Genomic DNA, 92053 nt, shown 5'->3' with positions numbered 1-92053 from the left:
GTGCCTGCGACCTGCCATCCCAATTCTCCTTCGGGTTCCAGACTATGATACAATCTGGACCACTCAGAAGGGGGCAGCTCACCATCCACGGCGCCGCGTCCGGGTTTGCAGGCCCGGTTCAACCGAGACCGTGCCTGCGGTCGGCGGAACGCCGACGCACGCTCTCTCCACGCAAGGAGAAGACGCGTGAACGAACTGCCCCTCCCGAAGTATAACTATCCGGTCGGCACGATCATCGAGATCGACGGCCGCCCCTACAAACCTCCGGTCAACCCGGTGCCAGGTCGCCTCATGCTGATGGACTGCCACACCGGCCAACCGTTCCTCATCCCGGACGGCCAGGGCGGAACGGCCATGCCGACCGAGGAGGATTTCGACCGGCTGCTCCGCGACGAACGCGCCATGGTGGTGTTCCCCGATCACGTCGTCGCCTCGCGCCTGCTCGCCGCCAAAGCCGAGTTCGATATGTCCGACCTGCTGGCGATCGACCCCGGCCTGCGGAAGGTCCAGGCGCAGATCGAAACGCTCGACGCCAACGGCGTCCCGAACGGCGTCAAGGCGATCACGGCGGGCCTCGAGAAGCACTGGACCGAAGAGCTGCGCGCCGAGTTCGGCGAGCCCGACAACCCGCACACGATCAAGCGCTGGCGCAGCGAGCGCGGCAAACCCGGCGCCCGCGAGCCCAAGCTGCTGGTGCGCCTGAACGGCAAGGTGCCGCGAGCGCCCTACCTCCACGAGCACGTGGAGGAGATCATGCAGAAGCACGCCCTCGACACCGAGCAGAACAAGCGGCCCATCAAGTCGGGATACGCGCTCGCCGCGACCGAACTGCACGACGTCAACCTCGGCCGCAGCGCGCTTTACCCCCAGCCGGACGCGCCCCACCCGATCCCGTCCTACGACACCTTCCGTCGCAAGTGCATCGCGGTGCGCGGCTCGGAGACGGTCGGGATCAAGGACGGCAAGGAAATGGTCGAGAGCGCGATGCGCGGCGGCGGCAGGCCGCTGACCGCCGGCCGCATCTTGGAGAAGGTCATTGTGGATCACACGCCGCTGTCGGCCTTCGTCGTCATCGATCCGGAGCGCGACATCGTGGCCGGCAGGCCGTGGATGACCTTCGCCATCGACGTCCACAGCCGCGCGGTGATCGCTTGGGTCATCACCTTCAAGCCGCCCAGCTATTGGACGGTATGCGAGGTGCTGCGGCGCATGAACCTCCCCAAGCGGCCGCCGCCGCAGGACGCCGCGCGATACCGCATCCTCACGCGCATCTGCGGCAAGCCCGCCGAAGTCCTGCTCGACAATGCCGCCGAGTTCACCGGCCACGGGCTCGAGGACGCGGCCAAGTCAGCCTCCTTCTCGGTCACCTTCTGCCCGGTCAAGGCGCCGCGCTACCGCGCGATCGGCGAACGCGTGAACGGGACGGTCGAGCGCAAGATGCTAGAGAACCTGCCAGGTGCGTCGATGACGATCGAATACAATCGTCGCACGGGTCACGATGGCGCCGACCTCGCCTGTGTCACGATGAATGAAATCGAGGCGCTCGCGAACAAGGCGCTCGCGGAATACCACACCGAGATTCATGAGGGCATCGCCATGCAGCCCGCCCTCGCGTTCCAGAAGTCGGCCAACCGGCACGGAATCGACGTGATGGGCGACACCCGCCGCTTCCGGCTCGACACCCTCGACGTCCAGCTGAACGTGCGCATCACGAAGAGCGGCGCCCGCGTCTTTAACGGCCTGCGCTACTTCTGCCACCAAGGGGTGCCGCGCCTCATCGACAACAACCTGCGATTCGAGCCCCGACGCCAGGCCCGCGTCGACGCCTCGATCACCACCAAGATCAAATTCGACCCCGAGAACATCGCCGTCATCCACGCATGGGACAAGACCACCAGGTCCTACGTCGAACTGCGGTGCCAGGACGAGACCTACGCCGACGGCATGCCGCTCTGGTTCCACCGCGAGCTGGTCGACATGAAGAAAGCCGAGGCGACAGCGCCACCCGAGAAGACCGCCAAGCCGCGGTCCCGCCGCGCTGCCCAGGCAGCCGATGGAGACATCCCCGGACCGTCGCTGCGCCGCCTTTCGGACAACGACGACGAGGTCGCGCCCAAAGGCTTCAACACCGAGGCCGAGCGCCTCGAGGCGCGCGCCCGCCGCATCGCTGCGGTCCGCGCAGTCGGCCCCGGCGCAAGACACCGTGAGCGCCTCACGCTCGCCCGTCTCTACGAGACCCCGCGCCTGCGGCAGATCACAGGCAACATCGTCCACCTGGACACCGACTACGCACAGGCCGTCTCGCTCGACGACTTCATCGCGCACGACGCGTCCTCCCAGACCGCACTCGACGCGGAGATCCTCGCCGACCGTCCCCCCGACCCGCGCCGCAAGGAGCGGACCGGCCGCGGCGACCGACGCGACGCTGCCACCGGCACAAGGCCCGGCAAGGTCCGGGCCGGCACGGCTGGGCGGCCGACCGCCGACGACGAAGACTTCCTGAAGCCGAGCCGCCGCCGCGGCGCAGCTGCCTGAACCGCACCGCCCCGCCCGCGGTGCGGGCGGGGCCCCAAGGAGATCCCGCATGAGCTTCCAACAGACTGAAACGCTCGACGACCCGGACTTCGACCTCGACTCCCTGAACGAAGCCGTATCGACCCTCACCGGCAAGCCGCTCGACCCGGCCACGCTCTCCGGTCCCATGCTCGTCGCCTACAGGCGCCTGCTCGTCCGCGCCATCCGCTGTCCCTACGCGCCCCAGACCGAGATGGACGAGACCTTCGAGGAGATGCGCACCGCGGCGCCCCTCCTGCGCCTCGCGCGCTTGCCACAGCCGGCGGTCCGGATCCTGGCACACAGCTTCACGGGCAAGAGCGTTGGCGCCCGCGACTATGTCCGCCGCGTCGTGGCGAGGCTCGGGACGGAGACCTCGTCCGTCGTCTACGTGAAGCTCGACAGCGAGGGTTCCGTCGGATCGCTCGCCGCCGATATCCTGCGCGCGCTGACGGAGGCGCGGCCCGAAAGCCTCACGCCCGACAAGCGGTGGGCGCGCGCCCGCCGCAGCATCAAGGAACACAAGGTCGACCTCCTCATCTTCGACGAGTTCCAGCGCGCCGGCCGCCGCCTCACCATCCACCCGGTCATCGCAATGAAAATCCTCGACATCCTCGACGATGGCGACTGCGCGATCGCGTTCGTCGGCAAGCTGAAGGCCAAGAACATCTTCAAGACCACCGAAGACCTAGGCAATCGCCTCGACACGCCCGTCAGCATCGGGCGCCTTCGCTGGACGACCCATGCGGATGAGTTCATGGCGTTCGCCCACGCCTTCGACCAGGCGCTCGTCGACAGCGACGTGATCCGGTTCAAAGCCGGCCTTGGCAACCCCGATACCGCGCAGCTCCTGCTCGAAGCCTCCAGTGGCTTCATCGGCCAGTTCAGCCGCATCATCGAGACGGCTGTGGTGAACATCACCCGCGCCGGCCACGACGGCATCACCCGTCGTGACCTCTCCGATGCCGTCCAGGACTGGGCCGTCAGCAACGGCCGCATCACCTACAATCCTTTCGAGGAGCAGCCGGACACCGGGTCGGGCGAGGGCGACGACGCAGACGCCAATACCGAGGCCGACACGGACGACCAGGTGGACACCGGCCAGGAGGTTGCCCATGACTGACTTCGCCTTCATCCCCTGCGAGTCGTTCAACGGCGCCGTCTCCCGCTGGGCCGATCAGGTCGCGGGCCTCGAGAAGTTGGGCGAGATCACCTCGCATGCCGGCGTGATCTACGGGCACCGGCAGACCGCGCCCTTCGCTTCGCCCGACCATATCAGGGCCTTGGCCGCCGCGATGAACGTAGACGCCGCGGAACTGCTCGCCCGCGCCACACCGCGTATCTCCGCTCAGGTGACGGGCGCCCAGGACCGCCACAACTTCTTTGGCACCCTCATCCCCAGCTTCCTCATCGCCAAGAACTTCCGGCGCTACGCGCCTGGCGCCTTCGCGCGGTCGCTGGCCGATCCTGACATCGGCACCGCCTACGACCGCGCCATCTGGCACATCCGCCTCTTCCCGTTCGACATCGACACATGGGAATTCCTGCTCGACAGGTGTCCGTCCCCTGATTGCAACGTCCGGCCGGGCTGGCAGCACACGCTCGGCATCGACTTCTGCGCCGCCTGCATGGCCGATCTCAAGAAGGCCTCGACGTCCCACGTTCTCGAGGAACTCCGGCCGCAGCTCGAGCTCGCCGTCGGCCTCGTCCACCCCGATCCCATCCGACGCGCCGCCTCCCTCGCCGCACTGCCCCCCATACTGGCCGAAGCAGGCGCTGCCACCACACTCGACCTCATAATGCGGCTGATCCCCGTCGTCGATCCCAGCATGGACACGCAGATCGCGAACAACCTCAAGTCCCCTCCCGCCCAGCTCGCCCGTGCCGTAGCGGCCGCCTGGAAGATCGTCGCCGGCTGGCCACGCACGATGAACGCGATGATCTCCACCCGCATCGCCACCCGCACGGCCCGTCACTCGGACGGCAACGCTGGCCGGACTCTCCGCTTCGTCGCCTTGAAGCGCATCGCCGACATGCCTCCCGCGCTCTCGCCGATCGTTTCCGCCTGGCGCGAATCCATTAGCCTGCAGGGCCCCAACCGTGACCAGATCCTCGAGAGCACGAGGTCGATCACCGACGCCGCCAGGATCATCGGCCTCGGCTCCGGCGCGGTCGCCGGCCTCCGACGCAGCGGCATCCTCGCCACCATCTTCGTCCTCGACCAGAACCGGGCCGAGCCCCGGTTCTCGACCTGGGAATTCGAAGACCTCGAGCGCCGCTACGGCGTCCGCACGCCCATAGACTCCGCGCGCCAGCCGCTCGGCGTCTCCTGGCACGGCGTCGAGCAGCTCGTCGCGATGAAGCTCCTACAGCGTGAGACGCATCCCTTCTTCGAGGCGCGCTACGGGGCCATGCAGATCGTCGCGTCCTCGGTCGAGGCACTGATCGACTCCATCGCCTCAAGCCCGACCGGCGACCCAACTCAATGCACGCTGCCGCTCCATTCGGCCATGAAGGCCGTTGGAAAACGCATGAAGCCCTGGGGGCCCGCCCTCGCGGCGCTCCTCGATGGCACGCTGCCCTACGTCGTCGCAGACCGGGCCGCACCGCTGACCCGCTGTATCCTGGTGCAGCCCGTGGCGAAGGCGTTCCTGCGCACCCTGAAATTCGATCCGATGGACGCGGCCTTGGAGCGGATCACCTACGCGACCCACATGTCCAAGGTCGAGGCAGGCGAGACCCTAAACCTCGGCTTCAGCCAGTCGATCCCGCTCCTCAGCCAAATCAAGACCGCGACAGGCACCAAGAGGAAACTCGTCCCCGTCCACTACGTTCTCGACCTCGCCGACATCCACATCTCATCCACCGAGCTGGCGGCCCGGCGGGGAGTGACGACCCAGCGCGCCTACCACGATGCGATCAAAGCCGGCATCCCGGACCTGGGTCCCGGCGGATTCTGCAGAACGGCGGCTGAGAAGGCGTTCTTCCAATGAGCAGAGCTCCCAACCTGCACTAAGACCCAGACCAGCCCGTCGATCCGAGCTGCGCTCCCTTTCCGCATACGAGCCGCTGAGCGGGGGCCGGCATCTAACGCGGCGGGCTGAACGGTGAAAACCGGCTCCGTCTGGCGCGGCGGCTGACTCGGACGGCACAGCCTGCGGCTCGTCGCAGCGTGGGCCTCATTCAGATTTCCATTGTGCCGTCCAGTAAGCGCTTGATACCGCTGGATAGGAGCAAGGGCCTGCAAAGGTGTCGCGCTGTAGGAGCAAGGTAGTGCATCTTCTCCGGTGCGTATCCGGCTCGGCCTAAGGGAACGCGGCGCAGCCGTTTTGCGACCGGACACTGCTAGCCTGCCGCAGGGGCCGCGCCCGGCGATATATGGGCGCGCGCTCGGCTCGGGGGCGGGCGCACGGGCGAACGGCCGCCTTGCATCGCCTCGAGTTCCTTCTCGTCGTGCGAGCAGAAGATCGTGACGTCCGAGCCCCTGTCGCGCTTCAGCTCGCGCAACCGCTGCTGGTTTTCGAACCGCAGGGCGCGGTCCGTGTCCATCAACGTCTGGTAGAAGCGCAGGCCTGGGGTGCACCGACGCCGGTCGGCATCCAGCTCCCGGCGGTAGAAATAGGCGTCGCCGGCATTCAACACCCAGCCGCCGCCGGTCTGGATGGCGATCCCGGCATGGCCCGACGTATGGCCGCCCAGCGGCACCATCAGGATTTCCGGCGGAAGCCCGTCGAGCTGGCGCACGCTGTCGAAGCCGAACCAGTCCTCGCCGCTTCCCGCATAGGTCCGCCAGTCGCGCACATCGTCCCACTGGGCGGGGCGATAGCGCCGCTTGGCGATGAAGCCGCGGCGCTTCTTCTCCGCGGCTTCGCGCTCCGCCTCCATCACATGCACGCGCGCCTGCGGGAAGTCCTCGATTCCGCCGGCATGGTCGAAGTCGAGATGCGTGAGCACGATGTGGCGCACGTCGCGCGCCGAATAGCCCATCGCCTCGATCTGACGGAGCGCGGTCTCGCGCATGCGGAAGCGGATGTTCAGCAGGACGTGGAAGAACAGGCTGAGCCGTGGATGCGGATGCTGCACGTCCTCTACCCCATAGCCCGTGTCGATCAGCACCAGGCCGTCATTGGTCTCGACGAGCTGGGCGGCGCAGGGGATGAGGCCGAAAATGCCTTTGCTGAACCCGTCGAACAGGGCCCCGCCCAACGGGCAGTCCGTGCCGCACTTCAGATAATGGACACGCATCGGCGCTTAACGGCACGCACGGCAGGATGTTCCCCGGGGCCGCTACGCCGCGCGAAGCAGCCTTAGACGGTGAACAGCGCGTAAGGGCGGTCGAACTTTGGCCGCACCACGAACTGAGCGACGTTATAGACCGGGGTGCCGGCCCGGGTGCGGCCTTCGTAGCAGCCGTGATGGGCGTGGCCGTGAAGCACTAATTTGACGTGGTCGAAGCGGTCGATCGCGTCGGCCAGGCGGGCCGAGCCGAGCCAGGGAAAAATCTCGATCGGCTCTCCCTCCAGCGTCTGCGGGATCGGGGCATAGTGGAGCACCGCGACCGAGCGGTCGGTGCGCAGCGAGCGCAGGCCGTTCTCCAGCTTGCGCGCCTCGTTGTTCGCTTCCTCGACGATCGCCTTCAGCGGCGCTTCGCCGAACGGCGCCAGCTCGCCGCGCCCGAAGCCGCCCAGAAAGCCTTTCACCCCGGCAAAGCCGACGCCGTGCAGCTCGATCGCCTGCTCGTCCAGGATCGTCATGCCGGCCTGGTGCAGGATCTGCGCGACCGCCTCCGGCTGGCCGCATTCATGGTCATGGTTGCCGAGCACGCCGATCACCGGCCTGGTCGCGCAGCGAAGATCCTCGGCCAGGATCTCGGCTTCCCTGGCCTTGCCGAAATTGGTGAGGTCCCCGCACAGCACGATCACGTCCGCCTGGTCCGACATTTCCTTGAACAGCTCGGAATAAGGGCGCGTCGCGGTCTCGGTGACGTGCAGGTCGCCGATCGCGGCGATCGTCATTGGCTCAGTGGTGCTCATAGCGTTCTTCCAGGTTGCCGAAGGCTTCGGAAAAGCCCCATTCGGTGACGTCGATCTCATAGTCGCGCGGGCTGAAGATGCGGCCGCGGCAGACCTTCACGCCAGGGCCCGGCATCGCGCGCTGCGCCGCCAGCCGCTCCAGTAGCTCGTCCATCAGCCATTGCGGGATCAGGTCGCGTTCGCTCGGATAGACGAAGCGGAAGTTCAGCAGCGCGATCAGCAGCACTTCCCAGTGCAGTTCGAGATGATCGAGGAGGCGTCGCCAGTCGATCTCGGCATGCTTCCTGAGGATCAGGTGCGCGACATCGGCGCCGTCATAGCGATAGCGGTCCTGGACGAAGATCTTCGACCAGATCAGTTCGGTCGGCGGCACCAGCTGGACGACCGTGTCGTAGATACGGGCCTGCGGCGCGCCTTGGAACCAGTCGTCGCCGACGGTGCTGCCCGAGGTCGGCATGTTGAAGATAAGATCGATGAACAGCTCGCCGCGCGTGATGCGGGCCAGCCAGCGCTCGTCGACCATCTCGACCGGCCGGCCATGCTCGCGAAGAAAGGCGAGGATCTTCAGCGCGTCGCTCGGCTTCGCGAACAGGTCGACATCCTTGGTCGGCCGGTTGATGCCGGTGTAGCAGGACAGCGCGTAGGTGCCCGACAACAGGAACGGATAGCCTGACGCCGCCAGCAGCTTCAGGCTCTCCGCGTAGAAGTCCTCGCGCTCGGGGGCGACGCGGAGCTCGGGCGAGTGGAGGTCGTCGGCCTCGGCCATCGCACTGGAACGGCGGGGCCGGGGCTCCGTTCCCCGCCCCGCTCAGCCGATCGACACGCCTGCCGGTACCGGCGCCTGGCCGGCATCGGTCTCGGTGCGGGCCGGGTCGGCGTCGCCCGAATGCGCCCTGTCCTTGCGGGCATCGCGGCTGGCGACGGCCGGCCCCTTTTCCCGCTTCTCGCGATACCAGCCGCGCGACGCTTCGACGCCCTTGGGCAGGCCCGAGCGGTCGCTATAGTCGGCCGGCGCCGGACGTTCGCCGCCGCGCTTCGCCATCAGCGTCGCCGCGAACGCGTCGAGCGCCGCGAAGCCGGCGGCGGCGCCCACGCCGATCCAGGCGTTCCGCCGCTTCTCGGCATCGTCGCTGCGGGTGCCGAGCGCGACTGTCGCGAGGTCCATCACGTCGCCGGCCGCGCGCGCCCAGAGCGCCGGCACGGGATCGGTCGAAAGCGTGCCGATCGCGGAGCCGATCTCGCGCACGCCATAGGCGCGCAGCAGGCTCTCCTTGCCTTCCAGGCCGAACATCCTGGCGAAGCGGCCGGGGGCGATCAGCTCCGCCGCGCCGAGCCCGAGCGCGAACAGGCCGATGCCGCGCACCAGCGCGTCCGATGCCGTGAGCGAGCTGTCGCTGCCATATTTCCAGGCCATCACGCCGCCTCCTGTCCGGGCTTCAGCACCACCTTGATGCAATTGTCCTTCCGGCTTTCGAATGTCGGGTACATCTCCGGCCCCTTCGCCAGCGGCTCGGTGTGGGTGATGACGAAGCTCGGATCGAGCACGCCTTCGTCGATCAGCTCGATCAGCTCGTCGGTCCAGCGGTTGACGTGGGTCTGGCCGGTGCGGATCGTCACGCCCTTGTTCATGGCAGCCCCGAACGGCAACTTGTCGACCACGCCGCCATAGACGCCCGGCACCGACAGCACGCCGCCGGGCCGCACCATCAGCATCGCCTCGCGCAGCGTGTGCGGCCGGTCGGTCTCCATCATCAGGCTCTGTTTGGTCCGGTCGTAGAGATGCTCGGGCAGGATCTGGGAGTGGGATTCCATGCCGACCGCGTCGATGCACTTGTCCGGCCCCTTGTTGTGGGTCAGCTCGTTCAGCCGGTCCTTCACGCTTTCCTCGGCCGGATTGATCGTGACCGCGCCGGCGGCGGCCGCCATGCTGAGCCGTTCGGGCAGGAAGTCGATGGCGATCACCTGCCGCGCGCCCAGCAGCACCGCGCTGCGGATCGCCATCTGGCCGACCGGTCCCGCGCCCCAGATCGCGACCGTGTCGTCGGGCTCGATGTCGCAATAGACCGCCGCCTGCCAGCCGGTCGGCAGGATGTCGGACAGGAACAGCGCCTGCTCGTCAGTGAAATGGTCCGGCACCTTGATGTGGGTCGTGTCGGCCATCGGCACGCGCAGATACTCGGCCTGTCCGCCCGAATAGCCGCCGGTCAGGTGCGTGTAGCCGAACAGGCCCGCGGTCGCGTGGCCGAAGACGAGCTCCGCCACCTTCGCGTTGCGGTTCGAGCGCTCGCACACGGAGTAATTGCCCCGCCGGCATTGGTCGCATTCGCCGCACCAGATCGTGAACGGCACGACGATCCGATCGCCGGGCTTCAGCGCCTTGTTGTTCTTTCCGACCTCGACCACCTCGCCCATCGTCTCGTGGCCGACGATGTCGCCCGGCTTCATGCCGGGCATCAGATTGTGGAACAGGTGCAGGTCCGACCCGCAGATCGCGCAGCTCGTCACCTTGATGATCGCGTCGCGTCCGTCCTCGATCTCGGGATCGGGCATGGTCTCGTAGCGGATGTCCTGCTTGCCGTGCCAGACGAGCGCCTTCATCGCGTATCTCCTGCTGAGGGTCAGGCAACAACGTGGCGGCCGGGGCCGCGTTGCAATGCGCTGCGTACGCGAAACGATCGGTTCGTGACGGTGGACCAAGGGCTTGGCGGGTGTAGCAAATTCACCACACCGTCGAGCGAAACGGCGGGAGGGTGCTTGCCTTCGGTTTCGGATCGGCTAGAGACGGTGCGAGTGTGCGAGTGATCGCGCACGCGATTCACTTTTTGTGCCGTTCAGGGAGGCAAGAAATGTTCAAGCGTGGTTTGATGGCTGCTGTCGCAGCGGCCAGCATGGTGGCGACCCCGGTGCTCGCGCAGAGCAGCGCGTCGAAGCTGTCGGTGGCGTCATCGGTTCGCGCGAATGCCGCGGCGAAGGGCGAGAACCTCTTCGGCGGTGGCGCCCTGATCGGCGTGCTGGTGTTCGCGGCCGTGGTCGGCGTGATCTACGCGGTCGCCGAAGGCAACGACGAGTCGGTCAGCGCCTAAGCGCCGGCTGACTGCCAGAAAAATACGCCGGCGGCTCATTGAGCCGCCGGCGTTTTCGTGTGCGCCGAAAAGATGCCGAAGCCCGCTCCTCTCGGAGTGAACGTGCTCCGCTCAAGAAAGCTCAGGCTGCCGCGGGCACGCGTGCGTCAGGGTAGACGCTGTCCGCCCGCTGGATCAACGCGCGGTCGTCATGATTCCACGGATGGAAACCGGGCAGGAAATAGGCGACCCAGGCGGGGAATATCCGAGTCACCGGGCCCGGCGCCGCGACAAGGTACCAGAGCAGCCGAGCGCGGGCGCCAAGCCCCCTGATCCCATCCTGCGCGAGCAGCTCGATCGTGCCCTGCCAGCGCTTGGTCCAGAAGCGGTAGGTGACGAGCAGCATCATGATGCTCTTCACTTTCCAGCGCTTCCACCGCGTCCAGTCGCGCGTCGCGTGCAGCCAGGTGTCATAGGCGACGCCCTTGTGCTCGATCTCCTCGATCGCATGCCACTGCCACATCGCCTTGGTCTCGGCATCGACGCCGGCAAAGTAACGCGGATGCTTCAGCATCATCTGCGCCAGCATCGCGGTGTAATGCTCCAGCGCCATCGTGACGGCGAGGTTCAGGATCTGGGGCCGGCCCTTGGTCAGCTCGAGCGAATCGGCCACTGCCTGTTCGAGACGCGAGACGTCATAGCCCGCCTCCGTCACGCGCTTGTTGAACGCGACATGCTCGCGGCTGTGCATGACCTCCTGCATCGTGAAGGCTTTGATCTCCGCCTCCAGCTTGGGCGGCGCGCCGTCGCGGAAGGCCTTCACGCTTTCGATGAAGAAGGCCTCGCCGCGCGGAAAGGTGATCGACAGCGCGTTGTGCCAGGCGGTCGCGACGGGGTCGCCGCCGTGCCACCAGCGATCCTGCTTCGCGCCGCGGCCGAAGCGCCGGTCGCGCGGCGTGATCGTTAAATCGGCAGGCGTTTTCGCCGCGAATTCCATGACCCTCTCCTCACCAGCAACAGGCCACATACTGACATATTTGTCAATAAACTCTTCCGTTTCAGCGACGGCCGGAATGGCGTAGGAGCCGTTCATGTCGCTCGCCAAACGCCGCCTATCGCCCGAAGCCAGCCGCTCCGCTGCGCTGGAGGCGGCGCGCGAGCTCTTGGTCGAGGCGGGGCCACAAGCGGTCACGCTGAAGGCAGTGGCGGCGCGGATGGGCCGCACCCATGCCAACCTGCTCCACCATTTCGGCTCGGCGGCTGGGCTGCAGAAAGCGCTCGCCGAGGCGATGGCGGAACGGATCACCCGGCGCATCGGCGAAGCGGTGATGAAGGTGCGCGCCGGCCAGGGATCGCGCCGCGACGTCGTCGACCTGACCTTTGACGCGTTCGAAAAGGGCGGCGGCGCGCTCGCTTCCTGGGCGATCCTCTCTGGCAACGAGGATGCGCTCGATCCGATCCTGCAGGCGATCCATCGGCTGATGGACGAGCTGAGCGACGGCACCGCCCATGACGACGACATGCGCCGTGACACGCTCGACCTGGTGCTGAGCGCGATGGGCGACGCGTTGCTGGGCGAAGCGATGGCCAGCGCGCTCGGCCTCCCCCGCGACACTGCGCGCGAACTGGCAGCGGCGCGGATGACCGCGGGTCACGACGATCAGGGCTGATGGGTAGCGGCGGGGCGCGACTCCGCCTATCTGCCGCGCCATGCATTTCCTCGACCAGGCGAAAATCTTCGTGCGATCCGGCGCCGGCGGCCCCGGTGCCGTCAGCTTCCGCCGCGAAAAGTTCATCGAGTTCGGCGGGCCCGACGGCGGCGACGGCGGCAAGGGCGGCGACATCGTGTTCGAGGCGGTTGCCGGGCTCAACACGCTGATCGACTTTCGTTACACGCAGCATTTCCGCGCGCCGCGCGGCACCGGCGGTTCGGGCGGCAACAGGACGGGCGCCGGCGGCCGGGACCTGGTGATCAAGGTGCCGGTCGGGACCCAGATCCTCGCCGACGACGAGGAGCGCAGCCTGCTCGCGGACTTAACCCGGGTCGGCGAGCGTATCGTATTCCTACGCGGCGGCGACGGCGGGCGCGGCAACGCCAGCTACAAGACTTCGACCAACCGCGCGCCGCGCCAGCACGGCACCGGCTGGCCGGCCGAGGAAGCCTGGGTGTGGCTGCGCCTGAAGCTGCTCGCCGACGCCGGACTGGTCGGGCTGCCGAATGCCGGCAAGTCGACCTTCATCAACGCTGTCACCAACGCGCAGGCGAAGGTCGGCGAATATGCGTTCACGACCACCCGGCCGCAGCTCGGCGTCGTCCGACACAAAGGTCGCGAATTCGTGATCGCCGACATTCCCGGCCTGATCGAGGGTGCGGCCGAAGGTGCCGGCATCGGCGACCGCTTCCTGGGCCATATCGAGCGCTGCCGCGTGCTGCTGCACCTGGTGGACGCCAATGACGAGGATGTGGGCGAGAGCTACCGCATCGTCCGCGACGAGTTGGAAGCTTATGGCGCGGGGCTGGCGGACAAGCCGGTGGTGATCGCTCTCAACAAGATCGATACGCTCGATGATGAACTGATCGCGGCACTCTCTGCCGAATTGGAAGCGGCGAGCGGGCAGCCGGTCATACCGGTCTCGGGCGCCAGCGGCGTGGGCGTGGACTGGACGCTCGACAGACTGCTCGAAGCGATTGGTCCCGAGTCGGCGACGGTCGATGCCAATGACGAAGGCGAAGACGCGATCGAGTGGTCGCCGCTCTAACCTCCTCTGTCCCGAAATGGTGCGGAAATCGCCGCAGCCGGGCCGTGCATCTGCAGGCGAATTGCGCTATAGTGAGTCGGCTTATCCAGCGCCCGGATTCCAAGACATAACGGCGCATTCGTCTGTAGGGGGTATCATGAAGCTCAACCGCTTGGCCGCTCCGGCCGCCGTCGCTGCTGCATTCGCAACGACTTACGCGGCACCCGTGCTTGCAAAGACGCCGGCTGTGTTCAACTTCACTGTCGGCAGCAACAGCAACGTCTCGGACGGCAACGCGCGAATCTTCAGCGCGACTTCGCCCGACCTTGGCCTGTTCAGGGTCAGGGCCACCGGCTGGAGCCTGGAAACGGTCAACGGCGTCACATATGTTCGCGATTCCAAGCTGATGGTCTATTCGGGCGGCCTGGGCGTCACGTCCGGCGACGACCAGAATGGCGACGACAATCAGCACACGATCGACAACGACAAGCGGAAGGATTTCATCATCCTTCAGTTCGACAAGCCCGTCGCCCTGATGACCGCGACCTTCAACACGTTCAGCGTGCGCGGCCAGAGCAAGGACAGCGACGCGACGATCAAATATGGCTGGAGCGATCTCGCCTGGAACAGCGGCCTGAACCTGAACAACAAGAACGTGTCGGTGCTGAACGCGCTGTTCGACGGCACCTACACCTCGTTCGCGCCCAGCAACAACGGCGCCAGCAACACTCGCAACATCAACCCGGACCTGCACTGGGGCGACATCTGGCTGATCGGCGCCGACTTCACCAATACGGACCGCCGGATCGACGGCTTCAAGATCACCAATCTCGCGGTGATCCCGGAGCCCGCGACCTGGGCCATGATGATCGCCGGCTTCGGCTTCGTCGGCGCCGTCGCCCGCCGCCGCGCCCGGCCGCAATTCGCCTGACGCCGCGTTCGCCGTTGGCGCGGCGCATGGCCTCGCGCTAACGGCAGGCGATGCCGCTCTTTTCCCCCGCAGATTGCCCGCGCCTGGTCGTCAAGATCGGGTCGGCGCTGCTCGTCTCGGACGACGGGCAGGTGCGCAGCGACTGGCTGCGCGGCATCGCGGCCGAGATCGGCGAACGGACCAGGGACGGCCAGCAGGTCGCTATCGTCTCGTCGGGCGCGATCGCGCTCGGCGCGCGGCGGCTCGGGCTGGCGAAGGGCGGGCGCGCCTCGCTGGAGGACGCGCAGGCTGCGGCGGCGACCGGCCAGATTGCGCTCAGCCAGGCCTGGGCGGAAGCACTGGCCGCGGAAGGGCTGGGTGCCGCGCAGATGCTCGTCACGCTCGACGACCTTGAGGACCGGCGCCGCTATCTGAACGCCGCCGCCACGCTCCACCGCCTGCTGAGCCTCGACGTCGTGCCGGTGATCAACGAGAATGATTCGGTCGCAACGGCCGAAATCCGGTTCGGCGACAACGACCGGCTCGCCGCCCGCGTGGCGCAGGCGGCGCGAGCGCACGGCGTGCTGCTGCTGAGCGACGTGGACGGGCTCTACGACCGCGATCCTTCGCTGCCCGGCGCGCGCCACGTTCCCGTAGTCGAGCGGATCGACGGCACGATCGCGGCGATGGCCGGTCGCGGCTCCTCGTCGGGCATGGGCTCGGGCGGCATGGTCTCGAAGATCGAAGCGGCCCGGATCGCGGCGAGCGCCGGCGTCGCGCTTGCGATCGCGTCAGGGCGCGTAGCACGGCCCCTGTCCGTCGATGCGCCGCACACGCTGTTCGTGCCGGAGCGTCAGGCGCGGGCGCGCAAGGCGTGGCTCACCGGTCTGCTGACGGCACGCGGCGCGATCCATGTCGACGCCGGTGCGGCGCAGGCACTCGCCGGCGGCGCCAGCCTGCTCGCGGCCGGCGCGCTGCGTGTCGAGGGCAGCTTCGGGCGCGGCGACATGGTCACGATCGTCAGCGGCGAACAACCGGTCGCGCGCGGCCTGTCCGAATATGATTGTGCCGACGCCGCCCGCATCGTCGGCATCAAGAGCGATGCGCAGGCCGAAATCCTCGGCTATGCGCCACGCTCCGCGCTCGTGCATCGTAACCATCTCGTGTTGATCTGAACAGCAATGCCGCTTCCCACCCTTGCCATTACAGGCGGCACCGGTTTCGTCGGTGCCACCCTCGTCCGCCACGCGGCGATGCGCGGCCATCCGGTGCGCGCGCTCACCCGCCGCCCGCAACCGTCCAGCTCCAAGATCGAGTGGATCGAAGGCTCGCTGGAGCAGCCCGAATCGCTGGTGCGCCTCGCCGTCGGCGCCGATGCGGTCATCCATGTCGCCGGCGCGATCAACGCGCGCGACCGCGCCGGCTTCCAGGACCATAATGTGTTCGGCACGCTGAACATGGTGGAGGCCGCCAAGGCCGCCGGCGTGCGGCGCTTCATCCATGTCAGCTCGATGGCGGCGCGCGAGCCGGAGCTGTCCGACTATGGATGGTCGAAGGCGCGATCGGAGCAGGTGGTGGGCGCGAGCGGCCTTGAATGGACCATCGTGCGTCCGCCCGCCGTCTATGGGCCCGGCGACCGCGAGACGCTCGAGCTGTTCAAGATGGCCAAGCGCGGCCTGGTCTTCCTGCCACCGCCGGGCAAGATTTCGGTGATCGAGGTCAGCGACCTCAGCCGCTTCCTGCTGACGCTGATCGGCCATGACGAGACGGTCGGCGACACCTACGAGCCGGACGACGGCTATGAGCAGGGCTGGACGCACCGCCAGTTCGCCGAGGCGATCGGCGCCGCCGTCGGCCGCAAGCGGCTGACGACGATCTCCGTACCGCGCGCCCTGATGCGCGGCGGCGCGCGTATCGACCGTCTGGTGCGGGGCAAGCGGGCCAAGCTGACGCTCGATCGCGCCAGCTATTTCAGCCATGCCGATTGGGTCGCGCACCGCCGCCCGCCGGCCGAGCTCTGGCGCCCGCATATCGAGACCAACGCCGGGCTGAAGGCGACCGCCGTCGCCTACCGCGCCGCCGGCTGGCTTTAGAGATTGACCCAGCCGAGCCGGTCCACCGCGAAGGTGATCACCGTCAGCAGCATGCCGACCAGGAACGTGCGGTAGGACAGCGCCAGGAACCGGTATTTCTTGCGCCTCAGCACCGCGCCGTTTTGATAGATGTCCCGCGCCATCGTGCGGTACACATCCTCTTCCTCCTGCATGTGCTCGATCAGCCGATCGATATATTCCTCCTGCTCCAGCTCGGTGAACGAGCCGAAGAACAGCAGGTTGAGCGGCGCGCCCGGCTTCGGCTTGACCGCGGGCAGCACCGCCATCACCGCGAGCGCGGCGGAGGCGAGCGCGAAGGCGGCGAGCACCAGCATCTCAGGCGCCACATAGCCTTTCGATGTCTGGTTCAGCGTTATCGTGAACACGACGAAGGTCGCGCCCATCAGGATGCTGGCCTTCGCATCCGCCATCGCCGAGAGCTGGACCTGGATCTGCTGGGTCGTGCGGATCAGGTGGATCGCGTCGGGTGCGTAGCGCTTGGGCTTGGCTTCGTACGGCAACTCGTCCCCCTGTTCAGTCGCGGCGCTGCCACCCTTCAGCCGCAATCGCTTGGCAAGGCCCGCCGAAGCGCATTAGGGGCCGCTCATGCCGACACGTCAAGAAATCGAAACCACCGTCCACCGCCTGATCGAGCCGTTCAACAAGAAGGGCGTGGCGCTGACCGACGCGACCACCTTCGCCGGCGATCTCGAATGGGACAGCCTGACCGTCATGGATTTCGTCGCCGCGGTCGAGGACGAGTTCGACATCATCATCACGATGAACATGCAGGCTGAGATCGAGACCGTTGGCCAGCTCGTCGACGCGGTCGGCAAGCTCCAGGGGTGAGCCGATGACCGACAGCCTCCAGACCGCCGACGCGCCGACGATCGAGACGGTCGCGCCGGAACGCGACCTGATGTCCAAATTCGATGGCCTGATCGCGGAGCGCCAGGCGCTGCTCGACAGCGGCGTGCGCGATCCGTTCGCGATCGTGATGGATCAGGTGCTCTCGCCCACCGAAGCGGTGATCAAGGGCAAGAAAACGATCCTGCTCGGCACCTACAATTACATGGGCATGACCTTCGATCCGGACGTGATCGCGGCGGGCAAGGAAGCGCTCGAGACCTTCGGCTCCGGGACCAACGGCAGCCGCATGCTGAACGGCACCTTCCGCGACCATATGGAGGTGGAGCAGGCGCTCAGGGAATTCTACGGCACCAGCGGCGCGATCGTCTTCTCGACCGGCTACATGGCCAATCTCGGCATGATCGCGACGCTCGCCGGCAAGGGCGAGTATGTGATCCTAGACGCTGACAGCCATGCCTCCATTTATGACGGCTGCGCGATGGGCGTGGCCGAGATCGTCCGCTTCCGCCACAATTCGGTCGAGGACCTCGACAAAAGGCTGGGCCGCCTGCCGCCGGAACCCGGCAAGCTGGTCGTGCTGGAAGGCGTCTATTCGATGGTGGGCGACATCGCACCGCTGAAAGAGATGGTCGCCGTCGCCAAGAAGCACGGCGCGATGGTGCTGGTCGACGAAGCCCATTCGATGGGGTTCTTCGGGCCGCACGGCCGCGGCGTCTATGAGGACCAGGGGCTCGAGGGAGAGGTCGATTTCGTCGTCGGCACCTTCTCCAAGTCGGTCGGCACCGTCGGCGGCTTCTGCGTGTCGAACCATCCCAAATTCGAGGCCATCCGGCTCGCCTGCCGGCCCTATATCTTTACCGCCTCGCTACCGCCTTCGGTGGTCGCCACCGCGGCCACCTCGATCCGCAAGCTGGCCCACGCGCACAACAAGCGCCAGCATCTGTGGGAGAACGCGCGGCGCGTGCACCAGGGCCTGACGCAGCTCGGCTTCACGCTCGGCACCGAGACGCCGCAGTCCGCGATCATCGCCGTGATCCTGCCGACGCAGGACCAGGCGGTCGGCATGTGGCAGGCGCTGCTGGAGGCCGGCGTTTACGTCAACATGGCGCGTCCGCCGGCGACGCCGGCCGGCATGTACCTGCTCCGCTGCTCGCTGTGCGCGGAACATACGCGCGAGCAGGTCGATCAGGTCGTCGACATGTTCGCACGGGCTGGCCGCGCAATGGCCGTAATTCCCTGACCAAGCTGGACAGAAGTCGTTAACCACGTCTTTTGTAACAAGCGGCGTGGGGATGGTTAACGTTTCAGCTCATGATGCCGAGCAGGGCTCGGCCACTGTGCGGCGCGCGCTGGGAATCGCGCTGGCGCTGATGACCGCGATCGGCCTGATCGCGCTCACCGTCTTCGTGACGAACTCCAGCCGACAGCGCGACGAGGCGCTGGCCGCGCAGCGCCACAGCTTCGAAGTCATCATTCTCGTCCGCACGCTGCAGAGCACGATGGCGGAAGCGGAGCTGAGCCTCGGCCGCTACGTCGTCAGCCTGCAGCCCGAATTCGGCCGCGTCTATGTCGACGATTGGCGCCGCGCCGGCTTCGCGATCAACCGGTTGCGCGAAGTCACGCGCGACAATCCGCAGCAGGCGCAGCTGGCGGCGAAGCTGCGCGCCTATTACGACCAGCGCGGGCGGCTGCTGTCGAGCGCGGCACTGCGCACCCGCTATGACCAGAAGATCAACGGCCTCGCGATCTTCGACCGCGCCGGCAAGGTGGCCAGCCGCAAGGAATTGAACGGGACGCTGGACGAGATCATCGCGATCGAGAACCGGGTGCTCGACGCGCGCATCAATCACGCCAACGCGTCCCTCGACCAGTCCAATTGGGCTGCGACGCTGCTATGGGCGTTCGCCGTCCTGCTGGTGATCGGGGCGGCGATCCTGGGATTCAACGTCGTCCAGGCCGCGGCCGACCGGCGCGCCGCGCGCCGCGATGCCGACGAGGTCGCGCGCCGCGCCGCCGAGCTTGAGGACGCGGTCGCCGAACGCACCGCCGAGCTGCGGCGTACCAACCAGGCCCTGCTCGCGGAGGCGGCCGAGCGAGAATCTGCCGAGGCGCAGCTGCGCCAGGCGCAGAAGATGGACGCGGTGGGTCAGCTCACCGGCGGCATCGCGCACGATTTCAACAATATGCTCGCTGTCGTGATCGGCGGCCTGGAGCTGGCCAAGCGCCGGCTGGAGGGCGACAATGATGCCGGCCGTCATATCGAGAACGCGATGGAGGGCGCCAGCCGCGCCGCGGCGCTCACCCGGCGCCTGCTCGCTTTCGCGCGCGCGGAGCCGCTGCTGCCAGAGGCGGTCTCGCCGGACACGCTGATCGGCGGCATGACCGATCTGCTCGACCGCACGCTTGGCGAGCGCATCAAGGTCCGCACCCGCTTCGCGAGCGGCGACTGGCAGGTCTGGGTCGACAAGCACCAGCTCGAGAACGCGCTGCTCAATCTTGCCGTCAACGCGCGCGACGCGATGGACGGCGAAGGAACGCTGACCTTCGGCACGGCGATGCGCAGCGTCGGCGAAGGCGAGCTGGGCGACACGCGCGCCGGCGACTATATCGCGATTTCGGTCGCGGACACCGGCTGCGGCATGGACCAGTCCGTTCTCGACCGCGTCTTCGAGCCGTTCTTCACCACCAAGCCGGTCGGCAAGGGCACGGGCCTGGGCCTCAGCCAGATTTTCGGCTTCGTCCGCCAGTCTCAGGGCGAGATCGTGATCGCCTCGCAGCCGGGCGTCGGCACGACGGTCACGCTGCTGCTGCCGCGCTTCCGTGGCGGGCAGCGCGTCGCCCCGGCCGAGCTGAAGCCGACGCGCGTCGCTGCCCGGGCGACGGAGGAGCAGGCGACGATCCTGGTCGTCGAGGACGATGCGCGCGTGCTGAACGCGACGGTGGAGGCGCTGGCCGAACTGGGCCATCGTCCGATCCCCTGCCCCGGGCCCGACCAGGCCGAGGCCCTGATCGCCGCGCATCCCGAGATACGGCTGATCCTGTCCGACGTGGTGATGCCGGGCACGACCGGGCCCGAGCTGATCGCCTCGCTGCAGCCGCGCCATCCGCACATCGGCGTGCTTTTCGTGACCGGCTATGCCGGCGAGATCGACGAGGCGACCGCCTTTGCCGGCCATGACGTGCTGCGCAAGCCGTTCACGATCGGCGCCCTATCCAACGCGGTCCAGGCGGCGCTCGCCAGGACTAGCGGACCGCCCCCTTTCGAAGCAGCCGCGGCAGCAGAATGAGCGCGCCGAGCAGCGGGTGACGCCGCTGCCAGGGCTTGACGACGATGCCCGCGCCGGCGTGCCGGTTGATCTTCCAGGCCAGGTAATCGACGCCGCCGGCGAAGGTCAGGCTCGCCTTGGCCAACCGCACCAGCGTCATCAGCTTGCCAGTCCGGCGAAGCCGCCGCCAGCGCGCGTCGGAATACAGGGCCGGCGGCGCGACGGCCTCGCCGATCCGCACATATCGGGCCGGATCCCAATCGACGATCGATCCCGGCCGGTCGCCGCGCTCGGCGCGAAGCTCGGCGCTGTAGGTCAGCGTGAAGCCGCGCCGCCAGCGATCCAGCAGGTCCGCCCCGGCCGGCGCAAGCGACAGCAGCGTCACGGGCGCCTGGGCGACCCGATCCATGGCCGCCCGCCGCGCGTCCTGGTCCGCCGACCAGACCAGCCGCACAGGCTGCGCGAAGCGGGCCCATACCGACACGGTGCTCGCGCCCGGCCCGGTCAGCCGCGCGAAATCGGCGTCGCTAAGCACCGCGTACTTGGCGGCGACGCCGTTGCGCTCGAACGGGAACACGTTGGGCGGGATCAGCCGGTTGGCCCAGGCCAGCCAGCGACTGCCATAGGCCTCGCGATAATCGCGCACGATCAGATAGAAATCGAGCATGTGCCCGTCGATCTCGCCGGTCCTGAGACACGACCCGTAAAAAAGCACGGCGCGCGCGCCGGGGTACAGCGCCGCGATCGCCGACGCCGCGTCGGAAACGCGCGGATCGACCGGCTGCGCCAGCTCGTCCGCGATGAGTTTCTCCAGCTCGCCCATCAGGGCAGGGGATTACGCGGCGAGCTTCAGGAACGGAACCGGCGGCGTGGTGCGCAGCACGATCGGGTTGCCGGCGGTCGTCACGAATACTTCGCCGTCGAGCACCACGTTCGATCGCTCGCCGGCGATCTCGATCTCGTCGCCCTGCTCGATATGCACGCCCTGCAGCCGGTTGCGACCCAGCCGGCCGCGGATGCTCGCGACCAGCGCGCGGAACAGCGTGCCCGGCCCCTGCTCCACCGCCATCAGCTTCAGCCGCCCGGCATCGCCCTGCGCCCTGCTGCCGAGCAGCAGCCGCTCCAGCGTGGTCACGATCAGCAGCGTGAACCGCCCGGAGAACTGGCCGCCGCGCTTCAGCGAAACGCTGACCGGCGCCGGCCGCGGCGGCAGGAACGCCGCGCGCACGCCCAGCATCACCGACACGATCACCGCCAGCGCGGTCAGCACGTGGCTAATGCCGTTGGGCAGTCCCAGCGGATAGATTTTGGTCCGGCAGAAGATGATCGAGTCCGCGAGCCCCGCGCCGCCCAGGAACATGCCCAGCACCGGCCGGCTATCGCGACCGTCCGACAGCGCGATCAGCTCGCGCTTGACGGTGTGCGGCGCGAGATCGGATTGCGCCAGCTCCACGATTCGCTCCAGCGCCGCGAGCGGATCGCCCTGTGCGCCGAGGTCCAGCGCGATCAAGTTGGTCTTGCCGTTCGGCAGCACCGCGACCGGCGGCGGCGCCTCGCCGAAATATTTGCCGCCGTGCAGCTCCGTCAGCGCCGCCTGCACCGACCCGTCGCCGCCATTGATGACGATCACCTTCGGCTGCACCCGCGCGATGGTGCGCATCGCGTCCGGGATCTGGTCGAATTCCTCCACCTCATAGTGGAAGACGTCGGGATTGCGCGCGCAATAGGCCCGCACGCGGGGAAGCAGGGCGCGATTGCCCGTCGATCGCGGATTGGAGAGGAGCGCGACGCAGGCCATCGGGTTTCGCCTCAGCCCTCGCGCACCGGGCCGATCGACAGCCCCTTGCGATATTGAAGAGTGACGTCCACCGGCCGCACGCTCCTGCCGACCTGGATCACCACGTCGTTGAAGCTCGGTTTCAGGTGGAGCAGCGAGATGTTCGGGTTGCGCGAAAAGCCGCCGCCGTCCGACCAGCCGGATTTGCCGTTTCCGTCCAGGTCGTGCCGCACCGCAACCGCATAGGCGCCGGGTGCCGGCAGCGCGACGCACACGTCCATGCGGCCCGATGGGGAGACCGGCACGTCGATCCGCCGCAGCTTCTTGCCCTTGGCAAGGAAATCGGCGGGATTGGAGCCGTAGATCTGGACGCGCAGCGTGCCCTGGCGCTCCTTGAACCCGCCGACGCGGACCAGCACCGCAGTGTCGCCGCGCGTGCACGCGGCGGTGTCGCCATACATCGCCGCCGCCGGGGCGTTCCACGCCGCCGCCGCTACCGCGAGACAAGCAACCGCAACTTTCTTCATGACCATCTCTGCAACCGCGGCTATAGCGGACGCGCCGCACCGCACCTTTGCTGTGGAATTGGTGAAGCTTTGCGGCCAAAACATGGTCGCAGGGCGTCTAGAATTCGAAGATGTTGTCCGCCTTAGACCGATATCTCGCCCGGCTCATCGCCGTTCCCCTGCTCGCCTCGCTCGTGATCGCGGCGATGCTGCTTGTGCTCGACAAGATGCTGCGCCTGTTCGATTTCGTGGCCGAAGAGGGCGGTCCGGTCAGCGTCGTGTGGCGGATGCTGGCGAACCTGCTGCCCGAATATCTGTCCTTGGGCATCCCGATCGGATTGATGCTCGGCATCCTGCTCGCGTTCCGCCGCCTCGCCACCTCGTCGGAGCTCGACGTGCTCCGCGCCGTCGGCCTCGGCTATGGCCGGCTGCTGCGCGTGCCCTTCATGTACACGATCGCGCTGGCGCTGCTGAACCTCGCCATCGTCGGCTTCATCCAGCCGAAGGCGCGCTACGCGTATGAAGGGCTGCAGTTCGAGCTGCGCTCGGGCGCGCTCGGCGCGTCGATCAAGGTCGGCGAGTTCACCAGCCTCGGCCCGCAGATGACGGTGCGGATCGAGGAGAGCCACAATTCGGGCGCCGACCTGTCGGGCATCTTCGTCCGGGCGGAGAACCGCCAGGGCCGCAACCTCGCGGTGACGGCCGAAAAGGGCAGCTTCCTGCGCACCGACGATCCCAACGTCATCATCTTTCGCCTGAAGAACGGCACGCTGGTCCATAACGAGCCGGGCTTCAGGGTGCCGCGGGTGCTGAGCTTCACCTCGCACGACCTGCCGATCGACCTGCCCAAGATCGAGCGCTTTCGCGGTCGCGGCGGCAAGGAGCGCGAGTTGACGATCCCGGAGCTGGTGCGGATCGGCCATGACGAGAAGCTGCCGCTGCCGCAGCGCAACGAGAGCCGCGCGAACTTCCACTTCCGCGTCGTCGAGGTTGCGATGATGTTCCTGCTGCCGCTGCTCGCCGTTGCCCTCGCGGTGCCGCCGAAGCGTTCGACCTCGGCGCTCGGCGTATTCCTGTCGATCGTGATGGTGGTCACCTATCACAAGGTGAACGAATATGCGCAAGGCATGGGCGCGCTCGGCCGCATCGACCCGCTGATCGCCCTATGGGTTCCCTTCATCCTTTTCGCGGCGCTGATCTGGTATCTGTTCTACCAGCTCGCCTTCGTGCCCGGCGGCCAGCCGATCGGCGGGCTGGAGCGTGCCTTCGCCAAGGCCGGCGGCGCCGTCCGCCGCTGGCTGCGCATCCGGCGCCGGCGCCCCGAGGCGACGGCGTAACCGATGCAGCTGCAATTCTTCCCGTCCCGCACGGTCACGCTCTACACCGCGCGGATGTTTCTGGTCCGCTCGTTCGCGGTGCTAGCCGGGCTGGTGCTGATCCTGACCACGCTCGACCTGCTGGGCGAATCCGACAAGATCTTCGCCTATCCGGGCAATGGCGAGGCGCAGCTCTGGACCTATGTCGGGCTGCGGGTGCCGCAGATCATCTCGACCTTCCTCAAATTCTCGGTCCTGCTCGGCACGCTGATCACGCTGGCGACGCTGAACCAGAACAGCGAGGTGATCTCGATGAAGGCCTCGGGCCTGTCGGCACACCAGATCCTGGCGCCGCTGATCATCGCCGGCCTGTTCGTCGCCGCCCTGTCCTTCACGTTCAACGAGCGGGTGGTCGCCCGCTCGACGGCAACGCTCACTGCCTGGCAGAAGGCCGATTATGGGCCGATCCCGAAGGACAGCGCGGTCCAGTCGAACCTGTGGGTCCGCAACGGAGAGGACCTGATCCGCGCTGCCCGCGCGATCGGGCGCGGCCCCGATACCCGCCTGGAAGGCGTCTCGATCTACGACCGCACCGGGAACACGCTGTCGCAAATCATCGAGGCCAAGGAGGGCCGCTATATCGACGGCGCGTGGCGGCTGACCGGCACGACGCGCTTCGACGTGGCGACCGGCACCGAAGCGCAGCTCGGCACGATTACGACCGCGCGCGGCGTCAGCCCCGACCGTTTTACGCTCGCGAATGTCGATCCCGATGGCCTGTCCTTCTTTCAGCTGCGCCAGGCGATCGGCGACCTGAAGGCGGCGGGTCGCCCGACCAAATCGCTGGAAGCGAGCCTGTGGCACAAGCTGTCAGGCCCGCTCTCCGCGCTGCTGATGCCGCTGCTGGGCGCGGTCGCGGGCTTCGGGCTCGCCCGCTCCGGCAAATTGTTCGTCCGCGCGGTGATCGGGATGGCGCTGGGCTTCACCTATTTCGTCGCCGACAATTTCGCGCTCGCGATGGGAAATCTCGGCGCCTACCCGCCGCTGCTCGCTGCCTGGGCGCCGTTCCTGCTGTTCCTGCTGATCGGCGAGACTGTGCTGGTGCGGACCGAGGAGTGAGCGGGGCGGTCAGCCAACGCGACGTCGCCCGGGGCGCCGGCCTGGCGGCGCTTGCCCGATTGGGCGCGCTGATCGAGGTCGTCGCCCAGCCCGCCTATACCTGGCTGTTCGGGATCGCCACCTACGGCATCTACACGGTGCTTTGGGCGGTGGTGAACATCGTCGAGAACATCATCGATCTGTCGATGACGCAGGCGCTGCAGCGGATCGTCCCGACCGAGCGTGAGGAGGACGCGCACGCCGCCGTCCGCTTCGCGCTGCTCGTCTCGGTGCTGCCGGCCGCGCTGCTCGCGCTTGCCGCCACGATCTTCGCGGAGCCGATCGCGGCCCTGTTCTCGGCGGCGCCGCGCGACCGCGCGCAGCTGCCGACCGCGATCGCGATCTTCGCCTGGGCGCTTCCCTTGTGGACCTTCGTCGAGGTGGCGACCTCCGCCGCCCGCGCCCGCCGCGCCTTCGGCCCGGAGATCCGCCTGCGCATCTTCTGGGAACAGGTGGCGCGGCTGATCTTCGCGGTCGGCTTCTTCGCCGCGGGCGTGCAAAGCCTGGGGCTGCTGCTCGCGCACCTGGCGTCGCTGTTCCTGACCGCGATCCTCGCCGCGCGGCTGCTCGGCCGCTACTACGATCCCCGGCTGCTGCTCGCCGCTCCCGCTTCGCCCAGGCTCAGACGCGAGCTGCTGAAGACCGGCTTCGCGCTCCTCCCCTCCGCGATCAGCCGCCGCCTGTTCAACGATCTGCCGGCGGTGCTGCTGAACCTGTCCTTCCCGGGCGCGCGCGGCGCCACCGCGGCGGGGTTGTTCGGCATCGCGCGCAAGGTCTCGACCGTGCCGCTGATCGTCCGCCAGGCCTTTCAGTATGTGCTGGCGCCGCTTTCCGCCGCGCAGGCCGCCCACGACCGCGCCGGCGTCGCGGCGATCTACGGCTTTGCGATGCGGCTCTCGATCGCATTCGTCGTGCCGCTGTCGGCGCTGCTGATGCTGACCGCGTCGGACATATTGAGCGCCTTCGCCCCCGAAGCGGCGGCCGCCCTGCCCCTGCTCGTGATCCTGGTGCTGGGACGCGCGGCCGAAGCCGTGGTCGGGCCCGCGACGCCCGTGGTCGAGATGACAGGCCACCGCATCCTGCCCCTCGTCAACAGCGCGATCGGGTTGGGCGCATGGGCGCTGCTCGGCGCCTGGCTCGTGCCGACGCATGGCGCGACCGGCATGGCCTGGGCAGTGAGCGCCGGCACCGTACTCATTGCGTGGGCGGCGACGCTGGAGCTCAGGATCGCCGACGGCCTGGTCGCGTTCGACCGGCCGGCGATCGTCACCTTGGTGACGGCGCTGGCCGCATCGGCCGCCTTGTGGGCAATCGGCCTCGTGCTCACCCCGGCGCCGGTGCGCGCGGTCGGGCTGCTGCTGCTCTTCTTCCCGGCGCTGTGGCTGACGCTGCGCCTCGGCCTGCCGGCCGGCGACCGTCAGGCGCTCGGCAAGACCGCGCGCCGGCTGCGGCTGATCAGCGTCCCCGCGTGATCGAGCTCAGCCCGATCTTCCACATCAGCCCCGTCAGGCCTTTGTAGTTGGCCTTGAAGTAGGGCGAGCCGGGATCGAGCACCGCCGCCAGCCGGCGATGCGCGGTGCCGAGATTGTGGTAAGGCACGCTCGGCAGCAGATGGTGCAGCGCGTGGTAGCGCAGGCCAACCGGCGCCCACAAAGCGGGCAGCAGGCCGGGCGGCGGCACGTTGACGCTGTCCAGATACTGGGCGGTGACCGTCATCGGCTCGCCCTCATTCTCCCACAGGTGCGCGACCAGCGTCCGCACCTGGTTCAGCACCGCGACCACCGACGCGACCGCCAGCACGATCAGGAAGGCACGCAGCGGGATCGCGCCGGTCGCGACCAGCACGACCAGTGTTACGGCCCACAGGCTGGCGGCGACTTCCAGCCGCGTCCACAGCCGCGCCGCCTCGCCCTCGGGCGCGCGGCGGCGGAACGCGGGGTTGATCTGCAGCCCCGAATAGCGCGCGACGACCGTCTCGCGCAGCTTCGGCGACAGCAGCGACAAGGGCGCGAGCACCGCGAACCGGATGATCAGCGCGACCGGCGCCAGCGCCGCAACCAGGATGAACGCGGGCAAGGTCCACGGCTTCATCAGCGCGAGCGGCAGATATTCGGGGTCCTCGGCCGTGCCGTAGCGCGTCTTCGCGTGGTGCAGGTTGTGCACGCCTTCGTACATGAACGACGGCACCAGCATGGGCACGCCCAGCAGCGCGTTCCACGCGGCGCGGAACCCCGACACCGTCGAATGCTTCAGGTGCGTCAGCTCGTGGATGAAGCTCTCGGCGCGGTACAACGCCAGCACCGCGACCAGCCCGAACGCCAGCGCCCAGCCGACCGATCCCGCCATGATCGTCGCAGCGAGCGCGGCATAGCCGATCACCACCGACGCCAGGAAGTCGGCCCAATAGATGCGCGGATTTGCCGCGCTCAGCTCGCGCGTCAGCTCGGCCGCCGCCCTCAGCAGCGCCGTATCGTCGGCAATCCGCCGCTTGCCCTTTGGCGCTTCTGCCGCGGGAGCAGGCGCATCGAACGTCAGAGTCGTATCCATCGGTGGAGGCCTTTTGCCGAACATAGTGGCACCAGCATGGCAATCAAAGGCTTCTGCCGTTTCGCAGATGGCTCGACTTTGATCTGGGTCAACGCGTAAGGATCGCGGCCATGCCGGATTTCCAGATCGTGCCCGTCACCGACCAGGCCGGGCGCCGCGCCTTCGTCGATTATGCCTTCAGCCACTATGCGGACGACCCGCAGTGGGTGCCGCCGCTGAAGGGCGAGGCGGTGGGCATGATCACGCCGGGCAAGAACGCCTGGCTGACCCACGCCGACCAGCAGCTGTTCCTGGCCAAGCGCGGCGGCAAGGTGGTCGGCCGCATTTCGGCCCATATCGACCGGCTCGCGCTCGAACAGCCGCCGGAGCAGGGCTTCGGCCCGGGAACCGGCTTCTGGGGCTATTTCGACGCCGATGACGAAGCGGTCGGCCGCGCCCTGATCGCCGCGGCGGAACACTGGCTGCGCGACCGGGGCATGACCCGCGCGCTGGGGCCCGTCAGCGCCTCGATCTGGGAAGAACCCGGCCTTTTGATCCAGGGCCACGACCATCCGCCAACAGTGATGATGGGCCACCAGGACCCCCGCTACCAGTCGTGGATCGAGGCGATCGGCTATGAGAAGGCCAAGGACGTCGTCACCTACGATCTCGACGTGACCCACGGCTTCCCGCCGCTCGTCAACCGCATTGTCGAGATGGGCGAGAAGAACCCGCGCATCCGCATCCGCAAGGTCGACAAGTCCAGGTTCGACCGCGAGGCGGCGATCATCCTGTCGATCCTGAACGATGCCTGGTCCGACAATTGGGGGTTCGTGCCGCTGACCGACCCGGAGGTGAAGGAAGTCGGCAAGAAGCTGAAGCCGATCGTGTTCGAGGACCTGATCTACATCGCCGAGGTGGAAGGCGAGCCGGTCGCCTTCATGATCACGCTGCCCGACCTCAACGAGCCGCTGAAGCCCTTGAATGGCTCGCTGCTGCCGTTCGGCTGGGCGAAGCTGCTGCTGTGGCTGCGCCACCCGAAGGCGCGGACGATGCGCGTGCCGCTGATGGGCGTAATCAAACGCCTCCAGGCCTCGCGCCTCGCCAGCCAGCTCGCCTTCATGATGATCGAATATTCCAGGCGTGCCGCCGTCTCCCGCTACGGCGCCCAGCGGGGCGAGATCGGCTGGATCCTGGAGGACAACCAGGGGATGGTCGCGATCGCCGACACGATCGAAAGCAAGGTGAACAAACTCTATCGGATCTACGAGAAGACGCTCTAGCTTGCCCCCGAACCCTGCCGATGCTAGCACTTCGCCGCCGCGCACCTATGTAGGTGCCGGCGCGATTTGATCGGCCGCTTGACCGCCGATCCCGCAGGTTGATGTTGCAATGAGGCATTTTTTCCGCGTCCCGCATCGTACGGCCGAGGCCGGCGGTTGCGCCTCGCGGACCTTTGGCCCGGGACTTTCTCCCCGGCATGCCGTTGCGACAGAAGCGCTTTTTATCACGTCAACTGAAATGGCGGAGGCGTGGCCGCAGGCCGCACCTTTGCCCCCCATCACAGATTGCGCAGCCGCACGTTGCTCGTGGAGCCGCGGCCGCGCCCGGAGAACAATAAATGACCACGCGCATGCTGATCGACGCGCGCCACCGGGAAGAGACCCGGGTGGCCGTCGTCAAGGGAAACCGCATCGAGGAGTTTGACTTCGAATCCGCCGAGCGGAAGCAGCTCAAGGGAAATATCTATCTCGCGAAAGTAACCAGGGTCGAACCGTCGCTGCAGGCGGCGTTCGTCGATTATGGCGGCAACCGCCACGGCTTCCTGGCCTTTTCGGAAATCCATCCCGACTATTACCAGATCCCGAAGGAAGACCGCGAGGCGCTGCTCCGCGAGGAAGCCGAGCACGCCGAAGAGGAAGAACGCCTCCGCGCGCGCGAGGACGCCGAGGACGAGGCTGCCGAGGCCGCGAGCGGCGAAGGCGATTCGGACCTGGGCGAGGATAGCGACGAGGCGCCCCCGGCCGAGTCGGTCGACGGCAGCGGCGGCGCGTCGCACGACGACGCCGTCGAATCCCTGCGCGAGCGCCGCATGCGCCTCAGGCGCCGCTACAAGATCCAGGATGTGATCCGCCGGCGGCAGGTGCTGCTGGTCCAGGTCGTCAAGGAAGAGCGCGGCAACAAGGGCGCGGCGCTGACCACCTATCTGTCGCTCGCCGGCCGCTATTGCGTGCTGATGCCGAACACGGCGCAGGGCGGCGGTATCAGCCGCAAGATCTCCAACGCCGCGGACCGCAAGCGGCTGAAGTCGATCATGGCGGAGCTGAAGCTGCCGAAGACGATGGGCTGCATCGTCCGCACCGCGGGCCTGTCGCGCACCAAGACCGAGATCAAGCGCGACTTCGACTATCTCGCGCGGCTGTGGGACACGATCCGGGAGAACACGCTCAGCGCCTCGGCGCCCGCCCTGATCTATGGCGACAGCGACCTGATCAAGCGCGCGATCCGCGACATCTACAATCGCGACATCGACGAAGTGATCGTCGAGGGCGAGGAAGGCTATCGCGCCTCCCGCTCGTTCATGAAGCTGTTGATGCCGAGCCATGTGCGCCGCATTCAGGGCTATGCCGACCCGGTGCCGCTGTTCCAGCGCTTCGGCGTCGAGGACCAGCTGTCGCAAATGTACCAGCCGGTCGTGCAGCTGAAGTCGGGCGGCTATCTGGTCATCAACCCGACCGAGGCCCTGGTCTCGATCGACATCAACTCCGGCCGCTCGACGCGCGAGCACGGCATCGAGCAGACCGCGGTCGCCACCAACCTCGAGGCCGCGCAGGAAATCGCGCGCCAGCTCAGGCTCCGCGACATGGCGGGCCTGGTCGTGATCGACTTCATCGACATGGAGAACGGCTCCAACGTTCGCAAAGTCGAGAAGGCAATGAAGGCGGCGCTGGCGAATGACCGCGCGCGCATCCAGGTCGGCCGCATCTCCAGCTTCGGGCTGATGGAAATGAGCCGCCAGCGCCTGCGCACCGGCGTGCTCGAAGCCTCCACCCGCCCCTGCCCGCACTGCGAGGGCTCGGGCTTCGTCCGCACCGCCTCGTCGGCCGGGCTGTCGGCGCTGCGCCTGCTGGAGGACGAGGCGGCGCGCGGCCGCGGCTCACAGCTGCTGCTTCGCGCCAGCCAGGAAGCGGCCTTCTACGTGCTCAACCACAAGCGCGCCGAGCTGGCCGAGATCGAGGATCGTTACGGCGTCCGCATCGAGGTCGCGCATTCGGGCGAGATCGAGGGCGCGCGCATGGCAGTCGAGGCAAGCGGCCCGCCGCCTGCCCACGCTCCGCGCTTCGAGCCGCCGCAGATCGAGTTCGACGAGGACGAGCCGATCGTCGAGGACGAGGACGAAGAGGTCGAGGAGCGTGCCGAGCGCCCTGAGCGTGCCGAGCGCGAAGACCGGGCCGAGGGCGAAGGCGGCGGCCGCCGCCGTCGTCGTCGTCGCCGTGGCAAGCGCGACCGCGATCGCGACGAGGGCGCCGAGCCGCAGGCGAGCGAGGCCGAAGCGAGCGAGCCCGAGGCGGAAGCAATCGATGCCGAGGACAGCGTCGAGGAGCCCGGCACCGCAGAGGCCGCCGAGCAGCGCGAGGACAGCGAATCCCGCCGCCGCCGCGGCCGTCGCGGTCGTCGCGGCGGGCGTCGCCGGCATGGCGGCGAGGAGCGGGTCGCGGCCGAGGCCGGGCTGAGCGAGGCCGAGCCGGTTGCGGACGACACGATGGGCGAAGCCGAGCCGGCCGCCGAACCCGAGCCGGTAGCAGAGGCCGTTCCCGAGGCCGCTGCTGAGGAAGCGCCGAAGCGCCGTCGCACGCGCCGCAAGGCCGAGGTGCCGGCCGAGGCCGCCGCTGCTGCCGAAGCGCCCGCTGACGATGCGCGGGCCGAAGCCCCGGCACCCGAGCCGGAAGCCAAGCCGAAGCGGACGCGCCGCACCAAGGCCGCAGCCGCCGAGGCCGAGCCCGTCGAGCAGCCCGCGTCCGAGGCGGAGGCGGAGGCGGAGGCCGAAGCCAAGCCGAAGCGCACGCGTCGCAAGAAGGCGGAAACCGCTCCCGTGGCGGAAGCCCCGGCTCCGCAGCCGGTCGCGATCGAAGCGGCCCCCGCCGCCGAGACGGCTCCGGCAGCTCGCGAACCGGCAGAGCCCGCCAACGACCAGCCCGCGCGCAAGGGCTGGTGGCAGCGCACGATCACCGGCAAGTTCTGATCATCCACCGTAGCGGCAAAGCCGGGCGCCTGCCCCGGCTTTGCCCGGTACGAACGGTGTGGATCGGCGCGCCCGGTGGTGTAGAGTCACAAAAGGTTCAGCCAGCCGCGAGGATGGCACGCGTATGACGTCCAGGCCCCAGCTTCTGCTCCGCACCTTGCTTGCGCTGCTGGTGTCGTTCGCGGTGCTCGTCCGGCCGGTCGCGGCGCAGTCGGTGCTCCGCGATGCCGAGACCGAGGCCTGGCTGCAGGACATATCGCGGCCGATCGTGATCGCCTCCGGCCTCGATCCCCGCAACGTGCAGATCGTGCTGCTGCTCGACAAGAGCATCAACGCGTTCGTCGCCGGCGGGCAGATCGTCTATATCCATTCCGGCCTGCTCACCGCGGCCGACAATACCGACATGGTGCAGGGCGTGATCGCGCACGAGATCGGCCACATCACCGGCGGCCATATCGTCCGCATGGCCGAAGGGGCAAAGGCGGCGACCGGCGTGATGCTGCTGTCGCTGCTGATTGGCGCGGCGGCGATCGCGGCCGGCGCGGGCGATGCCGGCGCCGGGGTGCTGATGGCGGGCCAGCGCGCGGCATTGGGCAAGTTCCTCGCTTTCACCCGCGTCCAGGAATCGAGCGCGGACGCCGCCGGCGCCTCGTTCCTCGACAAGGCCGGGATCAGCGGCAAGGGCATGATCGCCTTTTTCAAGAAGCTGCAGAACCAGTCGCTGCGCTACGGCTACAACCCCGAGAATTCGTACGACCAGACCCACCCGCTCGACCGCGAGCGCGTGACAACGCTGACCGACACGCTGCAGAAGTCGAAAGCCTGGGACGCGAAGACCGATCCCGCGCTCGACGCGCGCTTCGCCCGCATCAAGGCCAAGCTGCAGGGCTATGTGCTGGAGCCGCCGCAGGTGATGCGCCAATATCCCGAAACCGACCAGTCCGTGCCGGCGCATTATGCTCGTGCCTATGCCTGGCACCGCTCCGCCTATCCCGACCAGGCGCTGAAGGAAGCCGACGCGCTGCTCGCCACCGCGCCGCACGACCCCTATTTCCTCGAGCTGAAGGGCCAGATCCTGCTCGAATCCGGCAAGCCGGCCGAGGCGCTGCCCGAGCTGCGCGAGGCGACCGAGCTGACGCATTTCAATCCGCTGATCACGTCGTTGTTCGGCCATGCGCTGATCGCGACCGAGGACCCGAAGAACTTCCCGGAAGCCGAGAAGGTGCTGCGGTCGGCGATCGCGAAGGACAACCAGAACCCGTTTGCCTGGTATCAGCTGGGCATCATCTACGACCGCAAGGGCGACCAGGCCCGCGCCGCGCTGGCGACGGCCGAGCGCTACAACCTCGAAGGGAATGCGCAGCTGGCTTATATGAACGCGAAGATGGCGATGGCCGGCATTCCGCGCGGTTCGCCCGACTGGGTCCGCGCGCAGGACATCCTCATGGTTTCCGAACCCGACCTCAAAAAGAAGAAGAAGGATCGGGGGGATGGCACCCAATGACGCGCTGGCTTCCCTATGCGGGCGTCGCGCTGCTCTCCGGGGTCGTTGCCTCGCTCGGTACCGCCGCGGCGCTCCAGGGCCGGGGCGGCGAAGGCGTGCGCGCCTATCTGCTGCAAAATCCGGAAGTGCTGCAGGAAGCGATGGACCGGCTGCGGCTGAAGCAGGTCGCAGCCCAGATCGCGCCGTACCGCAAGGCGATCGAGACGCCCTATGCCGGCGCCTGGATCGGCGCGAAGGACGGCGACGTCACGCTCGTCCAGTTCTTCGACTATGCCTGCGGTTACTGCAAAGCGAGCCTGCCCGACGTGCAACGACTGGTCCGCGACGATCCGAAAGTGAAGGTCGTGTTCCGCGAGCTGCCGATCCTCAGCCGCGAAAGCGAGGTCGCCGCGCGCGCCAGCCTGGGCGCCGCCGAGCAGGGCCGCTTCGCTGCCTTCCACGACGCCCTGTACGCCGCCGGCCGCCCCAGCCCCGATACGATCGCCGCCGCTGCTCGCGCTGCCGGTCTCGACCAGGCGAAGCTCGCGGCCGCGATGAACGCCCCGCGCGCCGAACAGGAGCTCGGTCAGAACATCGAACTCGCCCGCACATTGGGCTTCACCGGCACTCCCAGCTGGGTGGTGGGCAACCAGGTGCTCAGTGGCGCGGTCGGCTACGACGCCCTGAAGCAAGCGGTCGCGGAGGCACGGGAGCGGTCGTAGGCCGGGTTTGATGTCGGATGCGGAACGAGCACGCGGCCACAGTGTTGGTGACCAACTGACATCAGGCTTACAGGTGCGTTCTTGGCGTTGCTTCCCGTCGACTGGCACGAGACATTCGGTCTCGAAACTCCCCTGCTCGAGCTGCTGGTGCGCGGCACGGCGCTGTATTTCGGCGTGCTCGCCCTGGTGCGGATCATGCCGAGGCGCACGGGCGGCGAGTTGGCGACCATGGACCTCATCTTCGTCCTTCTGATCGCGGAGGCCGCGGCGCACGCGCTCGGCGACTACTCGTCCGTTGCCGACGCTCTCGTCATGATCATCACCCTGATGGCCTGGAATTGGTGCGTCAACGCGATGAGCTACCGTTTCCCCGCGATCGAGCGCCTCGCCTCCGCGCCTCCGATCGAGGTCATCCGCGAAGGCAAGCTCCTCCGGCGCAGCATGCGTCGGGAGTATCTGACCGAGGCGGAGCTGATGAGCCATTTGCGCAAGGAAGGCCTCGAGGGTCTCGCAAAGGTCAAATCGGCTTGCATCGAAAGCGATGGCCGGATCAGCGTGATCCAGGCGACCAAATAGGCTCCGCGCTGGCCGCTGCCGCTGTCAGCCCTGCGGCACAATGCGCAAATCGGTGTAGAGGAATTCCCCCGTCGAGCAGACGAGGCGCACAACCGGCTCCCTCGCCTGAAAAGGGAACCGCCGCTCTGCGCCGCCGATCGTCACCGTCACCGCTCCGCCATCATAGCTCAGGCGGAAGCTGTGCTCCTGCGGCGCGGCCGTGATCGCGAACGGGTCTTGCGTTTGCTCACCTTCAGCCCCGGCCCCGTGACGGTCCCATTCGATGAACTGCACCAGCTCCTTGCCCGCGCCCTTTTTCAGCTTGTTCGCCGGCACGGCGATCAGCACGAAGCCCGCGACCTCCTCCGGCGCCTTGCCGGCGGCTGACGGCGCGCTGGCCACGCCCAGCCGCGCGCCCGGCAGAAAGTCGCCGATCGCGGCGATCTGCCGAAGCGTGACCTTGCCTTCCACGACGAACGCGCCCGATGGCGCCGGCAGCACCAGCTCGGAAAAGTGCCCCGCGGGCGTATCGCAATCGTAGCTGATCCCGCGGTCCGCAGCCCCGGCCGGTGCGCAAGCGGCCATGGCAGCCGCCATTGCCGTGAAGCCAATGATACGCAGCGTTCGTCTCCCCTGATCGCCATCCGCCAATCGACAGCCGGGCCTGGTCGATCCCGGATGATTGCCCAGCCACCATGTCTTCGCAATGGGGCGGAGAGCGGGCCGATCCTCTTGACCATAGCGACAACACGATTCAGATCCCCATGGGAGGGGGATAAACCCGGACCTGGTTTCGCAAGGCGGCTATTCTGACGCTCCTCCCTTGAATCCCTGGGCAATGACGTACCACTCCGAGCTTTCCTTGCGGCTCGCGGGCGGTTTGGCGTGTTTCACGGTCGCGAAATGCTTCTTCAGCAGCGCGACCAGATCGTTGTCGGCGCCGCCGGCCAGCACCTTGGCGATGAAGCCGCCGCCGGGCCGCAGCGTCTCGATCGCGAACCAGGCCGCGCTCTCGACCAGCGCCATCGTGCGCAGGTGATCGGTCTGGGCGTGGCCGACGGTGTTCGCGGCCATGTCGGACATCACCAGGTCGGCCGGCCCGCCCAGCGCGGCGCGTAACCGCTCGGGTGCGGCATCGTCGGTGAAGTCCATCTGGAACAGCGTGACGCCTTCGATCGGGTCGGTCGGCAGCAGGTCGATTCCGACCACCGTCGCGTCGCGGTGGCGCTTCTTCGCGACCTGCGCCCAGCCGCCCGGCGCGACGCCCAGGTCGACGATCCGCTTCGCGCCCTTCAGCACGCCGAACCGCTCGTCGAGCTCGATCAGCTTGTAGGCCGCTCGGGATCGATAGCCTTCCGCCTTGGCCCGCTTCACATAGGGGTCGTTCAGCTGCCGCTCCAGCCAGCGCGTCGACGCCGCGGTGCGATTCCGCGCGGTCTTGACCCGCTGGCGCCCGGAGCCCCTCATGACTCGTCCCTCATTCGAAGCCGTCGCGCGCCATCAGCGTGCGCAATATGCCTTCGCGGATGCCGCGGTCGGCGACGCCCAGGCGTTCGGCCGGAAAAATGTCGAGAATTGATTCCAGGATCGCGCATCCCGCCACCACCAGATCCGCGCGCTCGTGCCCGATGCAGGGCAGCTCGACCCGCTCGGCGTGTGACTTGCGCGACAGCATGTCGCTGACCCGGCGCATCGACTCCGCCGGCACGATCAGGCCGTCGACCGCGCTGCGGTCGTAGCTGGCCAGCCCGAGATGGACGCTGGCGAGCGTCGTCACCGTCCCGCTGGTGCCGAGCAGCCGCAGATGCTCGCGCGCCCCTCGGGGGAGCCGCGCGGCGAAAGCGGCGAAGCTGTTCGAGACCCGCGCCCGCATGCGGCGGTAGATGTCGAGCCGGCCTTCCTGGGTCGAGGCGTCGCCGGGTTCCACTTCGGTCAGCGAGACCACCCCCCAGGGCGCGCTGTACCAGTCGATCGTGCGCGGCAGGCGGCCGGCGGTGTCGACCAGCACCAGCTCGGTCGATCCGCCGCCGATGTCGAAGATCAAAGCCGGGCCGTCCCCCTCCTCGAGCAGGACGTGGCAGCCCATCACCGCGAGGCGCGCTTCTTCCTCGGCCGGGATGATGTCGATCATGATGCCGGTCTCGCGCCTGACTCGGGCCACGAACTCGGCGCCATTGGCGGCGCGGCGGCATGCCTCCGTCGCGACCGAGCGGCAGATATGCACGTGCCGGCGGCGCAATTTGTCGGCGCAGACGCGCAGCGCGGACACAGCGCGGTCCATCGCCGCGTCGCTCAGGCGGCCGTTCGCCGCCAACCCCTCGCCCAGCCTCACGATCCTGGAAAAGGCGTCAACGATGACGAAGCCGCTGGGTCCGGGCCGGGCGATGAGCAGCCGGCAATTGTTCGTGCCGAGGTCCAGAGCGCCATAGGTGCGGCGCTGCGGTGCCGGAACCGGGGAATAGGGGGCCGTGCGCGCCCGGTTCGGGCCGGGCTGCAGCGGCAGGGGCGAAACGTCCGCCATTCTGCCGTCACTCTATCATTCTCCGGTCGGATGATACCGCCGGTACTTGCCGCCGCTTCTACATGCGCCGCGCATGCGCGGCAAGCGACTGTGGCGGATTTGCCACAGCCCGGCTTGTTGTCTCAGGTTCATGTTTCGTTGTCGGGGGTTCATCCGTTCAGGCGCATCTGGCGGCTCTCGCCCGGCATCCCCCTTCATCGCCGGGCGGGGCAGACCAGAAAAGGTACGAGTGGAGTGAACAACATGAACAAGTTTCTGATCGCGGCCCTGCTGGGCGCAACCGCGGCAACCCCGGCTCTCGCGCAAAATGCGGCCCCCTTCACCGGCCCGCGTGTCGAGGCGATTGTCGGCTACGACAACGTCAAGGGCGATGGCGGCCACCGCAACGGCGTCACCTATGGTGCCGGCCTGGGCTATGATTTCCAGCTCGGCGGCGCCGTGCTTGGTATCGAGGGTGAAGCCACCGATTCCAGCGCAAAGGGCTGCGAAACCGACTTCATCACCGCGACGGACCGCATCTGTGCCAATGCCAAGCGCGACCTCTACGTCGGCGGCCGCGTCGGCGTGGCTGTGGCCCCCAGCACCCTGCTGTATGCGAAGGCCGGCTACACCAATGCGCGGTTCAAGGTGAACTACACCGACACCGCGACGCCGGCGAACAACAGCAGCGCGTCGACCAACCTGGACGGCGTGCGCGTCGGCGCCGGCGTTGAGCAGAAGCTCGGCACCAATATCTACGCGAAGGCCGAGTATCGCTACTCGAACTACGAGCAGGGTCTGTCGCGTCACCAGGTGGTGGCGGGGCTCGGCTTCCGCTTCTAAGGCACGCTCTCCTAGAGAGGGCTGTGGAAAACAGGGGTCGGGGCGCTTGCTCCGGCCCCTTTTTTTGTCCACTAAATCCGGTGACCCGAGGCGGACTCCGCCTCACCCACACCGGATTTGACAGGGCCGGACGCGGCCCGGGGGGACCCATGAAGGCGACAATCGAACGGGCAACGCTGCTGCGGGGCCTGGCCCATGTCCAGTCGGTGGTGGAGCGGCGCAACACCATCCCGATCCTGTCGAACGTGCTGGTCGACGCCACCGGCGACGGCGGCATCCGGCTGATGGCGACCGACCTCGATCTGCAGATCGTCGAAACGGTCGAAGCAGCGATCGACCAGCCGGGCGCGACCACCGTCTCCGCCCACACTTTGTTCGACATCGTGCGCAAGCTGCCCGAAGGCAGCCAGGTCCAGCTTTCCTCCGCCGAAGGCAAGATGACAATCGTGGCCGGCCGTGCCCGCTTCAACCTGCAGACGCTGCCGCGCGACGATTTCCCGGTGATCGCCGAGGGCGAGCTGCCGACCCGGTTCGAGCTGCCGGCGGCGACGCTGCGCCAGATCATCGACAAGACGCGCTTCGCGATCTCGACCGAGGAGACGCGCTATTATCTGAACGGTATCTTCTTCCACGTGTCCGACGACGCCCAGCCGGTGCTGAAGGCGGCCGCGACCGATGGTCACCGCCTCGCCCGCGTGACCGTGCCGCGGCCCGACGGTGCGGACGGCATGCCGGACGTCATCGTTCCCCGCAAATGCGTCGGCGAACTGCGCAAGCTGCTTGAGGAAGTCGACGGCTCGGTGACGGTTTCGCTGTCGGCCACCAAGATCCGCTTCGATCTGGGCGCGGCGATTCTGACCTCGAAGCTGATCGACGGCACCTTCCCCGATTACAGCCGCGTCATTCCGACCGGAAACGACAAATTGCTGAAGCTCGACCCGAAGAGCTTCATGGAAGGCGTCGACCGCGTCTCGACCATCGCCTCCGAAAAGACCCGCGCGGTGAAGATGGCGCTCGATCGCGACAAGATCACGCTGTCCGTCACCAGCCCCGAGAACGGCACCGCGTCGGAGGAAGTGCCGGGCGACTATGCCGCCCAGGGTTTCGAGATCGGGTTCAATGCCCGCTACCTGATGGACATTCTCCACCAGATCGACGGCGACATGGTCGAGGTCCATCTCGCCGACGCCGCCGCACCGACGCTGATCCGCGAGAACGACAACGCGCCCGCGCTTTACGTGCTGATGCCGATGCGGGTGTGAGCGCGCAGCCGGCGCTGGTCGTGCTGCACGGGGCGAACAGCTCCGCGCGCGAGATGGCGCCGTTGACCGATCGTTTCCCCCCGCAGGCGCAGCTATTCGTTCCGGACCTGCTCGGCCATGGCGGCCGCGGGCTTGCGCCCGAGCTCTCGGTGGCCGCGATCGCAGCCGATGCGCTGCGGCAATGCGACGAGCATGGCCTCGGCCGCGCCGACTGGTTCGGCTACAGCTTCGGCGGGCTCGTCGCGCTCTGGGTCGCGGCCCACCATCCCGAGCGCGTCCGTAGCGTCGCCACGCTCGCGGCCAAGATCGCCTATGACGAGCGCGCGGTCAGCCACGTGACCCATCTGCTCGATTCAGAGCGGCTTGCCGCCATTCCGCGCGGCACCCAGCTTGCCTCCACCCATGCGCCGCAGGACTGGCGCGCGCTGGCACAGGTCAATCGCGCGATGTTCGCGCGCTTCGCGTCGGAGCCGCCGCTGGACGCGACGGCGCTCCGCCAAGTGCATCAGCCGGTCTTGTTGATGGCGAGCCTGGAAGACCCGCTCGTCACGGCGGCGGAGACGCGGGCGCTGGCGCACGTGCTGCCGAATGCGATGACCGGCCTTTTTCCCGGCAGCTGCCATCCGTTGCCGCAGGCCCCGCTCGATACGGTACTGCGCACCCTCGCCCGCTTCCGCGCCGACCCTGACGGTATGGTGCGCGCCGCGCGATCCGCCCTGCTCAGCTACTGGTGGGCCGACCAGGGTGGCCGGGCATAGCCTGTCGGCGCGCTTATCCCGGCGTTACCTCGAAAATATCACCGTCGAGATCGACGATGTAGAGATTGTTCGCGGCGTCGATCCCGAACGAGACGATATTGTCGATCCTGCCCTGATCCGGCGCGAAATCGTCGTTGCGCCGTTCGTAGCTCGACGCCGCCAGCAATTGGCCCTGCATCAGCGAGGATGCGGGGACGGTCCAGATGTTGCCGCTGACGAAATCGGCGAACACATAGCTTCCCACCAGCGACGCCACCGGCCCGCGATAGACATAGCCTCCGATGATCGAATCACCCTCGCGCGGTCCCGAACCGTGCATGTACTGGCTGACCGGGTCGGTCAGGCCGGACGGCGGCGTCCCGCTGAACGTCTGCGTTCCCTCCTTGAAGCGCCAGCCGAAATTCCGGCCCGGTTCGCTGGGCAGCACAGTGTCGATCTCCTCGATGGCTCCCTGCCCCACATCGCCGATCAGCAGCCGGCCATTGTCGAACGACGCGCGAAAAGGGTTCCTGAGGCCGTAAGCGAACACATAGGGGTCGCCGCCGCCATTCAGGAATGGATTGCCGGAGGCCGGGCGGAAATATTGCGGTGAAGCGCCGGCGAACGGATCAGGATTGCGATCGAAGCGCAGGATCTTGCCGAGGCGCGAGTTCGTATTCTGTGCGTTGTTACCCGGGTCACCGCCGCCCCCGCCGTCGCCGATCGCGACATAGACGAAGCCATCCGGCCCATAACCGATCCAACCGCCATTGTGGTTGTTCGCGCCGGGGTGGGGGATCGTCAGGACGCTGTCATATGGCCCGAGCCCCGGCAGTTCCTGGGTACCGATGGTGATGCGGCGTACGTTAATCGTGCCATCGGCAGCGGTGACGACGATGAACGCCATGTTCGTGCGCGCGAAATCGTCCGTGACCGTAAAGCCAAGCAGGCCGCGTTCGCCATCCGTCGATATGTTCGTGACGGTGTGCGCCAGCGTCTTCGCGCCGCTTGCCGGATCGAGCCGCCAGATCTTGCCGCCTTTTTCGATGACGAAGACGCGGGAGTCGCCTGGGATCGCCGCGAGGAAGACAGGCTGGTCGAAGCCGGTCGCGACGCGGCGCACCTGGATGCCTTCCCGGCTGTTCGTGACGGTCACCGCAAGGTCGAGCGTCGCGGCTTGGCTGCCGTCGCTGGCGCGAAGCTGCACGCGATAGACATTGTCGCCGTCGGCATCGGCTGGCAGCTCGAAATTGGGCGGCGCCGCGAACGAGAGTACGCCGGCGGGCGAGATCGCGAAGCGCCCGGCGTCCGCGCCGCCGCCGATGCTGTAGGTCAGCGGCGCGCCCTCGGGATCGGTTGCGGTCGCGGTGTAGATGCCGGATTGCGAATTCTCGGCCACGCTTGCCGTCGCGGCGGACGTGAAGCGTGGGGGCTGGTTGGCGGCGGGAGGCGTCGGTGTCGACCCGCCGCCTCCGCAGGCGCTGGCGAGGAGAGCGGTTCCGAGGGCGAGGTCCTTGCGCACGCGACGTTCCCCTTTTCACGTGGGAATCGGGATCATCGCGCGGGATTGCTTAAAAGGCCAGCGGGTTGCGGCGCCGCGAAGCCGCGCCGTTGGTCGCTCTGGCGAGACCCGCCGACAGCAGCTGTGCGGCCTCGGCTACGCCTGGCCGCATCGGCGCGGACGTGGCCGCGCCTCAGCTGCTGTAGTACATATCGAACTCGACCGGGCTCGGGGTCATTTCCCAGTGCGCCACTTCCTCGCGCTTCAGCCCGATATAGGCCTCGATCTGCTCGCGGCCGAACACGTCGCCCTTCAGCAGGAAGTCCATGTCGGCCTCGAGCGCGTCCAGCGCTTCGCGCAGCGAGCCGCAGACGGTCGGCACGTCGGCAAGCTCGGCCGGCGGCAGGTCGTAGAGATTCTTGTCCATCGCGTCGCCCGGATGCAGGCGGTTCTGGATGCCGTCGAGGCCGGCCATCAGCAGCGCCGCGTAGGCGAGGTACGGATTGGCGAGCGCGTCGGGGAAGCGGAATTCGACCCGCTTGGCCTTGCTGCCGGTGCCGTAGGGAATGCGGCAGGACGCCGAACGGTTGCGGCTCGAATAGGCGAGCAGCACCGGCGCCTCATAGCCCGGCACCAGCCGCTTGTAGCTGTTGGTCGACGGGTTGGTGAATGCGTTCAGGGCCCGGGCATGCTTGATGACGCCGCCGATGAAATAGAGGCACATGTCCGAAAGCCCGGCATAGCCGTTGCCGGCAAACAGCGGCTTGCCTGCCTGCCAGATCGACATGTGGGTGTGCATGCCGGAGCCGTTATCGTCCTTGATGGGCTTGGGCATGAAGGTTGCGGTCTTGCCATAAGCCTGCGCGACCTGGTGCACGACGTACTTGTAGATCTGCATCCGGTCGGCGGTCTCGACGAGCGTGCCGAAGGTCAGGCCGAGCTCGTGCTGCGCCGCGGCCACCTCATGATGATGCTTGTCGCAGGGCAGGCCCATTTCCAGCATCGTCGAGACCATCTCGCCGCGAATATCGACGGCGCTGTCGACCGGGGCGACGGGGAAGTAGCCGCCCTTGGCGCGAGGCCGGTGGGCGAGGTTGCCGACCTCATATTCGCGCCCGGAATTGGTCGGCAGCTCGATATCGTCGATCTTGTAGTAGCTGGTCGCGTAGCTGTTCTCGAACCGGACGTCGTCGAACAGGAAGAACTCGGCCTCCGGGCCGACATAGATGGTGTCGCCGATCCCGGTGTTCTTCAGGTACGCCTCGGCCCGCTTGGCGGTCGAGCGCGGATCGCGGCTGTAGAGTTCGCCGGTCGACGGCTCGACCACGTCGCAGAACAGGATCAACATCGGCGTCGCGCTGAACGGGTCGATATAGGCCGCGTCCAGGTCGGGCTTCAGGATCATGTCGCTTTCGTTGATCGCCTTCCAGCCGGCGATCGACGAGCCGTCGAACATCAGCCCGTCGGTCAGCGCGTCCTCGTCGATGACGCCTGCGACCATGGACAGATGCTGCCACTTGCCCTTGGGGTCGGTGAAGCGGAGATCGACCCATTCGATTTCCTCGTCCTGGATGCGCTTGAGGATGTCGGCGGCAGTGGCGGGCATGAGGTCGTCTCCGGGAACAGGCTTGAGCGGTTAGAGGGCGTCGGCGTCGCGTTCGCCAGTACGGATGCGGAGCGCGGTTTCAACCGGCAATACGAAAATCTTGCCGTCGCCGATCCGGCCGGTCTGGGCGGCATTGGCGATCGCCTCGACGACGCGCTCGGCGAGGCCGTCATCGACCACGACCTCCAGCTTCACCTTGGGCAGGAAGTCCACCACATATTCGGCGCCGCGGTAGAGCTCGGTATGGCCCTTCTGCCGGCCGAAGCCCTTGGCCTCGATGACCGTGATGCCGGAGACGCCGACCTCGTGCAGGGCCTCCTTCACTTCGTCGAGCTTGAACGGCTTGATGATCGCTTCGATCTTCTTCACGAGAGGCGAGCCCTGATCATTGTGCGCTGCACAAATCATGGCGCGGGTCGCCACGAGTCGCAAGCGGCGTTTGAGCAATCCACAACATTGTTGCAGCCGCTCAATGAAAAGGTGGTGGAGTCAGCCGCATCCGCCCTGCATCCACCAGCTGAGGTCGCCGGTGCGCGAGTCCTCGCCATCGCCGCGGCGGAACAGCCAGAAGCGCGCGCCGCTCTCGTCCTCGACCCGGAAATAGTCGCGCACCGCATCGCGCTCGCCGCTCCGCTTCCACCATTCGCCGTAGATGCGTTCGGGGCCGTCACCTTTGACCAGGTGATGCGTCCGGCCGCGCCAGGTGAAGCGCCGCGGCGGCGCGTCGGGCAATTCGGCGACGACATGGTCGATCGGCTCTGGCCGGGACAGCAGTCGCGGCGGACGCGGCCAGCTGTCGGGCCAGGGCACAGGCATGTCGAGCGGCGCGATCCTGCGGACGCTGCGTTCCGGCACGTCGCTCTCGACCGCGCTCAACCGATAGAGATGTTGCGTGCCGATCCGGCCGGCGATCAGGTCGATCAGCTGCGCGATGTCGGCCGTGGGTGCGGACGCGGCGAGGTCGCCGGCAACGACCGCGGCGCCCAGTGGCTCGGCGCGCGCGGCGACCAGGCGCATGGCATCGATGCCGAAGCCGGGATCGATCGTCTCGATCCTGCGGCCGAGCAGCCGCAGCAGGTGCGCCTTGTCGCGAGTCGCGCGAGCGGCGCCGATTTCGACGCGTTGCTGCTGCCGGTCGACACGATCGCAGAGCAGCAGCAGCGCGCGGACGCCGAGCCCAGCCTCGCGCAACCGCTCGATCAGATCGTCGAGCAGATCGCCGATCGCTCGGGCGATCGTCTCCGCTCCGCCGATCGGCTCGGCGAAGCGCAGAGCCGCGGCCGGCGCGTCGCGCGGAATAATCGGATCGATCGGCTCCGCCGCGTGGCCGAACGCCTGGTCCAGCTTCAGCAGCACGTCCCGGCCGAACCGCCGCACCAGCGGCCCGCGCGGGACGGCAGCCATCTCGCCGATCCGTTCCAGCCCGAGTCGGCGCATCCCGTTCGCGGCGGACTGATCCAGGCGCAGCGCCGCTACCGGTAGCGGCGCGAGGGCGGCTTCTTCCTCACCTTCGGAACACAAGGTCAGCCGCTCGGGCCCGTGCCGCGCCAGCGCGTCGGCAGCGGCTCCGTTGCTCGCCATGGCGATCCGCGCTTCCAATCCCAATTTCGCACAGAAGCGCAGCAGGCCGGCGCCCAGCCGGTGCTCGCCGCCATGCAGATGGGCGGCACCGGTCAGGTCGAGCCACAGCCCGTCGGTACCGGACAGCGCGACCAAGGGCGTGATTCGTCGCGCCGCGAATCGGCCGATGCGTTGCAGAAGCGCCCCGTCTCCGTCCGGATCGGCGTCACGCACGTCCAGCCCGGGCACCATCGCCCGCGCCTGCGTCAGCGGCATGCCTGGCGTGAGCCCCATCGCCGCCGCGTTGCGGCACACTGCGGCCAGCACCACGCGCTGGCGCGCACGGTGGACGGTCGCCAAGCCGGTCTCAGGCTGCCCGGCGCTCGCCGGTGCGATCCGCTTGATCCGGTCGGTGGGAAGGAAGGGCAGGTAGAGCGAGGCGACCCTGCGCATCGCAAGCCTCCAGCAAAAGGGAAAAACCGGGTCCGCCGCGCTGGCGGGCAAGTTCGACTTGCCAGCGGGAGCGGCCGACGCCCGGCACCGGCAACGATGCCGAAGGAGCCGAGCCGATCCGCCAGCGGGTGAGCGCCGACGAAGGCTCGGCCAGGGGATCGCCCTTGCGCCAGCGATGGAGCAGCAGCGCCATCGTGCCGCCTTCTTCCGCCGCCAATTGCAGCCGGCGCGTCTCGGTCAGCCCGGCGCGGCCGACTTCACCGACCACGGCTGCGAGCGCGCCGTGCCTGAGCCCCTCCTCCATCACCGCAAGCACATCGGCGTCGCGTTCGGCTTCGGCCACCAGCAGCTGGCCCGGCGCAAGCCCGGCCTGCGCCAGGCCGGGCGCGAACAGGTCACGCCGGGCGACCACCCACAACACCGTGCCGCGCCTGCCGGCACGCCGTCCGGCGATCCCGGCCAGGAACAGGGTCGCCGCCGCATCGTCGCTATAGCTCTGCGTCGCCGCGGCCGCTTCGTGCACGCCGGCATCGGCCAGGCCGCCGCTGGCCAGCCGCGCGTCGATCGCATCCAGCCCGAACGGCAGCACCGCCGCCGGGTCCTTACCGGCGGCGGCGATCCCGCGCACTTCCGCGCGAAGACGCTTCAGGCGCAAAGCCCGTCCCATGGTGATTCGACTCATATGTTCGCTTTATGTTCCACTTTCAGCGATGCTGAGTCGAGTCGAATCCTTTCGAGCGAGGTTGACGGGCCGCTCGCTCCCACCGATGATCGCCTGATGTCCAAACCCGATCCCGGCGCTTTCTTCCGCGAGATGCTCGGCCAGTGGGAAGGCATCGCCAGCCAGTTCAGTGCCGAGATGATGAAATCCGGCGACCTCGCCAAGACCATGCAAGGCGCGACCAGCGCGGGCCTGAAGGCCAAGGAAGCGGCAAAGGAAGCGATGAGCCGCGCGCTGGAGGCCGCCAACATGCCGAGCCGCGAGGACATGATCGACATGACTGCGCGCATGCGCGGGGTCGAGGCGCGGCTGGACCGGATCGAGGCGCTGCTCGCCCAGATCGCCGACCGGCAGGCTGCACCCGCCGCCAAACCCTCCAAGAAATCGCCGAAGAAAGGCGGATGATCGGCGCGACAGCCCCGAATCCCATCGCATGGATCCGCTCGATTTGACTCACCTGCCCGTCACCATCCGCCGGTTCCGGCCCGACGATGTCGAAGCGATGCTGCGCTTTGCACGCGGCCTGCCGGAGCATGACCTGCTGTTCCTTGGCCGCGACCTGAAACATCGCAAGGTGATCGAAGCCTGGCAGGAAGCGGTCGAGGACGGCTTCATCGACAGCTTCGTCGCGGAGGACGGCGACGCGATCGTCGGCAGCTGCGCGCTGGTGCGCGACCCGCTCGGCTGGTCCACGCATGTCGGGGAAGTGCGGCTCCTCGTTTCGCCTCAGCTGCGCGGGCAAGGAGTCGGCCGGCGCCTGCTCGAGGAAATTTTCAAGGTCGCCGAACAGCGCGAGCTGAAGAAGCTGGTCGCGCGCATGACGTCGGACCAGCGCGGCGCGATCCAGCTGTTCGAGGAACATGGCTTCCGAAGCGAGGCTCGCCTGAAGGACCAGGTCATGGACCGCGACGGAGCGGTCCACGACCTCGTCCTCTTGAGCCTGCCCTTCTCAGCCTAATTCAGCGGCATTCCGCGTTGCCGTTCTTCTCGATCGCACGACCGGCAAGCGCGCCGGCGCCGCCGCCCAGGATCGTCCCAACCGCGCTGCGGCGGCCGCCGTCGATCGCACGGCCGAGCAGTGCGCCGGCGACGCCGCCGATGATGGTTCCGGTCGTGCCGTCGCTGCGCTTGCAATAGACCTGCCCGTCGGCACCGCGCCAGGTCGGCCCGTCATAGGCTCGCGCCGCCAGCCGCTCGCGCTCCGCCTCATAGCGCGCGCGGGCATCCTCATAGGCCTGGCGTTCGCGCTCATAGATGTCGCGTTCGCGATCGAACCGCGCCTGCGCCGCATCGAAGCGCCGCTGCGCCGCGTCGATATCCGCATCTAGGGTGCGGCTGTCGTAGCGGTCATAGCGGTCACCGTAGCGATCGTCATAGCGCGGCGGCGGCGCCGGCTGCGCGACAACCGCGGCGGATGGCAGCAGCGAGGCGGCAAGCCCGGCGGCCAGAACAGATTTACGCATGAACCCTCCGTTGAACCCGATGCGCCCATCTTATTCCCGGTTCGCTGAACGGCAGGCAACAAAAAGGCGGGACCCGCAGGTCCCGCCTTCTCCGGCTCCAGTGCCGTCTAGCGGCAGTCGTCGCTGCGGTCGATCGCGCGCCCGGCGAGCGCGCCCGCGCCGCCACCGACGATCGTGCCGACCGCGCGGTCGCGGCCGCCGTCGATCACGTTGCCGAGCAGCGCGCCGGCAACCGCGCCGACCACCGTGCCGACCGTGCCGTCGCTCTTGCGGCAATAGGTACGGCCATCGGTGCCGACCCAGGTGCGGCCGTTATAGGCCGTCTGTTCGGTCACCCGATTGCCGTTGCGATCGCGCAGCACGCCGTAACGGTCGCGGTAATAGCCGTTGCGGGCATAATCCGCGGTGCCTGTCACCCAATAGCCGTTGCGATCGCGGTACCAACCGTTGCGCTCGGCGCGGGCGGACGTGACGAGACGGCCGCGGCGGTCGCGAAGCGCGCCACGATTGTCGACATAGAAGCCGCTTGCGTCGGCATTAACGGTCGCCGATTCACTGACGCGGTTCCCGTAACGATCGCGCAACACGCCATAGCGATCGCGATAATAGCCGTTCGCGCCATAATAGCCGGTCGTATTCCGGCCCGTATAGCTTGAGCCATAGGAGCCGTAATATTGAGCAAAGGCCGGGGCCGACATGCCGGTCAACATAGTCGCCGTCGCGGCGATCCCGATGAGCAACTTACGCATGACTTTCCTCCTCTTGACCGGCGTCTCAACCAAGGGGCGGCGCATCCGGTTGCATGAACTGAAAACAACAAGGCGCGTCAGGAGAGGCGGATCGTCGCGTTTTCGACAGTCAACCGGGTGGCGCCGGCGGGGGCATCGGCGAACAGCGCCGGCTCGGTTCCGGTCATCCAGACCTGCCCGCCGCCGGCGCCGAGCCGGTCGAGCAGCGCCGCGCGACGCCGCGGATCGAGGTGGGCGGCGACCTCGTCGAGCAGCAGCACCGGCGGCCGGCCGGTCTGCTCGCTGACCAGATCGGCATGGGCGAGCACAAGCCCGATCAGCAGCGCCTTCTGCTCGCCGGTTGAGCACAGCGCCGCCGCTTGGCCTTTGCCGAGGTGGCGCACCTGCAGGTCCTGCCGGTGCGGCCCTTCGGTCGCACGCCCAGCGGCGGCATCGCGATTGCGATTGGCGGCGAGCGGCCAGGCCGCGGCAGCGTGCCACCCGTCCAGGGTGAGGCCGGCGCGCGCGAAGATGCTGTCCGGTTGCCGGGCGATCCGCTCGTTCAGGGCGGCGACGGTGCGGGTGCGCGCTTCCGCTACGGCCAGCCCGTGCTCCCGCATCTGCGTTTCGAGCGCCGCCAGCCAGGCCGGATCGGCCGCTTCGTCGCCGGTCAGCAGACGCGTCCGGGCCCGCATCGCAGCTTCGTACCGGGCCGCATGATGGACGTGGGCGGGCTCGAGCGCCAGGACGAGCCGGTCGAGGAAGCGGCGCCGGCCGCCGGTGCTCTCCGTGAACAGCCGGTCCATCGCCGGCGTCAGCCACAGGACCGACAGCCGCTCGGCAAGCGCGTTCGCGGCCGCCGCGACGCCGTTGATCCGAACCACCCGTCGTTCCGGTGCCGAGGCGAGCGCGCCAGTGCCGAGCTCGACACCGTCCGTCAGGCGCGCCGCGACAGTAAAGCCTCCAGGACCACCCTGGCGCGCCATCTCGGGCAGAGCCACGCCCCTCAGTCCACGCCCGGGCGCCAGCAGCGAGACCGCTTCGAGCAGATTGGTTTTCCCGGCCCCGTTCTCGCCGGTCAGGATGACCAGGCCCGGCCCCGGCTCGACCAGCGCGTCGGGATAGGAACGGAAGTCGGTGAGGGAGAGGCGGGCGATCACAAAGCCCGTCTAGTCGAGGATCAGAGCCCCGTCAGGCCCTGCTCGGCAAGCCGCTTGCGTGCCTGATGATAGCGGACCGGCTCCGGGATGTTCAGCCGCTTCCGCGCGTCGGCGAGCGGCTCGTGGAGCAGCTGCTCGTAATCCTCGCCTGACAGCCAGTCCGCGCGCTTGCCGTTGCGATAGCCTTCCCAGACCGCGCGCAGGAACGCGCTCTCGCCGGTAATGCGCAGCGACTTGAGCGCAGCGCCGCCGGAGATCACCGCCCAGCCGAGGCCGTCGGTCTGGGCGTAGGAGAAGGCGATCAGGCAGGATTCGCCGAGCGGTTCATCGGCCTGATAGCCGGTCAGCACGTGCCAGATATCGTGGACGTCGCGCTCCCGCCGGCCGATCCAGCCATAGGGATGCTCCATCTCGTCCTCGAGATGCTGAGCCTCCGACACGTCCGCCAGCCCCATCGCCGTGTAGCCGGTTGCGCCAAGAAAATCGCGATAGGCGGCGCCGACCGTACCGGGCGCGAAGCTCGCGATGAAATTCGGGTCGCTGAAGCGCTCCGACAGCTCGACGCGCCGATAAGCGATGCGGCCGCCCCCGGGCGCCTGCAGCAACTTGCGATATTGCCTGGCCGGCGTGTCCGCGTTCAGCGCGCGCATGATCCGGAACGCCTGGACGGTATCGTTGCTGTCGGAAAGAAGCTTGCGGAGCGCTACCCACGCCCCTTTCCAGTCGCGTCGGCTGGAAGTGCCGTACACGATCGGTGTCTCGGGCGCGCCGGCTCGTTCGGTTGCTAGGGTCGCCATTGCGGCCGTCAATTATGGTCTAACCGCCCGTTCCGCAATGGATTCAGAGGCCGGTCTTGCCTGTCTCCGCAAGCTCCGCCTGGGCGCGGCGGTAAAGGACGGGGTAGGGAATCCCAAGCCGCTTGCGCACCCGGTCGATCGGCTCGTGCATCAGCAGCTCATAATCCTCGCCCGACAGCCAGCGCGCGCGCTTGCCGTTGCGATAGCCCTCGATCACCGCGCGGGCGAAGGTCCAGCGGCCGGTCACGCGCCGCGCCTTCAATGAGGCGCCGAGCGCGATCGCGGCCCAGCCCAACCCCCTGGTCTGGGCATAGGAGAAGGCGACCAGGCACGCTTCGCCCAGCGGCTCGTCGGCCTGATAGCCGGTCAGCACGTGCCAGATGTCGTGGATGTCGCGCTCCCGCCGCCCGAACCAGGCATAGGGATGTTCGGGATCGTGCGGCACATTGTCCGCCTGCGAGACTTCCGCCAGCCCCATCGCCGAATAGCCGGTGCGCCGCAGGAATTCGCGATAGACGGCGCCGACCGTCCCTGGTGCAAAGCCCGCCACATAATCCGGGTCGCTGAACAGCTCCGCAAGCTCGGTCCGGCGGAACGCGATCCGGCCGCCGCCCGGCGCGTCGAGCAGCCGATGATAGTTCATCGCGCCGTTGCCGGCGTTCAATGCACGCATGATCCGGAACACCTGGACCGTGTCATTGCCGTCCTGGAGGAGCTTGCGAAGCGCGATCCACGCACCCTTCCAGTCGCGGCGCGTCGCGATTCCGGGGACCGGCAGCGTCTGCGGCTGCGAAAGCTGAGGCTGTGCAACTGTTGCTGACATGCCTGTCAGTATAGCTTTGCGGGCGCGATTGTGCAAGCGACCGAGCCGTGAGACAGTGAACGGGCCGATCGCAAAGGAGATGCCCCATGCGCGCCGCGATACTGGTCGTCGCTCTCTGCTCCGCCTCGGTCGCGCCGGCCCAGCCCGCCACCAAGGTGGCCGAGGAAGCGGCGATGACGCCGGTCGAGGACGTCAATCTGAAGAAGAAGGATATCCCGCCGGTCCTGCTCTCGGCGCAGGACGACCCGTATTCCAGCGAGGGCACCCGGAACTGCGCGCAATTGACCACCGCGCTGGCCAGCCTCGACGCCGTGCTCGGCCCCGACTTCGATTCGGGCATCGAGGGGAAGCACGGCCCTGCGCCGACCTCGGTTGCGAAAAGCGTCGTCGGCAGCTTCATTCCGTTCCGCGGCGTCATCCGCGAGGTCAGCGGCGCGGCGGGGGCCCAGCGCCGCTACGACGCCGCGGTCGATGCCGGAATCGCGCGGCGGGGCTATCTCCGCGGCATAGCGCGCGCCAAGGGATGCAAGCGTCCGCCCGCCGAAACGGCGGCCGCCAACTAGATTCGCTGCGGAAACAAGCGTTTCACGTCCAGCGCTGTGACGGAACCCGGACCAGCGTGTCCGCGTTGTTGCGGCCGGGCTTGGATCGCGGGACCATCATGACCTGGTATCGGCTTTATCACCTTGGCTCTGACGGGCAGCATGTCGCGCCGGAGGACGTCGAGGCCTTCGACGACCTCGCCGCTGTCCGCAAGGCTCGCACGGTCCCCAACGGCTTCGGGGCGGAGCTCTGGCATGGCCGCCGCAAGATTGCTGACGTGCCGCCCACTGTCATCCACCGTCAGATCGGGCGTCAGGTCGGCCTGTTCGGGGCCTGAGCTCTCCTACCCGACACGCGGGCGCCGACACTGCGCTCTGTCCCCGGTCCCCTCGATTGTGCCATGCAGCCGCGCATGGCCGATCCGCTCCCCCTCGCCGACGCCCAGGCACGCCTGCTCGCGCTGGCAACGCCGCTCGCTCAGGAACAGGCGGACCTCGCCGAAGCCAGCGGGCGCTGGCTCGCCGCGAACATCGGCGCGCGCGTGGACCATCCGTTCGCCGACCTCTCCGCCATGGACGGCTATGCGATCCGGTATGACGAGCTGCCCGGCCCCTGGCGGGTGGTGCAGGAAATTGCCGCCGGAGCCGTGCCCGGCGCGCCGCTCGCGACCGGCGAGGCCGCGCGCATCTTTACCGGCGCCCCCCTTCCGGCCGGCGCCGACACGATCCTGATCCAGGAGGAAGCCGCGCGAAGCGAGGATACGCTGCGGCTCGCCGGCAAAGGCCCACGGGCGAAGGGCGCTCATGTTCGTGCCAAGGGCATGAGCTTCTCGGCCGGATCGACGGTGTTGCGGGCGGGCGAGCGCCTTACGCCGGCGCGGATCGGCCTTGCCGCGATGGCCGGCCATGCCGTGGTCCCGGTGCGGCGGCGGCCGCGGGTTGCGCTTATCTCCACCGGCCATGAGCTCGCCGCGCCGGGGACCGCCATCGGTCCGGGGCAGATCTACGAGTCGAACGCCGCAATGCTGGCCGCGATGCTTTCAGCCGAACCCGCCGCGCTCGCGTCCCGGCGCATATTGGGCGATAGTCTTCCCTTGCTCGTCGACGCGATTTCCCGGGCGGCGGCCGATTGCGACGTGCTCGTGACCACTGGCGGCGCCTCCGTGGGCGATCACGACCTGGTCCGTCCCGCGCTCGAAGCGGCCGGCGCCACGATCGATTTCTGGCGCGTGGCGATGAAGCCCGGCAAGCCGCTGATGGCCGGGCGCCTCGGCGGTTGCGTCGTGCTCGGCCTGCCCGGCAATCCCGTATCCGCCTTCGTGACGGCGCTGCTATTCCTGAAGCCTCTGATCGCAACACTTGGCGGCGCGGCCGATCCGCTGCCCCGCACCGTTCGCCTGCCGCTCGCTGTCGGCACGCCGGCCAATGGGCCGCGCCTCGATTTCGTGCGCGCCGCAATCACGAACGGCATGGTTCGACCGCTGGTGGTGCAGGACAGCGGCGCTCTCACCGCGCTCGCCGAGGCGGACGCTTTGCTGCTGCGCCCGCCCTACGCGCCGGCGGCCGAACCAGGGATGTTCGCGGATGTTCTGATTGTCGCTTGACCGTTACGGGCCTGCGCCATAAACGTTCCTTATTCGTTCTGGCGGAGGGCCGCGATGCTGACGCGCAAGCAACATGAACTGCTCTGCTTCATTCACGACCGGCTGGCCGAAAGCGGCGTCTCGCCGTCGTTCGAGGAGATGAAGGACGCGCTGGACCTGAAATCGAAATCCGGCGTCCATCGCCTGATCTCGGCGCTGGAGGAACGCCAGTTCATCCGCCGCCTTCCGAATCGCGCGCGCGCGCTGGAAGTACTGAAGATGCCGGAGCGGGCGGATCGCGGCCCCGCGGCGGCGTCGCCCACCGCGTCGCGCGTCCAACCGCCGGTCGCCGCGAACGAGAATGTGCTGGAAATCCCGCTGCACGGCCGCATCGCGGCCGGCGCCCCGATCGAGGCGCTGGAGGGGCAGAACAGCCTCAGCGTGCCCGCGGCCCTGCTCGGCCCCGGCGAGCATTACGCGCTGGAGGTCGCGGGCGATTCGATGGTCGAGGCCGGCATTCTCGACGGCGACTACGCGCTGATCCGTCGCGCCGAGACCGCGCGCGACGGCCAGATCGTCGTCGCCCTGGTCGACGACAATGAAGCGACTCTCAAATATTTCCGTCGTGAAGGCGCAATGGTCCGACTCGATCCGGCCAACCGTGCTTATGATCCGCAGCGCTATGACCCTAACCGGGTGCGCGTCCAGGGCTGTCTCGCCGGTCTGCTTCGCCGCTACTGAGCTGTAGCCATCGGCGCCCGGGGCGCGTCAGGTCTCGACACCTCGGCTCCGGGGCCGCATGAAGGCCGCGCATGAGCCAGGGCCATTTCGCGCACGACTATCTCGGCGCTCAGCATGACGAAAATGCGAGACGCACCCGCTGGGTCGTCGCGCTGACGGCGGTGATGATGGTCGGCGAGATCGTCGCCGGCTACGCGACCGGATCGATGGCGCTGCTTGCCGACGGCTTTCACATGGGCACCCATGCTGGCGCGCTGGGCGTCGCCGCACTCGCGTACAGCTACGCGCGGCGTCATGCCCGCAATCCGCGCTTCAGCTTCGGCACGGGAAAGGTCGGGGACCTGGCGGGCTTCGCGTCGGCGCTGGTCCTGGGCGTGTTCGCGATCGGCATCGCGGTCGAGTCGGTTGTCCGGCTGATGCAGCCGATCCGGGTCGATTTCGGCGATGCAACGCTGGTCGCGGTGCTCGGCCTGATCGTGAATCTGGTCAGCGCGCTGATGCTCTCCGGAGGCAGCCACCACCACCATCATGACCATGACGGGCACCATCATCACCATCACGACAACAACCTGCGCGCGGCCTATCTGCACGTGCTCGCCGATGCCCTCACCTCGGTGATGGCGATCGTCGCCTTGCTCGCCGGACGCTATCTCGGCTGGGTCTGGCTCGATCCGGCGGTCGGCATCGTCGGCGCGCTGGTGATCGCGCGCTGGTCCTGGTCGCTGATGAAGGAAACGGCGGACATCCTGCTCGATACGACCGACGCCCATGTCGCCGACCAGGTGCGCAACGTCGTCGGCGAGCTCGACGCCAGCATTCTGGACCTGCACGTATGGCGCGTCGGCCCCGGTGCGCTGGCCGTCATCGTCGATGTCGCCGAACCGGCCTCGGCCCCCGGAATCCGCGAGCGGCTGCAGGGCTTGCGCGGCGTCGTGCACCTGACCGTGCAGACCCACCCCGAGCCCGCCGAAGAGGGTTAGCAGACGCCTCGGTTTCCACTATGGCGGCCCGCTTGCCATGCACGCCCCCGTCGTCTCGAAGGCCCATCCGTGGCGCGATGAAGCTGCCGCCACCGCACAGCTGGCGGGGCCGCTCATCCTCACGAATCTCGCGCAGTCGGCGATCAACGCGACGGATGTGGTGCTGCTCGGCTGGCTCGGCGCACGCGAGCTTGCCGCCGCGTCGATCGGCGTGAATCTGTTCATTGCCTTCCTGATCTTCGGCATGGGGCTGGTGATGGCCGCCTCGCCGATCATGGCGAAGCAGCTGGGCGCGCGCCGGCACAGCCTCAGGGAAACGCGGCGCACCGTGCGCCAGGCGATCTGGGCGGCGATCACCATCACTGTGCCCGTCTGGCTGATCCTCTGGCATGCCGAGCCGATCCTGCGGCTGCTGGGCCAGGATCCCGGCCTTTCCGCCGATGCTGCGCGCTTCATCCAGCCGCTGATGTTCGGCTATCTGCCGGCGCTCGGCTACCTCGTCCTGCGCGCGTTCGTCGCCGCGCTCGAGCTGCCGGCCTGGGCGACGCTTGTCAGCATCTGCGGCGTGATCGCCAACGCCTTGCTGAACTACGGCCTGATCTTCGGCGCCTGGGGGCTGCCGCGGCTCGGCCTGTTCGGGGCGGGGCTCGGCAGCACCATCACCCAGTCGCTGATGTTCCTGGGCATGGTAGTGGTGGTGACGCGCCACCGCCGTTTCCGCCGGTACCGGCTGTTCGGTCGCTTCTGGCGCGCCGACTCGTCGCGCTACCGGGAAGTATGGCGGCTGGGGCTGCCGATCGCATTGACGCTGGGACTGGAAGTCACGGTGTTCAACGCCGCCGTGTTCCTGATGGGCCTGATCGGCGCGACCTCGCTCGCCGCGCACGCGATCGCAATCCAGATCGCATCGCTGACCTTCATGGTGCCGCTGGGCCTCAGCCAGGCGGTGACGGTCCGCGTCGGCCTCGCCTATGGCCGAGGCGACCCGGTCGGCATCGCCCGCGCCGGCTGGACCGCGTTCGCGATGGGCACCGCATTCATGGCCGCAATGGCGGTGGTGATGTTCGCGATGCCGCACACGCTGGTCGGCATTTTCCTGGACGAAGCGCTGCCGCAGAACCGCGCGGTCGTGCCGTTGGCGGTGTCCTTCCTTTCGGTCGCCGCGCTGTTCCAGGTATTCGATGGCGCCCAGTCGGTCGGCGCCGGCATGCTGCGCGGGCTGCAGGACACGACCGTGCCGATGATCTACGCCGGTTTCGGCTATTGGGTGGTGGGCATGGGCACCGCCATCTGGCTGGGATTTGGCCTTGGCTGGCACGGATTCGGCATCTGGGTGGGCCTTGCTGCCGGCCTGGCGATTGTGTCCGTGCTAATGCTGCACCGATGGATTCGGCGCGGCCGGTTAAGGCTGTTGCCGCAACCGGCGTGAACGTCTCGGTAATCTTTATACGATCATAAGCAAATCCAGCGGTTTGGGCTGGTTTTGATTGATGCGTCTCGTTCGTGTTCTCGTTGTCGACGATTCGGTCACCATCCGCGCGATGATGCGGCAGGTGCTGGAGAGCGATTCCGAAATCCGCATCGCCGGCATGGCGGGCAGTGCGGACGAGGCCGAGCGGCTGCTCGACGAGACCCTGGTCGACGTGATCACGCTCGACGTTGAGATGCCGGGCCGCAGCGGTCTCGACTATCTGCAGGACCTGCGCCGCCGCCGCTCTACCCCTGTCATCATGTTGTCCAGCTACACGGCCCGCGGCGAGGAATTGCGCGCACAGGCGCTGCTGCTGGGCGCAGCCGGCTGCTTCAACAAGGCCAATGCCGTTCGCGACAAGGATCGGCTGCTCAAGCTGGTCAAGGACGCGGCGCACCGCGAATCCCGGCTGGACCGTGACGACGTGGCGGCCGTCGCAGCTGTGGTGGCGGCGCGCGCGGCCGAATAGTTTCCACGGGCCGCGACCCGCGCCATAAGGCGCGGCGATGCTGCGCCTCGACGAGTTCCTGCCCTATCAGCTCTCGGTCGCCTCAAACGCGGTCAGCAGCGCGATCGCGCGCACCTACGAAGTGCTGTTCGGGCTGCGGGTGCCGGAATGGCGGCTGATCGCCGTGCTCGCCGAGCAGGAAGGCGTGACGCAGCAGGCGCTGGTCGCCCGCACCGAGATGGACAAGATGACCGTCAGCCGCGCCGCCCAGGCACTGGTTTCGCGCGGGCTCGTCACGCGCGTCCCCCACGGCCGCGACAAGCGCAGCCATACGCTGGCGCTGAGCGAAGAAGGACGCGCGCTCTATGCCCAGATTGCCCCGAAGGCGCTGGAGCTGGAGCAACGCTTGCTGCACGAGCTCGGCGCCCGCGAGGTCGCGCAGCTCAAGGCGACGCTCGCCAAGCTCAAGTCGGCGAGCCACGCGTTGCGCTGATTGGTAACGCCTGTTACTATTTGCGTCCCCGATTCCAGGAGCAGACATGATGAGCGCCGACAATCCGCTGGGCCTGAACGGATTCGAATTCGTCGAATTCACGTCGCCCGATCCGGACGCGATGGCCGCCCAGTTCGAACAGCTCGGCTTTGTTGCGTCGCACCGGCATCCGCGCAAGGACATCACCCGCTACAAGCAGGGGCGCATCAACCTGATGCTCAACCGGGACGAGACCGGCCGCGTTGCCGAGTTCCGCAACGCTCACGGGCCGTCAGCCAGCGCGATGGCGTTCCGCGTCGCCGATCCCGGCAAGGCACTCGAATGGGCGCTCGCCCACGGCGGCAAGGCGACCGAGGAAGACGACACCGTTATCGAGGGGATCGGCGGCTCCTACTTGTATTTCATCAAGGATGGCGAGGACCTCTACGCCGATTGGGAGGAGATTCCGGGCTGGCAGGAAGCCGAGGCCCGGAACAATGTCGGGCTCGATCTACTCGACCATCTGACCCACAATGTCCGCCGCGGCCAGATGCGTGTCTGGTCCGAATTCTACCGCGAGCTGTTCGGGTTCGAGGAGCAGAAATATTTCGACATCAAGGGCCAGGCGACCGGCCTGTTCAGCCAGGCGATGATCGCGCCGGACAAGGCGATCCGCATTCCGCTGAACGAAAGCCAGGACGACAAGAGCCAGATCGAGGAGTTCATCCGCGAGTATAAGGGCGAAGGCATCCAGCACCTGGCCCTCACCACGCCCGACATCTACGACACGGTCGAGCGGCTGCGCGCCCGCGGCGTGAAGCTGCAGGACACGATCGAGACCTATTACGAGCTGGTCGACAAGCGCGTGCCGGGCCATGGCGAGGACCTGGAACGGCTGAAGAAGAACCGCATCCTGATCGACGGCAATGTCGGCGACGAAGGCATTCTGCTGCAGATTTTCACCGAGAATATGTTCGGCCCGATCTTCTTCGAGATCATCCAGCGCAAGGGCAATGAAGGCTTCGGCAACGGCAACTTCCAGGCGCTGTTCGAAAGCATCGAGCTCGACCAGATCAGGCGCGGCGTGATCAAGGTGGATGCCTAACGTGGGCGATTCTTCATATGTGGCGAGCCTCTATAGGGCACTGAAAGATTACCCTAATGGACGAAGACGTCCAGACGTAGTTGAGGCGGTGAAACAGGACCGTGAGCGCCTAGGCGGGATCAAACCTCATGAACTCGAACGCACCATACAAAGCGCGTATAATCATCACTCCAAAGACTCCGACGTATGGGCGAAGCGAAGCGGGCACGAGGAGGCAGCGTTCTTTTTCTCACCAACGGGAAAGGGAAGCGGGCTTTGGGCGGTTGACCGAGCTAAGTGCGAAGCTTGGTTGAGAGGCGAAGCTCACCGGCTCGGCCGATCCCAAGCCCATATCTTGGACATTGACCTATTGCTTTCCGAACTTCTGGGCGACACTGAAGCTTCTGCGCCCCGTCCTGGCGGAACGGTCAGCGCTTACATGCCCGGCTTCGGCAACCATGTGTCGACCGAGGCCGTGCCCGGCGCGCTCCCGATTGGCCGCAATAGCCCGCAGGAGCCGCCCTTCGGCCTTTACGCCGAGCAGTTGTCCGGCACTGCCTTCACCGCGCCCCGGCACGAGAACCGGCGGTCTTGGCTCTACCGGCTGCGGCCCTCGGCCGAGCATCCGCCCTATACACGCTACGAAGGCGCGAAGCGGTTCGCGCCCGGCACCGTCGACGAGCCGCTTCCACCCAATCGTCTCCGCTGGGACCCAATCGCCGGTGCTCCCGCCGGCACCGACCTGATCGACGGCATCACGACGATGCTCGCCAACCGCGATCCGGCGGACCTGGAGGGCGTCGCGGTGCACGTCTATGCGGCCGACAGGGACATGGAGCGCCGCGCCTTCGTCAATGCCGATGGCGAGATGATCCTGATCCCGCAGGAGGGCCGTCTCGAGCTGCTGACCGAAATGGGCCGGATCGAGATCGCGCCCGGACAGATCGCGCTGATCCCGCGCGGCGTCCGCTTCCGCGCGCTGGTGCCGGACGGCCGCGCGCGCGGCTATATCGCCGAGAATCACGGTGCGATGTTCCGCCTGCCGGAGCTGGGGCCGATCGGCGCCAATGGCCTCGCCAATCCGCGCGATTTCGAAACGCCCGTGGCCTGGTTCGAGGATCGCGACGAGCCGTTCGAGCTGGTGCAGAAATATCTGGGCAGCCTCTGGACGACGACGCTCGACCATTCGCCGCTGGACGTGGTCGCCTGGCACGGCAATCTCGCGCCCTGCCGCTATGACCTGTCGCGCTTCAACACCATGAACACGGTCAGCTTCGATCATCCCGATCCGTCGATCTTCACCGTACTGACCTCACCCAGCGACGTACCCGGCCGCGCCAATGCCGATTTCGTGATCTTCCCGCCGCGCTGGATGGTCGCCGAAGACACGTTCCGCCCCCCCTGGTTCCACCGCAACGTGATGTCCGAGGCGATGGGCCTGATCAGCGGCGCCTATGACGCTAAGGCGGAAGGCTTCCGTCCCGGCGGCCTCTCGCTTCATAACCTGATGTCCGGCCACGGCCCCGACGTCGCCAGCTGGCGCGGCGCGAGCGAGGCCGAGCTGAAGCCGCACAAGATCGACGGCACCATGGCTTTCATGGTCGAAAGCTGCTGGCCCTATCGCCTGACCCGCCATGCGCTCGATCACGCCCAGCCGGACTATGACGCGTGCTGGCAAGGCTTTCCCAAGGCGCAGGTCGGATGAAGGTCCGCATCGACGACAAATTCGCCGCCTTTGCCGAGCATTGGCGGCCGAAGATCGTCGCCCAGGCGAACGGGCAGGACATCCGGCTGGTCAAGACCAAGGGTATCTTCCCCTGGCACAGCCATGCCGATGCGGAAGAGACATTCCTCTGCTGGAGAGGCGAATTCCGTATCGAGTTCCGCGACCATGTGGTGACGCTCGGCCCCGGCGAGATGGTCGTGGTGCCGCGCGGGGTCGAACACCGCACCGCGAGCGACGAGGAGGCCGAAGTGCTGATCTTCGAGCCGTCGGAGGTGGTGAACACCGGCGATGCCGAAGCGTCAGAGTTCACCGCGCCGCCGGGGATTCGGATTTAATCGTCAGCCCGGGCTTGACCGGGAGCCCGCCTGCCTATTCACGCCGGGACATAAGAAGGTGGACCCCCGGCCAAGTCCGGGATGACGGAGGTTTGATGAAGCTCGCATCGCTCAAATCCGGCCGCGACGGCCGCCTCGTGGTTGTCTCGCGCGACCTCCACTGGTGTGCCGATGCGTCCCACATCGCGCCGACGCTGCAGGCCGCGCTCGACGATTGGGAGCATACCGCACCAAAGCTGGAGCTGCTCGCCACCGATCTGGAGCACGAGGCGATTCCGCGCGAGCGCTTCCACGAGCGCGACGCGGCCGCGCCGCTTCCGCGCGCCTATCAATGGGCGGACGGCTCGGCCTATGTGAACCATGTCGAGCTGGTCCGGAAAGCGCGCGGCGCGGAGATGCCGGCGAGTTTCTGGACCGACCCTTTGATGTACCAGGGCGCATCCGACAATTTCCTGGCCCCGCGCGATCCGATCCCGCTGCAGGACGAAGCCTGGGGCTGCGACATGGAAGGCGAGGTGTGCGTCGTCACGGGCGACGTGCCGATGGGTGCGACCCGGGACGAAGCGCTTGCGGCGGTCCGGCTGGTCGGCCTGGTCAACGACGTTTCCCTGCGCAACCTGATCCCGGCCGAGCTCGCGAAGGGCTTCGGCTTCCTTCAGTCCAAGCCCGCCTCGACGCTGTCCCCGGTGCTGGTCAGCCCGGACGAGCTTGGCTCCGACTGGCGCGACGGCAAGCTGCACCGGCCGCTGCTGGTGGAGCTGAACGGCGAGCCGTTCGGCCGGGCCGATGCGGGCACCGACATGACCTTCGATTTCGGCACGCTGGTCGCCCACGTCGCGAAGACGCGCAGCCTGGCCGCAGGCTCGATCGTCGGATCGGGCACCGTTTCCAACAAGGGCGTGGACGGCGGGCCCGGCAAGCCCGTTGCCGACGGCGGGCTCGGCTATAGCTGCATCGCCGAAATCCGGATGATCGAGACGATTCAGACCGGTGCGGCCAGGACCCCGTTCCTCCGCCACGGCGACCACGTGCGGATCGACATGAAGGACGAAGCCGGCCACAGCATCTTCGGCGCGATCGAGCAGGAAGTGATACCCGTCCCGTCATCGCGGGCTTGACCCGGGAGCCGCCTTCCTCTCGTCTGCGAAGAAAGGTACGCTGCGGCTCGGGGCCGGGTGACGAAGAATGGACCGCCTGACCTCCACCCCGGCCGGCGTGCCGCTGTGCGCGCTGGCAGACCTGCCCGATCCGGGCGCGCGCAATTTCGTGCTCCAGATCGGCCAGCGTTATTTCCACGGTTTCGTCGTGCGCCGCGGAGAGACGGTCAGCGGCTATGTCGACCGCTGCCCGCATATGGGCCTGCCGCTCGCCCAGACGCTCGACGACTATCTGACGCCGGGCGGTGATCTGATCGCCTGCAGCTGGCACGGCGCGCTGTTCCGTGCCGACGACGGCCGCTGCGTCGGCGGCCCATGCGCCGGAGCGGCGCTGATGCCCTGGCCGGTCCGGGTGGTGGACGGCATTGTCCGCACCGCCGCTTGCGAATCCGACAGCAGCGGCTAGGCAAGGGGCTGGGACGGAGGCACGGACATGCGCAAGAGCCTGGGAATTATCGCGGTTCTGCTGGGCGCGAGCAGCGCCGCCGCGCAGGTGGACCCGAGCTTCGCGCAATGCGCCGCCTGCCACACCGTCGCGCCCAACCAGAACCGGCTTGGGCCGACCCTGTACAAGATCGTCGGCCGGCCCAAGGCGTCGGTGCCGGGCTTCGCCTATTCGCCCGCGATGAAGGCGCAGAAGGGCAGCTGGACCGAGGCGGAGCTCAACGCCTATATCAGCAATCCCGGTGCGAAAGTGCCCGGCACGCGCATGGTCTATCCCGGCATGGCCGATGCAGCGAAGCGGGCGCGCCTGATCGCCTGGCTGAAGGGCGTGAAATAGCCGCTCGAACGGGCGACGCTACAGGAACTGCACATCGCGCGCGAGACCGAGGAATCGCTGGCCGCCATCCAGCACGATCGTCTGGCCGGTCAGCGTCGGCGTCGCGATGACGTAGCGAAGCGTCTCCACGATCTGCTCGACGGTGACGCCGCGCTCAAGTGCGTTCAGCCGGTGGACGGCGTCGAAATTCTCGCGCGTCTGGGGACCGGAAACCAACGTCACCGACGGCGCGATCCCGCACACGCGGATACCGCGCCCGGCCAACACGCGTGCGCTGAGTTCCATCACGCCGGCGAGCGCCATCTTGGAGACTGTATAGGAGAAGAAGTCCGGGTTGGGCTGGACCAGCTTGGCATCGAGCAGGTTGACGACCAGCGCGCCCTGCCCTTCCGGTACCGCGCGGGCGAAGGCCCGGGTCAGCATCGCCGGCGCGCGAGCATTGACCGCCATATGCCGGTCCCATTGCTCGGCCGCGAAGTCGTCGAATTGATCGAGCGCGAAGCCGGCGGCGCTGTTCACCAGCAAGGCCGGCGGCGGCAGCCCGTCCAGCGCCGCGATGATCGTGTCCGCCGCATCGGGGTCGACAAGATCGGCGCGCACCGTAGAGGCGCCAAGCTCCCGCGCCAGCCCGGCGGCGTCCGAGCTGTGGTGGTGGATCAGCACGTGCCATCCGTCCGCCGCCAGAGCGCGCGCGATCGCACAGCCGATTCGCCGCGCGCCGCCGGTGACGATCGCGGTGCGCGGCGCGGCGAACTCCGGCGTCATGCCTGAGCGCTCGGCCGCGCCGACGCGCGCGCATGCCAGGCGGCGAGCGCCGATGGAAGGCTGCCGTCCGACAGCCGCGTCGCCCTGGCGAAATCCACCGTCATCAGCGCGGTGAGGTCGGCGAAACTGTAGGTGTCCGTGGCGATCCAGTCGCGCCCATCCAGATGATGGTCCAGCATCTCGACGAACCAGCCCCACATATTCTGCCCGCGCATCGCGAGCTCCGGCAGCTGCGGGACCGCGGGCCAATAGCCGGACAGCGCCCGATCGGCCATCCGGGGATTGCGGTTGCGGAAGGCGAACACGACGCCCGCATAGCCTTCCGCCTCGATCTTGCGGGTCCATGACTCGATCCGGCCGATCTCCAGCGCGTCACGGCCGAACAGCGGCGGGTCGGGGTGGAGCGCTTCGAGATAGCGGCAGATCGCGACCGAGTCGGCGATGCGCTCGTCGCCGTCCAGTTCAAGCACCGGCACCGTGCCACGCGGGTTCACAGACAGGAACGGCTCGCGCAGATTTTCGCCGCCGGCCAGATCGACGATCCGCCGGTCGACCGAAATCCCCTTTTCGGCCAGATACATGCGCACCCGGCGCGGATTGGGGGCCCAGACGGCATCGTACAGGATCACGGCGGCTGAGCCTCCCTTCACATTCAGCTTTCATTATGCGCACGCGACGCTAAAGCGCGCCGCTCCGGGCGTCCATGCCCGGTGCAAGGAGCACATCATTGGCCGTTGTCCTGACCCCGCTTTCCAATGCCGATCCCGAAACCGTCGAGGCGCTGCTGGATGCTGCCTTCGGTGCGGATCGACGCGGGCGGACGGCCTATCGGCTGCGCGAGGGTGCGGTCGCGATCCCCGAGCTGAGCGTCGCCGCCTGGGACGGCGAGCGGCTGGTCGGCACGCTCCAGAGCTGGCCGGTGGCGTTGCGCACGGCGACCGGGACCGAGATGCTGGTGATGGTCGGTCCCGTCGCCGTCGTGCCTGACCTGCAGACTCAGGGGATCGGCAAGGCGCTGATGGCGGCGCTGACAGCAGCGGCCGAAGCGACCGGCGCCGACGCGCTGATGATGATCGGCGATCCCGAATATTACGAACGCTTCGGCTTCACCGCCGCGCCCGCCGCCGGTTGGCGGATCGACGGCCCCTACGAGCAACGCCGCCTGCTGGCGCGGCTGCGGCGACCTGTTGCCGCCGAAGGCAATCTCGTTCCGTCCCGCTGCCCTGAACCCGTCACCAGCTGACCATGTCTGTCTTTCGCGAGAATTTTTGATCACACGAAGACGCGAAGACACAAAGAAGAAGCGGGATTCGGCTTTCGCCGGAATGATGGGGTGGGCTAGTGCCGGGCCATGCCCATGGCTGCTCTACCTCCCGACCTGACCGGCCTCTCGCTTGCCGAGATCGCGCGGCTTGCCGCCGAAGCGAAGCTGCCGCCTGTCGAAAGCTGGAACCCGGCGCATTGCGGCGACAGCGAGATGCGGATCGCACGCGACGGCACCTGGTTTCACCAAGGAGCGCCGATCGGCCGGCCGGCAATGGTGAAATTGTTCTCGACGATCCTGCGCCGCGAGCCGGACGGCTCCTATGTTCTGGTCACGCCGGTCGAGAAGCTCGGCATCCGGGTCGACGATGCGCCGTTCGTCGCGGTCGAGGTGAAGAGCGAGGGCGAAGGGGCGGACCGGCGCCTCGCCTTCCGGCTCAACACAGGCGACTTGATCGTCGCAGGCCCCGACCATCCGTTGCGCTTCGAGGAGAGGGCGGACGGCTCCCATCCCTATCTGCTGGTCCGCAAGGGCCTGGAGGCGCTGGTCGGGCGATCCGTCTATTACGAGCTCGCCAACATCGCCCTTGACGAAGGGGCCACTCCGCCGGGCCTGTGGAGCGACGGCATGTTTTTCCGCGTCGCGTGAGGCTGGCGGATCAACTCCGCGCCGCCCTCGCGCGCAGCGGCGCGCGGGGGCCGGTGCTGATCGAAGGAGATATTCGCGATGCGGTGCTCGAGCCGGTCTCCGGCCTGACCCCCGCCGCGGTGCTGGTTGCGGTCACCGACCGCCGGGAGCCCGGCGTGATCCTCACCCGGCGCACCGAGACGCTGCGCCGCCATGCCGGACAGGTCGCCTTTCCGGGCGGCCGGATCGATTGCGGAGAGGACGCGATCGCCGCCGCCTTGCGTGAGGCCGAGGAGGAAATCGCGCTGCCTTCGCACGCGGTGGAGCTGGTCGGACCGGCCGACCGCTACGTCACGGTCACCGGTTTTCAGGTCACCCCGGTGATCGGCGTCGTCCCGCCCGACTTGCCTCTCGTGCCGAGCGCCGCCGAGGTGGCCGACTGGTTCGAGGCGCCGCTCGCCTTCCTGCTGGATCCGGCCAATCACCTGGAGCGCGAGATCGATTGGCAGGGCCGCCGTCGCCGCTATTACGAGATCCTATGGAACGAACGGCGCATCTGGGGCGCGACGGCGGCGATGATCGTCAACCTGGCGCGGCGGCTGCGCGATGACTGATCGCGTTGCGGTGCCGCCGGCGAGCTGGGACGCCGCGGGTCTGGCCCGGCTGGGCCAGGCGATTGGCTTCGGCGAGGAACGGAGCCGCTATATCGGCGGCTGGGTGCGCGATGCGCTGGCCGGCGTCCCGGCGGGCGATCTCGACATCGGCACCCAACTGCTGCCGGAGGAAGTCCGTGCGCGCGCAGATGCCGCGGGGCTGAACGTCTGGACCAGCCCATCGGGCCTGGCCCATGGCACGGTCGGGGTGACGATCGCCGGCAAGCCGGTCGAGGTCACGACGCTGCGCCGCGACGTCTCGACGGACGGGCGCCGCGCGACCGTCGCGTTCACGCAGGACTGGCGGGAAGACGCGGCGCGGCGGGACTTCACGATCAACGCGCTTTCGGCCGATCCGACGAGCGGCAGCATCTTCGACTATTTTGGCGGCCTCGACGACCTGCGCGCGGGCGTGGTTCGTTTCATCGGCGATCCGCTGCAGCGCATTGCCGAGGATCATCTGCGCATCCTCCGCTTCTTCCGCTTCCACGCGCGTTTCGGTCGGGGCGCGCCCGAGGCAGCCGCCTATGACGCGTGCGCCGCCCGCGCCAAAGACCTGATGGCTCTCAGCCGGGAGCGGATCGCCGACGAATTGCTGAAGCTGCTCGGCTGCGCGGACCCGGCTCCCGCACTCGATTTCATGCTCGCGCGCGACGTGCTGAAGCCGGTCCTGCCCGAGATCGACGCGGCGGGGCTGGAGCGGCTCAAGGCGCTGATCCTGACGGAGCGGGCGGCAGCCATGGCAGGCGATGCGGTGCGGCGGCTGGCCGCGATCGTGCCGCAGGACCCGGCCATCGCCGAAGACATCGCCGCGCGGCTGAAACTGTCCAACGCGATCCGCAAGCGTCTTGCCCTTGCGGTTTCGACGTCCGCCGAGCGGCCCGCCGTGCTCGCTTACCGCATCGGGGCGGAGGGCGCGGCCGACCGGCTGCTGCTGTCGGGGCGACCCGATGATGCGGCGCGGATCGCGTCGCTGGTGCCGCCGCGCCTGCCGATTTCAGGCGGAGCGCTGGTCGCGCGTGGCATCGGTGCCGGTCCGCTCGTTGCCAAGGGATTGAAGATGGTCGAGGACCGCTGGGTCGCCGAGGGTTTTCCCGCCGCCGCCCGAGTCGAGCAACTGGCGGATCAGGTCGCGGCCGAGTTGTTCCGCGACCAATAGGCGAAGGCGGCGTCCGCATCGAGCGGCGCCGCATAATGATAGCCTTGCGCGAGCGTGCAGCCGAGCGCCGCCAGCGTCTGCGACAGTTCCGGCGTCTCGACGCCCTCAGCCGTGGTCCCGAGGCCCAGCGCCTGGGCGAGCGACAGGATCGCACGGACGATCGCGACCTTGTCGCGGTCCCCCAGCATGCCGGTGACGAAGCTTTTGTCGATCTTCAGTACGTCGATGGGCAGCCGCTGCAGATAGGCGAGGTTGGAATAGCCGGTGCCGAAGTCGTCGAGCGCGATGGTCGCGCCGATCGAGCGGACCGCATCCATTGCTTTCGCCGCGCGGTCCGGATCGGCGACGATCGCGCTTTCGGTCAGCTCCAGCGCGATCCGTTCCGGCGCGACTTTGTGAGCGCGGATCGCGTCCTCCAGCATTGCCGGCACGTCGTCGCGCGCAACCTGGATCGCCGACACGTTCACGGCCATGCTGACCGGCATCGGCGCGCCCGCCCGGCGGTCCCAGCTGCCGAGCGTTCGCATCGCCTCGGCCAGGGCCCATCGGCCGAGCGGCAGCACCAGGCCCGATTCCTCGGCGACGGGGATGAAGGTCGAAGGCGGGATGTCGACGCCGCCCTCCCGCCACCGCGCCAGCGCCTCGAAGCCGCAGACGCGGCCGGTCCTGAGCTCGATCACGGGCTGGTAGGCGAGCGTCAGCCGCTCGGCCTCGATCGCCCGGCGCAGGCAGGTTTCGATGGTGAATTGCTGCCGGGCGATGTCGAGCGCGCGCGGCTGGTAAAGCTCCGTGGCACCGGTCGTCTTGGCCCGCTTCAGCGCGAACTGGGCGCGGCGGATCAGCTCGTCCGCCGTGCAGTCGCCGGCATGGACGGCACAGCCGATCGCGCAGCCGATCCGGATCTCCAGCTCCGAAAGACGGCAGGGAGCGGCCAGCACGGCGTTGATCCGCTCCGCGACCGCCAGCACTTCCTCGGGCCCGTCGTTGATGCTCACGAACACACCGAATTCATTGCCGCCGGTGCGCGCGAGCACGTCGCCGGCGCGCATCGTCGACAGCAGCCGGCGCGCGACGGTGATCAGAAGCTCGTCGCCGACCACGTCCCCGATCGATTCGTTGATGCGGCTGAAGCGGGTCAGGTCCAGCGCCAGCACCGCGATGCCGCCGACCGGCGCCGCATCCAGCACCGCCTCCAGCTGATCGCCGAACCCGGCGCGGTTCGGCAGCCCGGTCAGGCTGTCGCTGAACATCTCCAGCCGGAGATTCTTTTCCGCCGCCCGCTCGGCGGTGCGGTCGAGCAATGTCAGCAGGCAGCGGTTCCCGCGCGCCTGGATCGTGAACAGCCGCGCCGCGCGGACGCTGTACTGGCGGCCGGAAATCAGATCGCCGTCGATCCATTCCAAATCGAGGATGGTTCCCTGTCCGCGCAGGAAATCTGAGAGCGCGTCGCGAAAGTCGCAGCGGGCGAGCAGCCTTCCGTCGCCGGCAGCGCGGTCGAGGCGCTGGAACTCCGTGTTCCCGTCGATGAGCTCGAGGCCATCGGCGCCAAGCGCGACAATGGCGCCGGGAAGCGGAAGCGCTTCGAGAAACGGCCGGCGGAGCTGCTCTGCCTGATGGGCGAGAATGATCGGGTCGAGCGCGGCGGCAGCCTGCCGCCCGCGGTCCTGTTTGACTGTCGCCGACCCACCCATCGCTCCCGCCCCTAAGGCCGGATGGTTAAGGCCACCTAAACCGCCCGGGCGATCAGCCGAAACGATTGTCGCGCGGAAAGCCGATCGGCGCCATCCGCCCGGCGGCGCCGCGCGCGCTGCGCCAGGGCGACAGGTCGGCTTCCGTCCGGGTCCGCCCGCTGCCGCCGCCCATCGACCAGCTGAGGCCGTCCGCGAACCGGATCGCGATCGCGTCCGCCAGACCACCGTCCCGGTAGCGCTGCAAGGTCACGCCCTGGCCGCGGCCCATCTCCGGCAGTTCGGACAGCGGGAACAACACCATCTTCCGGTTGTCGCCGACGACCGCGACGTAATCGGCCTCTTCGCCGATGCGCCGCACGATCTTCAGCGTCGCGCCCGGACGAAGATTGACGACCTGCTTGCCCTTCCGTGTCTCGGCGACCGCGTCTTCCACCTTGGCGACGAAGCCGCGGCCGTCAGACGATGCGAGCAGCAGCTTGCCGGTGCCGGCGGTGAAGCAGGCGGCGACACCCACCTGCCCGTCGAGGTCGATCATCAGCCCGATCGGCTCGCCGAACCCGCGGCCGCCCGGCAATTTGTCGCCCGCAAGCGTGTAGAAGCGGCCATTTTCCGCCGCGATCAGGATCTTGTCCGTCGTCTGTGCGTGGAAAGCGAAGGCCGGGCCATCGCCTTCCTTGAACTTCATCGTCTCGGCCGAGGCCAGATCGGCGTGACCCTTCAGCGCCCTAATCCAGCCGCGCTGCGACAGCACCACGGTGATCGGCTCCCGGTCGATCATCGCCTCGCGCGCATATTCGCGCACCGGGCCGGCTTCCTCGATCGTCGTGCGGCGACGCCCAAGCGCCGTTTCCGGCCCGTAGCGCTCCTTCAGAATCGCCAGGTCGCGTTTCATCCGGGTCCGCTGGCGGGCCGGGCTGGCGAGCAGGGCGGTCAGGCTCTCGCGCTCCTCCTCCAGCTTCGCGCGCTCGCCCTTGATCTCCATTTCCTCGAGCCGCCGCAATGAGCGCAGCCGCATGTTGAGGATCGCTTCCGCCTGCCGGTCCGTGAGCGCGAACTCCGCGATCAGCACCGGCTTCGGCTCGTCCTCCGTGCGGATGATCGCGATCACCCGGTTGAGATTCAGATAGGCGACCAGATAGCCGTCCAGCAGCTCGATCCGGTCGCCTATCTTCGCCAGCCGGTGTTCGGAGCGGCGGCGCAGCACTTCGAACTGGTGATGCAGCCACCCGTCAAGCACCGCCTTCAGCCCCAGCACCCGCGGCGTGCGGTTCGCGTCGAGCACGTTCATGTTGAGCGCCACGCGCACTTCCAGGCTCGACATGCGGAACAGGCTGTCCATCAGCATGTCCGGATCGACGGTGCGGCTGCGCGGCTCCAGCACGATCCGCACCTCGGCATCGGATTCGTCGCGCACGTCCTCAAGGATCGGCAGCTTCTTGTCGTTGATGAGCGCCGCGATCTCCTCGATCAGCTTGCCCTTCTGCACGCCGTAGGGGATTTCCGTCACCACCGCGACCCAGGTGCCGCGGCCGGTATCCTCCTTCGTCCAGCGCGCCCGCACCCGGAACGCGCCGCGGCCGCTCGCATAGGCTTCGGCGATCGTGGACGGGCTGTCGACAATGATGCCGCCGGTCGGAAAATCGGGTCCCTTGACATGCTCCAGCAGCTGTGCCGGCTCGGCGTGCGGCTGGTCGATCAGCAGCATCGCGGCATCGATCAGCTCGGCGGCATCATGCGGTGGGATCGAGGTCGCCATGCCCACCGCGATCCCGCTCGCGCCGTTGGCGAGCAGGTTCGGGAACAGGCCGGGCATGATCTCCGGCTCTTCCTCCTCGCCATTATAGGTCGGGCGGAAATCGACCGTGCCTTCGTCCAGGCCGGCCATCAGGTCGATCGCGACCTGGGTCAGCCGCGCCTCGGTGTAGCGGTAGGCGGCGGCGTTATCGCCGTCGATATTGCCGAAATTCCCCTGCCCGTCGACCAGCGGGTAGCGCAGCGCGAATGTCTGCGCGAGGCGGACCATCGCGTCATAGACCGACTGGTCTCCGTGCGGGTGATATTTGCCGATCACGTCGCCGACGACGCGCGCGCACTTCTTGTACCCGGCCGCCGGGTCGAGCCTGAGCAGCCGCATCGCCCAGAGCAGCCGGCGGTGAACCGGCTTCAGGCCGTCGCGCAGGTCCGGCAACGACCGCGCGGTGATGGTCGACAGGGCATAGACGAGATAGCGCTCGGACAAGGCGCTATCGAACGGGGCATCGGCAATGGCGTCGAATGGGTCGGCTACGTCGGTCATTCCTCCCCGATAGCAAGACGGGCGCACCCCGCAAAAGCGAATGCGCCCGATAAGCTGTGGATGACTAAGCCTAGTCGACCTTGGCGCTGTCCATGATCGCCTGCGCCTGGGCGAGGTGCGCATCGAAATAGTGAAGCGCGGCCGCCGTGTAGGTGATCATGTAGAGTTTGCCGCCGATGATCGCGCCGCGAGCTTCCCCCTTGCGGGTCAACTCCTCATCGGGCCTGGTGAAGTGAAAGGTGAACTTCACTCCCGGATGAGCCGCGAACGTGACCGGTTCCATCGAGTCGATCGTGAAGTCGGGCGATCGAGTCACGATGCGCTGCGTCTGCTCATAGGCCTGGGCTATGTCGGTCGGCAGCATCTTGGAATTAAACTTCGGAAGCGGCTTGTCCTTCTTGTTGCGCTCCTTCGCGAACGGCTCGCCGTCGACGACACCGCCGATGAACTCGATCTGGTTGAGCACCGGGCCGTCATAACTCCAGAGCTCGCTCTTCTTGCCGGGCCGAAACGACCAGCTGTTCCAGCCCTGGCCCGGCATGACCTTCATCGCGCTCTTCGCTACAGCGACGGGCATGGTCTCGGGCAGCAGCTTCCATTTGGCGCTGAGCGGCGGCGCGGCAAGACCGGCAAACGCCAGGCCGAGAAGAAGTTTGTTCATTGTGATCCCCCACTGATCATGGCAAGCATCGCCTTGTCCGATGCCTGCGGATTGCGTTTCAGATATTCGTCGATCGAGGCTTTGGCGGCGGCGCCGTCTCCGGTCCGCGCAAGCGCCAAGCCAAGGCCGCGCCAAGCGCCAGCCGGCGCGTCAGGCTTGGCGATCGCTTCACGGTAGAAACCCGCCGCCTTTTCGAAGTCTCCCGCCTGTCCCCGGTAACGGTACAATTCACCCCGCGCATAGAGTAGAGGACCGGTCCAGCCGCTCGTTGCAAGGCCTGCCAGCAGATACTCGCTGCCGCCGAAATCATTGAGCTTCACCTGATCGTCAATTAGCATCGGCCAGAGCGGCGAGATCGCGGCGCGGAAGGCCGCCTCGCCCGCTTCACCTTCGGGATCGTCGACGGTGCTTGACCGCAAATAGGCCAGCCGCTCGGCCGTAGCGGGATGGGTGTCGAACATGCCGCGTTTGTCCTTGCGGCTGCGGACGTTTCGGGCTGCCGCAGTCGCGTCCATTTCCGCGCGCAGATTGGCCCAGATGTCGCCCGCCGAACGGCTCCGATATCCTGCCGCCCTCATGCCCTTCAGGCCGTCCAGATCGGCCTCGCGCTCCTGCTCCTGCGAGAAGCTGAAGAAGTTCCCAATCAAGGCTAGGCCCAACGGCCCGGCGCCCGCCGCGCCCAGAAACGCCGCCCAACCCGTTGCGGAGCGGGCCGCCTTTAGACGTGCCAGGCTGTGCCTTCGCTCAAAATGCGAGAGTTCGTGGCCAAGGATAGCGGCCAGTTCCGCTTCGCTTCGCACGCGCAGAAGCAAGCCGCTGTTGATCAGCAGCATGCCGTTGGGAGTCATGCCGGCGTTGAACTGCGGATCGCGAACAATAAGGATCCGGACCGTCTGACACGCGTCGGCCGAGGCGACCCGACAGAGCACCTTGCGAAGATACGAGGTCAGTTCCTCGTCCCGGACGAGGAGCTTCGAGACCTTGAGCGCCCGTTCCGCTTCCGCCATTTCGCCCCAAAGGCCTTGCTCGTCCACGCCGACCGGCTGATATCCGGCAACCGCAGGCGAGCCGACCGGAACCGGGCCGGCAGCACCGGAAGTACTCGCGCTCGCGCTCGCGACCGCCCCGGCCGCCAGCAGGGCTGCCCATCGGTTCATTTTGTCGTAGGCAGGAAGTGGACACCGCCGCTCGTGCCGCCCGGGAATTCCTCGAGCAGCTGGCTGACTCGCTTCGACGCGCCATCAATCTCGCGCACGTCGCCGCCCATCTTTAGATCGGCGTTCAGCCAGACTAGGTCGCCGGTCTTGAGATCGATCAGCCCCGCATATCCGGCATGCACGCCCGAAGAGACCATGCCGCCAAAGCCGGTCGCCCCAGCCATCAGCAATCCGAAGATCTGGAGCGCCTTGCGGCCGGAATCGCCATAGGCATCGTTCGTGACGACGAAAAGACCATAGTCGCCCCCGCCCAGTTCGCCAAGCTTCGCGACGCCGGGACCAAGCGTATATTCGAAGCCGGTCACCTTGGTGGGCAGCCGATCGCCCTTGAACAGCCGATGCTGAAGAACGGTCGTCGCCACGCCCTTGAACAAGGACCGATATTCGTTGAGCAGCGTCGCGTTCTCGCCCTCAAGGTCGGTCATGAACACCACTTCGCTCGCTCCGCCCGGCTTGGCCGCGACAAGCGCGTCGGCAAGATTCTTGCGGGCGTTTGCCGTCCATTCGGCATTCGGCGTAACCACGCCACCCGCCGACTGCGAGCCAACCTTCACATCAGGCCGGAACACCAGGATACGCACCGGCTTGCCGGTCGGCATCGAAAAGCCCGGCTTCACCGCAGCCTTTTCCTGCGCAAGGCCCGGCACGGCCATGCCAATAGCGCAGGCAAGCGCCAGCGCACGCGCACGCGCACGCGCACGCGCACGCGCACGCGCACGCGCGATTTTCATGAATTGCCCCCGTTTCTTCCCCCGTTAAGCCTTGATCTAAGCGCGTTTCCTAACTTACCGCAAGATGGATTCTGCTCCGGTTTCGAGACGGTTAAGAGTTAACGGGCAGCGCCGATCTACCCGGCCGCTGCCCGCTTTCGTCAGCGACCACGAAGCGTATTCAACAGCGCCACCCCAACCACGCCGGCCAGCGTCGCCGTCGCCCACGGGCGATCCTTCGCGAACTGCTTCGCCTTGTTCACGATCTGACTGTTGCCCAACGAGTCCTTTAGCGAACTTATACTCTTGGCCGTACCTTGGGGGTTCGTGCTGTTGTCATTCTGCGATTGAACGGCAGTGGCCATTGGTTGTCTCCTTTCATGTCCGTTGCTCAACGCTCCGGCGCGCTGGCGTGTCCCTCGCGCCGGACCATGCGCCGCGGTTGTGGAGCATTCGCCCTTCGGGGTTGCAGCCGCCGAGCGGTTGATTCACAACTTCATCCGATGAATTTCATCACGTCCGAACCGAGGCTGGCGCTTGGCGTCCGCCGTTCGATCCTGGGCCAGCCATGGCATTGGCGCGGGATGCCTGCCGACGAGCTCGACGCGAGCTTCGCGCCCGACGACCTGGTCACACGCCTGCTGCTGACCCGCGGCTGTCCGCGCGACGCGATCGAGGCGCACCGCGCGCCGACCATCCGCGGCTTCATGCCCGACCCGTCGATCTTTCGCGACATGGACCGCGCGGCCGAGCGGCTGGCCGATGCGGTCGCGGCCGGCGAGCCGGTCACGATCTTCGGCGACTATGACGTCGACGGCGCCACCTCCGCCGCGCTTCTGATCCGGCTGCTGCGTCAGCTCGGGCTCGCGCCCGCCGCCTATATCCCCGACCGGCTGATGGAGGGCTACGGCCCCTCGGGCGAAGCGCTGGTGCGGATCGCGAGCGGCGGCAGCCGGCTGATCGTCACTGTCGATTGCGGCGCGCAGGCGTTCGAAGCCCTCGACATGGCGCGCGCGGCGGGCGCGGACGTGATCGTCGTCGACCATCACCAATGCGCGGCCGAGCTGCCCGCCGCCTTCGCGCTGGTCAACCCGAACCGGCTCGACGAGGGCGAAGGCGCGGTGCACGGGCACCTGGCTGCCGTCGGCGTCGCTTTCCTGCTTGGGGCGGCGCTGCTGCGGACATTGCGGACCCGCGGCCTTTTCGCGAGCCGGCCGGAGCCCAGGCTGATCGAGCTGCTCGACTTGGTCGCGCTCGGCACCGTCGCCGATGTCGCCCAGCTGCGCGGCCTCAACCGCGCCTTCGTCGCCCAGGGCCTGAAAGTGATGGCCGCGCGCCGCAACATCGGCCTGGCGGCGCTCGCCGAAGCGGCGCGGCTGACACGGGCGCCGCTATGCCACGATCTCGGCTTCGCGCTGGGGCCCCGGATCAATGCCGGCGGACGTGTCGGCAAATCAGATCTCGGCGTGCGGCTGCTCACCACCGAAGACCCGGACGAGGCGCGCGGAATCGCCGCCGAGCTCGACGCGCTGAACGAAGAGCGCCGCGCGATCGAAGCCGAGGTGCAGGACGCGGCCGAAGCCGCGTGCCGCGCCGCCGGGGATGCGTCCGTCCACATCGCCGCCGGCCATGGCTGGCACCCGGGCGTGATCGGCATTGTCGCCGGGCGGCTGAAGGAAAAGCTCGGTCGGCCCGCGATCGTGATCGGTATCGACGAGACCGGCACCGGGAAAGGCTCCGGCCGCTCGATCCCCGGCGTTGACCTGGGCGCCGCGGTACTGGCGGCGAAGGACCACGGTCTGCTCGTCGCCGGCGGCGGCCACGCGATGGCGGCGGGGCTGACCGTCGCCGCGGACCGGATCGACGCGTTCCGCGCGTTTCTGGAGGAGCGGCTGGCCGACGACGTCGCTCATGCCGCGTCCGTCCACGCGCTGCAGCTCGACGCGTCGCTCGCGCCGCGCGGTGTGACGGCCGAGCTGGTCGACGCGTTCGAGCTCGCCGGGCCGTACGGCATGGGCTGGGCGGCGCCGCGCATCGCCGCCGGACCGGTCCGGATCGTCAGGGCCGATGTGGTCGGCAACGGCCATGTCCGCGCGATCCTCGCCGGCGACGACGGCGCCAGCCTGAAGGCGGTCGCGTTCCGGGCTGCCGACGCCGAGCTCGGCCAGGCGCTGCTCGGCGCGCCCGGCGACCGCAGGCTATGGGTTGCGGGCCGGCCCAAGGTCGACGAATGGGGCTCGCGCCGCACCGCCGAGCTCCACCTCGACGACGCCGCCTGGTGCGATTGAATGCCCGCCGCATTATTGCCGCGCCTGTATCCGCGACTGCCACAACACCCAGGAAGTCCGCCGCGTCGCCAGCACCCGCCTCCCCGTCTTCCACTATATCGAGAGCAGGTCGACATGCGCACGTCGGTGATTGACAGGAGCCAGGCGTCGAGCGCGCGATGGGCAAGCTGCGGGCCGAGAGCGAACGGGGCATTAAGCTGGTGGGCGCCTGCACGCTCGCCGATCTCGGCCGCGACAACCTCAGGTGGCACTGATCCGCTTGCCGGTCCAGTCCACGCGTCGCGTCACGTACATCACCGCCCCCAGCGCCACGAACAGCAGCACCGACCCGATCAGCAGCGAATAGGCTTCAAGGCTAAGCAGGATGTAGAGCACGGCGTAAAGTGCGACCAGCAGGCCGCCGATCCACACCGCGCGCCGCCAGCTTTTCAGCACGGCGGCCGAATAGGCGGCGATCTGTCCGATGATCGCCGCGCTCGCCAGCAGATAGGCGGCAGTGAAGCCGATCACCTCGGCAAAGGCGAGCAGCAGCACGAAGAACAGCACCAGCCCCGCCCCGACCAGCAGATATTCGACGCCGGCGACGGCAACGCCGCCGATCACGTCGAACATCAGGAAGGCCAGAAACGTGAAGCCGATGAACAGGAAACCGTACTTCACCGCGCGGTTGACCTGGCTGTAGAGGTCGACCGGCTGCACCAGCGTGATCCGCGCCTCGTGCTCGCCGGCGTCAGGCCCCTGCACGGCGCGCGGCTCCGGCGGGGCCGCCTGAACGGGATCGCGGACATCGACCAGCGACTGGCCGAGCGCAAGATTGCCGACACGGTAGGTTGCGGAGAAGCCATTATCCCCCACGCGGCGAGTGGCCGGCAGGAAGCCACCCTGGAAGCTCGGGTGCGGCCAGGGCGACACCACGGTCCAGCGCGTGTCGCCCGCCTGCGGCGCTAGCGTCAGCGAATCATTGCCGCGCATCGCATAGACGAATGAAGTCGCGATCGGCCCTGCCTTCAGGGCCGAGGCATCGAGCGGAGCGTAGAAGCCGGAGCCGCGCGTCTGGGCCGGGCCTTTGCCGGGCTGAAGCGTCAGTGCCAGGCCGGCGACGTGTACCTGCGGCGGCGGCCCGAACAAGCCGCGCGCGTCGGACAGCCCGAAACGCAACTCGGCACGGTCGAAGGCAAGGCGATCGATCGTTACGCCATAGCGGGCCAGATCGGCCGGCAATGCGAACCGCGCCTGTCCCCTGACCGCGGCCTCATAAACCACCGCTTCGTAGATCGAGCGCTTGCGACGTTCGGGGCTGAGCTCCGTCTGAAGCTCGGCAGCTTCGGGAGACAGCGCCAGCTCGCGCCACACGTCGCGGCTGCGCGTCACCTGGCGACCGCCTTCGACAACGGTTTCGGTCGCCTGGTCGAGGAAGGGAATAACGAGGAAAGGGCCGGCGATCGTCTGCGGTCCGCCCCAGCCCTGCGCGATCGAGGCGCGGGCGGTTTCCGACTGCGACTGCCGGTCGTAAACGAGCAGATAGACCGAAAAGAGCGGGATCGCGAGGACCAGGCCGATCAGCGCGGTCCAGAGGAACTTCGCGCCGGGCGTACGCTCCGGGCGCGCGGGCACAGTGTCTTCCATCAGCCACCTCCGTTCAGCCGTGCTGTATCAGCGGCGAACGGAGTGAAATCCAGTCGCATTGTGTCGCGAAGTGTCGCCCCAGGATCAGGCGGCGCGCAGCTCGCCCAGGAACGCTCGCGTTTCGGCAAGAATTGACCGGGTGCGCGCGACCAGCTCGGACGAGCGTTCTTCCACCTGGTCGGTCATCTCGGACGAGACGGTCGCCGCCTGCTTCGCTTCCGCGACGCGGCCATGCACGTCGGTTGCGAAGGCCGCGGCGGCGAGCGCATGCTGCTCGAGCTCACCGACGATCGCCCCCTGGCCCTCTAGCGCGGTGCCGAGCGTCCGCGCCAGCTCCTCGAAAATCGCGAGACAGCCCTGCATCTCGGCAATTGCGGCTTCGGTGTCGGTCGACGCATTCGCGATGTCTTCGGCCTTCTGGCGTACGTCGCCGGTCGCGCGGCCGGTTTGATTGGCGAGCGACTTCACTTCCGCCGCGACCACCGCGAAGCCACGGCCCGCCTCGCCCGCGCTGGCGGCTTCGATCGTGGCGTTGAGGGCAAGCAGATTGGTCTGGCGGGCAATATCCTCGATGGTCGCCGAGATCGCGCCGATGCCTTGCGCGTTGCGGACGAGAGCACGGAACTGCTTGTCGGCGCGGCCGGTCAAGTCGAAGGCGCGGGCATTGGCCGACGCCTGCTCGTCCACCCGCGCCTGCACCGCCGCAAGCGCGTGGCGAAGATCGGCGGCAAGGCCAGCGAGCGCGGCCATGTCCGCTTCCGAGCGGTCGACCTTGCCGGCGAGCTCGACGAAGCGCTGGTGGCTCGCCAGCGCCGATTGCGCGAGTTGCCGCGCCATCGCGCTTGCCTGCTCGGCGTCGGACGCGATCGCCTCGATCCCTGACAGCAGCCGCATCTCGAATCCGCGCGCGACTTCAGCGATGTCGCGGCGGCGCTCGTCCTCGCGCTGCTGGCGGGCCTGTGCGGCCGCCTGCGTATCTTCTACGGCGCGAGCCGCGGCCGCTTCGGCCTGGCGGGCGGCGAGCAACGCGATCTCGGCGCGCGCCCGCTCCGTCTCGGCACCGCTGCGATACTGATCGACGATCATCGCGTGCTGGCCGATGACGGTGCGTGCCAGCATCAGCACGAACACCGCCAGAAACGCGTAGACGGGCCATTCGATCGCGCTCACCCGCGCATAGATGCCGCATACCAGAGTGACGGTCGTCAGGAACGTCGCCGCCGCAGCCGGGATCGGCGCGTATCTGAGGGCGCCGACCGCCATCACGCCCGCCATTACCGCGACGACCAGCACCTGCAGCTCGGGCGGCGCATAGAGTCCGGCGTTCGACAGGAAGATGAACCAGCCCAGCGCGACGAACGCCGCCTCGGCTGCAATCTGGCGCACCCGCTCCCTCGGCAGCGCGACGTGCCAGTCCGTTGCGCGGTCGCGAAACCAGCGTCCGAGCATCACGCAACAGGTCAGGAAATGAAAGGCGGCGGCCGCGAGGATCGAAACCAGGTTCCGGGCATCCAGGCTCGCCGCCAGCACGCCGCCCGACACGATCAGGCTCATCGCGAACGAGACGGGATAGGTGCGGGTCGCTGCGTCGATCTGCGCGCGCAGCAGCTCGTCGGACAATCCGTCCGAGCGCAGCGCCGCAACCAACGCCGACGTTCGCGTGCCGGCTGCTATGCCCCCATGTTCGCCCACATCACCCGATTAGCGCCAGCCGGCTAACAGGCCGTTAACCGTGATCGTCTTCGTGCGCTATGGGTTTCGCCCGCCCCCATCTTCAGGCTAGGGACAGCTATCCTCGGCACATCTGCGCGTTTGATTGATTTGAGGCTTGTTGATGCTGAAACGAACGATCCTGCTTCTGCTGCTCGGCGCCGCCGCGACGCCGCTCGCCGCCCAGTCCGCGCCGGACCTCAATGCGCGCGTCGGCAAGATCGAGAAGGAATTGCGCGCGGTGCAGCGCAAGGTCTTCCCGGACGGACAGCCGCTGGAGCCGGAGATCGTGGCGCCCAAGCCGGCGCCGGAGCCGATCGGCGGCCCCGCCAGCTCGCCGGTCGCCGACCTGACCGCGCGCGTCGACGCGATCGAGACGCAGCTGCGGGCCCTGACCGCTCATGTCGAGCAGAACGGCCATCGGGTCGGGCAGCTCGAGGACCAGGTGAAGCAGCTGGTCGCCGACGCGCAGGCGCGCGCCGCCGCCGAGGCGCCCCCGGCCGCGCTGGTGCCGCCGAGCCAGATCGACCAGGAAGCTCCGCCGGCGCCGGCCGTGGAGCGCCCTTCCACCGGTGACCCTGCGGAGGACGGCTATATCTACGGATTCCGGCTGTGGCAGGCGAAAGCCTATGGCCAGGCCGAGACCGAGCTGAAGCGCGTCGCCGACAAATACCCCGATCACCGCCGCGCGTCGTTCGCCCAGAACCTGCTGGGCCGCGCCTATCTGGACGACGGCAAGCCGGCTCTCGCCGCTGTCGCGCTTTACGACAGCTACAAGAAATGGCCGAAGGGCGAGCGCGCGGCGGAAAGCCTCTACTGGCTCGGCCAGGCGCTCACCCAGCTCAAGAAGCCGGCCGATGCGTGCAAGGTCTATGCGCAATTCGGCGACGATTACGGCGCGGCCGCCTCAGCCAGCCTGAAGGCACAGGTCGCGGCGGGCCGGAAGCAGGCGAAGTGCGGCTGACCATCGCATGAAACGTCTGAGCGCCGGGATGCTGTTGTTCCGGCGCAGCGGGCGCACGCTCGAAGTGCTGCTGGTCCGCCCCGGCGGGCCCTATTGGCGCAAGCGGGATATCGGCGCCTGGCAGATTCCCAAAGGCGGGGTCGAGCCGGGAGAAGAGCCGCTCGCCGCCGCCTTCCGCGAGGTCGAGGAGGAGCTTGGGCTGAGGCTGGAAGGCGATCCGCTGCCGCTCGGCCGCATTCGGCAGACCGGCGGCAAGCTGGTCGAAGCCTATGCCCTCGAAGCGAGCTTCGACCCCGCGGCGCTGGTCAGCAACCTGTTCGAGATGGAATGGCCGCCACGCAGCGGGACGACGCAGCGCTTCCAGGAAGTGGAGGAGGCCCGCTGGTTCACGATTCCCGCCGCAAGCGAGAGGATGCTGCCGAGCCAATTGCCGCTGCTCGGGCGGCTTGTGGAAACGCTGGGCTGGTGATTTCCGTCACGGCGGCGCAAAAGCGCGGCCATGTCCACCTTCACGATCGACACCGCGACCAGCCGCGCCCATCCCACCCCCGCCCCGATGAAGCGGCTGACCGTTCCCGCGGTCCGCGCGCGCAAGGGCGGAGAGCCGCTGGTGATGCTGACCGCCTATACGGTCAGGATGGCGCAGCTGCTCGATCCGCACTGCGACATCCTGCTGGTCGGCGACAGCCTGGGCCAGGTGATCTACGGCCTCCCCTCCACACTTCCGGTCACGCTCGACATGATGTGCGCGCACGGGGCGGCGGTGGTGCGGGGCAGCTATCACGCGCTGGTGATCGTCGACATGCCGTTCGGCAGCTATGAGGCGAGCCCGGACCAGGCCTTTGCCTCCGCCGCGCGCATCCTTGCCGAGACCGGCGCTGCCGGCGTCAAGCTGGAAGGCGGCGAGACGATGGCGCCGACGATCGCCTTCCTGACCGCGCGCGGCGTGCCGGTGATGGCGCATGTCGGCCTGACGCCGCAATCGGTGAACGCGCTGGGCGGCTATGGCGCGCGCGGCCGCACCAACGAGGAGCATTCGCGCATCGTCGCCGATGCCCGCGCGGTCGCCGAGGCGGGCGCCTTTTCGGTCGTCGCCGAAGGCGTGATCGAGCCGCTCGCCCGAACCATCGCCGCCGAAGTGGCGTGCCCGGTGATCGGCATCGGCGCATCGGCCGCGTGCGACGGGCAGGTGCTGGTCGCCGAAGACATGCTCGGCCTGTTCGAGCGCACGCCCCGGTTCGTGAAGCGCTATGCCGACATGGCGGGCATGATCGGGGATGCCGCCGCAGCCTATGCGGCCGAGGTGCGGGCCCGCACCTTTCCTGGACCCGACCAGGTTTACGCCCCCAAGTAGCGGCTTCCGTTTGGCGAAGCGCATCGCTAAGGTCCGCGCCGCTTGATCCCCCAGGAGATTTGGTTTGGCCGTACCGCCGGAGACGAACGAAGCTTTCTTACGCGAAGTCGACGAGGAACTGCGGCGGGACGAACTGGCCAGGCTCTGGAAGCGCTGGGGCCGGGTGCTCTTGGTCGTCATCGCTGTCGGCCTGATCGCGCTTGCCGCATTCCTGTGGTGGCGCGACTATCAGGCAAAGCAGGCCGGCATCGAAGGCGAGAAGCTGTCGGCGGCAATCGAGCAGCTGTCGAGCGGACGCACCGACCAGGCGATCCCGACCTTGCGCGAGCTCAGCAAATCGTCGCGCAGCGGCTATCGCGCCGCCGCCCAGCTCGCGCTCGGGGCGATCGATTCGCAGAAGAAGGACCCGAAGGCGGCGATCGCTGCCTTCGCTGCGGTCGCCAAGGATGAGAAGATCGGCAAGCCGTTCCGCGACCTGGCGCTGATCCGCCAGACGACGATGGAGTTCGACACGCTGCCGCCGGACCAGGTGATCGCGCGAATGAAGCCGCTGGCGGCGAAGGGCAGCCCGTGGGGGGGCAGCGCCGGCGAGCTGATCGCGGTCGCGCAGCTGAAGGCGGGCCGGCCGACCGAGGCGGGAGCAACGTTCGCGGGGCTGGTCGGCGACCCGGCCGTTCCGCCTTCGATCCGTTCACGCGCCGCTCAGATGGCGAGCGTACTGGGTGTTGCCGTCAATCCTGTCGCTCAGCCGAGTTTGTCCCGATGATCCGTAATCTTCGCGCCCCGCTGCTGCTCGCCACGATGCTGGCGCTTTCGGGCTGCGGCGTCTTCAAGGCCGCCAAGCCCAAGACGCCGGTGCTCGGCCAGCGCGTGCCGATCCTGGTCGCCGAGACGGGGGCCGAAGTCGATCCGGCGCTCGCCTCGATCCAGGTGGCGCTGCCGCCGCCGGTGCTGAACGATGCCTGGACCCAACCGAGCGGCAACGCGACGCACGCGATGGGGCACCTTGCCCTTTCCGCCTCGCCGACGCGCGTCTGGGAAACGCGGATCGCCGGCGGCGACAAGCGAGCGCATCTCGCCGCCGCGCCGGTGGTGGCGGGCGGCCGGCTCTATGTGATCGACACCAATGCCCGGCTGCACGCCTATGACGCGCGGACCGGCAGCGAAGTCTGGACCGTGTTCGTTGGCGACGCCGCGGACGAAGATAAGGGCAAAGGCGCCGCCAACAACAGCAAGGCGCTGTTCGGCGGCGGCGTCAGCGTCGATGGCGACAAGCTCTACGCGACGAACGGACTTGGCGACGTGGTGGCGAAGAACGCCGCCGACGGATCGACGATCTGGCGCAAACGCCCGGGCGGCCCGTTGCGCGGCGCGCCGACCGTTTCGAACGGCAATGTCTATGTGGTGAGCCAGGACAACCAGATCTTCGCGCTTCGCCAGAGCGACGGCAATATTGAATGGACCGGCTCCGGCACGCTTGAGGTCTCCGGCGTGTTCGGCGTAGCCGCGCCCGCAGCCGGCCAGGGCACCGTCGTCGCCGGCTTCTCCTCGGGCGAGCTCAATGCCTATCGCTACGAGAATGGCCGCATCGTCTGGCAGGACGCGCTGTCGCGCACCAGCATCTCGACGTCGGTGGGCACGATCTCCGACATCGATGCCGAGCCGGTGATCGACGACGGGCGCGTCTATGCGATCGGATCGGGCGGCCGCATGGTCGCGCTGGAGCTGGTCACCGGCCAGCGCATCTGGGAGATCAACGCAGGCGGCATCGCGACGCCGTGGGTGGCCGGCGACTGGGTGTTCGCCGTCACCGACAATGCGCGACTGCTCTGCATCGCCCGATCGACCGGGCGCGTGCGCTGGGCGACGCAGCTGCCGCACTGGAAGAACGAGAAGAAGAAGAAGGGCGGGATCAGCTGGACCGGGCCGGTGCTCGCCGGCGGCCGGCTGATCGCGGTCAGCAGCGAGGGCCAGATCGCCTATGTCTCGCCCGAGACGGGCGCGATCCAGGCCACCGTCAAGGCCGGCAAGCCGCTCAGCCTGTCCCCGGTCGTCGCCGACAATACGCTCTACCTGCTGGACGACGAAGGCGGCCTTTCGGCCTGGCGCTGACGCGAAAAAGCCGCGGCCCGGCAGGACCGCGGCTCTTCCTGTACAGCCCGCGCGGTTAGTGGCTCGCGTTCCCCGCCGCATTGTCGGCGGCGTTCGCGGCATTGTCGGCAGCGTTGCCGGTCGCGTTGGCGCTGTTGTCGGCCATCGCATCCATCGAATTGCCGGCAGCGGCGAGCGCGTTGTCGACGCTGTTCGCGCCCGCTTCCGCGGTGTTCGAGATATCGGTCCCGACCGCGTTGGCCGCTTCGCTGGTCTCGTTCTGCGCATTTTGCGAGCAGGCCGCGAGACCAAGGGCAGCGGCCGAAGCCAGCGCGAGGACAGTCAGTTTCTTCATCGAGATCGTCTCCTTCCTGAACGCGGGCGGGTCTAGCGAGCGGCTTCCGGTGCGGCAACCGCGCAATTGTCCCCCGCGCTCGCGTCGAGATCGAGGCAGCGGCCGTCGATCTCGCCGGCGGGCACCGGCAAGCCGATCAGCGACGCGAGCGTCGGCAGGATGTCGACCGTCTCCACGCCGAGCGGCTGCTCGAAATTCTGCACGCCCTTCCACCAGAACAGGATCGGCACCCGCCGGTCGTAGTTCCAGAAGCTTCCATGGGTGGCGACATAGCCACGCGTGGGGTCGGCGATCGGCGTCACGCGCTCCTTCAGCGCGACGATCAGGTCGCCCGAGCGTCCCGGCAGGTAGGACGCCCGCGCCCGCTCGGTAAAGGACCAGGTCTCGGGCGGGCTGGTCGGCTGCGGCAGCTTCGCGATGTCGGCGCCGACGAACACATTCTCGACCAGCGGCGACTGGCGGATCAGATCCGCGGCGCGACGCGCGACCTTGGCGCGCATCTTCTGAGGCACCGCCCGATCGACATAGACATCGCCGCCCGCCGGGATCAGCACCGGGCCGTCGAGCTTCAGCTCGCGGCCGATCTGCGCCCCGACCGCCTTCACGTCGAGCCGGTTGTCGACGCGCTGCGCGTCCGGCGCGGCGTGGATGCGGTTGCGCTCGGGCAGGTCATGGCCGCCGTGATCGGCCGTCAGCACGACGACATAGTCGATGCCCGCCTTGTCCAGCCGATCGAAGAATTGGCCCAGCCGCTTGTCGAGCGCGAGCAGCTGGATGCACATTTCGACACCCTCGGTGCCGAAAGCGTGGCCGACATAGTCGGTGGCGGATTCGCCGATCGAGATGATGTCGGTCGCTGGTCCGCGGCCGAGCTGCATCGAGTCGATCAGCGATTCGGCAAGCGTCAGGTTGGCGTCGTCGATCTCGGGCGAGGCACGGAACTTGGTCGTGTCGCCGGCCGGACGGCCGAACCGCCAGGTGCCAACGGTCTTGCCGTCGCCGATCGGGATCGGCCGGTCGCGCGAGGCGCAGACGCCGGGCACCGGCAGCGCCGGCTGCGGCTGAGCCAGCCGGGCGGCGAGCGCGCTGCGGAACGGCGCGATCGCCGCGTCCGGCGCGGGCTGGCCCGCGATCGTCACATAGTCCTTGCCGTTCCAAAACCAGAGCTGGTCGACCTTGTGCCCGCCCATCATAACCGCGGCGCGGTCCTTGCCGGCGACCGAGACGACCCGGGTGGCGGGATCGGCATTCTTCATCCGCTCGCCCAGCGTCGGCACCAGCAGGTGCTTCGCCGAAACCGTGTAGCTCCGCGACGTGCTGCCGGGCACCGTCTCGTCCTCGGCGCAATAGATGGTCTTGTCGGCGCGGGCGACCGACTGGTCGATCCAGTCATTGGCGACGATGCCGGTCCGATAGGGCCGGCTGCCGGTCAGGATCGTCGAGTGGCCGGGACAGGTCTCGGTCGCCGCATGGCTCTGATAGCCCGAGGGGAAGACCACGCCTTCGGAGAGGCGTCGCAGCCCGCCGGTGAAATGCTGCCTGTACTCCGAAAACAGGTCGGCCGAGAACTGGTCGACCGAGATCGCGACGATCAGCTTCGGCCTGGGAGGCTGGGCCGGGGCGGTGGCGGGAAGGAAAGCGGCGAGAGCGGTGACGAGAAGACGCAGCCTCACGAAGAAACTCCTTGGGGTTCCGGGCTGTGAACCGATAGGGAAAGCGGGATGCTCGCGAAACTGAAATCCGCATGGGCGTGGCTGATCCTGGCGGCACTGTGGCCCGCGGCGGTCTTCGCGCAACCGGGCCAGCAGCACATCCACCCGCGGCTGATCGCCGAAAGCGCTACCCCCGCGCCCGGCCAAACGATCGCGCTGGCGCTGGAGATGACGCCGGACAAGGGCTGGCACGGCTATTGGCAGAACCCGGGCGACGCCGGCGTGCCCCCCGACGTCAAGTGGCGGCTCCCGGCGGGCGCGAGCGTCGGCGCGTTCCGCTATCCTGTGCCGGGCACGCTGCTGATCGCTGGCTTGATGAACTATGTCTATGAGCACGAATATGCGCTGATCGCGCCGCTGACGGTGCCGAAGGACGCCAGGCCCGGCGCGACGCTGCGGATCGAAGGCGATGCCGAATGGCTCGCCTGCACCGACGAAGTCTGCGTCCCCGAGCGGGGAACGATCGCCGTCGACCTGACCGTGGGGAGCGGCCGCATCGATCCGGCGACGCAAGCGCGGTTCGATGCGTGGCGGGCGAAGCTGCCGCGGCCGCTGGGCGCGCAGGCGCGGTTCGAAGTGGTGCAGGGCCGGATGCGCATCGCCGTGCCGCTGCCGGCCGACGTCGCCGTCGCGCAGCCCTATTTCTTCGCCGAGACCGGAAACGCGATCGACTATGCCGCGCCGCAGAGCGTCAGCCGCAACGGCGACGCGCTGATCGTCGAGACGGCGGCCAAGGGCAATCCGGCGGCGCTGGCCGGCGTGCTGAAGATCGACGACGATACCGGCCTGGCGCTGACCGCGGTGCCGGGGCCGGTTCCGGCGGCGGGCGATCCGGTCGGGGAGACAGGTGCGGCCAAGTGGGACGCGATGACGGTGCTGACCGCCCTTGCCGGCGCGGTGCTGGGCGGGCTGCTGCTGAACGTGATGCCGTGCGTGTTCCCGATCCTGAGCCTGAAGGCGCTCGGGCTGGCGCGTGCCGGCGTCGACGAGCGCGAGGCGCGGCGCGAGGGACTCGCCTATGCGGCGGGCGTGATCGCCACCTGCCTGGCGCTCGGGGGCGCATTGCTGGCGCTCCGTGCCGGCGGCTCCGCGGCCGGCTGGGCGTTTCAGCTGCAGGACCCGCGCGTGATCGGGCTGCTGCTGTTGCTGGTCATGGCCGTCGCGCTGAACCTGGCCGGGCTGTTCGAGCTGCGCACGATCGGAGCCGGCGATGCGCTGGCCGCGCGGGGCGGCGCGGCGGGCGCCTTCTGGACCGGCGCGCTTGCGGCCTTTGTCGCGACGCCCTGCACCGGGCCGTTCATGGCGGCGGCGTTGGGCGCGGCCCTGGTGCTGCCCGCGGCAGGAGCGCTTGCGGTGTTCGGCGGGCTCGGACTCGGGCTGGCGCTGCCCTTCCTCGCGATCGGGTTCGTGCCGGCGCTGCGACGGCGGCTGCCGAAGCCCGGCGCCTGGATGGAGACGATGCGCCGCGTCCTTGCCGTGCCGATGTTCCTGACGGCGCTCGGCCTGGCCTGGATCCTGGGGCGGCAGGCGGGCGTGGACGGCATGATCGTAGGGCTGGGCGCCGCACTGCTGCTCGGTCTCGCGCTCTGGTGGGCCGGCGTGCGGCAGGTCCGCGGCCGCCCGATACTGCCGGCGATCCCGGCCGCCGCGATCGCGGCCGGGCTGGTGCTGACCCTTGCCCCGATCGCCACCCGCGCCGAAGCGGGCGGCGTGCTGAAGGCGCGGCCGTTCAGCGAGGCGGCGCTGAAGGCGGCGCGCGATGCGGGGCGGCCGGTCTTCCTCTACTTCACGGCCGACTGGTGCCTGACCTGCAAGGTCAACGAGAAAGGCGCGATCGAGCGAGCCGAGGTGGCCGACGCCTTTGCCAAACACAACGTCGCGGTGCTGGTCGGCGACTGGACCAACGGCGATCCGGAGATCGGGCGCTTCCTGGAGCGGCAGGGACGGTCGGGCGTGCCGCTCTACCTTTATTACCGCCCAGGCGCGGCCGAGCCGGACGTGCTGCCGCAAGTGCTGACCCCGTCGATGCTAGCGCGGCTGGCCTCCTGAGCTGGGGGTCGCGGTCGGTACGGGCTGCGGCGGCGCCACCGGCGCCATTCCGTTCGCTGGCGCGGCCGCATTTTCGACCGGGGGCGGGGGCGGAGCCGGCGGGTTGCGGCAGAAATCGACGACGCGCCGGATCGCGACGCCGCCCGGAATCGTGAATGTCTGCGGACCGCCGGAAACGGTGATCTGCGACTGCGGGCGCGCCATCGCGTCCAGCACGGCGTCGCCCATGCCGGTGCGCGCCTGCACGCGGCCATTGCCGAGGTCGCGCGTGCCGAGGCTGACCCCTACCCCGCCCGCCGCCAGGTTCAGCGCGGTGCCGGTGCCGGCGCGCTCGAACAGGATCGAGCGGCTGGCCGGTTCGCAGCGGAGCGCGAATTCCGGCGGCAGGTTGGCGGCGCCGTAGAAGGCGGCGCCGTCCTCGACGCGCCATGCCATCGGCGCCCCCACCCCTTCGGGCACTTCTGAGACATTCTCGTCGGCACTGTCGGCGACCCTGACCGGCACGTCGCCACTGCGCTCGGTCCGGTTGCCGACCGTCATCTTGTCGCAGCCGGCGAGCAGCAGCAGCGCGACCAGGACGAGACGGCTATTTCGCGGCATAGACCCGCTCGCCGCCGATCCAGGTCTCAAGCACCTTGGTCGCGCGGAGCTGCTGCGGCGTGGACTGCAGCGGATCGGTGTCGACGATCAGGAAATCGGCGCGGTAGCCGGGCTGGAGCATTCCGATCCGGTCTTCCGCCTTGCCGGCATAGGCCGCCTCCGTGGTGTAGCCGGCGAGCGCCACTTCGCGGCTGACCCGCTCCTGCGGCTGCCAGCCGCCGAACGGCTGCCCGTCCGGCCCTTCGCGCGTGATCGCGGCGGCCATGCCCGGGAACGGGTTCGGCGATTCGACCGGCGCGTCCGAACCGAAGGCGAGGTGGGCACCGGTGCGCCGGATCGATTCCCACGCATAGGCGCCGGCAAGCCGGTTCGGCCCCAGCCGCGCTTCCGCCATCAACCGGTCCGAAGTCTCATGAGTCGGCTGCATCGAGGCGATGATGCCGAACCGGCCGAAGCGCGGGATATCGGCGGGATCGACGATCTGCGCGTGCTCAATCCGCCAGCGGCGATTGTCCGGATAGCTGGGCGCGACTTCCTCGATCGCGCTCAACACCTGCGCGTCGGCGCGATCGCCGATCGCGTGGATCGCGACCTGGAATTTGTCCATCGCCGCACGGACCATCAGGTTGCGGATCTTCGCATCGTCCATGAAGCCCAGGCCGGTTTCCTTCGGCGCGTCGGCATAAGGCTGCTTCAGCCACGCCCCGCGCGAGCCGAGCGCGCCATCGGCGAAGAGCTTGATCCCGACCATCCGCAGCCGGTCGTCATAGAGCCACGGCGTCGGGCCGGCGCCTGCGACCGACAGCGCCGGCTCCAGCCCCAGCGCATAGGAGATGATCCGCACCTTCAGCACATTGGCGTCGCCGGCGCGACGGAACACGTTCCAGTCCTCGACCGAGGTGCCCATGTCCGCAATGCCGGTGATGCCGTAGCCGAGCAGGATCGCCTGTGCCTTCGACAGGGCGATGTCGCGCTCGCGCGGCTGCGGGCCAGGCACCACTTTCTCGACCAGCCGGCGCGCGGCATCGACGAACACGCCCGCGGGCTGGCCGCCGGCGGTCTTTTCGATGCGCCCCCCGGCCGGCGACGGCGTCGCGGCGGTGACGCCGGCGGCCTTCATCGCGGCGCTGTTCGCCCAGCCGGCATGGCCGTCGACGCGGACCAGCCAGACCGGCCTGTCCGGGACGATCGCGTCGATGTCCGCCGCAGTCGGGAAGCGGCCGAGGCCCCATTGCTCCTGGTTCCAGCCGGCGCCGACGATCCACGGCCGGTCGGGATTGGCCTTCGCATAGGCAGCCAGCATCGCCTTCGCCTCGTCCAGCGACTTCGCTTCGGTGAGGTCGAGCGACATTGCCTTGAAGCCCAGTTCCATCACATGGCCGTGCGCGTCGATCAGGCCGGGCATCAGCACCCGCCCCTTGCCGTCGTAGCGGAAGTCGAGGCCGCGATCGGGCCGCTTGTCGCCGCGCTGGAGCAGCTTTTCGACGCGCCCGTCCTTGTCGATGACGAGGCCGGTAAAGCGCTCGACCTTGCCGTCCTTGTCGAGCGTCAGCCCGTTCACATTGTCGATCAGCGAATCGGCATGGGCAGGCACCGCGAGCAGCGCCAGCGCGGCCCAAAGGTAACGAAAGTCACGGCACGTCACGCGGAGAAGCGTTACCTTTGGAAGCCGGAAATCAGGGACGGAGCGAAGGAGCGACGCGATCATTCCGCCTGCATAGCGAGATCATGGCCGTGTAGGACAGAGTTTCTTCAACTCTCCGCTTGCGAGAGGCTCTCATTTCGGCAGGCGTCGGATGATGGCGCTGGTGTCCTGGCGGCCATAGCCGAGAGCCTGGCAGTCGGCGTAGAATTGGTCGACGAGGCTGGCGACCGGCAGCGTCGCGCCGTTGGTCCGGGCTTCGTCGATCGCGAGGCCCAGATCCTTGCGCATCCAATCGATCGCGAAGCCGAAATCGAAATCGTCGGCGGCCATCGTCTTCCAGCGGTTGAGCATCTGCCAGCTGGCGGCCGCGCCGCCCGACACCGCCTCGAACACCTTGTCGAGATCGAGATCGGCATGCTGGGCGAAGCGAAGCGCCTCGGCCAGGCCCTGGACGGCGCCGGCGATGCAGATCTGGTTGACCATCTTGGTGGTCTGGCCGGCGCCGGCGGGCCCGACATGAGTGATCCGCGCGCCATAGGCTTCCATATAGGGCCGCGCCGCCTCGACGGCCTTGTCGCGCCCGCCGCACATCACCGAGAGCGTGCCGTTCTCCGCCCCCACCTGCCCGCCCGAGACCGGCGCGTCGACGCACAATATCTCGTGCGTCTTGCCCTCGACCGCCAGCTGCCGCGCGATCTTTGCCGAGACGGTGGTGTGGTCGATGAACAGGCTGCCGGGGCGCATCGTCCGGAACGCGCCTTCGCGGCCCAAAGTGACTTCGGCGAGGTCATCGTCATTGCCGACGCAGGTGATGACGACGTCCTGTCCCTCGCCCGCTTCCATCGCGCTCGACGCCATGCGCCCGCCATTCTCCGCCACCCAGCGCTCAGCCTTGGCGGGCGATCGGTTGTAGACGGTGAGCTCATGGCCCTTGTGCGCGAGGTGGCGAGCCATCGGGGCGCCCATCACGCCCATGCCGATAAATGCGATCCGAGACATGGCAGGGGGATTAGTCGGCAAACGTGCGAGAGGCCAGACGGTTGTGGAAGCGGAGGTCCTGGGAGCCCCTCTCCCGCTTGCGGGAGAGGGAGGGGCCCGCCGCAACGCGGCGGGAGGGTGAGGGCTAAGCCCCATCCACGCTCGCTTCGCGTCGCTCTCGCCCCCTCACCCCGCTCGCGGCTTCGCCGCGAGTCGCCCTCTCCCCTCTGGGGAGAGGCGCTAAGCCCGCTCTACTGGTCGCCGCGCATGTGCCTGGCGATGGTGGCGGTCATCGACGAGCGCTGATTGTCGGCGGAGCGGTTGGCGGCGACCTTGTAGAGGGCGGCGAGATAGGCGCGGTCCCATTCGGTCAGGTCCTCCGCGCGATCGTCGGGCGTTTCCCGGAACAGGTTGGTGATGGTCGGCGTCGGCACCGGCTTGGGCGGCAGCTTCAGCGGGGCGAGCGCGACCATGGCGACGTAGGACGCGAGCGCGTCGTGCGACAGCTTCTTCACCCGGTTCACGTCGATCACGATGGTCGCCGCGCCGATGCTCTGCCGGCTCTTGGTGCCGATCAGGCTGCTGCTATAGTCGGCGACGTTGCCGGCCTGGTTTTCGGACTGGGCGAATTTGCCCATCGAGACCGAGCCGCGGGTGGTGTCGAGCGCGTTCAGCAGCGCCGGATTGTCGCCGATCGGCGCTTCGCCGTAGCGGCCCTCCAGCTTCAGGTCGTACCACCAGCGGACCGGATAGGCACCCGAGATCAGGTCGCTCCGCGCCGCGACGGGAATGCTTCGCGCCCGGTGCGGCTGCTTTTCGAACACTTCGCGGACGACGCCGGAGGGATCGCTGGTAAAGGCGACCAGGATGTTCGGATCGCAATGCTTGCGCTTCGACAGCTTGATGCCGGCATCCTTCGCGACCTCACGGATGCGCTCCAGGATCGGCTTTTCCTCGTCCGGCAGGGCGCCGATCACCTTCGGGCAGATGGCTTCGTTCCAGCGCGCGAGCTGATCGGAGGTATCGGGCGCAGCGGCGACCGCGCGGACGAAAGTCTTGGCTTCGGTGCGGATCTGGGCGTCGGTCTTGGCCGTCCCTTCCACCACGATGGTCGGGTCGCCGGCGGCGGGGGCCGCATCGGCCGCCCGCCCGGCCTGGGGCGCCGCCGATTGCGCAACCAGAAAGAGCAACGAGATCAACATCGTCCGCGCCTCCACCTGTTGATGCGACACTATCACATCAACGGCGGATGGAAAGACGGTGCTATAAGCCTATCGCCCGGCCACCTCGAAGTCCGCCTTCGGCTCGCGGCGGCGTGCCGGTTCTTCGCGGCTTTGCAGCCAGGCGGCGGT

General features: G+C 68.0%; 91 protein-coding genes (1 of these 91 running past the window's edge). 50 read left to right on the top strand and 41 right to left on the bottom strand.

Features of this window, described 5'->3' with window-relative positions; all coding sequences use genetic code 11:
• Positions 1–186 precede the first annotated feature (186 nt).
• Genes GON01_RS15450 through GON01_RS15440 form a run of 3 tightly spaced genes read left to right on the top strand, consistent with a single transcriptional unit; the run spans position 187 to position 5546 of the window.
• Positions 187–2535 carry an integrase catalytic domain-containing protein gene (locus GON01_RS15450; RefSeq protein WP_157028228.1) on the top strand — a complete coding sequence of 783 codons (2349 nt, stop codon included), beginning with the start codon at positions 187–189 and terminating at the stop codon, positions 2533–2535.
• Positions 2536–2584: 49 nt separating this feature from the next.
• Positions 2585–3676, top strand: coding sequence for a TniB family NTP-binding protein (locus GON01_RS15445; protein WP_157028227.1), 1092 nt, complete (start codon positions 2585–2587; stop codon positions 3674–3676).
• A complete protein-coding gene (locus GON01_RS15440; protein ID WP_157028226.1) occupies positions 3669–5546 on the top strand; it encodes a hypothetical protein in 1878 nt (625 codons plus the stop codon). The genes GON01_RS15445 and GON01_RS15440 overlap by 8 nt, the downstream gene beginning before the upstream one ends.
• Positions 5547–5898: 352 nt before the next feature.
• Here GON01_RS15440 and GON01_RS15435 read toward each other — a convergent pair whose 3' ends face one another.
• The 5 genes from GON01_RS15435 to GON01_RS15415 all read right to left on the bottom strand — a co-directional run bounded on the left by GON01_RS15435 (position 5899) and on the right by GON01_RS15415 (position 10184).
• Positions 5899–6798, bottom strand: coding sequence for an MBL fold metallo-hydrolase (locus GON01_RS15435; protein WP_157028225.1), 900 nt, complete (start codon positions 6796–6798; stop codon positions 5899–5901).
• Positions 6799–6860: 62 nt separating this feature from the next.
• Positions 6861–7586, bottom strand: coding sequence for a metallophosphoesterase family protein (locus GON01_RS15430; protein WP_198159867.1), 726 nt, complete (start codon positions 7584–7586; stop codon positions 6861–6863).
• Positions 7573–8352, bottom strand: coding sequence for a nucleotidyltransferase (locus tag GON01_RS15425; protein ID WP_157028224.1), 780 nt, complete (start codon positions 8350–8352; stop codon positions 7573–7575). The genes GON01_RS15430 and GON01_RS15425 overlap by 14 nt, the downstream gene beginning before the upstream one ends.
• A gap of 42 nt (positions 8353–8394) precedes the next feature.
• Entirely contained in the window at positions 8395–9000 is a 606-nt protein-coding gene (locus GON01_RS15420; protein WP_157028223.1) for a DUF4267 domain-containing protein, read from the bottom strand.
• Entirely contained in the window at positions 9000–10184 is a 1185-nt protein-coding gene (locus GON01_RS15415) for a zinc-dependent alcohol dehydrogenase (RefSeq protein WP_157028222.1), read from the bottom strand. Before GON01_RS15415 ends, GON01_RS15420 begins: the two co-directional genes overlap by 1 nt.
• 248 nt (positions 10185–10432) lie before the next feature.
• On the opposite strand from GON01_RS15415, the gene GON01_RS15410 reads away from it, so the two are divergent.
• On the top strand, positions 10433–10669 hold the full coding sequence (locus GON01_RS15410) for a hypothetical protein (protein ID WP_157028221.1): 237 nt from the start codon (positions 10433–10435) through the stop codon (positions 10667–10669).
• 121 nt (positions 10670–10790) lie between these two features.
• On the opposite strand, the gene GON01_RS15405 is transcribed toward GON01_RS15410, so the two are convergent.
• Positions 10791–11645 (bottom strand): metal-dependent hydrolase, encoded by an 855-nt coding sequence (locus GON01_RS15405; protein WP_157028220.1) that lies wholly within the window; start codon positions 11643–11645, stop codon positions 10791–10793.
• A gap of 94 nt (positions 11646–11739) precedes the next feature.
• On the opposite strand from GON01_RS15405, the gene GON01_RS15400 reads away from it, so the two are divergent.
• The 5 genes from GON01_RS15400 to GON01_RS15380 all read left to right on the top strand — a co-directional run bounded on the left by GON01_RS15400 (position 11740) and on the right by GON01_RS15380 (position 16390).
• Positions 11740–12318 carry a TetR/AcrR family transcriptional regulator gene (locus tag GON01_RS15400; protein WP_157028219.1) on the top strand — a complete coding sequence of 193 codons (579 nt, stop codon included), beginning with the start codon at positions 11740–11742 and terminating at the stop codon, positions 12316–12318.
• A 40-nt stretch (positions 12319–12358) separates the two neighbouring features.
• Positions 12359–13408 (top strand): GTPase ObgE, encoded by a 1050-nt coding sequence (gene obgE / locus GON01_RS15395; RefSeq protein ID WP_157028218.1) that lies wholly within the window; start codon positions 12359–12361, stop codon positions 13406–13408.
• Between the two features lie 136 nt (positions 13409–13544).
• Positions 13545–14318 (top strand): PEPxxWA-CTERM sorting domain-containing protein, encoded by a 774-nt coding sequence (locus GON01_RS15390; RefSeq protein ID WP_232328873.1) that lies wholly within the window; start codon positions 13545–13547, stop codon positions 14316–14318.
• Between the two features lie 50 nt (positions 14319–14368).
• The gene (proB, locus tag GON01_RS15385) at positions 14369–15472 is read left to right on the top strand and encodes a glutamate 5-kinase (protein ID WP_157028217.1); all 1104 of its coding nucleotides are present in this window, start codon (positions 14369–14371) and stop codon (positions 15470–15472) included.
• 6 nt (positions 15473–15478) lie between these two features.
• Positions 15479–16390 (top strand): NAD-dependent epimerase/dehydratase family protein, encoded by a 912-nt coding sequence (locus GON01_RS15380; RefSeq protein WP_157028216.1) that lies wholly within the window; start codon positions 15479–15481, stop codon positions 16388–16390.
• Here GON01_RS15380 and GON01_RS15375 read toward each other — a convergent pair.
• Positions 16387–16956, bottom strand: coding sequence for a Pycsar system effector family protein (locus GON01_RS15375; RefSeq protein ID WP_232328872.1), 570 nt, complete (start codon positions 16954–16956; stop codon positions 16387–16389). The genes GON01_RS15380 and GON01_RS15375 overlap by 4 nt on opposite strands.
• A 40-nt stretch (positions 16957–16996) precedes the next feature.
• Between GON01_RS15375 and GON01_RS15370 the strand changes: the two genes are divergently transcribed.
• From GON01_RS15370 to GON01_RS15360, 3 genes are read left to right on the top strand one after another with little or no spacing between them, the layout of a single operon-like run.
• Positions 16997–17239, top strand: a complete 243-nt coding sequence (locus GON01_RS15370; RefSeq protein WP_157028215.1) for an acyl carrier protein — start codon at positions 16997–16999, stop codon at positions 17237–17239.
• A 4-nt stretch (positions 17240–17243) separates the two neighbouring features.
• On the top strand, positions 17244–18500 hold the full coding sequence (gene spt, locus GON01_RS15365) for a serine palmitoyltransferase (RefSeq protein ID WP_157028214.1): 1257 nt from the start codon (positions 17244–17246) through the stop codon (positions 18498–18500).
• A gap of 52 nt (positions 18501–18552) precedes the next feature.
• Positions 18553–20547 (top strand): ATP-binding protein, encoded by a 1995-nt coding sequence (locus GON01_RS15360; RefSeq protein WP_157028213.1) that lies wholly within the window; start codon positions 18553–18555, stop codon positions 20545–20547.
• On the opposite strand, the gene GON01_RS15355 is transcribed toward GON01_RS15360, so the two are convergent.
• Genes GON01_RS15355 through GON01_RS15345 form a run of 3 tightly spaced genes read right to left on the bottom strand, consistent with a single transcriptional unit; the run spans position 20504 to position 22830 of the window.
• Positions 20504–21352, bottom strand: a complete 849-nt coding sequence (locus GON01_RS15355; protein WP_408640935.1) for a hypothetical protein — start codon at positions 21350–21352, stop codon at positions 20504–20506. The genes GON01_RS15360 and GON01_RS15355 overlap by 44 nt on opposite strands.
• 9 nt (positions 21353–21361) lie before the next feature.
• A complete protein-coding gene (locus GON01_RS15350; RefSeq protein WP_157028211.1) occupies positions 21362–22324 on the bottom strand; it encodes a diacylglycerol/lipid kinase family protein in 963 nt (320 codons plus the stop codon).
• Between the two features lie 11 nt (positions 22325–22335).
• The gene (locus GON01_RS15345; protein ID WP_157028210.1) at positions 22336–22830 is read right to left on the bottom strand and encodes a DUF2141 domain-containing protein; all 495 of its coding nucleotides are present in this window, start codon (positions 22828–22830) and stop codon (positions 22336–22338) included.
• A 110-nt stretch (positions 22831–22940) separates the two neighbouring features.
• On the opposite strand from GON01_RS15345, the gene lptF reads away from it, so the two are divergent.
• The 3 genes from lptF to GON01_RS15330 are packed head-to-tail and all read left to right on the top strand — an operon-like array spanning position 22941 to position 26755.
• The gene (lptF, locus tag GON01_RS15340) at positions 22941–24146 is read left to right on the top strand and encodes an LPS export ABC transporter permease LptF (RefSeq protein WP_157028209.1); all 1206 of its coding nucleotides are present in this window, start codon (positions 22941–22943) and stop codon (positions 24144–24146) included.
• A gap of 3 nt (positions 24147–24149) precedes the next feature.
• Positions 24150–25244, top strand: a complete 1095-nt coding sequence (lptG, locus tag GON01_RS15335) for an LPS export ABC transporter permease LptG (RefSeq protein ID WP_157028208.1) — start codon at positions 24150–24152, stop codon at positions 25242–25244.
• Positions 25241–26755, top strand: coding sequence for a lipopolysaccharide biosynthesis protein (locus GON01_RS15330; protein WP_181600007.1), 1515 nt, complete (start codon positions 25241–25243; stop codon positions 26753–26755). Before lptG ends, GON01_RS15330 begins: the two co-directional genes overlap by 4 nt.
• Here the strand turns inward: GON01_RS15330 and GON01_RS15325 are convergent.
• Entirely contained in the window at positions 26739–27830 is a 1092-nt protein-coding gene (locus GON01_RS15325) for a fatty acid desaturase family protein (protein ID WP_157028206.1), read from the bottom strand. The two genes, GON01_RS15330 and GON01_RS15325, sit on opposite strands and share 17 nt — an antisense overlap.
• A gap of 110 nt (positions 27831–27940) precedes the next feature.
• Between GON01_RS15325 and GON01_RS15320 the strand changes: the two genes are divergently transcribed.
• The 5 genes from GON01_RS15320 (at position 27941) to GON01_RS15300 (ending at position 34833) form a co-directional block, all read left to right on the top strand.
• The gene (locus GON01_RS15320; protein WP_157028205.1) at positions 27941–29092 is read left to right on the top strand and encodes a GNAT family protein; all 1152 of its coding nucleotides are present in this window, start codon (positions 27941–27943) and stop codon (positions 29090–29092) included.
• A gap of 338 nt (positions 29093–29430) precedes the next feature.
• Positions 29431–32052, top strand: a complete 2622-nt coding sequence (locus GON01_RS15315) for an Rne/Rng family ribonuclease (RefSeq protein ID WP_157028204.1) — start codon at positions 29431–29433, stop codon at positions 32050–32052.
• A gap of 124 nt (positions 32053–32176) precedes the next feature.
• Positions 32177–33556, top strand: a complete 1380-nt coding sequence (locus tag GON01_RS15310; protein WP_157028203.1) for a M48 family metalloprotease — start codon at positions 32177–32179, stop codon at positions 33554–33556.
• Positions 33553–34257 carry a DsbA family protein gene (locus GON01_RS15305; RefSeq protein ID WP_157028202.1) on the top strand — a complete coding sequence of 235 codons (705 nt, stop codon included), beginning with the start codon at positions 33553–33555 and terminating at the stop codon, positions 34255–34257. Before GON01_RS15310 ends, GON01_RS15305 begins: the two co-directional genes overlap by 4 nt.
• Positions 34258–34338: 81 nt before the next feature.
• A complete protein-coding gene (locus GON01_RS15300; protein WP_157028201.1) occupies positions 34339–34833 on the top strand; it encodes a DUF421 domain-containing protein in 495 nt (164 codons plus the stop codon).
• A gap of 24 nt (positions 34834–34857) precedes the next feature.
• On the opposite strand, the gene GON01_RS15295 is transcribed toward GON01_RS15300, so the two are convergent.
• The 3 genes from GON01_RS15295 to GON01_RS15285 all read right to left on the bottom strand — a co-directional run bounded on the left by GON01_RS15295 (position 34858) and on the right by GON01_RS15285 (position 37333).
• Positions 34858–35463 (bottom strand): hypothetical protein, encoded by a 606-nt coding sequence (locus GON01_RS15295; RefSeq protein WP_157028200.1) that lies wholly within the window; start codon positions 35461–35463, stop codon positions 34858–34860.
• Positions 35464–35616: 153 nt separating this feature from the next.
• Positions 35617–36279, bottom strand: coding sequence for an RlmE family RNA methyltransferase (locus GON01_RS15290; protein WP_157028199.1), 663 nt, complete (start codon positions 36277–36279; stop codon positions 35617–35619).
• Between the two features lie 10 nt (positions 36280–36289).
• Positions 36290–37333: a Ppx/GppA phosphatase family protein gene (locus GON01_RS15285; RefSeq protein ID WP_157028198.1), complete on the bottom strand. Its 1044-nt coding sequence runs from the start codon at positions 37331–37333 to the stop codon at positions 36290–36292.
• 243 nt (positions 37334–37576) lie between these two features.
• Here GON01_RS15285 and GON01_RS15280 point away from each other — a divergent pair, with 243 nt between their 5' ends.
• The 3 genes from GON01_RS15280 (at position 37577) to GON01_RS15270 (ending at position 40175) form a co-directional block, all read left to right on the top strand.
• Entirely contained in the window at positions 37577–38155 is a 579-nt protein-coding gene (locus GON01_RS15280; protein ID WP_157028197.1) for an outer membrane protein, read from the top strand.
• Between the two features lie 149 nt (positions 38156–38304).
• Positions 38305–39417 (top strand): DNA polymerase III subunit beta, encoded by a 1113-nt coding sequence (dnaN, locus tag GON01_RS15275; RefSeq protein ID WP_157028196.1) that lies wholly within the window; start codon positions 38305–38307, stop codon positions 39415–39417.
• Positions 39414–40175 (top strand): alpha/beta fold hydrolase, encoded by a 762-nt coding sequence (locus tag GON01_RS15270; RefSeq protein WP_157028195.1) that lies wholly within the window; start codon positions 39414–39416, stop codon positions 40173–40175. The genes dnaN and GON01_RS15270 overlap by 4 nt, the downstream gene beginning before the upstream one ends.
• A gap of 13 nt (positions 40176–40188) precedes the next feature.
• Here the strand turns inward: GON01_RS15270 and GON01_RS15265 are convergent, their stop codons facing one another.
• The 5 genes from GON01_RS15265 to GON01_RS15245 form a co-directional block, all read right to left on the bottom strand.
• Entirely contained in the window at positions 40189–41676 is a 1488-nt protein-coding gene (locus GON01_RS15265; protein ID WP_157028194.1) for a PQQ-dependent sugar dehydrogenase, read from the bottom strand.
• Between the two features lie 172 nt (positions 41677–41848).
• Positions 41849–43261: a type I glutamate--ammonia ligase gene (gene glnA, locus GON01_RS15260; RefSeq protein ID WP_157028193.1), complete on the bottom strand. Its 1413-nt coding sequence runs from the start codon at positions 43259–43261 to the stop codon at positions 41849–41851.
• Between the two features lie 30 nt (positions 43262–43291).
• The gene (locus GON01_RS15255; protein ID WP_181600006.1) at positions 43292–43630 is read right to left on the bottom strand and encodes a P-II family nitrogen regulator; all 339 of its coding nucleotides are present in this window, start codon (positions 43628–43630) and stop codon (positions 43292–43294) included.
• A gap of 120 nt (positions 43631–43750) precedes the next feature.
• Positions 43751–45274, bottom strand: a complete 1524-nt coding sequence (locus GON01_RS15250) for a DUF6504 family protein (RefSeq protein ID WP_157028191.1) — start codon at positions 45272–45274, stop codon at positions 43751–43753.
• Entirely contained in the window at positions 45189–45956 is a 768-nt protein-coding gene (locus GON01_RS15245; protein ID WP_232328871.1) for an ImuA family protein, read from the bottom strand. Before GON01_RS15245 ends, GON01_RS15250 begins: the two co-directional genes overlap by 86 nt.
• Before the next feature lie 96 nt (positions 45957–46052).
• Here GON01_RS15245 and GON01_RS15240 point away from each other — a divergent pair, with 96 nt between their 5' ends.
• Both GON01_RS15240 and GON01_RS15235 read left to right on the top strand, forming a co-directional pair.
• The gene (locus GON01_RS15240; RefSeq protein ID WP_157028190.1) at positions 46053–46400 is read left to right on the top strand and encodes a hypothetical protein; all 348 of its coding nucleotides are present in this window, start codon (positions 46053–46055) and stop codon (positions 46398–46400) included.
• Positions 46401–46428: 28 nt separating this feature from the next.
• The gene (locus tag GON01_RS15235; protein ID WP_232328870.1) at positions 46429–46953 is read left to right on the top strand and encodes a GNAT family N-acetyltransferase; all 525 of its coding nucleotides are present in this window, start codon (positions 46429–46431) and stop codon (positions 46951–46953) included.
• A 1-nt stretch (position 46954) separates the two neighbouring features.
• Here the strand turns inward: GON01_RS15235 and GON01_RS15230 are convergent, their stop codons facing one another.
• From GON01_RS15230 to GON01_RS15210, 5 genes are all read right to left on the bottom strand, one after another.
• Complete coding sequence (locus GON01_RS15230) at positions 46955–47458, bottom strand: glycine zipper 2TM domain-containing protein (protein ID WP_157028189.1); 504 nt, start codon at positions 47456–47458, stop codon at positions 46955–46957.
• 107 nt (positions 47459–47565) lie between these two features.
• Positions 47566–48207, bottom strand: coding sequence for a glycine zipper 2TM domain-containing protein (locus GON01_RS15225; RefSeq protein WP_232328869.1), 642 nt, complete (start codon positions 48205–48207; stop codon positions 47566–47568).
• Between the two features lie 77 nt (positions 48208–48284).
• Complete coding sequence (gene recF, locus GON01_RS15220; RefSeq protein WP_181600005.1) at positions 48285–49346, bottom strand: DNA replication/repair protein RecF; 1062 nt, start codon at positions 49344–49346, stop codon at positions 48285–48287.
• Positions 49347–49366: 20 nt separating this feature from the next.
• The gene (locus GON01_RS15215) at positions 49367–50143 is read right to left on the bottom strand and encodes a Coq4 family protein (protein WP_157028188.1); all 777 of its coding nucleotides are present in this window, start codon (positions 50141–50143) and stop codon (positions 49367–49369) included.
• 43 nt (positions 50144–50186) lie between these two features.
• A complete protein-coding gene (locus tag GON01_RS15210; protein ID WP_157028187.1) occupies positions 50187–50966 on the bottom strand; it encodes a Coq4 family protein in 780 nt (259 codons plus the stop codon).
• A gap of 86 nt (positions 50967–51052) precedes the next feature.
• Here GON01_RS15210 and GON01_RS15205 point away from each other — a divergent pair, with 86 nt between their 5' ends.
• The 14 genes from GON01_RS15205 (at position 51053) to GON01_RS15140 (ending at position 62286) form a co-directional block, all read left to right on the top strand.
• On the top strand, positions 51053–51529 hold the full coding sequence (locus tag GON01_RS15205; RefSeq protein WP_157028186.1) for a hypothetical protein: 477 nt from the start codon (positions 51053–51055) through the stop codon (positions 51527–51529).
• Between the two features lie 98 nt (positions 51530–51627).
• Positions 51628–51846 carry a hypothetical protein gene (locus GON01_RS15200; protein WP_157028185.1) on the top strand — a complete coding sequence of 73 codons (219 nt, stop codon included), beginning with the start codon at positions 51628–51630 and terminating at the stop codon, positions 51844–51846.
• A gap of 75 nt (positions 51847–51921) precedes the next feature.
• Positions 51922–53112, top strand: a complete 1191-nt coding sequence (locus GON01_RS15195; RefSeq protein WP_157028184.1) for a molybdopterin molybdotransferase MoeA — start codon at positions 51922–51924, stop codon at positions 53110–53112.
• Between the two features lie 54 nt (positions 53113–53166).
• Complete coding sequence (gene lexA, locus GON01_RS15190; protein ID WP_157028183.1) at positions 53167–53832, top strand: transcriptional repressor LexA; 666 nt, start codon at positions 53167–53169, stop codon at positions 53830–53832.
• A 71-nt stretch (positions 53833–53903) separates the two neighbouring features.
• A complete protein-coding gene (gene dmeF, locus GON01_RS15185) occupies positions 53904–54812 on the top strand; it encodes a CDF family Co(II)/Ni(II) efflux transporter DmeF (protein WP_157028182.1) in 909 nt (302 codons plus the stop codon).
• 37 nt (positions 54813–54849) lie between these two features.
• Positions 54850–56241: an MATE family efflux transporter gene (locus GON01_RS15180; RefSeq protein WP_157028181.1), complete on the top strand. Its 1392-nt coding sequence runs from the start codon at positions 54850–54852 to the stop codon at positions 56239–56241.
• Positions 56242–56302: 61 nt separating this feature from the next.
• Positions 56303–56752: a response regulator gene (locus tag GON01_RS15175; RefSeq protein ID WP_157028180.1), complete on the top strand. Its 450-nt coding sequence runs from the start codon at positions 56303–56305 to the stop codon at positions 56750–56752.
• Positions 56753–56789: 37 nt separating this feature from the next.
• Positions 56790–57224 carry a MarR family winged helix-turn-helix transcriptional regulator gene (locus GON01_RS15170; RefSeq protein ID WP_157028179.1) on the top strand — a complete coding sequence of 145 codons (435 nt, stop codon included), beginning with the start codon at positions 56790–56792 and terminating at the stop codon, positions 57222–57224.
• A 46-nt stretch (positions 57225–57270) separates the two neighbouring features.
• Positions 57271–58308 carry a 4-hydroxyphenylpyruvate dioxygenase gene (gene hppD / locus GON01_RS15165; protein WP_408640930.1) on the top strand — a complete coding sequence of 346 codons (1038 nt, stop codon included), beginning with the start codon at positions 57271–57273 and terminating at the stop codon, positions 58306–58308.
• A 418-nt stretch (positions 58309–58726) separates the two neighbouring features.
• Complete coding sequence (gene hmgA, locus GON01_RS15160) at positions 58727–59992, top strand: homogentisate 1,2-dioxygenase (protein WP_157028178.1); 1266 nt, start codon at positions 58727–58729, stop codon at positions 59990–59992.
• The gene (locus GON01_RS15155) at positions 59989–60348 is read left to right on the top strand and encodes a cupin domain-containing protein (protein WP_157028177.1); all 360 of its coding nucleotides are present in this window, start codon (positions 59989–59991) and stop codon (positions 60346–60348) included. Before hmgA ends, GON01_RS15155 begins: the two co-directional genes overlap by 4 nt.
• 95 nt (positions 60349–60443) lie before the next feature.
• Positions 60444–61466 (top strand): fumarylacetoacetate hydrolase family protein, encoded by a 1023-nt coding sequence (locus tag GON01_RS15150; protein WP_157028176.1) that lies wholly within the window; start codon positions 60444–60446, stop codon positions 61464–61466.
• A 67-nt stretch (positions 61467–61533) separates the two neighbouring features.
• Positions 61534–61911, top strand: coding sequence for a Rieske (2Fe-2S) protein (locus GON01_RS15145; RefSeq protein WP_157028175.1), 378 nt, complete (start codon positions 61534–61536; stop codon positions 61909–61911).
• Between the two features lie 27 nt (positions 61912–61938).
• Positions 61939–62286: a c-type cytochrome gene (locus GON01_RS15140; RefSeq protein WP_181600004.1), complete on the top strand. Its 348-nt coding sequence runs from the start codon at positions 61939–61941 to the stop codon at positions 62284–62286.
• An 18-nt stretch (positions 62287–62304) separates the two neighbouring features.
• On the opposite strand, the gene GON01_RS15135 is transcribed toward GON01_RS15140, so the two are convergent.
• A complete protein-coding gene (locus GON01_RS15135; RefSeq protein WP_157028174.1) occupies positions 62305–63051 on the bottom strand; it encodes an SDR family oxidoreductase in 747 nt (248 codons plus the stop codon).
• Positions 63048–63701 (bottom strand): glutathione S-transferase family protein, encoded by a 654-nt coding sequence (locus GON01_RS15130; protein ID WP_309503381.1) that lies wholly within the window; start codon positions 63699–63701, stop codon positions 63048–63050. The genes GON01_RS15135 and GON01_RS15130 overlap by 4 nt, the downstream gene beginning before the upstream one ends.
• Before the next feature lie 77 nt (positions 63702–63778).
• Between GON01_RS15130 and GON01_RS15125 the strand changes: the two genes are divergently transcribed.
• The 4 genes from GON01_RS15125 (at position 63779) to GON01_RS15110 (ending at position 66754) form a co-directional block, all read left to right on the top strand.
• Positions 63779–64294 carry a GNAT family N-acetyltransferase gene (locus GON01_RS15125; RefSeq protein WP_232328868.1) on the top strand — a complete coding sequence of 172 codons (516 nt, stop codon included), beginning with the start codon at positions 63779–63781 and terminating at the stop codon, positions 64292–64294.
• Between the two features lie 108 nt (positions 64295–64402).
• On the top strand, positions 64403–64963 hold the full coding sequence (locus tag GON01_RS15120) for a DUF1285 domain-containing protein (RefSeq protein ID WP_157028172.1): 561 nt from the start codon (positions 64403–64405) through the stop codon (positions 64961–64963).
• Positions 64960–65556, top strand: a complete 597-nt coding sequence (locus GON01_RS15115; protein WP_181600003.1) for a CoA pyrophosphatase — start codon at positions 64960–64962, stop codon at positions 65554–65556. The genes GON01_RS15120 and GON01_RS15115 overlap by 4 nt, the downstream gene beginning before the upstream one ends.
• Positions 65549–66754: a CCA tRNA nucleotidyltransferase gene (locus GON01_RS15110; protein WP_157028171.1), complete on the top strand. Its 1206-nt coding sequence runs from the start codon at positions 65549–65551 to the stop codon at positions 66752–66754. The genes GON01_RS15115 and GON01_RS15110 overlap by 8 nt, the downstream gene beginning before the upstream one ends.
• Here GON01_RS15110 and GON01_RS15105 read toward each other — a convergent pair.
• The 6 genes from GON01_RS15105 to GON01_RS15080 form a co-directional block, all read right to left on the bottom strand.
• Positions 66721–68445 (bottom strand): putative bifunctional diguanylate cyclase/phosphodiesterase, encoded by a 1725-nt coding sequence (locus tag GON01_RS15105; RefSeq protein WP_157028170.1) that lies wholly within the window; start codon positions 68443–68445, stop codon positions 66721–66723. The genes GON01_RS15110 and GON01_RS15105 overlap by 34 nt on opposite strands.
• Positions 68446–68497: 52 nt before the next feature.
• Positions 68498–70741 carry a DNA topoisomerase IV subunit A gene (gene parC / locus GON01_RS15100; protein WP_157028169.1) on the bottom strand — a complete coding sequence of 748 codons (2244 nt, stop codon included), beginning with the start codon at positions 70739–70741 and terminating at the stop codon, positions 68498–68500.
• 70 nt (positions 70742–70811) lie between these two features.
• On the bottom strand, positions 70812–71402 hold the full coding sequence (locus tag GON01_RS15095) for a hypothetical protein (RefSeq protein ID WP_157028168.1): 591 nt from the start codon (positions 71400–71402) through the stop codon (positions 70812–70814).
• A complete protein-coding gene (locus GON01_RS15090; protein WP_157028167.1) occupies positions 71399–72559 on the bottom strand; it encodes a M48 family metallopeptidase in 1161 nt (386 codons plus the stop codon). Before GON01_RS15090 ends, GON01_RS15095 begins: the two co-directional genes overlap by 4 nt.
• The gene (locus tag GON01_RS15085) at positions 72556–73350 is read right to left on the bottom strand and encodes a hypothetical protein (protein WP_232328867.1); all 795 of its coding nucleotides are present in this window, start codon (positions 73348–73350) and stop codon (positions 72556–72558) included. The genes GON01_RS15090 and GON01_RS15085 overlap by 4 nt, the downstream gene beginning before the upstream one ends.
• Before the next feature lie 140 nt (positions 73351–73490).
• Positions 73491–73694 (bottom strand): hypothetical protein, encoded by a 204-nt coding sequence (locus tag GON01_RS15080; protein ID WP_157028166.1) that lies wholly within the window; start codon positions 73692–73694, stop codon positions 73491–73493.
• Positions 73695–73832: 138 nt separating this feature from the next.
• Here GON01_RS15080 and recJ point away from each other — a divergent pair, with 138 nt between their 5' ends.
• Positions 73833–75617, top strand: a complete 1785-nt coding sequence (gene recJ, locus GON01_RS15075; RefSeq protein WP_232328866.1) for a single-stranded-DNA-specific exonuclease RecJ — start codon at positions 73833–73835, stop codon at positions 75615–75617.
• A 240-nt stretch (positions 75618–75857) separates the two neighbouring features.
• Here recJ and creD read toward each other — a convergent pair whose 3' ends face one another.
• The gene (gene creD, locus GON01_RS15070; RefSeq protein WP_157028165.1) at positions 75858–77243 is read right to left on the bottom strand and encodes a cell envelope integrity protein CreD; all 1386 of its coding nucleotides are present in this window, start codon (positions 77241–77243) and stop codon (positions 75858–75860) included.
• 84 nt (positions 77244–77327) lie between these two features.
• Complete coding sequence (locus tag GON01_RS15065) at positions 77328–78935, bottom strand: methyl-accepting chemotaxis protein (protein WP_198159866.1); 1608 nt, start codon at positions 78933–78935, stop codon at positions 77328–77330.
• A gap of 142 nt (positions 78936–79077) precedes the next feature.
• Here GON01_RS15065 and GON01_RS15060 point away from each other — a divergent pair, with 142 nt between their 5' ends.
• The 5 genes from GON01_RS15060 to GON01_RS15040 all read left to right on the top strand — a co-directional run bounded on the left by GON01_RS15060 (position 79078) and on the right by GON01_RS15040 (position 83383).
• The gene (locus tag GON01_RS15060; RefSeq protein WP_157028163.1) at positions 79078–79917 is read left to right on the top strand and encodes a tetratricopeptide repeat protein; all 840 of its coding nucleotides are present in this window, start codon (positions 79078–79080) and stop codon (positions 79915–79917) included.
• 7 nt (positions 79918–79924) lie between these two features.
• A complete protein-coding gene (locus GON01_RS15055; protein ID WP_157028162.1) occupies positions 79925–80386 on the top strand; it encodes an NUDIX domain-containing protein in 462 nt (153 codons plus the stop codon).
• 30 nt (positions 80387–80416) lie between these two features.
• The gene (gene panB, locus GON01_RS15050; protein ID WP_157028161.1) at positions 80417–81271 is read left to right on the top strand and encodes a 3-methyl-2-oxobutanoate hydroxymethyltransferase; all 855 of its coding nucleotides are present in this window, start codon (positions 80417–80419) and stop codon (positions 81269–81271) included.
• Positions 81272–81335: 64 nt separating this feature from the next.
• Positions 81336–82037 (top strand): tetratricopeptide repeat protein, encoded by a 702-nt coding sequence (locus GON01_RS15045; RefSeq protein WP_157028160.1) that lies wholly within the window; start codon positions 81336–81338, stop codon positions 82035–82037.
• Positions 82034–83383, top strand: coding sequence for an outer membrane protein assembly factor BamB family protein (locus tag GON01_RS15040; protein WP_157028159.1), 1350 nt, complete (start codon positions 82034–82036; stop codon positions 83381–83383). The genes GON01_RS15045 and GON01_RS15040 overlap by 4 nt, the downstream gene beginning before the upstream one ends.
• A 55-nt stretch (positions 83384–83438) precedes the next feature.
• Here GON01_RS15040 and GON01_RS15035 read toward each other — a convergent pair whose 3' ends face one another.
• Complete coding sequence (locus GON01_RS15035) at positions 83439–83717, bottom strand: circumsporozoite protein (RefSeq protein ID WP_157028158.1); 279 nt, start codon at positions 83715–83717, stop codon at positions 83439–83441.
• Between the two features lie 32 nt (positions 83718–83749).
• A complete protein-coding gene (locus tag GON01_RS15030) occupies positions 83750–85390 on the bottom strand; it encodes an alkaline phosphatase family protein (protein ID WP_309503375.1) in 1641 nt (546 codons plus the stop codon).
• 48 nt (positions 85391–85438) lie between these two features.
• On the opposite strand from GON01_RS15030, the gene GON01_RS15025 reads away from it, so the two are divergent.
• Entirely contained in the window at positions 85439–87478 is a 2040-nt protein-coding gene (locus tag GON01_RS15025) for a protein-disulfide reductase DsbD family protein (RefSeq protein WP_157028157.1), read from the top strand.
• Here GON01_RS15025 and GON01_RS15020 read toward each other — a convergent pair.
• The 5 genes from GON01_RS15020 to GON01_RS15000 all read right to left on the bottom strand — a co-directional run.
• The gene (locus GON01_RS15020) at positions 87458–88078 is read right to left on the bottom strand and encodes a hypothetical protein (protein WP_157028156.1); all 621 of its coding nucleotides are present in this window, start codon (positions 88076–88078) and stop codon (positions 87458–87460) included. The genes GON01_RS15025 and GON01_RS15020 overlap by 21 nt on opposite strands.
• A complete protein-coding gene (locus GON01_RS15015) occupies positions 88065–89786 on the bottom strand; it encodes an amidohydrolase (RefSeq protein ID WP_157028155.1) in 1722 nt (573 codons plus the stop codon). Before GON01_RS15015 ends, GON01_RS15020 begins: the two co-directional genes overlap by 14 nt.
• A gap of 69 nt (positions 89787–89855) precedes the next feature.
• Complete coding sequence (locus GON01_RS15010; protein ID WP_157028154.1) at positions 89856–90722, bottom strand: NAD(P)-dependent oxidoreductase; 867 nt, start codon at positions 90720–90722, stop codon at positions 89856–89858.
• Between the two features lie 230 nt (positions 90723–90952).
• On the bottom strand, positions 90953–91903 hold the full coding sequence (locus GON01_RS15005) for a hypothetical protein (protein WP_157028153.1): 951 nt from the start codon (positions 91901–91903) through the stop codon (positions 90953–90955).
• A 69-nt stretch (positions 91904–91972) separates the two neighbouring features.
• Positions 91973–92053, bottom strand: partial view of an SDR family NAD(P)-dependent oxidoreductase gene (locus GON01_RS15000; RefSeq protein WP_157028152.1) — the end only. It continues 873 nt past the right edge of the window; the window shows 81 of its 954 coding nt (coding positions 874–954); its start codon lies beyond the right edge, outside the window; its stop codon occupies positions 91973–91975.

Source organism: Sphingomonas horti (genome assembly GCF_009753715.1).
Taxonomy (GTDB): domain Bacteria; phylum Pseudomonadota; class Alphaproteobacteria; order Sphingomonadales; family Sphingomonadaceae; genus Sphingomonas_B; species Sphingomonas_B horti.
Note: the sequence above shows the minus strand (reverse complement) of the source record. Positions and strands in the feature narration are given on the sequence as shown.

What these genes read in the sequence shown, in the direction of transcription:
- GON01_RS15445 (WP_157028227.1), top strand. Translation starts at nt 2,585, where the DNA reads ATGAGCTTCCAACAGACTGAAACGCTCGACGACCCGGACTTCGACCTC.
- GON01_RS15440 (WP_157028226.1), top strand. Translation starts at nt 3,669, where the DNA reads ATGACTGACTTCGCCTTCATCCCCTGCGAGTCGTTCAACGGCGCCGTC.
- GON01_RS15435 (WP_157028225.1), bottom strand. Translation starts at nt 6,798, where the DNA reads ATGCGTGTCCATTATCTGAAGTGCGGCACGGACTGCCCGTTGGGCGGG.
- GON01_RS15430 (WP_198159867.1), bottom strand. Translation starts at nt 7,586, where the DNA reads ATGAGCACCACTGAGCCAATGACGATCGCCGCGATCGGCGACCTGCAC.
- GON01_RS15425 (WP_157028224.1), bottom strand. Translation starts at nt 8,352, where the DNA reads ATGGCCGAGGCCGACGACCTCCACTCGCCCGAGCTCCGCGTCGCCCCC.
- GON01_RS15420 (WP_157028223.1), bottom strand. Translation starts at nt 9,000, where the DNA reads ATGGCCTGGAAATATGGCAGCGACAGCTCGCTCACGGCATCGGACGCG.
- GON01_RS15415 (WP_157028222.1), bottom strand. Translation starts at nt 10,184, where the DNA reads ATGAAGGCGCTCGTCTGGCACGGCAAGCAGGACATCCGCTACGAGACC.
- GON01_RS15410 (WP_157028221.1), top strand. Translation starts at nt 10,433, where the DNA reads ATGTTCAAGCGTGGTTTGATGGCTGCTGTCGCAGCGGCCAGCATGGTG.
- GON01_RS15405 (WP_157028220.1), bottom strand. Translation starts at nt 11,645, where the DNA reads ATGGAATTCGCGGCGAAAACGCCTGCCGATTTAACGATCACGCCGCGC.
- GON01_RS15400 (WP_157028219.1), top strand. Translation starts at nt 11,740, where the DNA reads ATGTCGCTCGCCAAACGCCGCCTATCGCCCGAAGCCAGCCGCTCCGCT.
- obgE (WP_157028218.1), top strand. Translation starts at nt 12,359, where the DNA reads ATGCATTTCCTCGACCAGGCGAAAATCTTCGTGCGATCCGGCGCCGGC.
- GON01_RS15390 (WP_232328873.1), top strand. Translation starts at nt 13,545, where the DNA reads ATGAAGCTCAACCGCTTGGCCGCTCCGGCCGCCGTCGCTGCTGCATTC.
- proB (WP_157028217.1), top strand. Translation starts at nt 14,369, where the DNA reads ATGCCGCTCTTTTCCCCCGCAGATTGCCCGCGCCTGGTCGTCAAGATC.
- GON01_RS15380 (WP_157028216.1), top strand. Translation starts at nt 15,479, where the DNA reads ATGCCGCTTCCCACCCTTGCCATTACAGGCGGCACCGGTTTCGTCGGT.
- GON01_RS15370 (WP_157028215.1), top strand. Translation starts at nt 16,997, where the DNA reads ATGCCGACACGTCAAGAAATCGAAACCACCGTCCACCGCCTGATCGAG.
- spt (WP_157028214.1), top strand. Translation starts at nt 17,244, where the DNA reads ATGACCGACAGCCTCCAGACCGCCGACGCGCCGACGATCGAGACGGTC.
- GON01_RS15360 (WP_157028213.1), top strand. Translation starts at nt 18,553, where the DNA reads ATGGTTAACGTTTCAGCTCATGATGCCGAGCAGGGCTCGGCCACTGTG.
- GON01_RS15350 (WP_157028211.1), bottom strand. Translation starts at nt 22,324, where the DNA reads ATGGCCTGCGTCGCGCTCCTCTCCAATCCGCGATCGACGGGCAATCGC.
- GON01_RS15345 (WP_157028210.1), bottom strand. Translation starts at nt 22,830, where the DNA reads ATGAAGAAAGTTGCGGTTGCTTGTCTCGCGGTAGCGGCGGCGGCGTGG.
- lptF (WP_157028209.1), top strand. Translation starts at nt 22,941, where the DNA reads ATGTTGTCCGCCTTAGACCGATATCTCGCCCGGCTCATCGCCGTTCCC.
- lptG (WP_157028208.1), top strand. Translation starts at nt 24,150, where the DNA reads ATGCAGCTGCAATTCTTCCCGTCCCGCACGGTCACGCTCTACACCGCG.
- GON01_RS15325 (WP_157028206.1), bottom strand. Translation starts at nt 27,830, where the DNA reads ATGGATACGACTCTGACGTTCGATGCGCCTGCTCCCGCGGCAGAAGCG.
- GON01_RS15320 (WP_157028205.1), top strand. Translation starts at nt 27,941, where the DNA reads ATGCCGGATTTCCAGATCGTGCCCGTCACCGACCAGGCCGGGCGCCGC.
- GON01_RS15315 (WP_157028204.1), top strand. Translation starts at nt 29,431, where the DNA reads ATGACCACGCGCATGCTGATCGACGCGCGCCACCGGGAAGAGACCCGG.
- GON01_RS15310 (WP_157028203.1), top strand. Translation starts at nt 32,177, where the DNA reads ATGACGTCCAGGCCCCAGCTTCTGCTCCGCACCTTGCTTGCGCTGCTG.
- GON01_RS15305 (WP_157028202.1), top strand. Translation starts at nt 33,553, where the DNA reads ATGACGCGCTGGCTTCCCTATGCGGGCGTCGCGCTGCTCTCCGGGGTC.
- GON01_RS15290 (WP_157028199.1), bottom strand. Translation starts at nt 36,279, where the DNA reads ATGAGGGGCTCCGGGCGCCAGCGGGTCAAGACCGCGCGGAATCGCACC.
- GON01_RS15285 (WP_157028198.1), bottom strand. Translation starts at nt 37,333, where the DNA reads ATGGCGGACGTTTCGCCCCTGCCGCTGCAGCCCGGCCCGAACCGGGCG.
- GON01_RS15280 (WP_157028197.1), top strand. Translation starts at nt 37,577, where the DNA reads ATGAACAAGTTTCTGATCGCGGCCCTGCTGGGCGCAACCGCGGCAACC.
- dnaN (WP_157028196.1), top strand. Translation starts at nt 38,305, where the DNA reads ATGAAGGCGACAATCGAACGGGCAACGCTGCTGCGGGGCCTGGCCCAT.
- glnA (WP_157028193.1), bottom strand. Translation starts at nt 43,261, where the DNA reads ATGCCCGCCACTGCCGCCGACATCCTCAAGCGCATCCAGGACGAGGAA.
- GON01_RS15250 (WP_157028191.1), bottom strand. Translation starts at nt 45,274, where the DNA reads ATGCGCAGGGTCGCCTCGCTCTACCTGCCCTTCCTTCCCACCGACCGG.
- GON01_RS15245 (WP_232328871.1), bottom strand. Translation starts at nt 45,956, where the DNA reads ATGAGTCGAATCACCATGGGACGGGCTTTGCGCCTGAAGCGTCTTCGC.
- GON01_RS15240 (WP_157028190.1), top strand. Translation starts at nt 46,053, where the DNA reads ATGTCCAAACCCGATCCCGGCGCTTTCTTCCGCGAGATGCTCGGCCAG.
- GON01_RS15235 (WP_232328870.1), top strand. Translation starts at nt 46,429, where the DNA reads ATGGATCCGCTCGATTTGACTCACCTGCCCGTCACCATCCGCCGGTTC.
- GON01_RS15230 (WP_157028189.1), bottom strand. Translation starts at nt 47,458, where the DNA reads ATGCGTAAATCTGTTCTGGCCGCCGGGCTTGCCGCCTCGCTGCTGCCA.
- GON01_RS15225 (WP_232328869.1), bottom strand. Translation starts at nt 48,207, where the DNA reads ATGCGTAAGTTGCTCATCGGGATCGCCGCGACGGCGACTATGTTGACC.
- GON01_RS15215 (WP_157028188.1), bottom strand. Translation starts at nt 50,143, where the DNA reads ATGGCGACCCTAGCAACCGAACGAGCCGGCGCGCCCGAGACACCGATC.
- GON01_RS15210 (WP_157028187.1), bottom strand. Translation starts at nt 50,966, where the DNA reads ATGTCAGCAACAGTTGCACAGCCTCAGCTTTCGCAGCCGCAGACGCTG.
- GON01_RS15205 (WP_157028186.1), top strand. Translation starts at nt 51,053, where the DNA reads ATGCGCGCCGCGATACTGGTCGTCGCTCTCTGCTCCGCCTCGGTCGCG.
- GON01_RS15200 (WP_157028185.1), top strand. Translation starts at nt 51,628, where the DNA reads ATGACCTGGTATCGGCTTTATCACCTTGGCTCTGACGGGCAGCATGTC.
- GON01_RS15195 (WP_157028184.1), top strand. Translation starts at nt 51,922, where the DNA reads ATGGCCGATCCGCTCCCCCTCGCCGACGCCCAGGCACGCCTGCTCGCG.
- lexA (WP_157028183.1), top strand. Translation starts at nt 53,167, where the DNA reads ATGCTGACGCGCAAGCAACATGAACTGCTCTGCTTCATTCACGACCGG.
- dmeF (WP_157028182.1), top strand. Translation starts at nt 53,904, where the DNA reads ATGAGCCAGGGCCATTTCGCGCACGACTATCTCGGCGCTCAGCATGAC.
- GON01_RS15180 (WP_157028181.1), top strand. Translation starts at nt 54,850, where the DNA reads ATGCACGCCCCCGTCGTCTCGAAGGCCCATCCGTGGCGCGATGAAGCT.
- GON01_RS15175 (WP_157028180.1), top strand. Translation starts at nt 56,303, where the DNA reads ATGCGTCTCGTTCGTGTTCTCGTTGTCGACGATTCGGTCACCATCCGC.
- GON01_RS15170 (WP_157028179.1), top strand. Translation starts at nt 56,790, where the DNA reads ATGCTGCGCCTCGACGAGTTCCTGCCCTATCAGCTCTCGGTCGCCTCA.
- hppD (WP_408640930.1), top strand. Translation starts at nt 57,271, where the DNA reads ATGATGAGCGCCGACAATCCGCTGGGCCTGAACGGATTCGAATTCGTC.
- hmgA (WP_157028178.1), top strand. Translation starts at nt 58,727, where the DNA reads ATGCCCGGCTTCGGCAACCATGTGTCGACCGAGGCCGTGCCCGGCGCG.
- GON01_RS15155 (WP_157028177.1), top strand. Translation starts at nt 59,989, where the DNA reads ATGAAGGTCCGCATCGACGACAAATTCGCCGCCTTTGCCGAGCATTGG.
- GON01_RS15150 (WP_157028176.1), top strand. Translation starts at nt 60,444, where the DNA reads ATGAAGCTCGCATCGCTCAAATCCGGCCGCGACGGCCGCCTCGTGGTT.
- GON01_RS15145 (WP_157028175.1), top strand. Translation starts at nt 61,534, where the DNA reads ATGGACCGCCTGACCTCCACCCCGGCCGGCGTGCCGCTGTGCGCGCTG.
- GON01_RS15140 (WP_181600004.1), top strand. Translation starts at nt 61,939, where the DNA reads ATGCGCAAGAGCCTGGGAATTATCGCGGTTCTGCTGGGCGCGAGCAGC.
- GON01_RS15135 (WP_157028174.1), bottom strand. Translation starts at nt 63,051, where the DNA reads ATGACGCCGGAGTTCGCCGCGCCGCGCACCGCGATCGTCACCGGCGGC.
- GON01_RS15120 (WP_157028172.1), top strand. Translation starts at nt 64,403, where the DNA reads ATGCCCATGGCTGCTCTACCTCCCGACCTGACCGGCCTCTCGCTTGCC.
- GON01_RS15110 (WP_157028171.1), top strand. Translation starts at nt 65,549, where the DNA reads ATGACTGATCGCGTTGCGGTGCCGCCGGCGAGCTGGGACGCCGCGGGT.
- GON01_RS15105 (WP_157028170.1), bottom strand. Translation starts at nt 68,445, where the DNA reads ATGGGTGGGTCGGCGACAGTCAAACAGGACCGCGGGCGGCAGGCTGCC.
- parC (WP_157028169.1), bottom strand. Translation starts at nt 70,741, where the DNA reads ATGACCGACGTAGCCGACCCATTCGACGCCATTGCCGATGCCCCGTTC.
- GON01_RS15095 (WP_157028168.1), bottom strand. Translation starts at nt 71,402, where the DNA reads ATGAACAAACTTCTTCTCGGCCTGGCGTTTGCCGGTCTTGCCGCGCCG.
- GON01_RS15090 (WP_157028167.1), bottom strand. Translation starts at nt 72,559, where the DNA reads ATGAACCGATGGGCAGCCCTGCTGGCGGCCGGGGCGGTCGCGAGCGCG.
- GON01_RS15085 (WP_232328867.1), bottom strand. Translation starts at nt 73,350, where the DNA reads ATGAAAATCGCGCGTGCGCGTGCGCGTGCGCGTGCGCGTGCGCGTGCG.
- GON01_RS15080 (WP_157028166.1), bottom strand. Translation starts at nt 73,694, where the DNA reads ATGGCCACTGCCGTTCAATCGCAGAATGACAACAGCACGAACCCCCAA.
- recJ (WP_232328866.1), top strand. Translation starts at nt 73,833, where the DNA reads ATGAATTTCATCACGTCCGAACCGAGGCTGGCGCTTGGCGTCCGCCGT.
- creD (WP_157028165.1), bottom strand. Translation starts at nt 77,243, where the DNA reads ATGGAAGACACTGTGCCCGCGCGCCCGGAGCGTACGCCCGGCGCGAAG.
- GON01_RS15060 (WP_157028163.1), top strand. Translation starts at nt 79,078, where the DNA reads ATGCTGAAACGAACGATCCTGCTTCTGCTGCTCGGCGCCGCCGCGACG.
- GON01_RS15055 (WP_157028162.1), top strand. Translation starts at nt 79,925, where the DNA reads ATGAAACGTCTGAGCGCCGGGATGCTGTTGTTCCGGCGCAGCGGGCGC.
- panB (WP_157028161.1), top strand. Translation starts at nt 80,417, where the DNA reads ATGTCCACCTTCACGATCGACACCGCGACCAGCCGCGCCCATCCCACC.
- GON01_RS15040 (WP_157028159.1), top strand. Translation starts at nt 82,034, where the DNA reads ATGATCCGTAATCTTCGCGCCCCGCTGCTGCTCGCCACGATGCTGGCG.
- GON01_RS15035 (WP_157028158.1), bottom strand. Translation starts at nt 83,717, where the DNA reads ATGAAGAAACTGACTGTCCTCGCGCTGGCTTCGGCCGCTGCCCTTGGT.
- GON01_RS15025 (WP_157028157.1), top strand. Translation starts at nt 85,439, where the DNA reads ATGCTCGCGAAACTGAAATCCGCATGGGCGTGGCTGATCCTGGCGGCA.
- GON01_RS15020 (WP_157028156.1), bottom strand. Translation starts at nt 88,078, where the DNA reads ATGCCGCGAAATAGCCGTCTCGTCCTGGTCGCGCTGCTGCTGCTCGCC.
- GON01_RS15015 (WP_157028155.1), bottom strand. Translation starts at nt 89,786, where the DNA reads ATGATCGCGTCGCTCCTTCGCTCCGTCCCTGATTTCCGGCTTCCAAAG.
- GON01_RS15010 (WP_157028154.1), bottom strand. Translation starts at nt 90,722, where the DNA reads ATGTCTCGGATCGCATTTATCGGCATGGGCGTGATGGGCGCCCCGATG.
- GON01_RS15005 (WP_157028153.1), bottom strand. Translation starts at nt 91,903, where the DNA reads ATGTTGATCTCGTTGCTCTTTCTGGTTGCGCAATCGGCGGCGCCCCAG.